Below are 115,343 nucleotides of genomic sequence, written 5' to 3' on the forward strand. Positions count from 1 at the left end.
ATATATCTAGACAAGTTTGGAATATATTGGGTCGGAACGGTGCAGGGGGGGCTGAATAAGTTTGATGTCAACTTGAACCAATTTAACTTGAAGACAATAGACAGCTATGGTAATGAAAATAAGGAGATTAATATGATCACTTCATTTCTGCCGTATAAAAACAATGTTGTGGTGGGCACAGATGGAGGTGGATTGTATATGTACGACCGTACTTCTGATCGATTATCCGCTATTCCAACTGGAGATAAAGAATTGACAGTATTAGCGTTAAAAAGTGGTGATCATGCTAGCGAAATATGGTTGGGAACTTTTGGTAAGGGCGTGATTAAGTTTGATCTAGAAACGAAATCCCGTACACAATATTTGACAGGACCTGGTGATAATCAATTGAATAATAGCGAAGTTTTTAGTTTGGAGAAAGATATCTACGGGGATATATGGGTCGGGACCAATGGCGGCGGAATAAATGTGATACAGTCTAAAGATGGTCTTGTCAAAAAATTCCGTCGTTCTGATAATCCGACAGCAGATGAGATCAGTCCCTCGGCAGATTTTATTCGCGCTTTGAGAAGAGACCATGAGGGACAGATGTGGGTAGGCACGTATGGTGCTGGGATTTGTGTTTATAATCCATATACCCGTAAAACATCGTATTATAATAAAGGTACTAACGCTTTGCCTAATAATTATGTCTTATCGATCTATACGGATCGCTCTGGAAATGTGTATGCAGGCACCAATGGGAATGGAGTAGGGCTGTTGCAAAAAGGTGATCAGCAATTTAAAACGCTATCTGAACGTGATGGCTTGATCAATGATGTCGTACAGAGTATCGTCGAGGATCAGGCTGGGAAAATATGGTTTAGTACAAATAAAGGACTGAGCTGTTATGATCCAATGCAAAAAATATTTAAAAATTATGCTTATTCGGTCGGGCTGCAAGAGGGGGCTTTCATGTTGGGGGCGGGACTAACGCTATCGGATGGGGAGGTATATTTTGGTGGTCAGGAAGGATTTAATCATTTTTATCCCAATAATCTGAAAGTTAATAATAACCGATCTAAACCTGTATTAACAGAATTAAAGATTGACAATAAAGTAATAAGTCCTGCTCAAGGTGGTGTTATATCTGAATCATTATTAACTGCTCAAAAGATCTCCCTAAAGTATAAGCAAAACTTTTCGATCGCATTTGCTGCATTAAACATGACGGTATCTGAGGACAATCAATATGAGTATCGATTGTTGGGGTTTGATAAAAACTGGATAAAAGCGGGTAAGGAACATATTGCTTATTATACCAATTTAGATCCTGGAACCTATACTTTTGAAGTAAGGGCGAGCAATAATGATGGGATCTGGGATGAAGAAATTAAGTCTATTGTAGTTTATGTTGCGCCGCCGATCTGGTTAAAAGGTTATGCCTTTGTGTTTTATGCTATCGTGATTTTAGTAGGATTATATTGGTTGAGAAGTAGAGGCGTGCGTCAACTCAAACAAAAGTTTGCGTTAGAGCAGGAACGTCGAAATGCAGACAATCTCCATCAGCTGGATCAGATGAAAATTAAATTTTTGACAAATTTGAGTCATGAATTTCGTACTCCGATTTCGTTAATTACGGGGCCAATTGATATTTTATTGCTTAAGGAAAAAGATAAGGAAACTTCTCAGCAGATCGCGCTTATAAAACGTAATGCTCATCGCTTGCTCAATCTGGTCAACCAGTTGCTCGATTTTAGAAAAATGGAGGAAAATGAATTGAAGCTCCATAATACGAAAGGGGATTTGGTGGCATTTGTCAAAGATATGTATGATTCTTTTAGTGACATGGCCATTCAAAAGGAAGTCAACTATCGTTTTATGACCTGTGAAGACCATATATTAACTTCTTTCGATCATAATAAAATAGAGCGTATTATATTTAATTTATTGTCGAATGCTTTTAAATTTACTGAAAAAGGAGGGAATATTTCTGTCCATATCCAGTCCGTTGAAGTACAAGAAGCAGGCAATATGATCAAAGTAAAAATAATGGTTAAGGATGATGGCGTCGGAATTCCAAAGGAGTCTCATCAAGCTATTTTTGATAGTTTTTATCAACACGATACGCAAGCTAATATTTTGAATCAAGGATCTGGTATCGGTTTGTCAATTGCAGATTCATTTGTTAAGATGTATGGCGGCAAGATGTATGTGGAGAGTGAGCCCGGATTTGGGAGTTCCTTTTCTTTTGATCTTCTTTTGGAAAAAATGGAGATTGTGCATGATGAGATTTCGGAGTCTGATACCCAGAGAGAGCAAGATCTTGCTGATCCGCACATTCGTCTTCGTCCAGTGGTGTTGATCGTAGAGGATGATGACGATTTTCGAGGTTTTCTAAAAAGCCGATTGGATTCTTTATATCAAATTTTCGAAGCTTCAAATGGGCAAGAAGGATGGCAGAAAGCCCTCTTTCATCATCCCGATCTGATCATTTCGGATGTACAGATGCCCATCATGAATGGTATGGAATTGACTCAGAAATTAGTTCGGGATAAACGGACTAAACATATTCCAATTATATTGTTGACAGCTTCCAGAGTAGAAAATGGATTGGTCTGCGGTCTAGAGTCAGGCGCAGTAGATTATATTTCAAAACCCTTTGACACGGCAGTATTATTGGCAAAAGTTAATAGTCTATTGCTCCTAAATCAAGCTTTTAAAGATGCATATAGCAAACAGTTATCATTTGTGTCCCCTGAAGTGGAAGTCCTTTCTGAGAAAGAAAGGTTTTTACAGAGCGTATTTGAATATGTTCATGAAAACTTGGATAACCCGCAACTGTCTGTTGAGCTATTGAGCAATCACTTATCTATAAGCAGAACATCCCTGTACAATAGGTTGCTTGAATTTTCAGGAATGAGTCCCGTTGATTTTATACGTTCCGTAAGATTAGAGCGCGCTGCTACTTTATTAGAAAAAAGCAGCAATTCCATATCTGAGATTGCTTATGAAACGGGTTTTTCAAATCCTAATTATTTTACCAAAGTATTTAAGGCAAAGTATAAAATGACTCCTTCTGAATATATTCAAGCACAAAAGAGTAATGTGATATAATGCTTTATATACCTTACTACGGGAGGTTTAGTCCTGTTGATTAATTATGATTCGGGTCTTTTTTAGATAAATTTTGCGCATGTTTAAGCTGGATTTGACTTCATTTTTTCTTGTGGTCAAATCAATAGGAGATTCTGTTTTTAACAGCTTTATAAATGATTTGAACTGTTTTTTAATAATTTTTACGTTTAAGTGTTATTTGTTTTTTTAGATTTACCTCCCAATTTATGGGCCATATAGGAGGGAATTTTGAAGACATTAAAAATAAAAGATAATCAACAAAAAAAGGAAGATCAAGATTTGTCATTTAGAATTTTTGATTTGACTTCCGAAAATTTGAACGCATATACAGTTCCTCATAAAAAAGATCATTTTTGCCTATTCGTGATTGAAGAAGGGACTATGCAAGTGAGTATAGAAGATAAAATACATAAACTTAAAGCGGGGAAAATCGCGGTTATTTTTCCCGAACAGGTTAGCCTGGTCTCTAGTATAAGTGTTGATTTAAAGGGTAAAATCATTCTTTTTGAGGAAATATTATTTTGTTCTGATATTCTGAAAAATGAATTGAGTACTTATAATGTTCACCTTTCGACTCAGTTGAACTGTATCATTCTGTCTGCAATCGATTTTCAGCATAGTATAGGGATGATCAATAGCATTCAAGATATTTATCAGTATCCAAGTCTAGTTAAAAAAGAACAAGCTAGATTTTACATCAAAATTCTGCTACTTGGATTGATCGAGTCTGTACATGGTCTTCATCCTGTATTATATCAAGAAACGGTAGATAAGCCTATTTATATCAAGTATAAAAAGCTTTTGAATATACATTACAAGCAGCATCGGGCCGTTCAGTATTATGCAGAGCAATTGATGGTCAGCAGTAAAAAGCTAAATTCAATCACCAAACGCCATTGTGGAAAACAGCAATAGAAACCATTCATCATCGTATTTTAATGGAAATTAAACGGCAGTTGACGTTTTCTGATTTATCACATAAAGAGATTGCTTTTGATCTGGGTTTCAATTCGCCTTCAGCATTAAACAAATTTGTGCGCTCCAAATTGAAAGAAACACCTACTCAACTTCAGCAGGAACTGTCGCAAATGTATAACGGATAGTCCCATTTGTATAACAGTAATACCTCCTTCTCCCGTACTTTTGTTGAGTACAAAAAACAGAAAAATGAGTAAATTATTTATTGCAGGAGAGGTGTTCCATGGCGCTGGAAGTCTTGAAGAATTGAAAAATATCCAAGGTAAGAAGGCTGTAATTGTAACTGGAGGAGGTTCTATGAAAAAAAGTGGAACCTTGGATAGAGCAATTTCATTTCTTAGCGAAGCAGGAATAGAAGTTCGTGTATTTGAAGGAGTAGAAGAAGATCCCTCTTCTACAACTTGTCTAAAAGGAGCAGAACAGATTAAAACGTTTGAACCAGATTGGATTATCGGATTAGGGGGATGTTCGGCTATCGATGCTGCAAAGATCATGTGGGTTTTCTATGAATATCCAGATCTAGATTTTGATACTATAATCAAACCTTTTACTGTTCCTGTATTACGTCAAAAAGCCAAATTTATAGCGATTCCTTCTACAAGTGGCACTGGAACTGAAACAACTGGACTGGCTGTGATTACTGATCGTGAAAAGGGGGTTAAATATCCGGTGGTTTCATATGAACTCACGCCTGACATTGCCATTGTTGATGGAGAAATTTGTGCCTCTATGCCTGCCCATGTGACATCCAATACTGGTCTTGATGTATTGACACATTGTGTGGAAGCATATGTATCCAATATCGAAAACAATTATGCTGATGCATTATCCAAAGGTGGTTTAGCACTGGTTTTCGATAATCTCAAAGAAGTGGTCGACTATCCTGACAACATTAAAGCTCGTCAAAATATGCACGATGCTTCATTCATGGCAGGTCTGGCTTTTAATAATGCTTGGTTAGGAATTGTCCACTCTTTATCTCATCAAGTTGGGGCGTTATATGGTATTCCACATGGAGCGTCAAACGCGATTTTTCTACCCAATGTGATTCGTTACAATGCACAGGAAACAGCACGTTATCCCGAATTAGCAAAGGTAATCGGTCAAGAAACAGCCGAAGATCTGGCACAGGCTATTGAAGTTTTACGTTCAGAAGTAAATAACAAATCTTCGATCAAAGATTTTGGAATAACGCAAGAGGTCTGGGATAAAAATCTGGACTTTATTGCAAATAATGCGCTTTTAGATCCGTGTACAGGTTTCAATCCTCGAGTACCTTCACTTGAAGATTTAAAAGCAATTTATAATGCCTGCTATGAAGGCGTTGTGTTTTCTGAAGACGTAGTCTCTTTATAATTTTTCAAATCGAAAGTATACAGGAGTGAGTTTAGCTGATGCTCAAGATGCAATTTGTTAAACGCCTATAAAGAAAACTAGGAGTCAATTGACTCCTAGTTTTCTTTATATTATGTTGAGCTATGATCCACTTAAAAAGGAACAACTTTAATAGAAGTCTAGCGCTGTCCTTAATGTTAATGTATTAACATAAAAAGGAGATGACTGCTTGATTTTCTTGCGTTGCTACTTGTAAAAATGCTTTCAATTTTCTGAATTCCTCTATCAAATAATTTAATGCTTCAGGATCTTCCCAAAATTCAGGGTAGACACCTTCCTCGTTCATTTTGTTCGCGTCAAACCTATCTGATAATGACTGTTCTGCGATCACTTTGACCGCATCAAATAATTCTTGAGTTTGCGTAGCAGTGAGATATGTTGCTGGACCATATCCCATATCCTGTTCCAAGTCCAGAATATTTGTTCCGTATATCAGCCACTTTAAAGGTGGGGTAACTGCTTTATGATTGGTTAAAGGTTCACCTGTTATCACATAAAACAAACCATCCCAACTTTTCCCTATATCTAGAAGATTGTTCTTTTCAGAATGCGGTGTAGAGAAAAGATCGTCTTGAAGAAGTTGGCTATTTTCAACATAACGATCTAAAGTATCCTGATCTATGCGTACGTATTGTTGTATTATTCCCATAAATTGAATTTAGGGAAAAATTTAATTTTATGCAATTTAAGTGAAAGTATTATCATTCTTTATCCGACGATATCTCATTCCTGAGATACTATTTGAATATGTGATAATATATTTAAACAGCTGCTTTAAAAATTGCGTGTGAATGAGTAGTCATAAGATCCGTATTTCACCTTTTGCAAAACGTCCTAAAAGGCGGAGTGTCCATGTCGGCAGAATAATTGTTTTCTTTTTCTGTAATATTAATATGATGAATTTATGATCTATAATAGCTATTTTTGAAGCCACAGCCAATATTTATGAAATATATTACCGTATTGTTTTTAATTTTAATCGCATCTTATTCAAATTTCTGCTACCCTAAAAAATGAGCGCAGTTCATTCGACATGAACATGATCTGGATACCTCATATACTTACTTTAACAGTAAGGGAGAAATTATAGATTCTAAGATCGGATCGTATTCTTATCAACAGATAATTCCATACGGAAGTGATTCATTAGATTTATATAATATTGTTCATTATTATACCGAAACAGATTCTTTAAAATCAAATGGCTATAGCTATAACTTTAATCATCCGTTTGAATTTGGTGTGAAATATACGGGCGAATTTGTGTCTTATTTTCCTAATGGGAACTTAGAAAGTTTGCAACGTTTTGATGAATATTCGGAACCTATTGATTCCTCTTACTATTATTATCCAAATGGTAAATTAAAAATGATCGTTGTCCATCAGGAAATTGGAAAAAAAATGTTTTCTGGAACGACAGACACCCATCCTTTTTATTTATTGTATCTCGATTCTATTGGTAATTATCTGGTAAAGAGAGGGAATGGATTTTTAAGAATTTCGGGTCCAGGAGATTCTTATATAGAAGGTGAATTGAAGAATAATAAGAAAGAAGGTAAATGGTCGGGATGGAATATGGGTACTTTTTATGAAGAATTATATCATGATGATTTATTGTTTCAGGGAAAGAGGTTTAAAAAAAATGGAGATATTGTGTTATACTTTCAAGAAAATATGGAAAGTATAACAACATATCCTAAGGGTTTGCAGGTATTTATGAGGGGGCTCTATGAAAATCTGAACATTTCTTACGATCTTATAAAGGGTATATCGAGTGAATCTATTTCGGTGACGTTTATGGTTGATCGGGATGGAAGAACGAGAAATTTTAGGATTGCTGAACAAGTTCCTCTAAAATTCAGAGAGCAGCTTGTCAGTGCGATACAAAAAATGGGAAATTGGATTCCAGCTAAATTACAAGGAATGGAAGTAAATGTTAATTATACAATACCCATTCGCATCAAGTAAAGATATGGATTGATGGTTAGAGCACAGAATTTATTATTGTTCGGAATAATGGGTAATCCGTGGAAAAATTAATATCCTTGCAGGTATAACAATAGACTATTGACAATGAAAATATGCACGAACAACTTATCGAACTGATTACACAGCATGTTGCGCTTTCTGCCCAGCAACAGGAGCTGTGCAGGAGGTTTATGGAACCGGTTTTTTATCCTAAAAACAGTATCATCGAAGAAGAAGGGAAGGTTCCTGCTTATCTCTATTATGTAGTGTCAGGCTTTTTGCGTTTGTTCCACTATAATGATAAGGGTGATGAAGTGACGACACATATCAACTGTCCTCCAGGATTTATTACCTCCTATGCCCATTTTAACAATGGCTCCCGTTCTGAAGAAAATCTTGAATGTATTACTGAATGTGAACTTTTGCGTATAACCAAGGTAGATCTTGATCTATTAATAAAAGAAATACCATCGTTTAAAGATTTCAGCATCTATGTGTTTCAGCAATCTCTTTCTTATAATGAAAAACGTTCCAAAGAGTTGGCTACACTCACCGCTGAACAAAGGTATTTGAGATTGATGGATGTGCAGCCAGAGTTGTTGCAAAACGTTCCGATGCAATATATCGCTTCTTTTCTAGGTATGAATCCTAAAAGTTTGAGCCGGATCCGCAAACAGATCATTAGGTAACATTTGTGAAGTGGTTTGACATGTATAAGGCGGAACTTTGACCTATCATTTAAAATCAACGAACATGACAACTAAAAAATTGGTATTGGTATCCGGAGCTAACGGGCATTTGGGCAATAACTTAGTACGATTATTAATAAAAAAGGGTTTTGTAGTACGGGCATCTGTACGTAATATGAAAAACAGATCGTATTTCAAGGATCTGAACTGTGAGGTCGTTCAGGCAGATATCACCGATAAGGAATCTTTTAAGAGGGCGCTGCAAGGTGTGGATACGTTCTATGCGGTAGGGGCGGCTTTCAAATTATGGGCTAAAGATCCACAAAAGGAAATTTACGATGTGAATATGCTGGGAACTCGCCATACTATAGAAGCTGCAGCTGAAGCTGGAGTCAAAAAAATTGTATACGTAAGTTCTATAGCAGCATTAGACTATAGCCATCTACCAACAAAAGAAAGCAACGGTTATAATCCTGATCGGCGGGATACCTATTATAATTCCAAAAATGATGGTGAAAAATTAGCTTTTGAACTGGCAAAGGAATTGGGTATAGCATTGGTTTCGGTGATGCCAGGGGCGATGATTGGTAATGAGGCCATTCAACCGCTCAATGTTTCCTATCGTATTTTAAGATTGATTTTAGAAAAACAGATTCCTGTAGACACCCGTATCGCACTCAATTGGGTAGATGTTAAAGATGTGGCAGAAGGTTGCTATCTAGCTGCAGAAAAAGGAAGATCGGGAGAGCGTTATATCCTTGCCAATGAAAGGTGTATGAGCATAACTGATACCACCAAACTGGCGCACAAACTTTATCCTGAACTTAAACTTCATATTCCAGCAACTGTCCCTAAATTTTTGCTTTATACTATTGCTGGATTGATGCAGTTTTCGGCAAAATTGCGTGGCACAGCCCCCATTATCACTACCAAAGATATCGCTATGTTCTCTGGTCTTCAACAGGACTTTGATATTTCTAAGGCAAGAAACGAATTAGGTTTCAATCCGAAAAGTAGTGAACAAGCAGTCAAAGAGGCTTTAGCTTACCTGATGGAACATCAGGATCTGCTGTAACTCTCTGATATGGAATATGCTCAGTTTAGATGGAAAACAGTAAGACGTTGTCCAGCTCACATCATATTTGTCTATATAAGCGTTTGTCTTTTTCAATTTAAAATAATTTATTGCATCAAAGGCATAGTATTTGTTGTCGAATTCTTTAAAACTGAAAATTATTATATATGAAAAAGACTCTTTTACTTTTTTTATTGCTTTTTACTGCTTTCCTTTCAAAAGCAGATCAACTTCAAGCTTTAACACAGAAGCAAGCCGAGAAAGCCGTTACTTATCTTAAAAAAGAACCTATAGTTATTTTATGGTGTAGCTGTTGCGATAATGAAACGCCAAAAAAAGTTACTGTTAATGAAGTGTTTTACAAAAAAGATAGTGATGGGAAGTATTACTCTGTGATATTAAAAGGCAGAGACGAAAGCGGGCAGGAAGTTGAAGAATATTTGGATTTGGCGTATGTCTTTGTGAAAAAAGGTCCGAAAGCAAAAAGTTTAGGTAAAGTGTTAAAATTTGAATGTGACCCTTGTACACAACCCTTCAACTGGTCTAGTTAAGGATCATCACTCTGTTGATGTTTTAGTATTATAAAAGGATAGCCTGTGGCAGCTGAAAAAATCAAGTAATCTGCAACCCTATCACATCTTCTGAGGTGGACGATAAATGATCATCTACCTTAGAAGATGTTTTATTTTTCAAGTAATTTTCTGATCGTCTCTCTTTCCTTATCTGATAGCGCTATGGCATTTTCAAATAGTGGCAATATATCCTGTTTACGCTCTGTTTGTAGGATCAGGTCAAGAAGTCCGAGGTATGTGCGTATCAGATCTGCTTTAATACCTACAAAAGCTCGAGGATCGGCAATATATAGTTCCTGTATGAGGGCCAATAAAACCTTTTTCCGCTTTATATCTACATCTGAATCATTGTAATGGGGTAGGAGGTTTTTCTTTTGCAGCTCATCTAATTTTACCGTTACGGCTTGTTCACGGATATACTTTTTCTGTTTGCGATCTAAAAAATCGCGTAATTCGGACAATAGCTTACGGTATATCACCTGCTGTTCCTTTTCACTGAAAAGATTGCTTTCTGAAGATAAAGCGATATCATCTTGTTCGAAATGATCGAAAAAAGCCGAGTCAATATATACCGAGTGGTGAAAGTCTATTGCATTATTATTAAAGCTACTCAGTAGTTTGGCGACTTCGGTTTTGCTGCTGTTTAAGAAATAGTAATAGTATCGGTCTCCGATCTGTTGTTTCCAGCGGATATAATTGACCTGAAAACGATAGGAATTCTCTTGAATACTGTAAAGGGTAAACGTGGTACTATCCGTTTCTTGGATCAAGTTGTCATAATTGAGCAGCTCTCCATTTAAGAGGATGCGGTAGCCCCAATCGCGATTGAGATGTAGATACCATCCAAATTCCTGCGCTAGGAAATCTGTGAACTCTCCTGAGTCGAGTGTTGCAGCTGTCAAACCAAATATGCCCTCCAATGTTACGGTTGTACCTGTCCCTTTGTTCTGGGCAGATGATTTGATATCGCTGATATCGTATTGTTCTTTCGTATCACGATCTATGCGTATGCGGTAAGAAATCAGTTTATCATCTACTTTTATAGTAGTTTGCCACGTTGCGCGGTTGGCAAAAAGAGAAAAAGAAAAGCGACCCTTACCTTTTTTTCCTCGTGTATAGGAACTGCGTTTTAACTTGTTTTTTTTCAGAGAATCTAGGAAACTACCGAATGAATACTCCAATGTTTCCTGTTGTATTCCTTCTCCATTATCACGGATGCTGATACTCGTTATAAATCCGAGTTCGTTATTTGCTATATCAATGGAAATAGTTGTGGCTTTAGCGTCAAATCCATTCCAGATATATTCTGCTATAACATGCTTAGCGTCTTTTGGCAAACCTGCCGATTCTATACTTGCGTTTGTAATCTTGGTCTTATTCTTCATATTGAGGGGCATCTGATTAAAAGTACAACAATAAAGGAGGAAATCAAAACTTTTAAACTAACAATTTTAGTATTGTTGTTGGTTTTTAAATCTTTATTTTTAATGGTGTTAAATAAATCATTTTTGATGGATTTTGCTGTGTCTGTATCTACTAAAATCTATGATCAATTATTGTAAAATAAAAGTTATTGATCACTGCACCTATTCAAAAGTCAATTGAAAACAAATTTATCGCCCTAAAATATAGCTGATAACTGGGATAGTATTCATCTTAAATTTTCATTAATATTGATCCATAAGATGAATAAAATTTTAAGCATAATAACAAATAGCCTATACATCCCATCATTCGGATGGATTAGTCTATGCTAATATTCATTCGGAATACACTATTTATTACTATATTGATAGGTATTTGGGCAGAATATACAAAGTGAATTACATCATTAATTCAAAATACGATAACTATGATTTTCAGAATTCTATTACCCGTTGTTGCTAGTATTTTCAGTTTATCATCTTTTGCACAGATTCAAACAGCAGCATATTTTTCTTCAGATCGAAAGTTTGATGAAATTATTGACGATCTTGGGAATCCATTGCCAGGAAATCCATTGATGATTGTCCGATCATTTGTTCCCAACTACGGAAGTTATGTCTGGTTTTTGAACGAAAGCAAAGCGACGCAACCTGCTTATCTTGACGATCATCCCAAGGATCTACACGCGGGTATTTTTCTGGAAGATCATGGTGGATTAATTCCAAAAATAACTTTTAAAGACTTTGCAAAAGGACTGGCACAACCAAAATTTCTGATCAACTACTGTGAAGTTGGCGATGCAAATAAGGATGGGTTTCCTGAGTTCTACCTTACTTATTTTGAAGAATCAGATGGATTAGATGCTAAGCCACTGAAAGTGATTGTTTATACCAATAGGAGTGGTAAAACATTTTCAAAATCAAAAATTACGTGTTGGATTCCGTTTCAGGAAGAAGATCAATATCGGGAAGTAAAAGATGCAAATTTCAATCTATTGCCAAAACAGATCAGACTGAAGGCCGAAAAATTATTGCAAGATGCCAAAAATCAGATGAACTAAAAGACATATGAAACGACCCGATAATTGGTTAAGCTGGATAAAAACATTTCGGAATAAAGTTGATTTAACAATCTAAAGCTTATCACTCAACAAACTTTTAATTTCTTTGCAAAAACTAAATATCTGAAAATAAAACTATGAACTTATTGAGTCAACATCTACAGTTTATTACTAAGAAATCGGATCATGAAACTTTAAATAAAAGATTTCAGACACGATATTCGCACCTGCCGGATGATTATCTAGCTTTTTTAAAAACATACTCCCTGCTCACGAATCAATCGGATACAACATGGTTTAACAGTATTGCAGATTTTAATGAGACAAACGATGAAAATGATTTTAAATGGAATGAATTTGAAATTCAATCCTTAGACGCCTTTGATGGAGATGTTGAAATTCAACAAGAGGTGAAAAATTTCTGGAATAAACATATACCAATTATTCTATCTGTTAAAAAAGGTTATAGCTATTTTGCGATCAATGTTTCAGAAGAAAATTTTGGAAAAATCTATTATGGTGATGAACCTGAATTTGAAGAAGCAGTACTTGTATCGAACAGTTTTACTTCTTTCATTGAAGCGATACAAAATAAATCATTGAAGAAAGAATATCTTGATTTGTTCTAGGGATAAAAAATAGACAATAAAATTTATCCATGTATACAGCTTAATTGATAAATATTGGCCTGAATGCTATTAACGATTTTGATGGAAGGCTTTTGTTGCAGAATATTATGTTATAAATATGAGTAAAATAAACCTTCGTAAAGTAGAAGCTATGAAAATAATTGTTAATCTTAATCAGATTGTGGTTTGACTCGATAAAATAAAAAGTAATTTGACGCAAAATATGCATTAAAGTCATATCATTTGATCTGGTGAAAACAGGTGATCTACTACAGCTCATTAGAAAATAGCATTTCTAATACTGGTACTTAAATGTTCATGCTGTGACTGCCAGTCGTTGCAGTATGATGTCTAGAAAAGTCGTTTTAGTGTAGCTACTGATGGATATAGCTCCTAGAACTGTCAACAAAATCACGGTAAATAGGGATTTTATAATCTATATAATGGCGTAAATTGAATACATGGCACATCGAATATATTTATACAATTACGATCAAAAAACGAATCAAACGTTTGATACTTATCTTGGTGAGTGGAATTATGAAATTCCATTGTTACTCTATCCACTATTGGCAGAAGATGTCAAAGTGCTGGGGGTTGAGCTGATTGCAAACAAAGAACAAGGTATTGTGCAGCTACGTTACTTTTTTAACTTGCTGGCAGACTCTTATCAGTTGCATTATAAAAAAAAATACTACGAATCCGTCAACCATATGTTCGAATTTTTGGAAGCTTTACCTTATGATTCTTTTGTCTTAAATGCGACAGATGTTTTTAATATGAACGAAGAAAAGCATGAGGTCCAAGTAAAAGAGTGGTTGCTGGATATACAACATAAAGGTAAATTATACAAAAAGGCTGTAAAGACTCAAAAACTTTCTGTGTTAGACAGTTTATTTTCACAAAGAGGTTACGCCTCATTTCTCGATATTTTACAAACCGATTGGATCAATTACGGATTGGGTTATTTTGAGGAGGTGGCTCTTCAGAAAGCTGTATCTTTTATTTTTGAAGAATCAGGTAAGTTTGGCTTGCGCGATGCAAAGGGTGTTATTTTGGCTCCAGCGGTGTATGATGAGATTTTTGAATCAGATCTTATCTATCAGATAGCGCTGGTTAAAAAAGAGGGTTTGTACGGTTACTTGCAGCGAGATGGGAAAGAATTAGTTCCTCCAATTTATGAGAAGGCCCTTGATGTGTTCGATTTTGCACGTGAACCTTTAGGTGAAGTAAAAGTGGATGGGAACTGGGGGATTTTAAAAGTGTATTCTAATACTTGGTTAGTTCCTCCTGATTATGATGCTATCGAAAGCGTGGCTTATGGATTTTTAGGTGTAGAGGCGGCTGGAAGATTTGGTGTTTATAACGATGAAAATGGGCTTATTCTTCCTGTTGAGAGCGCAAGACCGTATGTATATGACTATGATAAAGATCTTTTTTTTACGGAACAAAAGGAAAATCATAAACGAAAATATTATACAAAAGAAGGGTATTATCTGGGTGATTTTCTAGAGGCAGAGATCATCCGGGCAGCTAATTGCTTCTGGGTCAAACCGAATAAAGGAAACAAGAAAGGTAGATTGATCGATGATAAGGGCAATCTTATACTAACGGATGCAGATCAACTTATTTTCTTTGACAATTTTGATGTATTGGCTATTCGTAAAGAAAAAAGCTGGAAATTCTATCATGCTGCAAAACATCAGTTTTTACTTGAAAATGATTGTATCACTCAGGTTAAAACAGAAACTAATAGCGGAACTAAAAAGAACGTTTTTATACTTCAATCTAAGACGGGATTGGGGCTTTTTGATGCCGATATTGACATTTGGTTGATTTCGCCTCAAGCAGCGATTACTCAGATTCATTATTTGCAAAATGGCTTTTTAGCTATTCAAAAAAAAGACTTCTATCAACTTTTTGATTTCGAAAACGGTCTGTCAGTCGAGCTATATGACTATATTTCTAATCCTTTGAATTATAGAACGGACGAAGGTTTGTTATTTCTATATCAAGGAACGAACTTGTTTCGGGTGCAGGAAGATAAAAGCATCCATCAAGTTGAAGCTCAGGAATATGGTAACATCTACGTGAATCGCTTTTCGTTTAGGGGAAAAGATTTAGAATACTTTATTTTCTTTTATAATCGTTGGAATGCGCAAACAGGATATAATGGTGAGCAATTGATGGATGTTGAAACTATTAAAAATATGGCTTTCGCGGCAAAAGAGGATCAAAATTACCACGAGGCACTTCGTCTATTTGAAATATCTGCTCAGAAAAATGATGTAGACAGTTGGACAGAAATAGGGTTATTGCTCACCGATCCTGAAATTGAGTCTTTGTTTGATCCGCAAAGAGGTATCAGCTATTATGAAAAAGCAGCGCAACAAAACCATCCTATAGCATGGAATAATATTGGGGCACTATATCAAAATGGGATCGGTTACGATTTTAACATAAAGAAAGCAATTCAAGCCTACGAAAGAGCGGCAAAGCTAGGAGATGGAATGGCACTTAGCAATTTGGGTGATTTGTACTACTTTGGGGTACATGTCAAGCAGCATTATGGTAAGTCTTTGAACTTCTATCAGCAAGCAGAAAAAAAATACTATTATAATTACGATAAAATTTCAGAAATCTATTATCGATTAAGAGATTATCAAAATCTGTTGATTTACCTCAAGAAAGATTATGATCGTTCTTATTCGGGTATCTATTATGGTATCCTATACGAAAATAGTATGGGAGTAAAAGCAGATTTGAAGAAAGCTATCAAGTATTATGAACAAGCCAACGCATACAGTGCTTACGAATATGCCACACAACGTTTGCTGTATTACTATGGGGATGACCCAACTTTTAAAAACGAACATAAATTCCAAAAATGGAAATCATTCGCTGAAGAACAGGGCTTTGAAATCGCTTAATACATCTGGCATGCTATTAATATCTTACAGAAATGAATAAACCCCTAGTTTTAGGGGTTTATCTTACCATAGCAAATGATATTTCTTTTTACTCAAGTAGATTAGGCTTCAATTGAATTTTTATGTAAGATGCCTTTTGTTTTTTACCCTTTGAAGGAGCTGAATTTGTAGGATAAACTTCGGTATAAAAAGTCTCGTTATCTGTCCAAAAAGCTTTTGTCTGATCTGCAATTTTGAAGTTGGTAAAGTTAATATACAACAAATTTTCTTGCTCAGAAACTTGCTCCGCGTATTTGCTGATCGCAAAATCACTTCCTACATCATGGTTCGAATTGACATAAGAAATCCATTTTTTACTCGGGATAATTTGTGGATACCCACCAGTAAAGGTTTTAAATTTAGCTTCGGGTTTGACACTATAAAACGAATAGTACAAATCGTATACTTCTGGCGAATTTTCTTTGAAAACTTCTAAATTCAGGGAAGGGGATAGTCCAATATATTCATTTGATAAAATTCCGTCTTCTGTCGTGATATTCTCATGCTGTACGATCATGATTTCTTTTGCATTTTCCTTATATATCCAATTCCCATCTTTAAGTTTTACTTGTGGATTTTTCACTAAAACTTCATCGATCCGCTTTTGAGTAGCTGTTTTAAATTCCTGTTCAGACACTTCTGTTATTGTCCCAAATTTTCGAAATGATTTATTTTTAAAATCTTGAGACTTTTTCAATAAACTGCTTCTGATCTCATCAAGATTTACACCTTTTAAAGTCATGTCAAATGAGGCTGTGAATTCTGACTTTAGAACAAAAGCTTCAATGCTGTTTGAAATATTGTTATTAATGCTAAAATGAATGGCGTAGAAGTCATCAAACTCTTCAAAGCCGTAGTAATTATCCAGCTTCTTGCAAGCTACTTTCAGGCGATCTGCATCTTTACTCGGCGCTACAAAAAAATGGATAGAATCGAGCTTGGTGAATAATTGAAAGGGTACATCTTGTATATTATCTACACCTTTTATCTTTTTAAATTGATCAAATGTTATGATTTTCTGCGTAACTTCAGCTTGATGTTGCTTCTTTTCCGTGGTTTTATTTTTAGGATTGCATCCTAAAAAAGATATAAGCATGGATGAAAGCAAGAATGGATATAAAGTTTTCATGTTTTATCTTTTTACAAAGATATCACTATTTAAAGTGGGTGAATATGGCTGAAAGTAGGGATTTGTTGTCGCTCATATTTTACACAATTTTAAAAACGATAAATTGAGGACTAAAAATTATGATATGCATATGAAAAATGTAATGATCAATTATTCCGTAATGCTGGCTTTGCTGACTTCCTGTTCACCTGTTCAAGAAAAGAACGCAGATAAAAGAGTTGTCTCACATGCCCACGCGGATACAGCTTCTGCATCTCTATCAGAAAAGAGTATGAGAACAAAAAGAAAGCTACCGAATGATCTTTCTGCATTGCTACCTATCGATATACTGGATAGTCTGAGTACGAATGTATATGAAAAATACGGAATGGAGTTCTCTGGCAACTGCTATGCCTGTGACTTAGCGCGTTTATCGGTGACAGAGAATAAAATGATATGGACCAATGTCTGCGATGAAAAAGATATTTTTGAAATTGGTGCTTTCTCAACCGCTATTGAAGAAAACAAAACCATTTTCAAAACTGCAGAGCACACTTTTATTTTAACCAAACTCGATCCTGCGCCTGTCTATGAATTGGTGATTGACGGTCAGAAAATAGCCTTAAAAAATAAAAGAATAGCGAGGTATTTTACCACCAAAGTAGCTTTGCCTCTTTTTAAAGAACATGACTGTGGTGATTTTGACGGATAATCGCGTCATGTTCATGGATTTTAACATATTGTCAATTGATGACTTTGATAAGCAGATTGTCAGTATCTACTCCTGTGATCTTTTGACTTCATCGTTTTTATCACATATGTTGTGTGCTTACTGCCCATTCTATATATAGTGTCTTTTCTTTATTGATCCCTTCAACAAAGCCTAGTTGATCCTATTTCTTTATATGTAGGCTATTTTACTCAACAATACTTTTGGGTGTGCACGAACCCACAAGTACAGATTTTATATTAAAAACATAGCGCTGAAATGAAAAAGAAGAGTCGATTAAACGACAGCAGTTAAGCATCTGTAATGTATCAGTACAGCTAGTCTTACTAAATTATTCATATATTAGTTCGGTCTAAATTATTATTATCTATTACAAAAATGAACCTAGAAACATTCTTCTCATCAACATTGATTATTGAAAATGAGTCAATTTTATTACGTCCTTTGAACATTCAAGATATTGACAAAATTGAATCGATAAGTTATAGTAAGCAATTAGGAGAGTTTGGAGCAAGAGTGCACAATAGAAATGATTTGGCGGATTATTTTAACTTCTGTCTAAATTCAAAAAGAGATAAAGTGCTATACCCTTTGATTATTTTAAAAAAGGAAACCCATGATCCTGTAGGATTAACGATGTTTGGAAATATTAGTTTTCAGAATAAAAGATTAGAAATTGGATGGACCTGGATTGGTGAAAAATTTCAAGGGACAGGCATCAATAAAATCTGCAAAGGGCTTCTTCTTGATTATTGCTTCGACATTTTAGACCTAAGAAGGGTAGAATTTAAAATCGATATCAATAATTTGAAATCACAAAAGGCAATCGAAAAGCTTGGAGCCATCAAAGAGGGACTTTTAAGAAATTACAATATTCAATCTTACGGACGAAGCAAAGGAACTTATGTTTACAGTATTCTTAAAGAAGAATGGAAAATCCAAACTGGTATTTCTTTCGTAAAAGATGAATAATTTCTTGATTCATTCTTTTATCGATTTAATGCAAAATTAGCATTAACAATCGGTAAGGCTCCTCTAAATCATTAAGTAGGGTTTCGGTAAGAATAATTATAGAAAGGTTATTATTAAATAGGGGAGTGTAATTGATCATTTCTTATCAAATAAAGATTAATTTCCTGTTCTATATTTTTACCGTTCTACAAGAACCTCATATCTGTGTAGATAGTTACAAGGCTAATTAAAATCCTAAGCGCTTATATGGTGCATGAGCTATTACTCTTCTATTTATTCCACGCTAAAAACAACTGCGACATTAAATAATAAACTGCAGCGGCAAATACTGTTAAACCGATCACTTTTAGGTACTTCATACTTTGGCTGTTATTATTTCGAAGGATCTCTAAGTTTGAAATCGAGATCGCGACAGCAATTCCTATGCTTATGCTGTTTCCTTTAAAAATAAAGACAAAACAAAAGGGGAGCAGTGCGATAGCAAAATCATACCACTTCAGTCTTTCTACAATACGATATTGTATACTATCGATTACTAAAGCTCTTACAATATTCGGAAAACCCGCTTTTGGATATGCCTTTAGTATTTTTCCTGCGTGAGATGGAATTAAAAATGGTTTACCTTTTTCATTAGATCGTTCTAAAGGTAGATCGTCCATGTATAAAGTTTGCTCACCAAACCAAGTTGAATATTTCATTTCAAAATTCGAATCCGGAAAGTCGGGTAATTTAAATTGGCTATTCATATCTAGTGGTTCGTTTTTTTACAATCATTTCTGATTATCATCTCTCTTCTTTTTCATAATAAATACAATTCCTGATGTGCCGCCATCGCCAGAAGACACATAGTTGTAATCTACTGTTTCGACTAATTCAAACCCATTGTCCACCATGTGATTGAGAATAGCTGCATATGACTTCTTATTCGTTAGAAAATCGGAGTATTCTTTACCCACTTTCATCTGCTCTTCAGTTTCACCAAGATCAACATCGACCTTGAGTTTTTTAGATAGAAATTTCCCTTTAATTACGATATAAGCGTAAGTATATTTTTGAGTACTGGTATTATTCTCAGTTGCGAATTTTGTCTCACTAACGCTCTGTCCAAAAACGAATGACGTTATTGTTAGTAAGCATACAAGTAGGATTAGTTTTTTCATACATGATTTGGTTTTAATAGTGGAAAAATAATTTTATTTACCTTGCTGTTGTTTTCATAATTTAAAAACAGGAATTAGTCCGTTGCTAAAATAGCGTATCCGTAGTTATCAGACCAACCCGATTTTAGTGGTAATAATTTTCTGGTATGTGCTTCTCGCAACATTCCAACCTTCTCTAATACCTGTATAGAACCTGTATTCGCTACAGCACAACCGGCTTCTATTCTATGAAGATTTAGATCGTTAAAACCAAAAGCGATTATTCTTTTTAAACTTTCTGTTGCGTAGCCCTTATTCCAAAATTTGGAATCCAATTTGAACCATACTTCAGCATTTTTATATTTTTCTTTTCCTAAATTGATTCCGATCAAACCAATGAATTCGTGATCTTTTTTTAGTTCAATCGCAAATGTGTGTCTTTTGTTATTTTCTAAAATCCAGCTCTCAACAATTTTCCTTGTTTCCTGTATATCTTTTGGAATTCCCAAAGTGTTAAATTCATCGGTTTCTGCTAAACTGTGTAAATGGTGAACATTTTCAATATCATGTTCTGAAATTGGTCGTATATATAATCTTTCCGTTTTAAAATTTAATTCCATTATTTTTTAATATCTATTTTATTATTATCAATATTTATCTGGGCTTCATTATTCATTTTCCTATTCAATAACTGATAGTTCTAGAAGATTAATTTTGCCATCAGCCCCAAGAATTATAATTTCTTTTGACTTTAGTATATTTTACAATCTTTAAGAGCGTTTCCGGCACGCTTGGAGTAGAAGCATCTGCTAAAATATAAAGCTCAGCTTTCAGCCTTTTTGATTCAGGCATATAGATGGATGTATCAGTACATGTTCTTTTCGGTTTGATCCCATAATGTGATAACTCAGTAGGCAATTTGTTCAATTTATTTAGCTAAAGATTGTGCTATCAGCGATTCGTGTATTCCAAAATTCATAAACTCAAATATTCACGTACGATCGGCCGGTCAGCATCCGCCCAGTCGTAGTTGATTAATTTCGACGGTTCTACCCATATTGCTTGTCTATGTTCCGTTGCGAGTATAGCGCCAGATTCCCATTTGCAAATAAAAGGATAGAGGCATATGGCAAATTCAGGGTACTGATATTCTACCGCTGTCAGTGTTCTGACGGTAGAAATGGTCATGCCCAGTTCTTCTTTGATCTCCCTTTTTAGGCAGTCTTCTTGCGATTCATCCAGTTCGATCTTGCCACCAGGAAACTCCCATTTCATCGGGAGCTTCATTTTAGCAGAACGTTGACAGATCAACACTTTATTATTATGTTCAATTATAGCACAGGTTACATGTAACATCGTAGTTTAAAGGTACACAATCTTATCAATTTAATATAGTATATCGCTTTCTTAACCATATGTAGATGCTTTTATACTCCAACGCTCTTCAGGATTAGGTCAACTATACTTTACTTGCGTCTTAGTTTTACCGAATTTTAAAAAGCATGATACTGATATCAAAACTGATAGGGATAAATGGATGTATCTATTGAAACATATGAGCGAGCTGAACAAAATACCTGATTTTTTGGATAAGCTGGTATTTAGTCTTATGTTTCACCCGATAGTTTGTTTTTAGTTGTGGGTGAGACAGCATACGAAGCAAGTTTAAACCATAAGGTAGATGCGGAGAATATCTATTTTACCGCGCAGAGACTTGGACATGATAAAGTTTTCAAAAAAGGCTAAAGAAAGGTTAGAACGATCAGAGCTTACCGATCTTCAAAAATAGGAATTCAAAAATACGATCAAATCACGCTCAAGTAGATATTTCAATTTTTATGACAAACATGAATCTAAATGAGGTTGTTTCTTTTGACAAGATGAACGTTTTAATATGATCACATCAGACTAAAAATCATTCGTATCAGGGATATTTTCATCTCCACAGTTTTGTTATCTTTAATTTGAATAATCATTAAAAGTAAGGCGGTGAAATAGCTGGTGGTTTAATTTGGTTAAAAAAATGGATAATGAAATTGAAGAAATAGCGTTTTACTTAAGTATTAGGGGAAAGCCGAAGATTGAACACGACAGCGCCTCGGTGGCGATCATTAATGCCAGAATTATAAAAATAAATGAACTATTATTGAAGTCATTAACGTTTAAAATATGAAAAAGAAAAGTCCATGAATCCCTTCCACATATTAACAACTATGGAAATAGGAGCCGAGTTTTCGGAATCCGAAAGCTGTGTTCAGAATTTTCCTAAAACACTGCAATTCCCGTTTCCTGAAAAATATAGAAAATGGGTTACGCAATTTAAAACCATTGAAATTTCAGGAGATTTTATATTATTCAATTCTGTAGAAGCGGTGAACGAAAATAAAGAATTTGCAACGGAAGAATTTTGGGTTTTTGCAGGAACAGGACAAGGTGATCGGTGGTTGTTTGACAAAAAAGGAATGGTTTTCTTTTACGACCATGACTATGATGAAGGATTTGAATCCATGGGAATTAATTTTGAGCAAAGTGTGCAAATGGCTTTTTTGCTTCGCGATTTAGAAGCAAGGATGGACGAGCAGGGTAGAACTTCTGAGGAGACAAAAGTTCAGTTCACTACAGTATTTAACCAAATTCACCATCAGTTAAGTGAAAAATATCCGTTTCAGATATGAGCAAAGAGCTAGCAGATCCGTACCAACAACAATATTTGGCTTGGATGGACATCAGGATGTTCAAACCATCAATAAATGTGGCTTCCGAGCTTACAAATGATGGAGAACAATTCAAACTCACCAAAATATAAAGAGATATGTTCAGATACATCATGACCCTATTTCTTTTGACTAGTAGCGCGGCAATACTTTGCGCTCAGGATCATTCAAAAGAAACATCACACAAATGGAAAGAAATGAAACAGGTGAATCCTAATTTAAAGGAAACCAATACCATCAGGATTTTTGACGATCAAAAAAATGTCTATCAATTGGAACTCAGGGGCGGTAGACCGTTTAATGGCTATGAGATTAGTGATGAACAATTATTGGGAGAGCTGAATTATGTCAATTACTACCAAAACGGTCTATTGGTTGCCAAATATGCGATAGATTACCTCAACATGGATACGCAAACTGCACCAGTCAATTACACACTAAAAACGACTTACCACAATGGGAAAGCGTTGGATGGTCCTGTGTATCATGAATTGCCTCATGGTGTCGTACGAATCGATCAGTATCAAAATGGTCAGCGCATAGGTTTTATGATTGATCTATTTGCGATGCATTATTTTAATCGATTGGATTTTCAGTTGAAAGATAATAAGGTGATGATCCATGATATGCAGTCAAATAACGAACTGCATATCTATAAAAAAGAAGGTTTTCTGCAAGCTGATTTTTATAAAGGAAAAAAGCGAGTAGCTACTTCCCAAAAGAGTGTCCAACAAATAGATCAAATAGCACCTCATGCTACGACAGCTTATTATCTGGACGAAGATGGCATAGTGCGCGAATTTCATTTTATCAAGACAACATTCCCCGATATGGACGATCTAGAGAATGACTTCTTAAGCCCTCTATTTTCACAATTTTCGTTTGAGTTTGATGGAGATCTAAACCTGTTTTTTGACCAACTCCACAACAAACTTGGTGATTTAGGCAATATGGATAAAAGAAATTTCGCAACTATATTTCATTCCTACAGCTTTCCTTACGATGAAAAAAACTATTTGGGAGCGGTATCCTACAATGCTAAAAGTAAGCCCGACTATGGTATCACGATTCAACGTCTAGATTCTGGAACATACCAAGTGCAGAGGTATGTTGATGGAAAAGTGACATCTACAAAGACTACTGATGATCTGCATCCATGGAAAGAAGAGGATTGATATCCGGAGCAAATTAGCTAATAAAAAAAATAGAACAATGCATAGAAAAGAAATTTGGATAGACGGCGATACGCTTTTTTATAAAGATCATGACCATCTCGAAAAGGCCAATCTTCAGACTTTAAAATACGCTTATGTACAGATTTTGGGCGATGTGCCCTTTCTGTTCCTTTTTGCAGATCATCAACACTATATATCTACGGAATTAAATGGGTTTGATGAAGTATATCCGGAACTCTCAAACCGTTTTCATTTTGACAATACAACCTTTTTTGTCGTCAGTAAAGCCAAAAAGGAAGATGATAAAGTAAAAATTTGGACCAAGAAAATGGCTCAAAATTACCAGATTCTGGATACCTATCCAGGTGACGAAGATTTTGGCTACGAAGTATATACAGCACCTAAGCAGATGGTCTCTTGGGATACGACATATGAGCAATTGGAAGCATTAGGTTGTATAGAAACCTATTTCAGCGATTTTGGCGTAAAATATTTAAGATTCAAGTATCCCGTCAGGATCGGTGCACTTTTGATTCTCCAATTGGAAATATATGCAGAAAATACAAGATCAAATGCACCCATTCAAGAGTTTTTTGTGCAGCTCTATGATGAAACCAATACCGATCAAAGTTACCAACAACTTCGGGAGCTTTGGATCGATGAGCATATCGGCATCGATCAGTATGGCTATGAAAGAAATGATCAATGCCATTTACGTTTCGTATTGAGCAAAGGCATTGAAGCTTCCATTTGTTATACCTACGATGCAGATTATGGTTACGATGATGGCAGTACTTCGTTGCATTTTTACAACCAACGACAATACCATCATCTTTTAGAAAACCAGGCATATGAAACCGTGATGCAGGTTACTGAAATCATTTCCTTTCATAAAAAATTGGATATGAGCATCAGTTATACAAAAAGTAGAGCGATTAAGAATGTGCCCTCCAAGATACATCAACTACTGAAAAACCAAAGTGGTGTCTGGGTAGACGATGTTAATCAAAAAATAGGATTTGCAGGGATAGATACTGCACTGATTCTAGATTTTGATGAGATCAAATATTTTACTTTTCAGAATATCCTTCCCGCCAAAGGACCTGGATATGCAGATTTTATGGTGCATCTTAGCACCGAAGAATATCTGTATGTTTTTACAGCAGATACGTATTTCTTCGATCAGTTTGCTCAGCAATTGGAGCACATGACAAAAATAGCTGTTGAGATTCCTCAAGCATATTACAACTGTTAGGGGATATATTATTCACTAAAAATAAACAGAAAACTGCTTGCGTCATTTTATTGAATTCCATTTTCGACTTACATGAGCAAACTGACCCTACATCTAAAAGTATTTGCAAGATTAAAGGATGTTATGACCAAATTGGGTAAAACACACCTCGTTTGGTCATCATTATTGTTAATTTTAAATGTAGATTATTATAACATAAACTAAAATGCTGAATAATGAGCTGACTTCGGATTTTATAGCTTCAAAACGCTAAACTATCCTCCAAAGTTTAAAGAATTCCCACATTAATTTTCAATGACAGATCGGGAGATTTTTTATAGATAAAAAGGTGCGGCATGATGAAGACTTCATCGCTGCGAAGTCACGAAGATTACCCAAGGTGAAGAGAAAAAAGACAAAAGTAGATTATTTATACAGTACCGAGATGGTCGAATATGACAAAAATAGCCCTGTACCTTTCAGATCCTATGACATTCTTATTTTTGATAGTAGCAGACAGTTGGCTCCAGATGGAATAATTAATAATCTATTTCCAGACAACGATCTTGAGTCATTTTTAAAATTAAACACACCAAACAAGGGTTTACAGAAAATTAAACAACACCCCCAACAGCAGAAAATCTAGAATGGCATAGGAGGGAAGAGTCCCATGACACGGAGTTTGTTGGCGCTAAGAGATGCTCAAAAGAAAGAGTCCCGAAATTGTTGAACTACGGAACTCTTTCTTGAAAACTTGCTTTTTATTATTTCATCAGATCCAATTCCACATAAGTGGGATAATGATCAGATATATAATGGGTAAATTCATTCTTTATAACACCACTTTTGATCACCATCTTAGCAGCGCGGGCATTAGCCCAGATAAAATCGATCCGTTTCGGTACACCTGTTGCACTTTGTTTCACTTGACCATTCCCATCTTTAAATGTTGGTACGGTACTTTCAAAATTTTGATGCAATAAGCGGTATGTATCTTGAAATCCAGCTTGTTTTAATTTACCTAACACGCTGTAATCAATCTGGCCATTATTGAGATTACGAATATGCTCATGCTTTTTTTCATTTTCCAACATACCTGCCAAAACTTTACTACCGTATTGCTCTCGATCAGATGCATCTAGCGAATTGAAATCGCCCATGATCAAGATCGGCTCATGGGCAGGGATTTCCTTTGCTTGAGCCAGCACATCCGCCACTTCTTTTAATCTTTTTTGATAGTTAAAAGGTGAAAAATGAATAACAAAAAAATGCACTCCCTTTATTTTCGCATATAGGTAGCTATGCCACATATTTTCTGTGACTTTACGAAAATTTACCAGTGGATATTTCGATGTTATGGCAACCGGAAAGCCTTCTTCTTTAGATTGCAACACATAATCATGTTTTATGTGTTGCCCCAACTGTTCCAATGTCTTTTGCGTATATCCATTCATTTCTTCCAATGCAATGACGTCTGGGTTACAATCTTTCGTAAAATTGACAAATCGATCGATATTGACCGAATCTTTTTTGAGTCCATATAGTACATTATAGGATACGATTTTCAAATACTCTTGGGCCATTGTAACCTGAGCAGTCATCACGATACAAAGTATCAGTACTATAGGAAATAATCTATTTTTTTTCATCATATTATAAGTAAAATTAAAAAGTTCTATTCTATTGATATAAAAGATAGGAGCAAGGTCCATCGACCTTAGTCATACGATTTCGATCAAGCCTTTACTAGGTACCTGATTTGTCCCAACCCTCGTTTTGTTCCAGTTTATCATTCAATTGAAGTTCTTGAGTCGGGATCGGATAATAATAATCTTTTGATTCTATCCATTTCTTGTCAATGTCTGGTAAATTGACAATGCGGCCACCATTGCTGCCATTTTCTAATACCAGTTCTCCCAGTTTTTGATATTGGACGCCCGGTTTTTTTGTTGGCGCTGTTCCTTGATAAATAACCAGGTCCAACTTACCATCCTGGTCCAGATCATATTCGCCAGCTCCTGAAAAATACATGCCATAGAATGGCTGAGCGAGCTTTGCCCCCTCTTTCCAACGTAGAAGGTCCTGATAGCGCAAACCTTCTTTCACCAATTCGATACGACGCTCCCGACGAATCTCTAATATGGCACCAGTCTGTCCACTTTTGGTTACATGAGGATAACTTGCCAATAAATAGGGGTCAGGAGCGGAGTTTGCAGCACTTAATAACAGATTAGGCATTCCCACACGGTCGCGTAGTAGTTTGATGCTGCGATCGATATCAGTCTGCGTCAAATTTCCTAATTCAGCTTTCGCTTCTGCATAATTCAACAATACCTCTGCATATCTTATGATCGGCATATCATTAGTCGACTGACCAGCATCAAATGCGGGAGCAAGTATATATTTTATATATTGATATCCTGTAACTGATGTTGCAAAATCAGGGACTGAGGTTGTCGTAGCACCGATCCTTTTATAACCTGGAGTACGGATAGTCTGAGATAGACGCGGATCCCTATTTTGCGTCTCTTCATAGAAACCAATCTTTTCAAAATTAGGCTTATCGGTAAAGCGGGTGCCATCTTTCATCAAATAACTATTGACCAATTGCTTCACCATTCCCGGCCGGCCATAAGATGCAGACAGAATATAAAAATTGGCCGAATGCACATACGGTACTGCAGCACTATATTGTCTGGACAAGATCATCTCCGAAGCAATGGCATCCTCTGCAATAAAAAGTTCGTGATAGGCTGTTTTTACGTCACTTTTATAGATACTATAGGTATTCGATTTCATCAGCTCATCAGCGGCTTTTACTCCCTCTTCCAAGATGGCTTCCCAATCTCCTAAGCCATGGTATTTACGAAAGGTGCCTTCGAATAGACACATTCTCGATTTGTAGGCCAATGCTGTCCATTTGGTTATCAGCTGCGCACTTTTTGTGTCGCGACAGTTTGCGATAGCATAGTCAAGATCTTCTATAACTTTCGCAAAAACAATTTTTCGTGAATCTCTTGCTTTAAACATGGCAGGGTCATCCAATTCGTTTACTGTTTCGTACAAAGGCACATCACCAAATCGCTGAATCTTGTCAAAATAGAAGTATGCTCTAAAAAATCGAGCTACTCCATCATACTGCAAGCGCGCTCCTTCATCGGCACATTTATGTGAATTGGCCAAATAAAAGTTAATCTTGCGCAGCACCGTCCAACTCCATCCTCCGCCACTAGATGGAGTCGTTCGCGTACCTTGAAATTCGGCAGCTAATGTATTCCGGGCCTCATCATCACCTTGATTGGGATTGTTATAGTGAATCGCTAATGCATCCGGCAGATCACTATAAAAAGCATTGGTATAGGTCTGTAATTCTGATGCTGTACGAAAATAGTTTTCTGGAGCTAATTCAGATAAAGGGTATCGCTCCAGATATTGATCGTTACAGGAATTAAAGAGAAGAACTGCTGCAAATGCCGCAAATTTTATATACGTGTTATTCGTTTTCATGATTTAACTGATTTATACGATTTACAATGAAACTTGTACTCCAAAAGAAAATACTCGTCCTACAGGATAACTTCTTCCTGTATTGTCTGTCATCACTTGTTCTGGATCAATGTAATCGGTCTTTAATTTGGTCCAAGTATGGAGGTTTTCTCCACTAAAAAATACACGCAATTTATTGATGTGCACGCGCTCTGTCAGTGACAGTGGAAGGGTGTATCCGATGGTTAGGTTCCTTAGTTTCAAATAGGCTATATCTTGGATATACATGTCATTAGCGACAGATAATTCCGAATTCTGGGCAGTATAACCTCTCAAGAAAGGAAAATAAGCATTTGGATTTTCAGGAGACCATATTTTATCTTGAAAATTAGCCGGGATAAAGGAATCATACGGTCTTGCATACACAGACCAAAATGCTTGTGCTTCCAGATTAGGGTACCAATTTTGGCGCCCCACTCCCTGTAGGAATACCGAAGCATCAATACCGTTCCAATTGGCCGATAAATTAAGCCCGTAGGAATAGCGAGGCTGATCATTACCGATGACGGTCCGGTCTCCAGGATTGTTCAAGGTATTATCGCCAGCGTTAATAATTCCATCGCCATTCAAGTCCAAAATTTTGATATCGCCAGCTTGCAACATCCGAAGATCAGCAGTAGGAGCTTGCACACGCCTTCTGTTGATTTGATCTTGATTGACAAGCTTAGCGTAGGCCTGAGCCTCTTCTGTCGTTTTGAAAAGCCCATCGTATTTGTACCCCCAGATTTCACCCAATTTTTGTCCTGTATAGTAGTTATTTAACAGACCCGCATCATTGGCAAATTTTGTGATCTCAGCTTGGTAATCGGACAGCATCGCGCGAACAGAGTAATGAAATGCTTTACCTGCTACAGCAAATTGATCTTTCCAAAGCAAAGAAACTTCAAATCCTTTTGTCTTCAGATCGGCCGCATTTTCTTGAGGTTCTGCAGCCCCAAAAACTGCTGGTTGCGTTTTTCCTCTGCTCAGCATACCTTTGGTCTGCCTTACGTATAGATCTGATTGAAAATCCAACCGATTGTTGAACATGCTGAAGTCTAAACCAATATTACTCGTTGTGATCTCCTCCCAGGTCAAAGTAGGGGCAACAGGTGCAGGATTATTGGCCACATTCAATTTCTGTCCATTGACAAGATAGGAAATCTGTCCAGTACCCATTGATGAGATATACGCATACGTACTGACCTCTTGATTTCCTAACGATCCGTAAGAATAACGCAATTTCAAATTATTGACCGTATTCTTCAACGGTTGGAAAAACTTTTCCTCACTGATCCGCCAACCTGCAGAAAAAGAAGGAAAAAATCCAAAACGACTATGTTTTGGAAAACGAGAAGTACCATCATATCGTCCACTCACCTCAAATAGATATTTTCCTAAATAATCGTAGTTTAATCTATAAAACCCACCTCTTAGCGCCCATTCATCTGCACCAGCTTCAAATTGTTTTTCACCGATGACCAAGTCTAGATCATTTAAACTTTCAGAAAGCAAATCTTGTCCGATTCCGCCGATTCTTTTGTACATACGATCTTCTTGATTGAAGCCCGCCATAGCTGTAAAATGATGATCAGCAAAATCTTTTTTATAAGTGGCAAATACATTGATAAAATGCCAGACATATTTACTCATACTTTCTCTCAGCTTGTCTTGATTTAACTGCGAAAGAGAAGACAGTTCCATCACGCCTGGATACTTGGAGTATAGTTGTTTGGTCTGTCTGTAAGAATAATCAGATCGATACTCCCGGTAGGAATAGTTGCCCGTTACGCTCAAACCTTTACCCAGCTTAACAACCGCTTCTGTCATATTGGTAAACTCAGTACCACGCGTATACCCCCTCATATTGCCACTTTCAAGAGCATTGTGCAGGCCATAGCCAATCGGATAACTGTTGATCCCCGAATATCCCGTTATTGTCCCATCTGGATTGCGAGGCACATACATAGCATGATAATGGTAGGTTGGACTGTTGCTCACGTTATTCGCAACCGTACTAAAATTATTTTCCAATCCTGCCCAATCATAAGATGATTTGAAAAAGTGCGTACTATTGCTCACCGTCAACCATTCTTTAACATCACTAGCGATGTTAGCCCGTAAATTGTATCGCCCAAACCGATCAGGATCAATATTAAAGATACCCTGTTCTTTGGCCTTCGATCCGGACAGCGCATATCGGGTATTTCCTGTAGATCCAGAGAACGACAGGTTATGCTCACTCTTGGGTCTACTATCATCATACAAGTAATTGAACCAATCAAAATTGCCATAGTAGCGGTATATATCCCGACCACTTGCATCTTTTTTGACCACTACCCACGGACGGTCGGGATTTTCAACCTGATCATTGACCCTGGACAATAGCTCTTCATAGTCTTCATCGGTATAACGGGTAGTGCGATAACCCAATGCATTGTACATCGCATCATCATTGAGTTTTGCGTTCCAATATCCACTCGTTATAAAATCCGTATTAGTGGCATGTTTCGTAAATCCGATGTTATTACTATAATCAATAGTCGATTTGCCGTTTTTACTGCCTTTTTTAGTGGTTACCAATACCACTCCAAAAGCTCCACGCGCACCATATACAGCAGCTGCAGAAGCATCTTTTAAGACCGTCACAGACTCCACATCATTTGGATTGACCCGGTCCAATGTGCCCAGTATACCATCGATCAAGATCAATGGCCCGCCGCCATTGATAGAGGTATTACCACGTATATTTACAGTACCGCTATTTCCAGGTTTTCCAGATCCAAATACAATATTTAAATTGGGAATTGTTCCCTGCAGAGCCTGCGTTAATTGGGTGACAGGTCTGTCCTCAAATTCTTTACCCGATATCTGACTAACCGCCCCAGTCAGATTGACACGTTTTTGCTCACCATAGCCCACCACCACCACTTCGTCCATGGCCGTAATGGCTGGTTTCATATGGACAATCACATCCGACTGACCCGCTACAGCAAGTTCCTGTGGCTGGAAACCAACTATTGAAAATTGCAACGTTACATTGTTACCGGACAGTTGGATCTCAAACTGCCCATTTTCAGTACTACCGGTTTTATTTGACGTACCCTTTTCCGTGACTGTTACATTGCTTAGCGGCAGACCAGCAGCATCTAAAATTTTTCCTTTAATTTTCCGTTGCTGTACGAGTGCCACAGGTGTGTGGGTTTCGATCGCAGGGGCAGTTCTTGGCAGTCCCTTGCTCAGCACTACGTTATTATCAACCATCCTATAAGTGATCTGATATGGAGCAAGAATATCCTTCAGAACAGTTTCAAATGGAGCGTTACGATAATTGATATTTATTCTTTTTGTATTGGATACCAGCGATTCCTTATACAAAATATTGAAACCACTTTGCTTTTGCAGATCCTTGATCACGGTCTCCAGTTTAACATTTTGTTTCTTCAAATTTATACCCTGACCATAGGTGAGGGCGCTTACTTGTAAAGCTGTGGCAAATAATAAAGGTAGTGCGATTGACAATTTCATAGTCAATGGGTTAAAGGTGTAGGTTTGCCTAAAATTCATAGGCATTCCACACCGAATTTTTTTGTACTTTTGCATACGGTTGATCAGTGTTTTATAAGTTAAGATTTGTTCGGCCTCCTGTCTTTTCTAAAGACATAACTTCAGGGGCGGTCGCAACGCTCCTGAAATTTTTCACATGGGTAGATATTATTTCATTACATAAATTCTCCTTCCTTTTAATTGGAAATGTATGCCTCCCACCAGTTCAATTGTTTGAAGCAGTTTATTAATATCTTCATATTTAGATATTGTTCCTGAAAATTGAAAATCTGTCAATTCATTCTTAAAGATAACTTCCACATCATACCATCGGCTTATTGTTTCCATGACCTCCTCAATAGCGGTCTTTTCAAAAGCAAATTTTCCGTCTTTCCATGCCGAAAAATAGAAAGGATCTACTTGTATTTTCTTGACCCGATTACTAGCCATATCAAATGTTGCTTGTTCATCGGGCGATAAATATTGTCCATCATGATCACTCCCCGCAAAGTTTAATTTCACTTTACCTTCTAGCAGTGTGGTGACAATCTTTTGTCCATAATGCTGCAGATTGAAGATCGTTCCTAATACCTCCAATTTTTGAGATCCTGTGTGGATGATAAATGGCACACGTTTACCAGCCTTCACTACTTTCGCAACTTCAAAATAGGCTTCGCCAGTCATCTCAATCTCTCGAATATCCTTATTAAATTGAACTGGATATCGAAGCGTCGTCATGGCATTTAACCAGACCTTTGTCCCATCCGGCAAGATCAATCTATACTCTCCACCTCCAGGTGTCACGATGGTATTATGGACCAATTTTGATGATTCTTTACCCGGGTATTTTGGTCGATAAGATATCGAGCCATCCGCTGTTTTCACAATATCAAAATCACCATGAGGGATCACCGTATCACCTTTAATTTTTTCCAGGTCAATACGTGATCCATTTTCTAAAATAATTTGTGCTTTATTCGTTCCAGGTAAAACCTTTAATTCCGTATCTACATTTTGGAGATGAGCTATTTGGTCGATTTCCTTTTCATTCTGGTTCCAAATTAGAAAAGCCGCTGTGCCCAGCAATAACACTATTGCAGCAGTCGCTATACTTTTGAAGATTTTTATTTTTGATACTGAGCGATCAGGTATGTCGGTTAAACTATTTTTAACACGGTCGTCGGATTTTATTCTGGCAAATAATTGTGCTGCGTCAGGCTCTTTAAGCGAAGTATTTTCATCCGTATCTTGTTCCATCAACTCTTCCCAAGCCTCCAAAAACTCTGGATCTTCAATATATTTAATAAAATTTTCTATCGCAGTTCCCTGAAGGGAACCTGCATAGAACTGGCGGATAAGTTTTTTATATGCTTCTACTTTAGACATCTTCCATTTATTGTGCGCTATTAGATTAATCGCGCCACAAACTAAGATGGACTAGTTAAAAGATATTTTTTATGAAAAATATAAGAAATAAGATGTTCTCTAACCTTAAACGGACAAAATGATAGGCAGCCACGAGGTGATTCCTTACCGTATTTTTTGAGATTCCGATTTGATCTGATATTTCCGAATAACTCAGTTCATCGATCTTATTCATTCGAAAAATGACTTGCTGTTGTTTAGGTAATTGATCAACAACTGCATTTAAAAACACGATCAGATCCTTGTCTTCAATCTGTTTTCCTAAGTGGTCATGTGTTTCGTCCCATTGGGAATACTGCGTTAATTCAAAGCGTTGACGAACGGCTTCCTTTCTAAATGCAGAAATAGCCATTCTTTTTGCAACAATATATAAGAACGGATAAATTGCTTCAACTTCAGGGATATCCTGGCGTTTTAAAAATAACTGGATGAAGATCTCCTGCAGGATTTCTTCGGCATCCACCTGAGAAGGACATAGTCGACTTATGCGTTGAAACAAGATTGGCTTATAATATTCAAATATCTTATAGAAGGCACGTTCATCCCCTAATTTAAAGCGATTAAATTCATCTAGACTACATGAAAATCCTTTCACATCCATTATAATATGACCCCTAGGTTATTTTGGTTAAAGTAACGAAACTGATATTAAATATATATAAATATAAGGTTATTTCAAAATGAAATTATAGCGCTTTAACCCACATCGTCAATGATGTTGTTTTTTTTATAAAATCAAAAATAGTCTATTGTTTGAACAGTAATATGCTTACTTGTCCGAAATGAGTTGCTCTCTTTACAAAACGGTTGTTATTGCATATTTCAAAAGTCATCAGCTCAGATATTCTCACATACCAGCAGCAGGTCAGATTCCGCCCAGTCTTAGTTTTGATCATCATTAACCGAATATAACCAACTGATATTTCAAATTTTGATGAAGCACAGCTTAGATTCTAAACAAGCTACAATATAACATTGGGGTTTAACTCAATAAGGTGATATTATGGACACTACTATTGTGCTGCTTATTTTGTGCGGATATTAAATAGTTTATTCTCCGCTTCTATTGCGGTGAATAATGCTTATATTTACCGCATACATTTTAGAAGCGATGGCAGTCTATATACACGAACGACATAATTGGACCGATTTCCAATGGAAAGACCATAAGATACTTAATTTATTAAGCGAAGTTAGACATCTGCAAGGAAAACTTATTGGAAAAGTAGAGTTGCTAGGATTTGAATTACAAGACGAAGCAAACTTAGAAACACTTATACAAGATGTAGTGAAATCATCAGAAATAGAGGGGCAAATACTTAATCCAGAACAAGTGCGCTCTTCAATAGCTACTCGATTAGGGTTAGATAATTCAGGTTTGATACAATCTGACCGACATATTGATGGTGTGGTAGAAATGATGATAGATGCTACACAGAATACAGATAAGACCATAAGTATAGAAAGATTATTTGGCTGGCATGGCGCATTATTTCCAATCGGTAGAAGTGGCTTGTACAAGATCGATGTAGCACAATGGAGAAGTGGAGATATGCAAGTGGTTTCGGGAGGAATGGGAAAAGAAGTTGTACACTTTGAAGGACCTAAAGCTGAACGTCTCGAAGAGGAAATGAAGAGATTCATAGGCTGGTTTAATATGGATTCTAGTATAGATCCAGTCTTAAAAGCTGCTATTGTACATTTATGGTTTGTGACTGTACATCCATTTGATGATGGAAACGGACGTATCGCTCGTGCATTGACAGATATGCAACTATCGAAAGCGGATGGTGTCAATCAACGCTTTTATAGTATGTCTGCGCAAATTAAACAAGAACGTAAGGAATATTATACGATTCTAGAGAAAACGCAAAAAGGAGATTCTGATATTACCAATTGGTTAGTTTGGTTTTTAAAATGCCTTAAAGAAGCTATTATTGCTTCGAATACGATAATAGATAAAGTCGTGGGAAAACATCACTTTTGGATGCAAAACAGTGTTCATATCAGTAATGAAAGGCAACGGATGATGTTGAATAAATTAATGGATAATTTTGAAGGAAATCTGACTTCATCAAAATGGGCAAAGATGACCAAAGTATCGGCTGATACCGCATTACGAGATATTACAGATTTAGTTCATAAAGGTATTCTAATTAAAGCAGATTCGGGTGGCAGAAGCACAAATTATGAGCTAAATTGGTAGTCTTTTCATTTTTAACTGCCTATAAGATATATCACCTTTTATCAAGATCATGAAAAGCCATTCTGCCAAGAATGGCTTTTATTTGTTAAAAATAATAATCATCATCAACTTTTTAATGTTATTTTAGGGAGAGATTACTGATAGCCCCTTAAATAACTAACCAACAAGATTCTATTTAACCCTAATACTCAAAATTCAGAAACAAAAATTTGATATCCAAAATGATAGAAGAAAAATATGAACCATGGAAGCCAATTGAAGAACTTCCAAATAATCCTTTTTTTTACGAAATGAATTTTAAAGAAGAAAGTCTAATCGTCTTATTAAAGGAATCGGATCTTGTTAGTAGATCTTTAAAGATAGCGTTTAAGAATCCATTAGCTTATCGAATTGTTACTGAAGCCGGTCGCATGAATACATTAAATAATCCTTTTATATATACGTTTTGTAAAACAAAAACATGTAATTTTCTTGAATGGTTTAAGTAAGAAAGTTATGGAATGTTTAGTAAATTAGATGAGAATCATCATATGATATGCAACAGTGACAATATTATTGATGTGATTACTAATCAGATTCCAGAACTCATGTGGATTGATTAATTTTAGTAGTATGGTATATTTGGAGGCTTTACTATTTTGATAATACCTTTGTAAATACTTTAACTAGAGCGCAACCGGCAAATATTAGAAAGAATATGATGTAAGCAATGGGTTGGATTTCATTAAGTCCGAGCACAGACGGAGAACATGCTATTAATCAAACTGAAGATCTCCAAAAAAATGTTTTTAAAATTGATTGGTTCTTTTCAATCTATTAATCTATTAATCAATTTATAGAATTAAAAGAATTGAATGGGCGCAAATATTTATTGATTGGTATTAATCATAATCACAATAATGGTATGATAGAATTGGTAGAGCAATTACTTAAGAATATAGGCTTACTGTCAAAAGGATGTTATGGCATAGTTTACGTAAAGGGATGATGAATCACTTGAAAATGTTAATTTTCGAGTTATAAAACTAGCTAGAGGTAGGGTTGCTACAGCTGAGGACTCCTTACTTAGCCCCTGTAACCCGACTATTGAAGACTGAAGTAGGAAAGGATTCTAAAATGGGGGGCAAAAGGAACTAAAAAGTATAGATCTAGAGAAATCTGTTAGAAGAATATCATAAATGCTTATGATGGCTATATCGATTTTATAACTTAACTACAATTAGTTCTGACTATAGAGACAAGTTCTTATTGGAGATCAAGGCGCTTGAATTTCATATGTTATAAGAAATATCTGAAAGGTGAAGGAGCTAATGATCTTGATAATTTTATTGTGTATCCAAGCAAATTTATCTAAGTTTAACTACTATAAAAGGGAAATAAAAAGTGGTATCAATACAAAAGGAAATTCTGTAATCAAACCAATTATAATTAGAAGCAGTTTTTTATAATCAGGTATAGTAGTGTAATTTGATATTAAGATTACCTATGTGAAGTTTTATGTGAAATAAGTAGCTGTAAAAGTTAGAGTAGATGAGGCAGAATGATTTAAAGGAAGTGCTGAACGAAGTTGGAATGGGAGTATTAAAATATGAATAGTATATTATTAAAATTGTTATGTATTTGTATACTGACTGCTAGTTCACTACCGAGTTATGCTCAGGGTTTGTATTTTGTTAGCCACGAAGAGGTACAGAACAGACGGACTGGACTCGAATTATTTGGCGAAAATATGCTTTCCATAAAGGATAAGTTTGATATGAAGTTTGCATTGAAGTACCGCCCGGGTCAGGAGACCTATTTTGGTTATGTATTTCGACTCATTCTTAACGATCAATATAATATAGATTTAATCACCCGTGACTATAGTCCGCAAAATAGAAAGTTAAGTCTAGTAGTAGGTGATCAGGAATATACAATTGCATTAAAAAATAATATAGTCGATGCATATCAATGGCTTGATGTGCATATCATGTTGGATTTGAAATCAGGAAATTTGCAATTTAGTATTGGTGGACAGCAACTTAAAACACCTCTATCATTTCCAAAACAGGTTTCAGCTCGAATTTCCTTTGGAGCGAGCAATATGCCTCGATACTCTACTACTGATGTACCACCAATATATGTCAAAGATATTCAACTGTATCACGGGGGAAAAGAGCAGTATAAATGGGCTTTACAGGAAGAGGGGCATCTTTCTGATCAGTTCCGAAATGAAAAGGCGATTGCGATAAATCCAATATGGGTGCAGTCTTTACATCGTAAATGGTTAGTGTCAAATTTAGTACATACGAGCCCAGCTGCAAGTGTTTGTTTTGATCAAGAAAAAGAAGTTCTTTACATAGTAGGCAATGAATACATTACTAAATATGCAATAGCGACAGGTAAACAGGAACGTCTTGTATATGCTGATGGACCATTGGGCCTTTTGCAAGGTAATCAATCTCTTTATGTCGGTGAGAGAAAAAGTGTCTTTAATTATTTTCCAGACCAAAAGTTATTGACTTCTTTTAATGAAGAAACCCGTACCTGGAGTAAAAAATATGCAACAGGACAAACAACTGCTTACTGGCACTCTAATAAATTTTTCAACAAGACCGATTCCTCAATTTATGTTTTAGGTGGTTACGGGTACTTTACATATAAGAATCAGCTATCAAAGATTTCGATTAAGAATGGTCAATGGCAGGACGTAACACTCAAGGAGTCTGCTTACACACCTCGATATTTGTCTAGTCTTGGAGTAACTGATAAGGGGGCTTATATCTTGGGTGGATATGGAAATAAATCAGGTAAGCAGGAGTTGAATCCACACCATTATTATGATTTACTTTATTTTGACCCTGTAAATGTAACAATCCGTAAAATTGCCAACCTTCCCATAATTGATCAAGAATATATTTTTGGTAATTCTATGGTCATCGTAGGATCACAATATTATACCTTAATGCATACTAAAAACGTATTCGACACAAGTATTCGACTGCTGTCTGGTAGGCTAGATGGTACAGCGGTTAAAGTACTGTCGGATAGTATCCCGTATAAATTTAGTGATATTAAATCCTATTCAGATCTTTTTTATGCTACTCGCTCTCAAAAACTCTTGGCGGTTACTTTATTTGATAATGGCGAACAAACGGAGGTGAAAATATATAGTCTTAATTTTCCACCGCAGTTTTTAGATCCTGCCGCTATTAGTAATGGTTTAGTCACGAATAAAGGTATGATTGGGCTTCTTTTGTTTTTGAGTGGAGTAATAATTTTGATTTTTTTCTTGTGGAGAGCTAGGAAAACGAGATCAGGTCGCTTGAACGTACCTGTTAAGAAAGAAATGAGCTCATCTTTAAAAATAGAACAAGAATTAAATGTTGAACAGCAGGTGGTCAATCATATCTATTTATTCGGGTCATTTCGAGTATTTGATAACAAAGGAGTGGAAGTAACGCGTCAATTTACCCCCGTTCTTAGACAATTGTTTCTTAGTATGTGTCTATATACTTTTTCATCCAAAAAGGGCATTAGCTCCGAGCGTTTATATGAATTGCTGTGGTCGGACAAATCTACAAAGAGTGCGCGTAATAATCTATTGGTCAATATGGGCAAGTTAAAAGTAATTCTTTCGGATGTGGCCGGACTTGAGATCTCTAAGGAAACAGGTTATTGGGCGATAAAACTGGATGAGGAGCATGCACAAATCGATTACGCCTATTTTAAAAAGGTATCAAAAAATACAGGTTTAGACTATCGAAAAAAAATGATGATAATCGCAGACATCGTTCAAAAAGGAAGTTTTTTAGAGGATCTGAATTATGAATGGATGGATGAATATAAGAGTAAGATCTCAACAATCGTGGGAGAGGTTTACACCGGTTACCTGGAAGCTATTTCTTTAGGAAATGAGAAGGAAGATGTGCAGCTTATGATTGCTAATAAGATCATGCAATTTAATTCGATGAATGAAGATGCCATGTATGTATCTTGTCTATTGATGTCTAAATCGGGTATGCATCAGGAAGCTCGAATAACTTATGAAAGCTTTGCACAAGAATACCTTAAACTTTATGGGGAAGTCTATCCCATAACACTTAAAGAAATTTTAAAACATTCCCAAAATGTTTATTAATGCTATAAGTTAGGCATTTTTTAAAAAAAAATATTTCCCTGACAGTCAGTGTGTTAATTTGTTAATTTCTACTTGTTTTTCAAATTAATATAAAATTAAGTCAAAATTAAGCCCCTTCTGTTTTATTTGTGCTACCAATTAAAAACAGGAGGGGCTTATGATATGATGAACTATTTTATTACGTCTTGATAACCGCTTATTAGAAGTGGAAAATGCAGGATTAATAGTCCTTTGGTCTGGTTTATTGATGAAAATTAATCAGACTGGACACCAATCTTTAACCACAGTAAAACCTATAAATCTTATGAACAATTTGGAAAGTAATCGAAAGTTATGGACTTCGAGGGATGTAATATTCAGGTGGACAAAGCAGATGTCGGGATATGCTTTGCTCATCGGAACGGTGGTTATGCCACTTGAAGGATCTTCCTTACCATTAAATAGAATCAGTCGACTTATTATCATGCAACAACAGGTACGTGGAACGGTAACAGATAGTAGCGGTGCGCCCATTGGTGGAGCTACTATTAAAGTTGTTGGAACAAACCGACAGGTGGCTGCCGATGCAAAAGGAGCATTTAGTATCCAAGCAAACAAAGGAGATATTGTGGAGGTAACCAATGTCGGTTATGCAACAAAAAGTACGGTCATCAACGGTGAATATATCGATATTCAATTGGAAGCGAATCAAACGGGATTGGAGGAAGTGGTCGTAGTTGGTTTTGGAACTCAGAAAAAGGGGAATGTTACAGCTGCGATCTCCACAATACAGGCCAAAGATATCAATACCACGACCAGCTCAAGTTTAGCACAAAGTTTACAAGGGAAAATACCGGGATTACAAATAAGGCAACAAAGTTCTGAACCGGGAGCATTTAGATCAAGTATCAATATCAGAGGTTTTGGTGAACCGCTGTATGTCATTGATGGTATTGTGCGTGATGGAGGAGTTGAGTTCCAGCAGCTAAACCCGAATGATATCGAAAATATATCGATATTAAAGGATGCGTCGGCGGCCATTTACGGTTTGAATGCCGCAAATGGTGTAATTTTAGTGACGACCAAAAAAGGTGTTAGTGGAAAACCAACATTTAATTATATCGGAACTGTAGGATTACAGCAACCGACCAATGTGCCGAAGATGGCAAATGCAGCCCAATATTTAGAAATGTACGATAATGCGATATTTTTTAGGGATGGTGTTCATCATATAACGAAGGAGGAACTGGATAAATGGCGTCAAGGTGCACCCGGTTATGAGAGTACAAATTGGTATAACGAGACTTTTAAAAAGACAGCATCACAGCATCAACATGATTTTTCGGTAAGAGGTGGTACCGACGCTATTAATTATTTTACAAGTGTTGGCTATTTTAATGAAAGTGGACTCTTCAAAAGTGGCGATATGGGTTATGATCGTTACACATTTAGAAGTAATCTTTCAGCTAAACTTAGTGAGCGCCTTAAGGCCGATGTGATGATATCCGGACGTCGATCTAAGCGTGAATTCCCTGGAGGAGATGGTTTTATCTGGATGTATAAAGGAACGATTATCAGCCATCCAACCGAAAGCCCTTTTATCAATGGAGACCCAAATTATCCTGCCAATATTTATAATCAGCAAAATGCAGTCATCATGTCCCAGAAGGACTATGCTGGCTACACAGAAGATCGGAATAAAAGTTTCCAATCGTCCATTGCACTGACTTATGATGTGCCTGGAATTGAAGGTTTGAAAGCTATTGGTACTGTTTCTTACGATAGCTATAACGTTTACAATAAGAACGTATGGAAGAACTATAGAATCTATAATAAAGACCTCACTTCCATGGTCTTTAATAATCCAAGGATTGCTAATAATATTGATGATGCCGAACGTCTTGTGTTTCAGGGCCAACTTAATTATGACCGTACTTTTGCAGAGCACCATAACCTAAGTGCAACTGCTGTATTTGAAATGAAGCAGTATACCAAAAAACATAGTTACCTCTGGCGTGAGTATGATTTTTATACCACTGATGTCATGGATTATGCTTCGGGAAGGCAGACCAATAATGGTGATGAAATTGAGGAACGAAACATGTCCTACATAGGTCGTGTTAATTATGATTTCAAGGGGAAGTATCTATTGGGAGCATCTTTTCGATACGATGGTTCTTATCGTTATGCTCCAGGCGCAAGATGGGGTTTCTTTCCCAATCTTTCGGCCGGATGGCGATTGTCTGAAGAAGCATTTATGAAAGATAATCTCCTTTTCGTCAATAATCTAAAGATTAGAGCTTCCCATGGGATGATTGGTGAGAACCAAGGAAATGCATTTCAACATATTTTAGGTTTTTCTCCACGACCAAAGGAGGGGGCTGAATTTGTGAATGGTTCCTATGTAGGTGGGCTGGGAGCTCCAGGAGTAATCAATCCGAATTTTACCTGGATCAAATCTAAGATTACAGATGTTGGTATAGAAGGAGCGTTGTTTGGTGGGAAAATAGCTTTTGAAGCCGATTATTATCAACGTGAAAAAACTGGGAAATTAATTCAGAGAAGCGGAGGACTACCCAATACATTTGGAGGCGATATGCCTATCGAGAATTTTGAAAGTGAACTTACCCGTGGATTTGATTTAGTCATCTCCCATCAAAATCAGGTCAATGATTTTAAGTATGGTATTAGTATTAATATGAATCTAGCCCGTACTAAACACTTGATCGTAGATAAACCGGAGGCTAATAGTAGTTATGAGCGTTGGAGAAATGGATATGCTGACCGTTGGAATGATTTGGAGTGGGGATTTAATAACACCGGTCAATTTCAAAACATGGAGCAGATTAATCAGGCTATTGTCTATGGCGGTGATCGTGGTAATACACAAATCCTGCCCGGTGATTTTACCTATGAAGATGTTAATGGAGATGGTGTTATCGACGATAAAGATCTCATGCCTATTTTCAGAAATCGTGACCCGAAGATGTTCTATGGACTTACCTTGAATGCGGCATGGAAGCATATAGATCTGAATATGGTCATGCAAGGAGCATCCTTGTATACCATGCGCTATAATGAAGTATTTTCACAAATGTTTTTCAATAATGGAAATCTTCCAGAATATTTCTATGACCGATGGCATCTGGCTGACCCCTATGATGCAAATAGTGAATGGATAGCGGGAAAATGGCCAGCAAACCGATTTTCTGAATATATGGGTTCATCTTATAGAGAGAGCGATGCTTGGCGTATGAAGGCCAATTATCTCCGTATGAAAAGTATAGAGCTCGGTTATACCGTCCCTTTAAGCGAAGCGAATAAACGCTTGATCAAAAAGATAAGGGTTTATGGAAATGCGCACAATCTATTCACTTTTGCCGACGCATTCATCAAGCAGTTTGATCCAGAGCGCTTTGAGGGCGACTATAATGCAGGTTATAACTATCCGTTAATCAAGAGTTACAACATAGGGGTTAATCTTACATTTTAATATTTAGAATTATGAAATATCATCATATATCCAACATACTTTGTGGAGCATTATTGGTTTTTTCGACTTCCTGTTCCGATTTTTTGGATGTTACACCGCGTAATAAGATACCAGGAGATGCGGTTTTATCGGATCCTAACGGAGTTAAAGCTTTCTTAGCCAATTTATATTATCAGGCACCTATTGAAGATCACGTTTATTTCCCTAGAGAAGGTTTCAATGCTCGGGGTAATACGGGTTTTCTTTCTCTTGCCCAGTATGGTATGGAGGCTATACACTCAGAATGGCCAAATTGGAATGAATATAGAAATGACTGGTGGGAGAAAGGCTATAAGCTGAATAGGAGTATCAATATTCTTATCCAATCAATACCGACCTTGAATATGGCTGATAAAGAAAAGCAGGTATTGTCAGGAGAAGCAGCTTTTTTAAGAGCATACACTTATTTTGCACTTGCTAAACGTTATGGCGGAGTTCCTTTGATACTGGATAACCAGGATTTCACGAATGACTTCGAGATGTTAAAAGTACCCCGTAGTACTGAAAAAGAAACATGGGATCTGGTTTTAAGTGAATGTGACCGAGCGATCGAGTTGCTTCCTGAGGAGCATGCTAATGGTGATGAAAGTAAGCGTCGAGCAACCAAATGGGCTGCTTATGCCCTTAAGTCGCGCGCAGCACTACATGCAGCATCGGTAGCTAAGTATTGGAATAGTGCTCCTTTGTCTGGAGAAGCGGTCTCATTAAAATTTGTAGGCATGGAGGCTTCGCAAGCAGCAGCTTATTATAAAGCTTGTATAGACGCATCAATGGCGTTGATGAGTTCAGGTAGATTCAGCCTATATAAAGCAACTCCTGCTACCCCAGCTGAAGCCATCAAAAACTATCAGGAGATGTTTGTAAATCCTAGTGTGGCTTCATCAGAAGCGATATTAATAAAAGGCTATGCGCAGGTTGGTAACGATCTATCGCACGACCTTGATGGTTGGAATGGACCGAATCAGACTGGAGAAGGTTTTCCACATCGTGGACGTACCAATCCAATCCTTGAAATGGTCGATTTATACGAAAGTTATGATAACCCAGGTCATGCTTCACCGGTTGTGACGAGAGCTGATGGTCAAGTTTCATCGGCTGAGGGGTACAAAGAAGAAGTTGCTTATCGCCATTTTGATTCGCCAGATGAAATTTTCAAGAATAAAGATGCGCGATTCTTTGCCTCGATTATCTATCCGAATGCCTCTTGGAAAGGTCAGACCATTGTGATCAATGGTGGAATAGTGAAACCAGACGGTTCTTTGATCGATAGTCGGACTTCTTTTGAACATAAAGGCATAACATATTTTACATATGGTAAAGAACAGCCTAACCAGTATTCGGGTTTTGATGGCTCTGCGGATATGACAAGAACTGGATTTTTGATGCGTAAGTTCTTGAATGAAAATATGCGGTTTACCACTTGGCTACAGTCCACAACGGATTACATGGATATGCGCTATGCAGAAGTATTGCTCAATTTTGCCGAAGCGGTAGTGGAAAGCGGCTATAACCAAGAAAATGCCGTTAGTTTGGCAACCAAAGCGATAAATGATATCCGATTTCGTGCCGGCCATACGGTGGCGATAGCACTTAATTTAGAAAATGTGCTTCGAGAACGTACGGTTGAACTCGCATTTGAGAATAAAAATTATTGGGATCTGATACGTAGGAGAACATTCCATACCACGTTTAAAAATAAGATAAAAGAGGCACTGGTTCCTTTAATCGACTTGAGAGGTAATAAGCCACAGTATATTTTTGTCCGCAAAAATGTGGCAGGATCCAATAGTCAGAATTTTCCAGAAAAGGACTATTATAGACACATTCCAAATGTCGCTGGAAATGGTGTAATCCAAAATCCACAACAATAACATCTAAAATGAAAGCTATGAAAAGAATATTATATCTATCCTTCGTCACACTGCAACTTGCTTTGTTTACAGCTTGCGGTCTCAGTGATATTGATAATTATGAAGGGCCAAATGCCACGATATCAGGTGGCCTATATGATGTGGAGACTGGTGAGCTTATCCAGCAAGATGTCATTAGAGGTGCGCAGATCGAATATATTGAACTCGGATTCAAAAATCCACAGACGCAGTACATTGTTGTTAAAAACGAGGGGACTTATCGTAACAACCTCATGTTTGCAAACCGGTATACGATACAGCCTGTAAGGGGAAATTTTGTACCTGTCGAAAAACAGGAGATTGAGGTATCGGGCAGTACGGTCAAGGATTTTAAAGTACAACCTTATATCCGGATCAAAAATGCTGTCATTAAGCAAATGGGAGATAAGGTGGTGGCCACATTTAAGGTGCAACAAACGGTAGAAAACCCGGTTAAGCGTATCGGACTGTTTGCGCATCAAGAGATTAATGTTGGAGAGCCATTAAATATCGTAAATAAGCAAGAAGATATTAATGTGAAAGTAGATGAAAATCATACTTATCAACTGGAGATCGATTTAGTGGCAAACAATAGCAAACTCGTCAAAGGAAAATCGTATTATTTTAGAGTAGGTGCACTGATTGATGCGAGCGAAGCCAAGTATAATTATGCCTCTACGATTCAATTGACTGTCCTGTAGTGCCTAGATGTTTTATAATGATTTAATGGAGGTTGCCAAAGTATATATACTTTGTGCAACCTCATTTTGAGCAAATATATGATAGCAATATTAAAAAAAGGACGCCTGTATATATTGGCGATGCTTTGTGTGGGCTGCGCAACAAGAAATAAAATTGATTCGCCAGTTGATCAGGTCAATCCTTATATGGGCAACATCAGCCACTTGCTGGTACCCACATACCCGACTATACATCTACCCAATAGTATGCTTCGGGTGTATCCTGAAAGACAGGATTTTACCACAGATCAACTCTATGGCTTACCTATGATTGTGACCAGTCATCGGGGACGGTCTGCTTTTAATCTAAGTCCAGTAGACAGAACTGACAAAACACATTTTAATAATGTATATTCCTTAGACTATGACAATGAAGTAATCAAACCCTATTTATATACGTCCAATCTGCAGAATGGGGATATCGATGTCAAATATGCACCATCCCATCAGTCGGCATTGTATGAAATTAGATTTAGGAAACGCTATGCACCTTCACTCATTCTAAATACCCAATCTGGAACAATATCAGTGAGCGGAAATAAGATTAAAGCTTCTCAGAACTTGGATAATAAGACAATAGTCTATCTATATGCTGAGGTAAACCAGCAACCACTTCAAGTAGGAATACGAAATGACCAAGGGCAGTTGGATGACCAGGTAACTTCCAAATCAGGAGATCAGGTAGCTGCCATTCTTCATTTTGAACCCGGATTGGAGTTATTAAAAATACGATATGGTATATCATTTATAAGCGTTGAACAAGCGGAGTTAAATCTAAGACGCGAGATAAAGGATTATAATTTGGAATTGCTAGCGAATAAAGGACGTGATCTATGGAATTATGCTTTAGGTAAAATTCAAGTGAAAGGATTGTCCAAAGATGATGAAGCTTTGTTTTATAGCTCGGTGTATCGTTGCTATGAAAGACCCGTTAATATCTCAGAAGATGGTCGTTATTTTAGTGCATTTGATGGTCAGGTGCATACAGACGAACGACCATTTTATACCGATGACTGGATTTGGGATACCTACAGAGCTACCCATCCGTTACGGCTATTGATCGATCAGGAGGTAGAATCTGATATAATCCAATCCTATGTTAGGATGGCCGAGCAGATGGATCAGTTTTGGTTACCTACTTTTCCAGAGATTACCGGCGATTCGCGACGTATGAATTCTAATCATGGTGTGGCTACGATCGCTGATGCTTATGTCAAAGGACTTCGTTCATTTGATGTAGAAAAAGCATACCAAAGTGCTAAAGGAGCAATTGAAAACAAGACACTGGCACCCTGGTCGGCACAGCCCGCGGGTTGGTTGGATGACTTTTATAAAACTCATGGATATATACCTGCATTGAAACCCGGGGAGGCTGAAACAGTACCCGAAGTACATCATTTTGAGAAGCGTCAACCCATTGCTGTGACCCTGGGGACATCTTACGATGAGTGGTGTCTGGCGCAGCTGGCATCGCAATTAGGAAAAAAAGAAGATCACGAAAAGTATGGTAAACATGCGCTCAACTATAGAAATGTTTTTAATAGCAAAACAAGCTTTTTTCATCCTAAAGATAAGGATGGGAATTTTATAGAACCGTTTGATTACAGGTATGATGGTGGACAGGGTGCACGTGAGTATTATGGGGAAAATAATGGTTGGGTATACCGATGGGATGTGCCGCATCATATTGCAGATTTGATCGATTTGATGGGAGGCCGTAATAAATTTATTGAAAATCTGGATCAGACATTCAGAGAACCTCTAGGGAAAAGTAAGTTTGAGTTTTACAGTCAATTACCCGATCATACCGGTAACGTAGGGCAATTTTCAATGGCAAATGAGCCCAGTCTACATGTTCCTTACTTGTATAATTATGCCGGTCAGCCTTGGAAATCTCAAAAAAGAATTCATCAATTGGTACATCAATGGTTTAGAAATGACCTGATGGGTATGCCTGGCGATGAAGACGGCGGTGGTATGTCGGCATTTGTTGTGTTTACTATGTTAGGGTTTTACCCCGTTACTCCCGGAATGCCTATATATGTCATTGGAACCCCATTTTTTAACGAATCTCAGATTACCTTATCAGATGGTAAAAAATTGACGATTAAAGCTCAAAATCTGTCGAAACAAAATAAGTATATCCAGTCTGCTAAGATCAATGGAAAGGACTGGAGTAAGGCTTGGTTTGCGCATGATGATATCGTAAACGGTGGCTTAATAGAATTTGTAATGGGGCCATACCCTAATAAAGAATGGGGAGCGAAAATGAAAGATGCACCTCCTTCATTTAAATATAGAGTTGATTGAAAAAGGTATAATTGTATAACATAAATAAAGCTTAAAGCCGTTTGGAAAGACCAGTTCTTCTTTAATTTCCCTTTGTAGTTAATCTTCTGGTGTTTCATCTTGCTCAGGTTTGCCACCCTAAATTCTCATTTAAATGGGAATTTAGGAGTAGCAAAACCTTGACAGATCAACACTTTATTATTATCTTTAATTATAGCACAGGTTACTAGTAGCATCGAGGATCCGTAAAATAAGTCATTTGAAAAATAGCGCATGCTAATCCAAAATTGGAATAGCTTTTAAATCTCTTTTAGATGTTATCTCCCCCAACCTCCAGTATTATTACCTTGATGAGCAATAACCACGCACATTCTCAAATGCCTAATTTAAAGAAGGATTTAAAATATAATCATCATCAATAACTTTTTAATGTTATTTTAGGAGGAGATTAATGATAAACCATTATGCAACTTACCAACAAGATACTATTTAACCCTTATTTGGTTGCTAGTGCAGAGTAGCAAACACCGGACAGGTAATAAGATGTTTTCAATGAACAGATATATATTGCTTTTTATTTTAGTTCTATCCGAAATAGGGGGCTTTTCTCAGTCTGTACACACCAATACTTCAGATAGTTCTGCCAAGTTCCCTAAAAAATATGGGACATTTGAACATTATGCCTTTGTGCTTAATGGAAAGGTTATCGGACAGGAGGCGCTGGTCAATAATCTGCAAGCACAGCTGAATAACATTTTTCCTTACCCCCTTACGCTAGAAGGGCAATCCTATCCTGGGGCCGTATATTTTCATAGTGAACAACGGTTCGCCCCTCCGGTTGGATATGCTGATCAACCGGCCTATTTCATCAATGGCAGGCAGGTTAGTCCTTATCAGATTCGTTTGACTAAAATGGAAGCGTATAACCACATCTCGAAGTCTACGCAAGACACAATAATAGATGGTACCCAGTATCGAGGCTCCGTACATGTGGATTCCGATGAGGATTTTTTTGCAGACCGTATTTCCTTACCCGATTTTATCGAGAAGTATACCGATTTATCACCAGAAGAGGTTATCATCCATTGGCGAAATACCCAAGACGAGTATCGCAATGAGGATGATATCGGTACGATCATTGGAAATCATTTTCCGCTGTATTCATTCAAAATTCGCGATTTATCCGTTAATAAAATAGAGGTAGACCGTGTTCGCTTTGCTGAAAGAGAGCGGTATGTTATTCACATTCACGACGACAGCTATAGACAGAGTTTGCCTAAAGGCACTTTAATTTTTGAAGATCCTTTGGATCTAAATACAGTTTATCCGTGTTATCTATCAGATTTTGATCCAAAAGACGAACAAATTTTTATCAGGCCAGAAGTAGATGCTTCGACGTACAAAGGTTTAAGTTTTTATCTGAAGAAATTATCATCCACAACGGGAATTCCTTTGGCTAAACCCAGTTCCACTACGAAAACAGATTCTATCACGGTCCAGTTTATCGTACTCAAAGATGGTATGATTACCGCGTTAGAAAGTGCCGATTTAGATAAACCAGGTCATGAAGTTATACTTACCGCTTTCAAAAAAAATGCCTGTGGATGGACTCCTGCCGTCCAGGGGGGTAGGCCAGTTTTATGTCGCCGAAAAATGGTTCTCTTTTATAGTAAGGATCAAAAAGGAGATATCCGGTCGCTAGATAGTCTTAAATATCGCTAAAACATTATTTAATTTAGAACAATCTTATGACAACAGCTCCTATAAAATGCCTTTTACTTTTCGTTATCATGCTGGTAAACATGCATCTCGCACGGTCCCAGCAGTTCAGGACCAACGCTCCTAACAGCGCGCTATTATATCCAAAGCAATATGGAACATTTGAAAATTATGTTTTTATCTTAAACGGCGGTATCATTGAAAAGCAGAAGCTGCTCAATTATCCAGAGGCGAGGTTAGGACGCGTATTCAATTACACTTCATCCATAAAGACTATGTATGAAGGAGTCGTATATTTCCATACACCCTGGTATCCACCTTCACCGCCTGATGAATATGCCAACGACCCTGCATATTTTATCAATAATATACAGGTGAGCCCATATATCGTCCGGTCATCATTAACAGAACAATATACCAGTATCAAGAGATCAGAACAAGACACCGTTATTGACGGTATTGTCTATAAAGGTTCTATATATATAGATACGGAGGAAGATTTTTTTGCCAACCGCATGACAATACCCGAGATTGTTAAGAAGTATACCGGTCTACCGATTAAAGATGTTATCTTTCATTGGCGTAATGACTTTTGTAATATCCAAAATCCGGGACTTATTATCCAAGATCATTTCCCTTTATATTATTTCGATCTCAAGGGGTTGCAAGAAGTGAAAGTCGATCGTATCCCTTTTGCCGGGGGTGAACGTTATTTCATACATCTAGTAGATGAAGGTTATCCATATGATCATTTTCCTGAAAAATCATTTAGATCAACGCTAAAGTCTGATATGATCTTTGATTATCCTATGGATTTCGATCCCGAAGCGCCTTGTTATGAGGAAAAATTCAATAGTGCTATTTATGATATCCACCACCGTGCAAAATCGGAATCCAGACCATTTGCAGGAGAAGAAGATTACATCAAAAAATTAGCAAATAATATAGGTTTGCAAACCATTAAACCTCCTGCAAAAACCACACAAGATTCGATCCTCGTGCAATTTATTGTTCTTTGGAAAGGAGGCATTACTGATCTTGAATCATTGAGTCCACAAAAGCCTGGTCATGCAAAGATCTTACAGGCTATAAAACATTATTCCTGCGTTTGGTCTGGTGCAGAGGAGAACGGGACACTCTTGCTTTTCAGGAGAAAAATGGCGATCTTTTACAGTAAGGATAAAGAGGGGAATATTCGGTCGTTAGATCATCTTGAATATCGTTACGATGATCATGAACCACCAAGTTAGGGAAGGAGTTAGGATTGCTATTTTTTTGACCTATTACCTAGGGTAATGATCAATATGGAGTTGTTAGCTTCATCTGCTGACTAAGTTAGCAACTCGATGTCGTTGATTCTACTAACTTAATTCCTGAACTAAGGGTCAAAATATGAAATTTACTTTATAAACATATTGAGAATAATTCATAAAGGGGTTAAAATATGATATGCAATGAAATAAAATACTTCAATTTAAATCTATGTGATTAATAATGTAATAAAAAATCAAATTTGATTAAACATAATTTACTTTTAGATGTTTCGGTTTTAAGCGATATATGTTTATGGTCTATTTCTTTCTTTAGCCATAATTATTAAACTATAAATGAATAGATTATGAAAATAGTTAGGAACACAAGTGGTATTTTATTGATATAGAATTCCTTTGTAGGCAATTCCTTTAATTTATTTTATAAGGATTGTGTTATCAGTGATTTGTATATTCCAACAGTCATACGCTCAAATATTCACGTACTATCGGCAAATCAGCTTCCGTCCAGTGTAGTTTAATAATTCAGATGTGTCTACCCATATCGCCTACCTATGTTCTGTATGCACCTCTTCGCCAGATTTACATTTGCAAATAAAAGGATAGAGGCATATGGAGAAATCAGGTTATTGATGCTCTACAGGATTCAGCGCACGGTCAATGGTAATGATCATACCTAGTTCTCCTTTAATTTTATTAATACAATTATTCCTTCTTACCTCTATTTATTAACATTTGTTTCATTCGAGCTTTGTCAGCATATAGACTTCTCAATGATTCAGTAATATCAGGTTCTAAACTTGAGACGTGCTGTTATGAATTCTGTCTACATTCCTATCTAGCCACGCTTCAATATGTGGTTTTAATAAATTAAACTTATACTCATCTATTTTAAACTGATTTATTCGAGTCCCCCATACATTTTTTTTAATTACACTAGACACATATGCTTGATCTTGATTAACATAAAAAAGCTCAATTGTATCTTTTGCATGATTGCCTTTTATTAAAAGAAAAGGAGATTTCTTCCACCGATTATTTAAGCTGATAGATTTGTCACTAATTGATATAATCATATAAAAAGAAAGATCAGGTTCAAAAACCCTGCTAGTTTTTTTTATATGCGTTTCGGTTTTTAGTACGATGGATTTTTCCAGAAGATTGGTTTTCAAGCTATTCGCTAGTTCGTTAATATCAGTGAGGATTAGTCCCTCGAACTCTGCTTTAAATTTCTTGAATTTAGCCCAATAGATTTCATAAGTTAGATGTTCTTTTTGTTTTTTCTCTCTTACTGTTAGCTCCCTTTTAATACTTTTTTTATCAAACTTTAAAAGATTTTTTTTTAGTGATTTAATAAGATCCTCCATATTATTCTAAGATTTTATTTTATTCCAAATTCTTTCAATTTTCTAATTAATCCATCCCCAAATCACTGCGCTAATCAAAAAATAAATTGCAAATGCAGCGATAATAACCCCGATTGCTTTTAAATATTTAAGGTTGCCGTTATCTTCATTTCTCAGTAATTGTAGATTGAGCATAAAGGCAACAGCTCCAATGCCACCACCTAGTGCGCCGCCACCAATAAATACTATGGAAAAAGGCATGACTGCTAATACTGCTTGATACCACTTTAGTTTTTCTACAATATGATGTTTAAGATCATTGATTTCCAGTACAGGTATGATATCTGGAAATGTAGCTTTTGGATATGCTTTCACGATATCTCCATTGTGATCTGGTATTAAAAAAGGTTTTCCCTTTTCAGTGGACCGCTCCACGAGTACTTCGTCTTTGTATAATCTTTGCTTCCCTGTCCAAAAAGACACTTCAATTTGAAAGTTAGAATCAGGGAAGGCAGGTAATGTAAATTGATGTTTCATTTAGTGGGTTATTGTTTTAACAGTTGTGTTTGCGGTTTCTTGTCCAAAAACAGCTGTAATCATTGAAAGAAGGAATACGAGTAATGTTAATTTTTTCATAAATGATTTGGTTTTAATAGGGTTGTTTAGAATTGCTTTTTCAATTCTTCTTCAATTTCTTAACCGCCTCACTTTCCATTAATGATTTCATCTGCATGATTGCCACCTTATTCAATTCAATAAGTCGATCACTTTGTGACGATCCCTGTTGGATCAGTAAAGCATTGATGCTTTCGAGATTGCTCAGCACAACTAGTTGCTCTATTGTTGCATCATCACGCATATTTCCTTTTATAGTTGGGTTGCTTTCTCGCCATTCCTTAGCTGTGGTGCCAAAAAGAGCGGTGTTAAGTAAATCCGCTTCAGTGGCGTATACAAGGCCGGCCTGTTGTTTTGTGATTTCTTTGGGTATTAGATTTGCTTTAATAGCATCAGTATGGATATGGTAATTTACTTTTGCCAATGTTCTTTGCAAGTTCCAATCTAATTTTAATCGATTGTTTTCTTCGTCTTTGAGACGTTGAAATTCATTGACTAAGTATATTTGAAATTCCGGACTTAACCACATAGCAAAATGAAATGCGATATCTTTATGTGCAAATGTTCCACCATACCGTCCAGCCTTTACAAGCATTCCTGTAGCTTGTGTTCTTTCTGTCCATTGCCCTACAGACATAATGAATCTATTTGTTCCGGCTTCTTGGGCAATTACCCCGAATTCGGGGTAATTAAAATTCGAGTTATTTATCTTTTCCCACACACCAAGATATTCTAATGTGTTTTTATTGCTAATCCATTTCCCTATCAGTCCACTACCTTCTCGGAGGGAGGATGTCATATCAGTCAAGTTGATATAATCTGTTTCATTTTGAATGATAACTGATATTTTTGATTCTTTAACTTGTATTGTTTTACTCTTACTCATAATCTACCCGTGTTCATAATTGGTCGTAAGTGCCACTTTTGTGCGGTCTTTGAAAAACCTACTTTAATCTTAGCATCTTCTATTATCTCAGCTGTATATTTTTCTTTGTTTTATTTTCTCCAATATTTTTATTAGCCTTTTTCAACAAATCATCATTGACTGCTCAAATGACCTAAAAAATAACGTCCTAATCAGGTTAAAACTAGCTTATTCCCATACTATGATGGATTATGTTTCCGACTTTTATTCTATTGGTACATCATTAAATGCTCCAACAAAAAGAGGACCGGACGCCTACTTTTTTACTTGAAACTTTAAAAGTACCATCTTTTTTTTAGTAAAGCAAATATTGTTCGTTGCGATTTTATCGTGATACACTCATATTTTAAAAGTCAGTTTTTGTTCTTTAACCGAAAGAGTGCATTACTGATGACCATATTATAACTACTTGACGAAGACGTAAAAGTGCTTTTTCATTCTTTATTTTTTAACCTGGTTTTCCTTAATGCCCAACCTATGTTCAAATAGTACGGTTTTAAGGCTGCCAATTTAAACTATTTTAAAATGCAAAATACTTGCAACTGGGACAGCTATGCGCTGACCTTAAGAGAAGAAATGTCTTCGTATCTGAGTGAAAATCCGGTCTACCTTATTAAAAAACGAACTATGATCACACCAGTACCAAAACAAAAATCTAAAAAGCCTACATCCGTCAGATCCAGATGTCGTGTACCTCATGTGCGCCTTTCTATCGTAGCGCAAAGACCTAAAGATTTGTACTATTCGCTATTGTTTCCGTCGGTAGAAAAGACCGATGCCTATATCACCATTGTGAGCAATGCACGAAAAGATATACTCCGGATCACGATGGTCTGCATGGTCGTCTATGAAAGCTACCTATTTGCTTTGGGGCTACCATACAACTTTCCTAAAGAACAGATTATCGTTTTTTGGGCACGACCGAGCCAAATATATTCCTTGTCGATCCTGTGAGTATGGTGAAAAGCTGATCTACTACTATGAACTCAGCGTACCTGCTGATACCGCTTTAGAACAGTATCAGCAACGGATCTGCAATGACCTGAATGATCACTTTCAATTGGATGTCAAAGTTGAGCAGCTCTCATCGTCACAGATAGCAGATCGATCACTACTGAAAATGTCGAGTCGCTAGCACTCAACCAGGACGAGCAGCCGGCGATGATCATGAGAGCGAGACGGATGGTCTAAAAAAACAAGAATCAAAACAAATAGGGAGTAGTATTTATTCGATACAGAGTGATAATTATGGACAGGCTTTAAAAACATCTACAATTGAAAAATCAAGAAGATATAATGAGAAAACCAAAGTTTTTACTTTAGAGTATTCAATCTTACACAGAGACATTTTTGATATAAAAGATATAAATTTAGCATAATGGCGGTATTTAAGGTTGCTTATTCACAGTGTACTGGCTGTGGCTTTTGCAGAGAATCGTGTGGTCCAGACGCATTACGCGTAACCGAGGGATATATAAATGGCAAATTAAATACAATTAAAGCGTTTATTAAAGAAGCAGATTGTATAGGCTGTGGTCTTTGTGTCGTCATATGTCCGTTTGGTGCTATATACGATGAGGATAATTTTCCAAAAAATGAATTTTCTACTAGAATCCCAGAAGGTTATGATGAAAATTTTCTTAACATTAGAGAAAGATTTAGTGTTGCTGCATTAAGAGATATTGTTGATAAAGCAGGGTTAGCGAGCGGTCTTCAGTCTTTAAGCCATGCCGCTATTACTAAATTCATCAAATTAACTGGTGGAGTAGATATATCTCCTGTATTTGAAAAAGCGTTGAAATATAATGTGCTTCATAAATTAGCCTTTGCAGGAACAATTGTTAATGGTTATGAAGTAATAGTTGCTCTTTCTGATGGTGAAATTACGGATGATGATATGATAGATGCTACTAAATTTATATTTTTGGATGCTTTGACTTATGTCCCTGGTCCTATAGGATTACTTATGATAGGTCTTTCTGTCGGCGTAACTTTTGTCACAAATAGTAAATAATGGAAATTTAATAAAATGGTGAAATCAAAATTGGGTATCGGGTTCTATTGTATTTTGTTTGGAATAATAGCAGCAATTGCGTTATTTATCTGTGTAATATATACTAATTTACAATATGGTGAAGTTTATTTTAAGTCTTTCAAATGGTATTATTATTTGTTAATGCCTGTAGGGCTTTATGCTTTTTATATAGCGTTACAAACACCATATTCTGTTGAGCTCAATGGTCGTGTACTAACGGTAAAATCAGTTTTCAAAAATTATCATTTTGACTTCAACATCCAGTCCGATATACAGGTTTACGAGGAAAAAGAATTTTCTAAATTAGGTACATTTCACAGACTTGTTATTCACGATCCCAGCAGTTCAACCGTAAGTTTTACTGAATTTTCTCTTAGAAATTACAGATCATTCCGCGATGAAATTAATCGTTTTCAAGAAATATTAACACGTTAAATCTTTGCGATTTACGATAACTTATTAATAATTTCATCAAGCAATATTTCTTACTTGGCTTGTAGTCAGTGCCTTATTTAGTAAATAGATGGGCATTGACTAATTTACGCGTTTTGGCAGATCAGCTTCCGCCCATTCGTAATTTAATAATTCCGATGTGTCTACCCATATTGCTGACTATGTTTTGTGGGCACTACTTTACCAAATTCCCATTTGCAGCTAAAAGGATAGAGGCATATGTCAAAATCAGATTATTAATGCTCTACAGGATTCAGCGCACGGTCAATGGTAATGATCATACCCAGTTCTTCTTTAACTTCTCTTTGTAGACAATCTTCCTTCGATTCACCATGTTATATCTTGCCTCCCGGAAATTCCCATTTCATCGGAAGTTTCATCATCGAAGAACATTGACAGATCAACACTTTATTGTTATGTTTAATTATAGCACAGGTTACTTATAGCATCGTGTTTATAGGTAATGAAACTCTCTCATATTTTACTTTGCATTTCCTATCTTTGACCTACATGAGCAATCTGAGCCTATATCTAAAAGCATTTGCAAGATTAAAACAAGGGATTACCAAATATGGTAAAGCACCTCATAAACCAGTTTTTCTATTAACTCTGATTGAGTTAATAGAAAAAGGCTTGGATAATGACAATCATTTTCTTGTCAATGCAGATCTTGTAGGTCTTTTTCAGGAGAATTGGCGGATGTTGGTTACCACAGCACATCAGCCCGATTTTACTCAGCCATTTTATTATCTGCAGAGCGATCAGGTCGATGGACAGTCTTTTTGGTTTATCCATACTCACCATGGAGCTCCTATGCAAGCTCATATCAAAAGCGTTAGTACATTAGCATCCATTGTTGCTTACGGAAGTCTTTCACCTCAATTATACGCATTATTGCAATCGCTTGAAAATAGGAAATTAATCCGAAATTCTATTTTGGCGCATTATTTCCCTAACCAACTTCAATATTATTACGAGCATAAAAAAATCGGGGATGGGTATTATCACGATCTGCAGGCTTTGGTACTCAATGATCCCGAAGTTAAGTATAAACATATGGTGATTCATACAGAAGAAGATGTATTTATACGATCACACCTTTTCAAAAGATATATCCCCCAGTTGTATCAGGATACCTGTGCGATGACGGGTATGCAGCTGCGGTCTACGTACAATCACAATTTTATTGATGCTTGTCATATTGTACCATTTTCTATTTCGCACGATGATAAGGTCACCAATGGACTTGCATTATGTCCCAATTTGCATAGGGCTTTTGATCGTGGCTTGGTTTCCGTAGATCAAGATTATCGTATTTTGGTTTCAAGACATATATGCGAACTTGGAGAGCATCCCTATAGTCTCAAAAAATTAGAAGGAACTAAAATTATAATACCAAAAACTGAACAATACCATCCATCACAGGAAAATCTAGCATGGCATAGGAGCAAAGTATTTAAAGAAAAGTAGACTTTTATTTTTAAAAGACTAAATCAAGGAAATGCATGGATCTGATCCTCATCATTCGTTAAAAAATAATCTTCATTACAAATTGTATCGATGTCAAAATCATAGAGTCTAAATCCTGGAATGGTCAAAGGTTATACGCATTCTAGTTTTTTTTGTTCAAAACATGTTTTTAGCGAAATTTCATCCATATTCTTCCTCAAACGTTCATCCCAGCAAGATCACCATTTCCCATGTTTTTGAAGCCCAATATTGATCTCTATGAGAAAGTTCAATTGCTCTATCTTTTAAAATAGCTATTTCCAAAGAGCTTCTTCTTCCCCTTTTCTTTTAAACCTAATGCATTTGGATCAACATTTGGGTATTTATCTAATAGCATTCTTAATTGGAGGGTAAATGAGTTTTCCGGTTGAACGACATTTAATAGATATTTCATGCAGCATAAATGGATATAAAGAAATTGAAATTCATGTGGCTTCGGCACATTCTGAATCCATGAATGGGGCGGATTACTCAAAAGTTTTGGACTTCCAGGTAAATTTCTATTCCATAGTCTACTGTGATGAGCACAATAATTTCTTATTTGAGCAATAGACTGAAGCCAGCTTGGCAGATAAGTATGGTTAACAGTACCGAATTCTTTAGCAATGATATCTTTAGAAACAACATCATTCTTTAAGTTTCCATATAATTTTGATAAAGCGCCAAAACTTGTTTGTTCTAAAGATTTCCAAGAAGGGGGGAAGCGTCCATCATCTTTATGTTTCTTTTTGTGTTCCTTTATAAATATATCTTTTGATCTATCAATTTCTCCTTCTAGAACAGCTAAAGTTTTCACAAGATCACTAGCATTCTGAAAAATATTGAAATTTTGAAACCACCAAGGGTCAAACTCATGAGAAAGATGATAGATCAATTTGGTTCTTAAGCTTATTTCAAGTTTTTCAATAACATCAAATAATAATATTCTCAATTCTCTATCAAAATTATATAATGCCAGTACATCACTAAATTTAGCATTTGATTTGAACTTGTGAGCAATCTTATCTTCCTGCATGGGCCACCAGTAGCCAGCAAGTCTGTAATAACTGATATGAGATAAATAATGTTGTATATTGTCCGATTCAGAGATAAATAATCCGCGATCTTTTAATTGTTGAACTTGATCATCTATCGTGAAAGGTTTCTTTTCATACATAGAATGTGGCTTAAAAAAGGTCTATAAAACAAAAGACACGCCCTGGGACGCTGTTCTTATGGGTAGCGTGGCGTGTACTGTTAGTACAAATATAAGCATCTATTTACTATTTTACAAATTAAAAATTAAATTGTTTTAGGCAAAAGGCATAAAATCAGTTGATGATACGGTTTAAGAATAATAGTGCTTTCCAATAAGTATTTATTCACAGTTGTTTCTTAAGAAAGAGGAAAAAAAATAAATTATATTTGAGCATATAAACTAAATATTCGACAGATTATTTAAGTTTGATTAATAAACTTGAAAAGGGAGAATATGACCTATTTGAATACACTAAAATATTGGCGCAACTCATTAGCAGACGCCAGTCGACCAGCGATTAAATTGAAGGAGGGCAAAGTTTCCTATTACTTTGCAGAGTTACCTGATGTAAATTTACAGTTGGGACGTGTAGATGATAAGTTGGCTACACAAATAATTTCTGTAGAGAGTCACAAAGTAAATAATCAGAAGGGTATAAAAGATGAAAAAGATGCAGATTGGATTCAGTTAAAACAAGTCTCTGTTCTTATCAGTCCATTTCTTATCAACAGTAAATTTGCACATAATAAAAGCATTCAGGATTGATACACATACGATACAGTTTGGATATCAGCCTAAGTATGATCAGTTTGGTATTACACACATACTTGGAAATTCTGTGAAAATAGTTTATAATTCACCAATTCACAGACATAAATTTGTCATCAAAGTATATGAACAGGAAGAGTTTTTTGAGACTAGTCTAGATAAAACTATTCAATTTATTATAGATTATTATTTTTCTTAGCGTATAATTCGCTATAAAGCGCGTTGTAGATCATTCCAGATCATTGACAGGATATGTCGATACTCTGGAATTTTATATACGTTATGATTCAAACTATGTAATCTATTTATTCCATCCCTAATTGTATTTCAAACAATATTTCAGATATTTGGGTAGTACCCAACAGTAGTTAAAAGATTTTATCATGTCCGACATTCAACAATTATTAGAGCAGATCCGTCAGTTTAGAGATGCGCGAGATTGGGAGCAATTTCACAATTCCAAAGATCTAGCTTTGGCATTGAGTATTGAAGCATCCGAACTTCTGGAGCTTTTCTTGTGGAAAGGCAATGAAGATGCTGATCCGGATAAACTCAAAAAAGAATTAGCCGATGTTTTGATGTACGCGCTGTTGCTTGCCGATAAGCATGGTTTAGATGTGAAAGAGATCGTGGAGGAAAAGATGAAACTGAATAACGAAAAATACCCGGTGGAGAAAGCCAAAGGAACGGCAAAGAAATATAACGAATTATAGCATGTCACCATTCGATATTAACGAAGTACATATCATCCCAGTACGACCAACGGGGGAGGTGCAAGGCGAGTTTGATGACGAACTCGATCTCTACAATAGCGCGCTGGTATACCTGCTCAATGATAAAAAATCCATTTATATCGGCGAATCTATCAATATCAAGAATCGTTTTTCCAATCATAATGGACACCTGGTCAAGAAAGACTTATTGAGCAGACATGTTATATTTTCTCACCTGTTTAATAAATCAGTAACCCTTCATCTAGAAGCATTTCTGATCAATCATTTTTCCGCAGAGAAAGGGTTGACGCTTGTCAATGCCAATCTCGGTAATAACGGACACTACTACCACCGTAAGAAAGAGTATGAACTGTTGTTTCCGCAGATCTGGAATCAACTTGAAGAACTGCATATCGCACGTACCTCATTCGAGGAAATCATCAATAGCAATGTCTTTAAATATTCACCCTATAAGAGTCTCAACCTTGATCAGCAGCAAGCCGTACTTGCCTGTTTAGAGACTTTAGTGGAGGATAAAAAAGGAATATTTATACAAGGGAATGCCGGCACAGGTAAGACCATTATAGCCATTTATGTACTCAAGCTCCTGGTGACACCGATCCGCTATTTTGAACAGTTTGAGATGGAAGATGAGTTCTCTGTAGCAGCTTTCACCCTGCTGAAGCGATACCGTGAGCAGCATGGCATTACAGAAACAAATGAAGACCAGCTCAAAGATCAGATCGCTATCGTTGTATCGATGACTTCACTGCGCAGTACCCTGCAAAAAGTTTTTAGAGCCATCGATCAGCTAAGTGCCAGTATGGTCATATCACCTACAGATCTTTCAAAACGGAGTTATAAAGTCGTTCTGGTAGACGAGGCACACCGTCTCCGTCGACGGAAGAACATCTCCGGATATGGAGATTTTGATAAAAGTAATATACGACTTGATTTAGATGTCCACACCGGAACGGAGTTGGACTGGATCGTGAAGCAATCCGAAAATCAGATATTCTTTTACGACAGCAACCAGTCTATACGACCGACAGATCTACCACCATCATATTTTGAAGATTTAAAAAACTCTGCGGCCTATAAAACGGTCTGTCTGCATACACAGATCCGTTCCGAAGGCGGCGATCTGTTTACCGATTTTGTCCATCGCTTATTTGACTTGGATCTATTGCCTCAAGAGCGGTTCGAATCCAAAGGATTTGAACTGAAGCTCTACGAAAGCTTTGTCGATATGCGTGAGCAGATATTTCAACGAGAAGCAGAAGTAGGTATATCCAGATTAGTAGCCGGCTTTAGCTGGGAATACAAGACTAAAAATAAAAAGAATAGGCATCTCTATGATATGACTATCGAAGGCGTTGATCTACGTTGGAATTCCACAGCAAAAGACTGGATAAATTCCAAAGATGCCATACATGAAATCGGGAGTATCCATACCGTCTTTGGCAATGACCTCAATTATATCGCTATTGTCTTTGGTAAAGAAATCGATTATGACCCGATCAATCATAAGATCACAGTAGATCGTGACCAGTACAAAGACACCAACGGAAAGAATAATACCAGTGAACTTGATTTACTGTTCTATGTCAAAAATGTATATAAAACTTTAATGTTTCGCGGGATCCGTGGAGTCTATCTCTATGCCATCAATCCTAATCTCAAAGATTATTTAAGTCAGTATATGGACGTGGTCAAGCGCTCAGATGATAGCGATTCAACTCTTGCCCCAGCTTATGTCATTAGCGATTTCCAGACAGCAGGTAGTATCCCATATTACGATCTTGAGATTGCGGCAGGTAGTTTTTCCGAGCTTCAACAGGCCGAAGAGATTACTTATATCCAGATTGAAGGGACGACCATCGACCCAGATCGCTATTTTGCCTGTAGGGTAGTAGGAGAGTCTATGAATCAGATGATCCCCAATGGCTCTATCTGTCTCTTTGAGAAGTATCAAGGAGGTTCTCGCAATGGATTAATCTGTCTAGTCGAGTCCAATGAATTTATTGATAGCGAATTTGGAGCTCATTATACCATTAAGAAGTATAGCAGTAAGAAAACGGTCAGTGAAGAGGGGTGGGAGCACCAAGAGATCATACTTTTACCCATGTCCAATGACGATTCTTTTCAACCTATTGCACTTCGCGATCAGGAGTTGTTGGATTTAAAAGTGGTGGGCGTGTTTAAGAGGGTGTTATTTCTCGGTGAAATCAGCTAGAAAAATTTGGACAAGCCAAGATAATTATAAATATATTTTTCTACGTAAATGATGCAATAACCTCAAAAGGTTTTATAGAAAACTGAAGGATACTTCACCAAAATAAAGGAAGTCGATACATAAAAATACATTACTAAGATGATTAAATTTTTAAAGGGAGATTTACTGAAGTCAGATGCCGAGGCATTGGTCAATGCTGTTAATACAGTAGGCGTTATGGGAAAAGGGATTGCTTTGCAATTTAAAAATCAATATCCTACAAACTATAAGGTATATAAAGAGGCTTGTAAAAAGGGGGAATTAAGTATCGGGAAGATTCTAGTTGTGAAGGAAGGTGATTTGATAAATGAAAAATTCATTGTCAATTTTCCTACTAAGCAGCACTGGAGAAATTCGTCAGAGATTTCTTATATCCACGATGGATTAATAGCCTTACAGAAAGCTATTAAAGAATATGATATTCAAAGTATCGCTATTCCTCCTTTAGGCTGTGGACATGGCGGATTAGATTGGGATGTGGTGAAGCCAATGATTATTGAGGCACTTCAAGATCTTGATATCCATATTGATATTTACGAACCTGGTTAAGCTTGTTTTTTTGAGCAAGCTACCTTCATTTTTTGTTTACAAAATTTATCATTACAAAAGCGTCTAAATTAATATCAACCAACAGCCATTTTAGCAGAAGCTGTCCATAAGTATTCGGGAATCGGTTCTTCCAATTTCCAAGTGATCGACATTGGCTTAGAGCCCTGGTGTTTGACAAAATTACCAAGCCCCACAAATACATAACCGGCAGTATTTTACATAGTTTTTATAATCTCAGCAATAAATCCCATTTACAATATGATAGTGACGATAATAATCAGTATTATGGAAAGTGGCTAATGTACAAGTGAATGATTGGATGGAGTACTCGAACAAATAAAAAATGCAGTCACGAATATTACTAAAAGATTGTTTTTTTTCGTTAAAATACGGTTTCCCGTATTAGTAAATAGCTAGTTTCTGTATTTTCGCGATCTATAGTAGGGTTGCTCTATCTTATGTTTTTTTATATTAATTAGATCTGGCTCTAACACTTGTCAGCTTGTTAATAAAGGCATATTTTGATTATCAAAAAAGAATATCCAAACTTACATACGCGAAACCTGGACTACAAGTTATTTTTATATGAAGGATTTTATTTATAATGTTAATTCTATTTTCAAGGAAGATTTCTTTAAAATATTTGGTGTAACTGGTTTTTATATTGGAGCATATCAACGTGGTTATAAATGGAAATCATCAACTAAAAATGATCAAGTCCCTCAACTGCTTCTAGACACGTATGATGCTTATGTAAGTAATGCGCCTGAATATTATTTACAATATATAACAGTAAAAAAAAGTGCTCAAGATCGTCGTATGTTGGAGGTGGTGGATGGCCAGCAACGACTCACTACCATCAACTTACTTTTGTATGTAATAAAAGCTCAATACCCCAGCAGTTTCGATAATATTGCAGAAGACAAACTGTCTTTCGAGCGGTATAAAGGTCGAGATATATTCGACGAAATTCTTACATTAACAGAAGACAATATCCTTTTGAAAGAACATCAAGATCTGTTTTACCTTTATCACGCTAAGGTTTGTATTATTAAATTTTTAAATGCTATTGGTGAGGAGGATGTTCGAGGATATTATAATTACTTCCTAAATGATGTTAAAATTATCATAAATCTTGAAGATGAGTTTACATCAGCAGAAGAAATTTTTTCAAATCTTAATAACAACAAAGTTGATTTGACCAATTATGAATTGATCAAAGGATTACTTTTTACCAAATCAACTCGCAACGAAACCATGTATCAATCATTTGTGGAAATACAAGAAGAACGTAATCGTATTGCAAACAAATGGGATAGCATCAATAATTGGTTTATGCATGAAGAACGAAACATGTTGTTTTTTGATAAATTCAGAATGAAAAATAATAAGGAAGAGAAAAAAGGGATCAATTCCATTTTACATCTTGCTGAGCCTATCGTTTTAGAAAAAATAGATCAAAATTTGATATCCGAGAAGTTCTTATATGAAAATCACGGTGAAAAAGGAAGTGAAAATGAATTTGAATTGTTTAATCTATACAATGATTCTATCTCTACACACGAACAAGCTCATGGTAAACTTGTCGAAATACAACAGATTAGCAAGCGCTTGTCGAATTGGTATGAAGACAACGAGCTTTATAATCTCATTGGTTATTATGTTTATTGCGGAGGCAATATTAAGACGATATACCAATTAGGAAAATCAGACTTGCTTGATGAATTATATAAGTTTATCGTAAAATCTATCCTAAAGGTTGAAGAATCTAATCTACGTACTAGTAATATCCATCGTTTTTATAATAAAACGGATCTAACCAATCAAGTAGCAAATCTTGATTATCTCAATGATCGTAAATTGTTGAATAAAATTTTTTTAGCAATAAATGTATTCCCACTTATTAACAAGTCTGGTAATCTTCAAATTGATTTTTCAACAAGATTTAATTTTGATGTATTTCGTAAACAAAAATGGACCATTGAACATATTTATCCTCAAAATCTTGATACTAGTGAGTGCGATGAATTAGAGTTCAAAGAATGGTTCATTCAAAAAGCTTCGGAAAAAGGAGAAGTTGAACTTTTAAAAAAGCTAAAGCTGGGCATTCGATTAACTAAAAATGAACGAAATAAATTAGCAACTTCAGAAGTCGAAGAACATACCATCGGTAATTTGACTCTATTAAGATCTGACGATAATAGCGCACTAAGTAATTGCATTTTTCCTTTAAAGCGCATTTTGCTATTAGATCGTATAGCCAAAGGATCTTTTGTACCTCCACACACTGTTAAAATTGTTTCAAAAATCTTGACAAATGTAGATACCGACAATGACAAAAAGTTTACATTTTCTAAAAACTTGGATGATTGGAATATTCAAGATTGTGAGGCAAATAGTATATGGATTCAAAACTGTTATAGTCATCTAGTATTGCTGTTAAATAAAAATAAATAAAGAAGATGAAAACAGGTAGATATAGTTTACAAGAACTACTTTCACATAATGAGATCGAGCAATTTGTAATACCCGAGTTGCAGCGAGACTACGTTTGGTCAGCTACGCAGGTTAATGGTTTGTTGGAGAGTGTTATGCAGCGTTTTGATACTAAAGACGCTAGTAGGTTACGTATCTATGATCAAGATAGACTGATCAATGATGCGGGAACTATTGAATATTTATCCAAAGAATTTAATCGATTAAAATACAAGCTCAAATTGGGTTTTCTATACGCATATCACGATAAGGAATTTCCTGGAAGATTTTTTCTGATTGATGGTCAACAGCGGATAACTACTCTTTATTTGCTACTGATGGCACTTTATGTTAGAGCTGGGTTGAGTACAAAATTTGCAGAACAGTATTTCGTCAATGGATTACCAAAAGTTGATTATAAAGTTCGTGAATCAGCACATGATTTTCTGTTACTATTCATCAATGATGTGCTGAATCAAAAAGACGTAGTAAAAAATCCAAACTACTTTGAAAATGAGTATAAGTATGATAAGACCGTAAACAATCTGAAGAATAACTTCAACTTGATTGTATCGTATCTCTCGAAAAAGAAAGAGTTAGATAATGAGCAACTTATTGATTACGTAGAGAATTATGTTGAGTTTAATTATTTTGATACCAATTTAAGCAGCCAGGGAGAGAAGTTATATCTCTATATGAACAGTAGAGGGGCCAAGTTATCTTCGCAAGAATTATTACGAGCCAAACTAATTGAGAAGATTGATAAATCTGAAGAAAAAATTAAAGCAGGCGAAAAGTGGGAGGAATGGCAAGATTTCTTTTTCAGAAATAAGTGTGATAATGAAAACGCTGATCTCGGATTTGAACATTTCTTAACGCTTGTCACAATTTTAAAGAAACAAAGGGATAGGGTCTTGACGATCAATGATTTGGGTTTTTTGAAAGCAGATGATGATGATATGAAAAAATATCAAGTCATGAATCTTGATATTGCTTTTATAGAAGAATCATTTTTGGCATTAAAAAGATGTCTATTTGAAGGAATGGACAATGAAATTTATCGTGAAGAATATTTTACAGAGAGTAGGTCCAAGCTTAATAAACTGTTTCGTTATCTGCCCTGTTTGTATTTTCAATTATTTTTTCAAGATCAACATGTTGCGATATCCGATGCCGATTTTGATAAGTTTAGATTATTTATACTAAATCAATCGCACAGCAGTGAGGTGGCAAATAAAACGACGGAAAGTATTTTTAAAGCGTTAAATTTTGTTGATCAATTAATAGACCCTGATTTAGGAAAACATTTAGAGTTAGTTGGAAAGGCATATGGTGACCATGAGGAACATAAGTTGATATGGCTAACAGATCCATCCATAAATATTGAATTGTATAACTTCCTAAAAATAACATATTTCGACTATAATTTAAACGAGTTTCTAGAAGGAGAGACTAGGTTACTCTTTCATCAAGCTGAGCAGTATGATATAAATGGACTTTTCGATTTTAATCTATTAGGTCGGATAGTTTCCAAGTTGAAATTGATGTTCTTTACCGATATTGTGGATGGTATAGAAACTAGCCTATCTTCCAGCAATAGATCAAGTAGGCTATTACGCAGATATTTTTTATCATACTTTGATTACGTTGACAATTCAAAAACAAGCTATGGGGGAATTCGTTACAGTTTGATTGTTGACGGAAGGTTTTGGCTAAATCGAATCTGTTTTAATTCCAATTTCGATAAAGTGATGAAAGATTGGTTAGACGACGATATCACATCATTATATGAAAGCTTTAATTCCAGGATCGATAAGATGATTAATACAGATTGGCGCTATTATTTCTGTATTGAGGAGGATCTATTGAATACTTGTGGTAGTATGAGTTTTGCCGGTAAGTTGTCACTAAATGATGTATCCAATGTCATATTAATGAAAGGAGTGGCATCATCAAGTTCAGATCGATATTTAGCCTGTACATTTTTCACAAGCTATTGCCGCCGCTCGGGGACAATTTATCAATTTGAGCACTATGAACGCAGTGTTTGTTATATAGATCTTGTAAAAAAGGATAATCGAATTATAAAGAGCACCAGTAACAATCCTAATTCGTTAGCGATTGATTTAGTTTATTCACGTAATAAATCTTGGGATATATCTGTTTTTTATAGAAATTCTGATATTAGATCTTTTAATTCTGATGCTGGTTGGTTTAATTTTGGTATTGAAGAACGAGAAGTTCGATTTACCAAAGAGCGATTCAAGTTTAATTACGATGATGATCTAGATTTGGAAATAAATACAAGCAGGTTTTATAAACATGTTGAAGGTGTCATTCATGAGCTTGATAAAAACGGCTTTATCAAGGAGCAGATGAATAAAGAATTATCTTTTACCCTTACTTTAAACTAAGTTAAAATTAAATATAACCATTTTTAAAAATATACCATACCATTCTCATGTATTTATTGCCTGAAGTTTATACCCTTTTTATTTCTTTTTTATTTATTACCTCTATTGTTCTGTCCGTATACATTATTTTACAAAAGCAAAATAGGTTTGAAAAAAATAACGATGATTATACTGCAAAATGGACTTACCTTTTTTTTGGTATTGCAGTTTTATTGATTGTATTTAGCATTTTCGCTCCATTTATATTTACTGCGGGCAAAGCTATAGGTGATTTTGATAGTAATACTGCTAGTACTGGTGATACTTTAGGTGGAATTATGGGCCCTTTTATAGCAATTGCAGGCGTTATTGTCACTGGGTTGGCTTTTTACATACAATATAAGGCAAATCAGCAAATTTTAGATCAAGTCAAATCACAGGATAGACAATATCGAATTGACAAATTTGAATCTCAGTTTTATGAAATGCTACGTCTGCATAAAGAAAATGTAAATGAAATGTCAATTGAAGGCTATGTGACTACTCATAGTGTACATCGAAAATCTAAAGATATTTATTCATATGCAAGAGAAGATAAAATGAACTTAAATGGTAAGAATAATAGATTGTTAAAAAATAAAGTTAAGGATCAATCGAGAGAAAAGAAGGAAATCACTGGCAGGAAAGTTTTCTATTTAATGGTTAAGGAATTAGAAGCGTGTTTTCAGGTGATCAAAGCACAACACTATCCTATGTATAAATCAGAATATATTATTAATAACGGTAATGTTTTTCTTTATTCAGAGCGACGTTATGAGCTTTTTCGATTAGCATATCATATTTTTTTCTCTGGTAAAGACGTTCTTAGAAAACAAATTGATCAAAATGAAATAGAAGTTATTTGGGAGGGCAATACAAACGTTGATTATTACGAAGATCTCCTCCAAGAATTGAAAATTTTGAGGACTTCACATAAATATGGTGTACGGCATTTAAAGAACTATTTCAGCGAGGAATTGGTATCACAAGATCTTTATTTGGATTTTAGTTATTTACCCTTCGGAGGACATCAAATAAGATTGGGACATTACTATAGACATATGTTGAGTTTGGTTAAGCATGTGGTAGATCAACCTAATGATTTTCTAACTTATGAAGATAAAAGAAAATATTTGAAAATTTTTAGAGCCCAATTATCAAATCATGAAGTAGTGCTATTGTTTTATAATTGGCTTGGAGAATATGGCTGTGCTTGGGAGGAAGATGTTAAAGATTCTATGGGACGGAATAAATATTTCACTGATTACAGAATTCTACATAATTTAAATAAACATTTAGTTTTAAATGAGTTTGATCCGTTGGAGTTATTCAATTCTACAGAATTCGTATATAAAAAGGGGCAGAAAAAAACTGATTTACTTTTTGAATTGTATGGAACTGAAAGTAGTTTAAATGAAGATGAAAGTTCGAAATTAAAAAGTTGTTAATAAATAGGGAAAGTCTAAATATAAAATTTTAGACAGCGAGTTATGCTCTAAACTATGTCAGGGTAAACACAAACTTTTTCTATAGATCAAGGTACTCCACAAGAAGTACAGCTAAAAGCCCTTAAAGATAATTTTGATCTATATGCGATTTCTAAAAAACTAAAATTTAACACTTGGTATTTTAAAAAAAAAAATATAGATTTGAAGACTACAATTAGAAAGAAATGAATAAGGTAATATTAGGAGATTGTGTAGATGAGCTTTCAAAATTAAAAGATTTTAGTGTCGATTTAGTAGTGTCAGATCCTCCCTACTGGAAAGTAGTTAATGAAAAATGGGATTATCAATGGAAAACTGAACAAGAATATATAGAATGGTCACTAACTTGGATAAAAGAAGTCGCCAGAACTTTACGCTATGGCGGTACTTTTTATTTATTTGGATATTTTAGAACTCTTGCACACCTTGTTCCTTACTTTGACGAGCTAGGTTTGGAGTTAAGACAACAGATTATTATAGATAAAGGTATGCGTTCTGTTTCAGGAAGAGCAACTAAAAACTACCGTATATTTCCAAATGTAACGGAAAGTTGTTTATTTATCACGAAGAATAACAAACAATTTGTGAAACCATTTTTAAAAGAACATCAATTAAAACAGGGTTTATCCTCAAAACAAATTAATGAAGCATTAGGTGTTAAAAGTAATGGTGGTGGAATGTGGAGTATTTATACCGGAAAAAATATATGTGAACAATTCCCAACAAAAGAGCTTTGGAATAAACTTCAAGAAATTTTAAAATTTGATTTATGTTATTCTGATGTTGCACAAACGTTTAATCCACAGATGGGTTTAACTGATGTTTGGAGAGATATAGATTTCTATAATGAAAAAAGAGTTCATCCAACCCAGAAACCTTTAACTTTAATTAAAAGATTGATTTTAGCCAGTAGTAATGAAGGAGATTTAGTTGTTGACCCATTTGCTGGTAGCGGTTCAACTGCTATATCGTCTATTCAGCTAAACAGAAATTTCATTACGATAGATTCAGATGAAAATTACTATAATGAAGTTTTAAATAGGGTTGAAAGAACTTTAAATCCTTTAGGTTTATAAATTGTGCTCAGTTTCTTGGAATGTAATTCAAACTGTGCCTCTAAGTTAATAATTAACTAGTTAACACAGTTTATTTTAAAAGCTCTTTATGTTAATAAAGATATAATATTAAAATGGTTTTAATATTTTAATTTGAGATTGTAACGCAAACTGTGTCAACGGAATAATTTTATAAGATTTTTTTATATTAGATTATTCAAACTAAACTTTCATGAAAGACAAGATGCCATTCGACTTTAAGCGCTTCAAAGAAGAAGGTAGCAGTTTCAAAACCTGTGGACTAAGCAAATAATTTAGTCAATTTGAATAGGAAAAAATTAATATCTCTACACCTCTAAACTGACTTCTAAATGCTTTTATTTTGGCATTGAAAGATTCTGCACAAGCATTTGTGCACTCCTATCAAAATAGTTCAATATCGTCTTATGATGAATATTTATGGTTCTCGAAATCGTATTGAAAGGCTTGAAACCAGCTTGCTCTATCTTATCTGCGCATTTAGCTAACCTTGAGAATATGCCAATGCACTATTAGGGCTTGACTATAACTCAGCTTTATATTAAATTTAGGGATAGACTAAAACTCGATAGAGGTTTTTAAGATTTGGTTAATTATCCAATAACACAGTTGAAGTTACACTCCCTTTAATTAGGGGAGTAAGTTAATTATCATATGATAAGTTGAGGGAGTGTAAAATAAACTGTGTCAATGGTTCAATTAGAAGTTATACTCATAGCAGTGTCGTCTGTAAATCTGCATACAAATTAACGCTTATGTTTTGTTTTTATCTCAAATGTTTTATCTAATCTTAGTGGTAGATATTCTCTTAACTCTTCATCAATATAAGGTAAGATTTGGGAGATTTTAGTTTTACTAAAAGTACGTGCCGAAACTATCTCAGTTAAATCTTTTATGGTTTTGCCGACGACTAGTCTTTTTTCTAATAAATTTTTCGGAACAGTTTTTAGCATTTCAACCAAAGCAGGAACCTCTTCTTTTGATAGTATATTTGATGGCATTAATTCAGAACTCAGATCACTTCTATCTTGTTTTGGATCAATGTGAAAAATATCCTCAATGATCGGTTTTTTATTGGCGTTTTTAACTATGCAAGAAAAAACTTTAATTGGATTACATTTATAAAATTGGTAAGAGTAAGGCCAAAAATTTTTTGGAGCAGGGGTTTTAGCGCTGTTTTTTCCTCTATGAACTTGATAAATATTATTAAAATAATTCGTCATAAGATTTGTAAACTCCTTACATCTTTCTGAATTATTCCAGATTTCAAATACCTGAAACTGAATGTCATCAAAATTATTTATATGGAAATCAGGATAATCGGCTAATACTAAAATTACTCTATCTAAATCTTTAGTCAAAACTTTTAAGTCGTTTTCGTTTCGGATTGTAAACAACCATTTTGATGTATTATCTCTAGTTATTTTATCTGACCCACAAACACTACAAATAACTTCAGCACGTGAAAGTTTTTCTCCACAATTGTTACATTTATCCGAAGCATCAACTCTACTACAAGATTTAACTTCCGAGCCATCGACTATATCATTACCCCGTGCTCCTGTTTTACAACCTTGCATTCCAGTGACTAAACTAGCTAAATGTTGTCCAGGATAACCAATTTTCATATTTGGTGTTTGTTTTGTAATTTCAGACCATTCGAGGGCTTTAATTCTTGGTTGTAACACAAGTTCGTGAATTAACTTTTTTATTAAATTAATATTATTATCAATTGTAACTAAATTAATATTTGGTTGCATGTTATTATAAAATTTCATTAATACTTACACCTAAAGCATTAGCAATTTTTTCAATATTAATAAGAGTAATATTTTTTTCGGCTCTTTCAATCATACCAATATAAGTTCTATGAACATTAGCTAAATAAGCAAGGTGTTCTTGAGAAAGACCTTTTTGAATTCTTATTTCTCTAACTCGATTACCAAACTTTATTAAAATTTTAGATTTTTCTTTCATTGCTAATTAAGTATGTAAATTTAGATCTATACGTAGTCATTGACAACATACTATAGTTAGCATAGCGGAGGGGATTTGAAAAATATATAAGATAAAATAAAATTGTTGCGTTTGCTTTTTCCTTCAATACTGGTTAATGCCTCTGCTTCACCTTGCTCACTATCATTTGTTACATTATTGCTGTCTAAATCTGATAAAGAAATAATTTTGTCAAATGTGTCTTTATCTATTACTCTTACACCGTCGCGCCAATAGTTCTTCTTTTTAGATTCTGGTATTACTTCGATATAACTACCATCTTGTTTAAAAATAACAGGATAAGAGAAGGGACGAAAATTAATGATTTCAGCATAGTAATCATTTTTTTTTGACTCCGGGTCATTGTATACATTGCCTATTTCTCCAATACCTAAGTAATGAGGAAGATCAGACAATCTTTTTGGGGTAAAGGATTTATCTTTGTTTTCACCCTTGTAGTAAACCACCTATGTTCCTTTTGTTATATGGTTTAAGTAACGCTTAGGGAAATGATATTGCTTTCCTGTATTATCTTTCCATTGGGAGATATCATTTTCTGTAATAACTGTGTATTTCATTTTTTATTTCTTCTAAATTCTCAAGGAACAACAATTGTAGGCTGTTTTCCATCGTATCATTTTATTTTCCTACTAAGTGCTCTGCGTGAGCAAATTCATATTACTTCTTGAAAATGTTTAAAGCTAATCAAGCCTAGTTTTCAACATTTACAATTCGTTTCGCAACCATCAATCTACTTCTAACTTCCTTTTAGCCTTTCCTATTAAGCGTTCGTCCATAACTTTGTGGATCAGGTAAAGGGCATCAATAACATCTTCACCCTTCTCATTCTTAAATTTTCTTGATTTCCTTAATTTCTTAAATGCACCTTTCAGCATTCCACTAACTTGGTAAATTGTGATTCCTTGATTCAATGGAGAGGGGAGACATCTGGTGAGTTCTGATTCTGAAAATATTGTTCCTGTCTCTAAATGTTTAATAGCGAGAATTACATAACTTGCTGTATTTTTTAGACCTTCATCTCCAACATTATCCGAAGCAGTATATGGTCTGTCTTCGATTAACTTTTTTGTTGCTTCTGGCAGATCATCCCATAATGGATACGTTGTTTCATCTTTTTGAAATTTGTCATGGTCTAACCCGTAGATCAAGGGATATGCTTCTATCAGTTGTAATGTCAATTCACGATCATTTGATTCAACTCCCTTATAAACCACATTTTTACCTAACAATAGCAGGTCAATTTCATCTTCACTAAGCTGAAACTGGAGTCTAAACATCTTACTTTTAGTTATAAATTTCTCTTCGTTGCTCATGGATTGAAATGATTGCTTAAAATATTGGAAATTCTATATTTTAGAGTTGTATGCTCGCGTGTTATATTTTAGTTTATTACTGCAAGTGATGTGTTTAAAAATTTTTATTTATAATTCCGCTCTATGCTGAGGAAATTGAATTATAAATTCTGTAAAGAATTTATCTAAATCAATTTTTTGGAATCTTGTTAATTTGTGAAGTGTTGATATTGAAATATTATAACCTTTTGGATTCTCAATTTTTGAAATAGTAGAGGATGATAAGTCACATTCTTCTGCATATTTGTTTTGACTAGTTTCTACTCCGTCAATTTTAAATGGGTCAAAGTAATTCTGTTGGATGAACTTGCACATATTTTTATTTAGTTCATAAATAGATTCCTCTTTTTCAGCCATAATCATTCTGATTTAGTATTTATCTAATTATTTTTCAATTTTCCTTCCTTCCTTTTTTTGTATTCTTCAAACTTTGAAAAAAACTCTAGCAGAGATATATTTGCGTATTGGCAAATTTTGGAAATGGTTGAAATTGGTACATCGTATCCTTGACTCTTTATCAATTTTTCAATTGTCGTTCTACCAATTGAGGTAATTTCTTCATACTGCCGTATAGTCGGTTTAATGCCGTTAATTTTAATTGGCGCAATAAATTCCACATAAATAAAACTCAATAGGTCATTTTCTAGATGTTCCTGATGTTCGTCTTTACCTCTCGCCATTATTTTATTATAAAAAATGAAAAAAATATTGTCCGCTATAGCGGACAATTAAATATTATTAGCTATATTTGTTTTAGTTATTAAAAAAGCGACACGTAGGGCATAACTTTAGTTATGCCAACAACGATGTTACTCTCGTCTGAAAACCGCTAAATGAACACGAGAGGACTGCGGTTCGCCATTTTCTACTGGAAATGCTATCTTTACGATATATTACCAGTAGGGTGAGCCGTCTGTTAGTCTTCTTGCGTTCAAGATTCAGGTCTCGTGTAGACTTGATGACAGGTTTCTTAGCGGTTTCCTGGGCAAGGAGCAGGATGGTTCATCTTATTGGTTTTTCAACCAATTCGACTTTTCTCAAGCTTCCAGAGTGCACATCGTTTTTCATAACCAAAAACAATTATGAGAGAACGATTTAAAATCACCAAAAGAACCACCACAGACCAGATCCAGGATCAGCGTCATCGGTTCGTCAATTCCAATTTAAAAAAGAACACATTCTTTGCGCCAGAATGAGGCGTTACATAAAACATAATTACAAAATAGGATAGGGGATTTTGTTCCAAATCTAAAGAGGCGCGTTGTAGTACAAGCATTGGGTCGCAACCATACTTAATATTAAAAATAACGTCCTAATTAGGTTAAAACTAGCTTATTCCCATACTATGATGGATTATGTTTCCGACTTTTATTTTATTGGTACACCATTAAATGCTCCAACAAAAAGAGGACCGGACGCTTACTTTTTTACTTGACACTTTAAAAGTACCATCTTTTTTTTAGTAAAGCAAATATTGTTCGTTGCGATTTTATCGTGATACACTAATATTTTAAAAGTCGGTTTTTGTTCTTTAACTACATGATGCAATGATGAAGACCATTATATAACCAATTGACGAAGACGTAAAATTGCATTTTTCTTAATTAATTTTTTAATCTGGTTTCCTTAAGGCCCATGTTATGTCCAGTCGGGTAGGGTTTAAGGCAACTAATTTAAACCTTTAAAATAATGCAAAAAACTTGCAAAGGGGACAGCTACGCGCTATCCCGAGAGGAAGAAATGTCTTCGTATCTGAGTAATAATACTGGTCTGATGATTAGAAAACCAAGTATGATAACACCAGTACCAAAACAAAAATCTAAAAAGCCTGCGGCAGGTAGGTCCAGATGTCGCGTACCTCATGTGCCTCTATCCATCGTAGCGCAAAGACCTAAAGAATTGTACTATTCGCTATTGGTTCCGTCAGCAGAAAAGACCGATCCCTATATCACCATTGTGAGCGATGCGCGCAAAGATGTACTTCGGATCACGATGGTCTGCATGGCTGTCTATGAAAGCTACCTATTTGCTTTGGGGCTGCCATCCAACTTTCCTAAAGAACAGATTATCGTGTTTGGACACGACCGAGCCAAATATATTCCTTGTCGATCCTGTGACTATGGTGAAAAACTGATCTACCACTATGAACTCACCGTACCTGCCGATACCGCTGTAGAACAGTATCAGCAACGGATCTGCAATGATCTGAATGATCACTTTCAATTGGATGTCAAAGTTGAGCAGCTCTCGATCGTCAAAGATAGCAGATCGATCAAAACCAAGAATGGCGAGTCGGTAGAACTCATCTGGGACGAGCAACCGACGATGATCATGAGAGCGAGGCGGATGGTCTAAAAAAACCAAGAATCAAAACAAAGAAAACAAGTAATTAAAATAAATTTTCTACCTGTGAACCCGATTCTGCCGAGGGTATAATAGACTTTTGGGATCGAGTCTCCCTCGGCATGAAAAGGGGATCAGGTAGCTTTATGCCTAAAAAAGCTAAACAAATGAACTCACATATATTATATCAACAAAAACTCTGGGATTACCTCCGGAGTCTATTGAAACCTGAAGGGGAAGGCTTCCTGCTGATCAGCAAATTGCTGTTGCTCGTCGTTGTGCTGCCATTGCACATGGTCAGTACGGTGCAAGATCTGCAAGCTTCGACAAAGGTCGATGCACAAGCGAAGTATATACTAAAAGGTACAGTCGTATCTGCTGTAGATAACAAACCATTGGATGGTGTATCGGTCCGAGTCGAAGGCGAAAAGGCTAGGACTTCCACCAAGAAAGACGGGACATTCAGCCTGTCTGTCGCGAGCTTGAAAGGATTGGTGAAATTCACTTATGTCGGCTACAAAAGCCAAGAGCTCCATTATACCGCAGGTGTATCAATTGTGGTAAAATTGATACCTGAGGATAATAAACTTGACGAAGTTGAAGTCGTATCGACGGGATACCAGAAGATTCCGAAAGAACGCGCAACTGGAAGCTTCGAGTTTGTTGACAATAAGCTTTTCAATAGAAAAGTGTCGACAGATTTTGTGAGCAGGCTAGAGGATGTAGTGCCGAGTATATCGAGCTCAAAATTTTTCTCTGAAAATAAGGGACGTTTGCTCAATATCAATGTGAGAGGATTGAGCACGATGTCATCTGATATGTGGCCCTTAGTTGTCGTTGATGGTGTACCATACCCCAATAATTTTGATCCCTTAAATGGATACTTCATGAATATCAATCCTAATGATATAGAAAATGTCACCGTATTGAAAGATGCTGCTGCAGCATCAATATGGGGGGCACAGTCGGGGAATGGTGTTATCATTATTACAACTAAACGAGGTAAGTACAATCAGCCGTTTCAGCTGAGCTTCAATTCAAATGTAACGATCGGTGAAAAGCCCGATCTGTACAGTGCTCAACAGATGAATACCTCTGATTATATTGATCTGGAGAAATTGATGTTTGACAAAGGTTATTGGAATTCTAGAATCAATCGATATAACGCTAGCCTAACTCCAGTAATTCAGCTGTTAAAGCAATACAAAGAAAAAACAATTACTGAGGCTGTATTAAATACCGAATTGAACAAATTGCGTGGTGTTGATGTGAGAGATGATTACTTAAAATATATGTATCGTCCTTCGGTAAACCAGCAGTATAGTTTGCAGCTTCGCGGTGGAGGTGAAAAGTTAAATACCGCTTTTTCTGTTGGATATGACCGTAATCTGGAAAATCTGGTTACCTCATCATATGATCGTTTTAGCGCAAAAAATAATACTCAGCTCAAGCCTTTGAAAAATCTTACGGTAGATCTGGGATTGACGTATACCGAATCAAACAATAAAAATAGTTATATCCCGATGGGCTATAATATGATGTCTCGTAACTATCCCTATCTGCAGCTTGCGGATCAGCAAGGAAATGCATTAAAGGTGGATGCGATACCGCTCAATCCCATTTTTCGAGATACAGTAGGAGGTGGAAGATTGTTGAATTGGGACTATTACCCGATTAACGAACTGGATCAGACACATCAAAATACGACGATCAGAGAAACATTTCTCAATCTCAAGACCAATTACCAAATCCTGCCCGAATTAAATATTTCGGGACTCTATGCCTATCAACGGGCTTACCAGCCGACCGAGATCTGGAGAGGTATAGGCTCTGTCCAACAACGGGAGGTACTGAATTACAATGCAACATGGGATAATAATCAGGTGACATGGAATCTTCCGCTAGGTGATTTTTTGAATAAATTACATCGAAATAATAAATCACAGCAAGCTCGCCTGCAAGCTGACTGGAACAGTGAATGGAATGAGAAGCACACGCTAGCTGCTATCGCTGGTGCGGAAATTCGTCAGGTATCTAGCGATATGATTTCGTCGGTTTTCTGGGGGTATGATCCTGAATATCTAACGTTTCAGCCTGTAGAGTATGGAAAAAGAATTCGAAGTTTTAATGGTGTAGGTGGCACTTCTATACTAAGAGATTATAGCCAGATAGAAGGTTTTGAAAATCGTTATGTTTCCTATTTCGCTAATGCCTCTTATACTTTTAATCATAAATATGTAGTGAGTGGAAGTTTTCGAAAAGATGCTTCAAACCTATTTGGAGTCAAATCAAACAGTAAGGGACAGCCGTTTTGGTCAGTTGGTACTGCGTGGTTACTGTCGAATGAATCCTTTATGAAAAACTCGGGCTTTTCATTATTAAAGATCAGAGCTACTTATGGGTATAATGGAAATGTGAATAATTCGGTAGCTGCTTATCCTATTATTGATATTTCAACGTCCCCTCATTATATAACCAATCAAAATTATGCGGGCATCTACACACCTCCAAATCCTCGATTGAGATGGGAGCGCGTGGGTATGCTCAACATAGGATTGGATTTCGCCTCTTCAAATAGCAGACTGTCCGGTGCCGTTGAATATTATGTAAAGCGTCCGAAGGATCTTATCGCGAATACGCAGGTAGACCCAACAACAGGCTTTGCGTTCTTAAATGTGAACAGTGCAAACTTGGATGGAAGAGGTATTGATCTTTCTATTAATGCCGTTCAAGTCAAAAATAAAAACTTGAGTTGGATCACCAATCTGGTATTCTCTTATAATAGAACCAAGGTCAAGAAGTCTTTTATTAGCAATAATATTGCCCGCAACTACGTCAAAGGAACTGGTACAGCATTAATGACCCCGATTGAAGGATTGGATCTATATAGTTTATTGACCTATAAATGGGCTGGTTTGGATCCTGAAAATGGTATGCCTCGTGGATATGTAAATGGCGAAATATCGACCGATTATAATGCTATGGTCTATAATGCGACAGTGCAAGATGCCGACTATCATGGAAGTATTCTTCCTCTATATTTTGGATCTTTTAGAAATACATTTGCTTATAAGTCGCTGGAATTGTCCTTTAATATCGGTTATCAGTTGGGACATAAGTTTACAAGGAAATCTTTTGATAACCAGTTTTTTATTGATGGTGGACTCGGACATTCTGACTATGGGCTACGTTGGCAAAAACCGGGGGATGAGATATTTACTGATGTTCCTGCCTTTACTTATCCCAATAATGCGGTAGCATCCGAATTTTACAGGGGATCTTCGGCATTGGTATCATCAGCGAGTCAGATAAAGTTGAAGGATATTCAACTGTCTTGGCAATTTTCTCAATTGCGACATCTCCCTATTAAAAATGCCAGACTTTATTTATATGCACAAAATATAGCTACGTTGTGGCGCGCCAATAAATGGAATATTGATCCCGATTTTGGTTCTAACATACCGTTTCCTACATCATATGCAATTGGTTTTAACTGCAATCTATAAAACAATGAAAAAATTTATAACATATACTCTATTTGCCGTTATTGTGCTCACTTCATGCAGCAAGTTTTTAGATGAGAAGCCCGATAAGAAAATGGCTGTTCCAAAGACTTTGGAACATGCAAATTTACTGCTGAATGATTACACAACCTTAAATACGGTATATCCTACTTTTGGTGAAATAGCTGCTGATGACTATTTTGTGAATACCGATAGCTGGAATGCCCTTTCGGATCAGGACGAAAAGGAAGTTTACCTGTGGTCTGATCAATCTATCATCGGTATCACACAATGGCAAAATCCTTATAAAGCCATTTATCAAGCAAATCAGGTGCTCGAGATTTTAAATAAATTGGAGAAAATGAGCGATCCTGTTCAATTCAGGCAGCTCGAGTCGGAAGCCTGTTTTTTTAGAGCTTTTGCATTGCACCAATTGGCGGTGGTATTTGCTCCTCCTTATAGATCCATGACTGCTACTCAAGATCTTGGTTTGCCGATACGATTAAGCCCTGACCTCGACTATCCTTCGTCTCGGTCGACACTCTTTGAAACCTATCATCAGATCATTCAAGATTATAAAAATGCGATTACAGGTTTACGAAACACTAAACCACCTTTGGGCAGACCTTCGAAGGCTGCTGCATATGCGGGTATAGCAAGAACTTATTTAGATATGGCCGATTATAGCAATGCCTTTAAGTATGCGGACTCAGCGCTTCAATTAAATAATTTCTTGATCAATTTTAACGATGTGCCAGCATCATCTGCGATGCCATTTGCCCGATTTAATGATGAGGTATTGTTTCCTGCATCGACTTTTTTAGCAGGACCGTTAGGTACATTTTTTAGTCGAGTAGATAGTAACCTCTACCTGTCTTATGGTAGCCAAGATCTTAGGAAAGAAAGATTTTATCAAAAAAGCGAAGACGGACATTATTCTTTTAAAGGGTCTTACGACGGAAGTGAAAGTGGAATCTTTGTTGGAATCACAACGAGTGAAATATACTTGATAAGAGCAGAAGCTGCTGTCAGAACAAACAACATACAGCAAGGGTTATCAGATCTAAATCATTTACTAAAAAACAGATGGGCAACTGGGACCTTTAGTGAAATCACTGAAAGTGATCCAGAACGGTTATTGAAAATTGTGCTTAATGAACGTCGAAAAGAGCTGGTCTTTAGAGGTCGGAGATGGGCAGACTTAAAGCGCCTAAATCAAAAAGCTCGTTTTGAAAAAACACTCGTGCGTCGCATTGCTGATAAAAAGTATACTTTGTTACCTAATAGCAACCCGTATGCGATATTAATTCCAAAAATAGTGATTGACCTCACTGGTATTCCACAAAATATACGTTAACATGAAAAAATATAAATTTTTATTAATCCTATTGATCTGTTTGATAGGACGTACTTATGCTCAGCATCCACAACAATCGTTGGTTCAGGAATTAAAAGTTGGTGATATGGTTCCTCAATTCAATGCTACCAATAGGTTATTTGATACGGACAATAAGCTAGATTTAAACAATGACACTAGGATCTTAATCTTAGACTTTTTTGATACCTATTGTACTGCTTGTATTGCTGCTTTGCCCAAATTGAAGAAGCTACAAGAAGAGCATCTGGATAAATTACAAATCGTACTAGTGACTTGGCAAAATAAGGAAACGATAACACGTTTTTGGGATACGAATAAGTTCATTAAAGAGCATCAGATTGATCTTCCAATACTTTACGGTGATACGATTCTGAATAAATATTTTCCTCATAAGTCCATACCGCACGCTGCTTGGATTTACAAAGGAGTGGTACAGGCAGTCACTTATTCGGATTTTATTATTGAACGTAATATTACAGATCTTTTCACAGACGGTCATATTCATCTTCCGTTGAAAAATGATTTTGAGTCACACGCAAATGAACTTGAGCATGATAAAAAAAGCTTCCTGTCGCAGATTACTTATTCAGGATTTCAAGATGGCAGACCACCGAGTAGTTATACCTATAAACTGGATTCCTTGTCAGGATATTACAAAACTTCTATCGTTAACCAACCCATTTTTTCTACTTATGTAGCGGTTTGGAGCAAGATTAAAACTCCTCAATTTATCATTTCACCCCACCGGATTGAATGGGATGTTGCAGATTCTACATTATATAAAAATTTTGGAGATTCGGGTACAGGCCGTATTTGGCTTTCAAAAAATGGGATCTGTTATGAGCGTTTTGATAAAGAAAAAGTTTTAGACAGTATTCAGGCGAAGCGAGTATTAGCTGATCTCAATAATCTACTCAATCTGGAAGTTTTTTGGGCTAAAAGAAAAAGAAAAACCTGGGTTATCAAAGGTAAGTATAGACCAGTTAATGTTAAACTGGAAGGACAAGAGATAGAAGGTACTGGTGTTCTTGCATTTGTATTAGATTTTGCTGGAAAATACCCGATCACTATAGATCAGGTAAACTCAAAAAATAAATTTATATTACCGTCATTTAATAGCTTAAAAGAGCTCAATCAGAAACTTAAAATGTATGGTTTAAAAGTTGTGGAGAGAAAGAGTTGGGTGGATGTGCTCGTATTTAAAGAAAATAAATAAAACAGAAAGGGGCGTCAAAAACGCCCCTTTAAATATTAAATATATTATAATATTAGTACACTACGAATCCTTAAGACTTACATTGGTAGAGGGAGTTCTACTATGTAAAGCGATGATCATTTCATTTTTCAATGCCTCTGTAAGTACAGGTTTGTTACTTCCGTTGTTGGAAGCTTGTACAGCACAAATTTGATCTTCACCTAAACATGTAGGTTGGCTACCTTGTAATGTATAGTCTTGTGGATCTGTAGGGTTACCGCTGGTATTCAATGAAAAATACGCCATTTGGGCCTCCGATCTTTTTACTATATTTAATTAGGTTATGAATTGATCACAATACGTTATCAGCGTATTGGCCCCCTGCAGCTGCCGATTGGGAGCTGCTTTTTTTGGCTTTAGGACTCCTTATTTGACCAAAAACTTTTTCCCCGTACCATATCTGGGGAATGTCGTAAATCTACGTCCATGTGCATCACGCACCGGACCTCCGCAACAGCAGCTTCCTAATAAAGACCTGCGATTTATCGCAATCTGTCCAGCAGTCCTGCAGCTCGTAGCTGTAGACTTGTAGCTCATCATGGAGCTAGCAAAGCGCCTTCCTTTTGGCTGCCTTCCAGATTGTCCTGTACTATTTTTCTGCTGTCGCTTCATGTTTAAAAAATCTAGTTTATAATTTTAGATGCTTAGGGTGAACTTGGTTCTGCTTGTATCCTATTGGTATCGCTCTCGTTGGCGTCCACCCGTTGCATCTTTTATTTTGATCAATCTGCTAACCACCAATGGGAGAGGAGACATCCGTAATTATTGTACCGATCAACTAAAGTAAAGGTAGTGGCAGAAAGGATGGTTTGAATCTTTAAAATTCGAGATATGCAACATGAAATTTTGAGATTTGCATCATTAAATTTGATGAAATAAATCTTTGAATTTCTTGAAAGTCATTAATTTGATAGTTCTTAACGTGAGTTTATTTTGCTATTCAGATTGATGAAATGTGTGGCTGATCAATCTGAATAGCGCTAATCGTTGCGTACCGTTTAAATGTTAATATTGCTATAGTATGCAGCAGTCATTCCTAAAAAGGAACTTTTATCATTGACACTACAGTGCATGTAGGCTTCGGGATAATCCTCTTTAAATTTCAAGATCCGTTCCCTGGCCGTGAGGTGAATGAGTTTGCCTCGGTAACTGCGTCTCAACAATACCTCGCCAAATAAATGTTCGAGATGTTGGAGAAATATTGGGTGTTTTTCTAAGACTTTGGACAGGTTACTGTTCCTGATCAAAATAACCGTCGAGTCGACATCTGCTTCAAATTGGCTATGATCCATCTTTTCGATATGATAGATCAACTGGTCGGTACTGATAAAATCGACGACCTCTTCGTGTGGTTCACTGGCATTTTCAATACGCTTGATGATCATACCATCCAAGATAAAATGCAGATCAAATTGCTCCGCAGTGAGGTATCTATTTTTCTTGATTTTTTTAATTTCCAACACGGTTTTAAGTTCCTGCCACAACTGCGGTGGGATAGGGTAATTTTGACTCATATATTCAAAAAATTGTTGTTCATGATCAGATATATTCATAAAGGCTTTATTGGTTTTAAAGGGCTTAAACTAATAAATATAAAAAGATTGCATCCGGGTATTGAAAATAATCGCACACAGGCATTTTTAGGGTATGAATTGAACTTTTTTAGGTATGAGCGCTTTCAGGGACGAACTTTTTAAGCTTATTCTGCTTTTTTGCCTATGTAAGGTTTTATTTGGTTTAGTCTCATTTTCGTGCCCATTTTTGACATGTGAATTCACAATAATCATTGTCTTTCTCGATGGCTAAGCGGAGACTATTTTAAAAATTTTAAACGACTAATATTATGAAATTAAAAAATATAGAAATCAGAGATGTGCGTCAGATGAATGGGTTGACCTGCATGGAATGGACAGAAGTATCTACTATGCTAAGCAAGGATGGAGAAGATGATGAGATGGAGTTAAAATGCCCCATCTTATTTTAAGAACCGATAACACTTGCGCTTTGCCTCGTTTTGAGGCAAAGCGCTTAAATAAAAAAGTTATGAACAATACACTGAATACTTGGGGTTTTGCAATATTCTCTTCGCATCTGCATCATTTTATACCGGAGATACCTTGGGAACAGCATGTCGTTGTTTTTCAGGAATGGGAGCAGTATCACAGTCCCAAAAACAAACTTCTTGATTTAACAAATATGCGTTTATCGAATAAGATCGATTGGCATGGATTGCCGGCTGGCATTTTGGTACTTTTCCATTTGGGCGATCACTTGTTTTGGCCACAGAAATTGGCAGATAAGGGTATTGCATTTGATCTTGTGATGGATCGGGCTGTATGGGAGAAAAACACAGCTGTTCTGACAGCTTTGCAAAGAAAATGCACCGTAAATGAAACGAAATGCTGTTATTTTTTTAGTGACGATCCGATGCTGATCTTTAAAATCAGATCGAGTCTGAAACAGCATCGTCATGTGTTGATATTTGCTGATGGTACCAGTGCCGCTTCTGCTCATGATAAGCGAATTGAAGTTGATTTTCTTGCTGGGAAACTAGCCGTGAAGCCAGGTATTGCTCTGATCAGCTATCTGCTTAAATGCCCGATTTATGCCTTGCATTCTCATACAATAGAAGATGTATTGGTACTTGATCTTATGCATATTTCCTTGCCTGATACTACGATGTCGAGGGAAATCTATGTGATTAAAACAATGGCGAGCCTGTTTGCTGGATTAGCCGGATTGCTGCTGCGGCAGCCTCATCGCTGGGAATGTTGGGGCTATCTGCATAGGAATGGTATGTGGGATCCTAACCTGTTATATTTAAATAAAGATGAAAAGATGCTCGTTCATTTCGTGAAATTGCCTATTCAGGATGGCTGGGCCTACTTTGATCGTGTAAATTATATGCTATATCATTAATATTATTTTCCAAATTGATTTTTAGGAAATATTTTATAAATTGCTTATTGATCAACGACCAAAGAACTTAATGAAATTTATACTCCCTAAATGGATAAGCCTTACTTTAATTTTTATCGGAATAACCTTCTTTTTTGCGACTTTGAACTGGTCGGTAAAATTGAAAGATATTCAAGAGAGTAAGTTTATGATTATTGGTTTGCTTTATACGGGTTATGGATTTGGGTTTTACCGGATATTTGATGGTCTTTTCCAAGCAGACCACTGGAATAAAAAGAGACCTTTTTTGTGGGCTTGGCTGAAGCTTATGCTATCCATCCCTATAGTGATATATGTTTTGGTTTATAGCTTGCTGCCGCAGTTCGGGATTTATTTTGATAGCGGTAAACATCCTTTTTCTTTAATTCAATTTTTATTCCGGTTACTGTTTTCTTCAATTTTAGTCAATATAGTGCCATTTGCGATAGTCGGTGTCAAAGTTTTTTTTAAATATCTCGCTTCGAACCTCAGGGAAAACAAGATGCAAAATAAAATGGAGCGCTACGCACTTCAATTGGAATCAAGACATATTGCGCCTCATTTTGTTAAAAACTTTGTGGCTTTGAGCTACCAACAAAATCTAAAGAATGATCCCAAATTGATGGAAGCATATTTTATGGAATTTACCAGTTTAATGAGCTATATGCTGGATTCGGATAAGCTCCTTAAAGGGGTTACCGCAGAGGATGAATGTGATATGTTTTTATCCTTTACAAAATTAATCTGTTTGGTGTACGGAGATCAGGCAGTTCAATTTAATAAACCGCTACAGGGTTGGGAGGGACATATCCCTGCAGGTTTACTGCTATTACCAATAGAGAATGCGCTGAAGTATGGGATATGGAGGAAAGGACAGTGCGGCTTGCAGGTCAACTGGGAGCAGCATTTTAATCATTTGATACTTACATTTACAAATCCATATGATGTTGTTAAAAGGAATAGCATACAATCGCTCGGTACGGGATTTTCTTTGATGCAGCATAAAATAGAGGCCGATGATTGGCCTATATCCATCAGCTATCGGGATCAGGAAGGCTTATTTATTTTTCAGATCAATATTCAGAATAGATGAAACAGGACTTATATCAGGTTTTGCTGGTAGATGATCTGCCAGATGCTGTCAAGTTATTGCGCGATCGGCTAAAAACGTTTGATTTTTTAAATGTTTTGCCTATCCAGTCGGATCCATTTGAAGCACGCTCTTTTATCACGCAGAATCTGGTTGATATTCTTTTTTTGGATATGGATATGCCGGGAATGGACGGTTATACGTTGATACAATCTTTACCCGATCCACCGGTAGTGGTGATCTGTTCAGGGCATAACAGTTATGCGTATGAATCATACGATATGCAGGCCGTGGGTTATGTGGATAAGATGGTGGGCCATGAGAAATTGGTGAGAACTTTAAATCGTGCAATCGCGGAGGTGGATAATCGCGCTGCTTTGCGCGTCCGAAAATCCACCACGATATTCTTGCGCTGTATGGAAACAAAAATGATGAAGATCATTGATAAAGCACATATTTATGTAGCCGAAATTAATGGGAAGGAATTGACTGTCTATCTGAGAGGTGAGGATAATCAAATTGAAAAGTTGCAATCCAATATTACGTTAAAAGAACTGTACAACCAGTTGCCGTTAAAAGATTTTATGAGAATTGGCAGAAGCTATGTCATCCACCGTAAGGCCATTGAGGGCTATACGCATTCGAAAATTATAATAAAGGACCTCAAGATGAAGATCCCTGTTTCAGCGTTGGATTACCAGGAGTTGCTATCTTTTATAAATCAAGCGGAATAGAGTGATCAATTTTGTTTAGAAACAGTCCTCTCCAGCTGTTTCTAAATAGAATCAATTAAAGCAGGAGCTTTCTGATTTCCTCTTCGGGCAATCCGGTGTAATCTGCAAATATACTGATGCTGATATACTGGTTTGGTTTCAATCCGTAGCAATCGCGTATAGATTGAAAGATTTTATAGGTGTGTTTTTCTGTACGCCCCAATATAACCGCCGCTTCTTTGGGGTATATGCATAAGCGATATTTATTTTTCATGTTATCCTGGTCTTTAGTGGGATGATCATTTGCTAATCAGATCATCTGGTTTGTTTGTGATTTGTGACTCCCGCAGACAAACATATCCTATCAAACTACCTGTTAAGCAGGTATAAAGCATAAATAAAGCACGCATAAAGCTTATTTTGCTATGTGCCGTATACGCATAGGCTAAGTGCGTGGTAAGTGCGTTGTAAGTGCGTGAAACATACAGTTTTTATACTGTATCTATGCTTTATCTATGCTTTATATACGCTTATGCCATGCTTTATCATTAGATAACGTCCAAGTTTAAAGCATGCTTTATTCCTTAAGCTTTGCAGATTAGGTTTAATTCCTCCCCAGAAAAATGATGTTATTGGTTATTCATGTACTAAGATAAGTTTTTTCTGCAAAAAATAGTTTTATTCTCATTTCGGTACATTTTCGTCAATTTAGGCGACCAATTTAGTATCATTTTTCCGCATTTTTCCTCTTTTCCACGCTTTTGATCCCAGTGCTTATGTACTGATGATCATCTTAGCAGTGTCAAAACAATAATGTCATGGCAAGAGTAGAAAGTTTAATCAAATTAAATGGAACGATCGGGGATCTTTCCTTTTACAAATCAAAAAGTGTGGGTTACCAAGCACGAATGAAAACCGGTGTTTCGGGTGACCGAATTGCGAACGATCCAGCATTTGCACGTACCCGTGAGAATGGGAGTGAGTTTGGCAGAGCCCAGCAGGAGGGTAAAAAGCTGCGTGAACTGCTGCGCGATGTGCTGTTTGAAAATGCGGATAATAAATTCAGCCAACGTTTAGCAAGCCGATTGCTCAAAGTTATTCAGATGGATTCAGTGAATATCCGCGGGGAAAGGGTGATCGTGCCTGAAAACTTGGTCTTACTGGAAGGAATGGAGTGCAATCAACGATCCAGTTTGCGCGCCATCACCTTAAAACCCTTTACGGTCACGTACGACCGTTTTAGCGGTGATGGCTTTTTTTCATGCCCGCAGCTGATTCCCAACCTGCACATCGCCAAATTGAGTGGTGCTACGCATGTGCAGTATACGCTGGTGCTGCAGGAGTTTTCGGGAGATGAATTGGATCAGCGTCCTGTGATCCGAAGATCTGCTTACATCAAACTGGGAGAAATGCAGCCCATGGATGTGGACCTCATGGCTTCGCTCGATGCTGATCCTGAAAAAAGTGTATTGGTCCTGGTAGGTACGGGCTATTTTCAGATGGTCAACAATGCCTACTATCCGCTGGCCAATGGACAGTATAATGCGCTGACCATTAGTCAGGTGATCATGCCTTAATCTAAGGTGATGATGTCGTGAAGGATATTTTCGGGAGGCAGGTGGGTTTTTACTAACCGCTGCCTCCCGATATATCCCTTCTGATCAGAACAAATTGTCTATTTAATGATAACGATGAAGTTTACAAAACATGTCAACTAAACAAATCTTGCATCTCCAACGGACTTATGGAGCACAAGGTACAAATGGCGCCCTGACCTATGATGGTGATCTGGTATGCCATACGATTGAACTGCCCTGGCGTAATAATCTGCGTCGGCTCAGCTGTATTCCAGTAGGTACTTATAAACTGGAAAAAAGAACATATACCCGACATGGGGAACAGATCGGTATTCCTGCGGTATTGGGAAGGGAAGCAATATTGATCCATGCTGCCAATGATGCGCAGAAAGAGCTTTTGGGCTGTATCGCTCCTGTGACAAAATTAACAGCTGAAGGTTGCGGTACGGATAGCCGAAAAGCGCTGGAAAAGTTAAAAGCTTTGGTGTATTCGCTGTGGGATATGGGGGAAGAAGTGTTTTTACATATTAAATAGTGACGAGTGAAGAAGTAACGGAGTAACGAGTGACGGAGTAACAGAGTAACTAGTGACAGAGTAACGTAGTGATCGAGTAACGAAGTGACGAGTAACCAGTAACGTAGTGATGGAGTAACAGAGTAACTAGTGACGGAGTAACGTTTTCTAACATCTAACCTTCTAACCTCATAACCCTCTAATCATTTAACCCTCTAACCCTCTAACCATTTAACCTTCAAACATTAAACAAAATGAAAAAAATAATCAATAAAATCGGTCAGGTCTTGCAGGTGATCCTGCTAGCACCTGTTAAATTGCCAGGAAAGGCACTGCATATCATCAAATATATCGCGCTGGGGCTTGGTATAGTAGAGACGGTGCTGGATGATCCGGACAAAAAGGAAGCGGAGGAGTCTCCGCCGGATGAGTCTATTGTGCAGCAGAAAGAAAAGGAGGTATCCGATGAAATGGAATGATATCCGATTGGGTGCAATGGGTGGCACGCTGTGCTCGATCTGGGCTTCATTCTCTTTTGGCGATCTTGCGCAGACAGTATTGATGGCTGCAGTAGGTACGGTGGTCAGTTTTGTGACGAGTAGACTGCTTGGGAGAGTGGGCAGGCGAAGAGGGAAGTGATTTTGTTTGTGCCAATTTTGCAATTGATTAGCCAAATTAATGCACTCCGTAATGGGGTGCATTTTCCTTTTATGATAAAGATGACTTTTCTGCAGCAACATTTGGTGAGACATATCTGTGGTATACTTACTTATGCCACTTATAGTTTTCTATCCGTCTCTTCTTTAATTTTTTTCAGAGCAGAAGCAATAATTTGATGCATATCATAATATTTATACTCTGCTAATCTTCCTCCAAAAATTATATTAACATCTTTTTTGGATTTTTCGTGGTATTTTCTGTAAAGTTGATTATTGTTTGTGTCATTTATCGGGTAATAGGGTTCGCTGTCTACTTCATAGTTTTTAGGGAACTCATAAGTAATAACTGTTGAAGGTGAATTGGAAAATTCGAAATGCTTATGTTCAATGATTCTAGTGTAAGGCACCTGAATATCGGTGTAGTTGACGACAGATGTTCCTTGGAAATTATCACAAGGTAATATTCTTTGTTGAAATTCTAGGCTTCTATAATCTAAATAGCCAAATTCAAAATTATAAAAGGCATCTATTGGTCCAGTGTAAATAATTTTTGTAGCTAATGAAGTGAAATATGATCTTTCTTTAAAAAAGTTAGTTAATATTTTAACATCAACATTCGCCAGAAGTTTTTCGAATAGGGGATTGTAGCCACCTACAGGAATTCCTTGGAAAGTATCTCCAAAATAATCATTATTAAACGTAAATCTTAACGGTATTCTTTTCAGAATTGATGCGGGAAGCTTGTCAGTTGATCTTCCCCATTGTTTCGTAGTATAGCCTTTTATTAACTTTTCAAAGATATCTTGACCTACTGTTTCAAGGGCATGGTCTTCAAGAGTTTTGAAATTAGATGGACAAGGTATTCTCTGAGATTCCAATATATCATAGGCTTGCGCAGGGGTAGAAATCTTCCAAAGCTGAGCAAACGTGTTCATGTTAAATGGCAAATTGTAAATTTCATTTTTATAATTTGCGATAACCGAATGTCTATAATTATTGAAGGATAAAAATTTATTAATATATTTCCAAACCAAGTCATTATTAGTATGGAAAATATGGGCCCCGTATTTGTGAACGTTTATATTATTTATTTTTTCACAATATAGATTACCGCCTACGTGATTACGTTTATCGATAACTAAGCAACGAAACCCTAATTTTTGTAATTCATAAGCGCATATAGATCCAAATAATCCCGCGCCTACTATCAAGTAATCATATTGTTTTTCCACATTATGCGATTTGAAATTAAAACTTTATGATAATATATTTAAAGTTATTTTGAATTTAAAACAGCTAAACCAATTCCGGCCAATCCATTTCCGGCCAATCCATCGTTGATTGCAAAGCTACCATCCATAATGCGCGATTGTACTTTTTGGATGGCAGAAATGAAATCGATTTTTAATTGCACTGTTTTAATAGTTGGTGCAAATAGTAAGGAATGTAAGTTTTCTTTAATAAATTTATCCGTATCGCTACAATCATCAATATTAGTCAGGATGCTATTTCTTAGATTTGACAGATGCTCTGTAGTTGGATTTTTATGTGTTTCATAAAATTTCATTAAAATATAATAATCATAATCTAATTTTTTGGTGTGGTTTGTGGAGAAAGTATTATCGATTGTTTTTAGCAGCTCAGATACTCTAAGTTTAAATTGTTGGATGTTTGAAACTGCGATCAAGAAATACAATATTGCATTAATCTCTAGTGTGGATAAATGATAAAATCCGTTGAAGTTTTCATATATATCCAATACTTTCTTAATCAAAGAAATTTTCAGTGTTTCAATACTCTCTTTGTTGCGTAATACAAATATTCCTACCCATGCAAGTTTTGAATTATCCTGAATATTCTTTGCAATTTCAGGATTAAAAGAAGACAGCATTTTATCGATTTCTTGTAACAATGAGGTAAAGTCAGGTTCAATAAATCTTTTATTAATCAAATAAGATATGCCAATGCCAATTTCAAAAAGGTTAAAAAGAGCGATTTTTTTAGTCTTGAATTTGACAAATAGTTCACGTACGGTGTCATCAGCCATCGATTTATACTGGTCCTGGCCACTCAGCTTTGCAAATTCGTAAAAGAAGGCCGAAATTCCTAACTTTCCTTCCAAAAAGCTATAAGAGGTTACTGCAGGGTAATAAAGTAATAAGGTGTTGGAGACAGCAAATAATTCTTTGCTATTACTGATATTATCTTTCATTATTTTTGGAGACAATGGTAAGACGGAAAAAATTAATTAACGATGGAATATGGTAATCGAAATTAAAATAATTTCTTTTTGTTATTATGTTTTTTGTTAAATCTTTTATTGTTTTTTTATTATTTAGTTTTTTAGATAAGTCGTTGTAATCATTATAAAATATTCCAAAATTAAATTTTTTAGCGATTGACTGTGTTGCAACAATATGGCCATTATTGTCTTTTTGTATAACAGGAAGCCCTGCAGCCGCAAGTACAGAAATCCTTGCAGGGATATTTAAATCATCCCAACCCGCTAGTGCTATATTTCCTTTATTACTACTGTTAAATAAATGTAGCCAACCAGCATCATATTTTGAAAATTCTGAAACCCAGTTTGAATTACGGCAGTGCGAATGTATGTGGAAATGATTAGGAAAGTTATTTTTAAGCTGATTTATGATATCTTTATTTTTTTGATGGTAACTTTCGGTATACAGATGTAAATGGATATTGTTATTTGCAAGCGCTTGCATATCATTAACATTAATTCCAATCATTCTTCCGGCTACGACTGTATGTACACCACCTTCGGTTCCGGATAATTTTGGGGAAAAGTCATCGGTAAAAAAATCTTTATGTGGTAGGTCCCCATCTAAAATGAAAGTTTTGCTTTCACTCATTGTACTTTCAGGCAAAAATTGTTCATACCAGTTTTTACATTCTTCATTTATATATATTCTTCCGTCTGCATAATGGTACAAATGAATTAACTTTTTCCATGTGCCAGCTGCAATGGATACCTGGGGACTTTCTTTATAATGCCAGACAAATGGGATATCAGGAAAGCTTTTTACCACTTCATATGCTAAATCAATTGCGCAAAAATTTAATAAAGCGTAAATTATATCTGGTTTTATTTTTTTTATTTGATTTTTATAGTCATCTAAGTTGACATATTCGATATTTCCAAAAGGAATAGGACCAATATTTATATGGGAATAAGGAGGGCGATTTATCCATAATCCAAAAAGTTGATGGCCTTCCTTTTCAAGGGAAAAAATTCGCTCAGGATTATAACCAAGTTCGCCTACGATCAGAATTTTTAACCCACTGGATTTATTTGCAATATCTTTCCCAATGAATTTTTCATACATTTTGGTCTCGTCAATAAATTTATCATCAGACGCTTTTATTTTTAAAGGTTTTTTAACGCCATAAAAATTGCGGTAATAATTTAAATTTCCACCATATTGCTCAGACATTATTTTATGTCTCTGATAAGGGTGTGAAGTCCAATAGCACGTAATCTTTTTTGTGGGATAGAACGCGCCTCTAAATGTCAATTTTTGCCAAAATGTATAAAATAGATTTTCTGAAACCCATTCGTTGCGCTCTACCCATCTATCGTCTGTTTTTCTGTGAGCGACTTGAACGAGTTGTAACGAATAGTTGCTTCGGGTAGTTTTTGTTTCAAAATCGTGCGTAATGGTCAGTGAGTTATTAGATTCATATTGCATTCCATTAAACGCGAGAATAATATTTTCCGATTTTTCAAGTGCTTCAAAAAGGACGCTTAGATGTGTTTCATAAAAGTAGTCATCTGAAGGAAGATATGCAATGTATTCGTATGATGCAATCTCAATCCCTTGATTTATTGAATAGCCTATCCCTTGGTTTTCTTCATTTTTGATATGTTTTAATGTAAAATCCTTTTTATTCGCTGCGCTCTTAATATATAAATCTGTTTCGTCTGTTGATCCGTCATCAATAATTATCAAGTCCCAATCTTTAAAAATTTGTTTTTCAAGACTCTTTATTGCGCGTAGAATGAAACTTGATTGATTATAAGTAGGCATTATTACGGAAAATCCCTTCATAAATATTGGTCTTATTAGTTATTTGTTAAAGTAGGTTACTTATATATTGATTCAAACAATTGATGTGTTAATCTAAAAGATTTATTTAGCTTGTTATTATGCTAACTTAAAATATTTTTTGTTTAAATACAAATTGTTTTGAATATTGAATGCTTTTTTTTAATTTAGTAAAAATAACCAATATGAAAGCCTCAAGTAAATTATCTTTTGCAGACCTTGAACGGGAATTGTGTTTGGAAAATTCACCTTTTGAGAAACTGGAATTCCTTTCCGCAATTACTGGTGGAGCGGGAGCTGATGTTAATGACTATCTGTATTATTTCCAGTCGCTTGGATTTAGTTTAACAATTGATAATAATGGAAATTATCATTATAATGGAGGTTACGATGGAAACCAGGTCGTTCCAACAAATTATAATATGAGTTATCAAGGAATGTACGGAGGATATTACTCATTTAATCCATGGGTTAATATAAATAATAGTTGGGTAATTTATGCACCGCCTGTTTATAATAATAGTTATGATCCTTGGCCCAGAGATGCGAATGGTAATATAATCATGACATATACCAACACACTTACCTATGGTTACGGTATAAATAACGGTACTGCTATCATGGGCGAATATGAAATTGTACTTAATGGGTATACTTTTAAATTGTATAATGTGGACTTGATTTATGATTATTCTATAGGTTATCGTCAACCTACCCCTAATGAAAGATATAATTGTTTTGGATATGCAGCTGGTTTAGATGGATTATGGTTTGCTAACAATATGAGCACTAGTGGAGACGAGGCAGCTCTAAATTTTAATGCATTTCTGAGTATGTTTTATGAACAATGTTCGCAATCTGAAGGAGAGATGATCGTACTGTATGAAGATAGTAATATGACAAGCCCATATCATGCAGCTATACGAAATTCGAATGATACTTACGATTACAAAATGGGTGGTGGAGAACTTAAAAAGGATATTTCATACGCGGAAATGAGAAAAGTAAGAGGACCTTATGAGTTTGGACCTTCTCGATTCTACAAACTGAAACAGACATTTCGTAGATAATTATAGTGAAGAGTCTTGTTACGTCGTATTGATATGTTTGGATTGTCCTTAGAATATAATAATGTACTACTTATTATCTTATAAAATTTAGTTAAACCATGAGAAATTATAAGCTCCAGTTTTTTTTTATTTTAATGAATGTTTTCGTTTGGACTCGATCTTATGCACAAGATCAGCGCCATAAAGAGGAAACTATAAAAATGGATATTAACTATAAACCCGGGGTAAGCACCTCATTGATTTATCTCAATTTTAAAATACTCGATACTGCCAATAATCATATATTTAAACTTCACCCTGAGATCCGGTATATTGCTGTTTCTTTTATACAAGATCGCCCTGAAGTTATTTGGGTTCGGGATAATCCCGATAGTAGATCGTACTATGATATGTCTTTTAAAGGTGATTCGTTAGATATATTAAATAAATATGGAACCATTCATTTTAGAGCACCCGAAATCTCCTTACATCAGTTGATTAGAAATCAAAAGTTCAATTTTCCGACGCATTGGGAGATAGGAGAAACTATTTATAAAGATTCAATTGTTTATTCATTAGGTTATAGTACTGGTGAACAAACCGAGGTAGTTGCGAATGGTATGGCAGCAAGGCTTCACGGTCAATATAAAGATCTTGCCAAGCAAATTGCAGATGAGCTTCAAAAGAAAAATATTTCTAATTTACCGGATTCCATTATTGTACTGCAAGGAATCATTGAAAAGGGAAATGATAGATCAATCGAAGAATTAAAGTTGATCGTGGGTAAACAGTCGGCATTTTCGGACACGGCTTTACAGGTTATAGGAAATGATCAGAATAAATGGCACGCCGCTACTTATTTTTCAGGTGTAACCGGCGCCAGCATCATAAAATTTTACATTGAGCTGCGAGCAGATGGAACTGTCACTATTTTGCCTTCAAAATATATGGATGCTAAAAATCTCTAATATACTTTCATATTCTTAATCAAGCTTCCATTAGAAAGAATGCTGAAATGAGAATGGCCTATCGCTTCTAAAGACTGTAAAAACTTTTGAAGATGATTATATTAAAACATTCCAATATATCCTCTCGATCAGCTTACATTATTTTTTATCTGACAAAAATGCATAAACCCATGATAAATCATAAATTTAATTTTTTTTTTACTGTAATAAGTTTTTTCTTTTGGTCTTGTTCTTATGCACAAGATCAGAACCATAAAGCGGAAACTATAAAAATGGACATTAATTATAAGCCAGGCGAAAGTAGGTCACTGATTTCTCTCAGCTTTATGTTATACGACACTGCAAATAATCATATATTTAAACATCATCCTGAAGTTAAGTATATTTCCGCTCCTATAGAACAAGATCATGCTAAAGTTATTTGGGTTCGGGATAATCCTGATAGTAGATCATACTATGATATGACTTTTAAAGGTGATTCTTTAGATATATTAAATAAATATGGACCCATTCATTTTAGAGCACCCAAAATCTCCTTAAATCAGTTGGTTGGAAATCAAAAGTTCAATTTTCCGACCCACTGGGAGATCGGAGAAACCATTTACAAAGATTCCATTGTCTATTCATTAAGATATAATACTGGTGAACAAACCGAGGTAGTTGCGAATGGTATGGCAGCAAGGCTTCACGGTCAATATAAAGATCTTGCTAAACAAATTGCAGATGATCTGCAAAAGAAAAATATTTCTAATTTACCGGATTCTATTATTTTACTGCAAGGAATCATTGAAAAGGGAAATGATAGATCAATCGAAGAATTAAAGTTGATTGTGGGCAAACAGTCGGCATTTTCGGACACGGCTTTACAGGTTATAGGAAATGATCAGAATAAATGGCACGCGGCTACTTATTTTTCAGGTGTAACCGGCGCCAGCATCATAAAATTTTACATTGAGCTGCGAGCAGATGGAACTGTCACTATTTTGCCTTCAAAATATATGGATGCTAAAAATCTCTAATATACATAAGAAGCAACATTAGATCCTGTTAACACTGGTGTTTAAGAATAATTAAATATTCAGATAAGTTCCAGCTTAATCTTGCTTAGCTACTATAAATTAACTTTTACTACTGGATTCAGCGATTGTAATAAGAATGAGAATAGTCAAATTTCCTTTAGACCGCCAGCTTGATAAGATGGATTGTGGACCCTCTTGCCTGAAAATGATTGCCAAATATTATGGGAAATACTATTCCCTTCCTTATCTCCGTGATCTCTGTGGCAACACTAAAGAAGGAGTCTCGCTTGCTGGAATTTCACATGCTGCAGAAGTTATCGGTATTCGGTCTCTTGCTCTCAGGTGTGAAATTGATGACTTGATATTCAAAGTGCCTCTTCCAGTAATTGTTCATTGGGACAATAATCACTTTATAGTAATATATGATATCAAAAAAAGAAGAAATGGTGAGGTTTTCTTCCATATCTCTGACCCAGCTAAGGGTTATATCAAGTGTGAAAAGACAGAGTTTGAGGACAAGTGGATAAAAAAAAATGAAAGTAGAAATTTAGGTGTTGTTCTTGTACTGGAACCACAAGCCGATTTTAAACAGCGACAAGTTGGAGAAAAATCAGAGCGTGGGCGCCTACTTGAAAACCTGAGTGGCTATTTTATGCCATATAAAAATAGTTTTTATTATTTGGGTATAACCATGTTGCTGATAACGGCTATGCAGGCTGCATTACCTTTTATATCAAAGGCTGTCATCGATGTTGGTATACAAACAAAGGATGTGAGTTTTATTAATATCGTATTGTTTGCAAATCTAGCACTTATTGTCAGTATAACTTTAAGCTCAGCGGTTAGGGACTGGATATTGCAACATATATCTTCACGAATTAACATCGCATTGATATCTGATTATTTAATAAAATTAATGAAACTTCCCGTCTCATTTTTTGAAAATAAGATGTTAGGAGATATTTTGCAACGAGCTAATGATCATGAACGTATCAGAAGTTTCATTATGAACAATTCGCTTAACTTGATTTTTTCTTCACTGACATTCGTGATCTTTAGTTTGGTTTTATTAATATACAATTCGACTATATTCTATATATTTTTAATTGGTAGCATGTTGTATAAGTGGGGAGTATCATAATCAATATAGAAAGTCCAATGACCAGGTAGAAAAATATTTTAAATTGTCGCATATTTATGGCTATAGTCTGCCTAATAATAGGCTGTTATTGTGATGGTTTTAAAATTTGTATTAATTAAGAGTATCGGACTATAATTCCATTAAATTATAATACTTTTCGGTCAACACCCAAACCACTTAATATATAAATATGGCTATTGCTCATTTACCTTTCACGGAATAATATCTGATTCTTTTTTAGTTTTTAGCATTGCTAAAATAAGCAATTAGAATTGCTTTTAGTTGAACAATTTCTCCCATTGATCTTAAATTCTAGGAAGTATTATAATCTAACAAATAGAGGAAATTCTTTTTAATTAATGTGTATTGCGACATTAGTAGAAACTAAATCATTGTAAATGTTAGCCTATTTGCCATTTGAAAAATAGTTGATCGGGTTTATTAGATAATGTGAATGAAATCTAGAAAATGAGGACATGTCATTGAACGATCTAATTGAAGATCAAAAGCTAATATTTTAACTTTTTTTATCATTATGCTATAATTATTAATCTGTATTTTTAGATTATATTTTTTTAAAAGACCAATTAATAAACATGTATTCCAATAAACTGAAATTATCCTTATCGTTTTTCTGGTTTTTAATCCTTTTTAATCTTTTTGTAACTTTAGTACTGACCTTACAAATGGGCGAATTAGTGGAGCGATATGGTCCACAAGTCCTCGTATATTTTCTTTGGTTTAAAATTATTGGTAGCGTTTTATCTTTTATCTGAGAATACATTTTTAATTTCAAATCAAAAGGAGTGTTTTTGAGAAACATCAAACAATCTCCAAAACTGCTGCTTATCAGTATTTATTCATTAGATTTTATACTTTTCTTATTGCTATGCCTCTTGATCGTTATTTATATTTAGATAGTCTCTCTTACAGTAGAGGAGGACGCATGATACTAAGCGGTCTGTTTCTTGAACTTGAACCGTCAACTATAGTTGGTTTACTGGGGCGTAATGGTACTGGTAAATCAACCTTGATGAATTGCATTTTTGGTAACTGCAAACCTGATTTTGCGTATATGAAATGTGATGGGCAGATCTTTAATCAAGGATATAAAACCAAGAAGATTACTTATCTAACTCAGTATAGCTTTATTCCAAAGCGGTTGACTTTATTACGTGCTATTCAATATTTTGATTTGGAAGATTCACCAATTATGGATATCGATATTGTAAAGGATAGATTATTATCTAAAATAGGTGATCTTTCCACCGGCCTCGTTCGTTTGTTTGAGTGTTTGTTGGTTCTTTATTCTAAAGCTAATTATTGCCTTCTTGATGAGCCTTTTTCAGGACTCAGTCCACTCTACATTGACATGATTAAACAACATATTTTAGCTGTAAAATCTCTAAAAGGAATACTCATTTCAGATCATTATTATACACATGTGATGGATGTCAGTGACAGATTGCTTTTACTAACAGGCGCTTCGCTAAAGTCTGTACAAAAGATAGAAGATCTAGTACTGCATCAATACTTAAAGTAATTTTAATACGCATTGCTTTGGACATAATTTAAGGCAGTTGTGATCATGAACTATTTTAGATAATAAATGAAATTTTTAAGGTTACTATAGTCGCTACCATTTTCAGACACATGAACTAAAGTATACCTAAAATAAAAATACTATCTTCGTTTGATTAGACAATCAATATAAACGATGTGCAAGCATGATCATCAAAAAAACTTTCGGTGTTATTTTGCTCTTACTAGGTTTGTTGCTTGCATTCGGTCTACTTAAAGACAGCAGATTGATGCTCTTTGGTAGCAAAATCAATGCCGATGTCATTGGGATAGAAAGTGTAAAAAACAAGCGATTCGGATACGTACATTATCCGATCCTCCAATTTAATTATAAGCAACAACAAGTTCGGTTAGTAAAGGAGTTAAAGAGTGTCGATCCCCAAAATGTACCTGCTCATATGGAAATTTACGATGCAAAAGGCATTGGTTTTATTGAAGTTACATTTAATTATTCCTTTTAATTATTGACGAATAATCGAAATCCCCTGTGGTGGACTTATTTCTCTGATGAATTGCGAATATCCGCTGATATCCACGATGAAAACTAAACCTTTATTATCTTCAAACATAAGCAAGTCTTTTAAGCGCTCTACTAAACTCATGTATCAGGTGTTTCTTGTTATAAAATAAGATGCTGGTCGCTGGACGCAGCATCTTATTTTAGTACTACCAAGGAATTTCACCGGTTCCAGCTGGATTTGTCTCTTCACAGAAAAATTTTCCAGTTGGCCCATCTTGGCCAATCAAGGCATATTTAATAACACGCTTGGCTGCCACCTCAACCGAACCGCCGTTCTTGCCGGTGAAGTCTGTAGAGGTATAACCTGGGCTAACGGCATTCACTTTAAAGTGCGTATCCCGCAGCTCGTAAGCCAGGTTGACCGTATACATATTCAGGGCGGCTTTTGAAGAAAGGTATACGACACCTTTTACATCGTAGTATAGGTAGTTGGGATCACTGTGCAGGGTAAGAGAACCTTGACTTGAGCTTAGGTTGACGATGCGCGGCTCAGTTGAATTTTTTAAAAGATCAATAAATGCTTTGATCACCCTTGCCGGCCCGTATACGTTGGTGTCATATACTTTCTGGTAAACAGCTATATCGGTATCTATGGCTGTCTGAGGAACCATATGCCCTGCGCTGTCGATAGCAATTCCACTGATGCCTGCGTTATTGATCAGTACATCTAATGTTCCAACTTTGCTTCCGATTTCTTTGCGGGCGGCATCGATCGAGTCCTCGTTAGTGACGTCAATCTGGATAGCCTCAACGTGGATTAGCCCTTCTGCTTTTAGCTGTTCGGTGGCTTTCAGACCGTTGTTGATATTTCGGCTACCTAGAAAGACATGAAATCCTTTTTTTAATAACTGACGTGCTGATTCGAAGCCAATCCCTTTATTTGCCCCGGTAATTAATACTGTTTTCATTTTTATCGATTTTGATTATCACAAAGGTCGTAGGATGTAAATTGCTATTTTTTGACTTTTATCAAAAAATATAATAATGGCTGGTAAAAAAGATCATTTGACTAATGTTCAGAATTGATGGTTATGCATGCTAAATCATAACAGTACTTTTGCAGACGGTCTGACAAAATAGGGGAGAATTGCTAACCGGTTACCGATTACAAACTAACATCGGAATTCAAAGGCAGCTCAGCGCTTTCTGAGTCGGCTAAGGGTCGCAGGTTTAATCCCTAGATAGGAAGCAATCATGTTTTGTGAGAATTTTTGAAAATATTCCGGATGGTGCTCCAACAGGTCAAGGTATCGCTCTTCCGCATTCATACTGATAGCAGCATGTATTCTTTTTTGTGTTGTAACCGCTACTAATCGCTGCTCAAGCCGAAGAAACTCCTTTATCGCAGGAACCTCTGCCTCCAGAAGATGCAATTCTGCAGGTGATATCTGCAAGATCTCCGAGTTTTCGACTGCATCTATATAGTATCGGCTAGGGCTCTGTGCTACTACGCTTTCCCAGTCTGATATCCAATTTCCCTCCAGAGCAAATGCGACAACTGCTTCCTGACCGCGTTCGTTTACGGAATAAATCCGTAAAGCTCCGGAGATCACATAACAAATGTATTTGCAGACGTCTCCTTCTTGAACAAGAAACTGACGGCGACGCACTTTTTTGAGTTTGAAAGCAGCTCTAATAAGCGTTTGGTCCAGTGGGGAGAGCACGAATTTCGTATAATTGCGAAAATAATCAAATAAAGAATTATAGACATCATCCCGATGTTCCTCTACCGTCTTTCTGAATGATAAACGTTCTGTGGTACGGAATTCTGTTGTCTGATCCTTTAAGATAGGTCGTGCTGTCATATGATATGATTTTTATCACAAATTTATTTAAAAATTGTAACAACGCCTAATCGAATTTTTTGATGTCAAGTATGTTATGAATCTGCTCAGATAAAAATAATGTTTTTTTATATTTTAACAGATTTATACTCCATAGATCTGTCTCTACTTTAAAGTTGTAATTCCATTATTTATGGTTTTAATTTGGTTATGATCTACCTTGAACTTCTGACGGTCGCCAGCAGATCGTGCGGATATCCCAATGATATAGCACTTAATTGATCTAATGTGGCAAGATGTTGTTCGGTTAACCATATGGTAGTTGCCTTTAAGCTGTCTTCAAAATGCGAAATTTTACGTGCGCCAATCAAAGGGAAAGTATCTTTTGATAAAACCCAGGCAAACGCAACCTGGCCGGGTGTTGCATCTACTTCTTTTGAAATTAAAATCAGTTCATCAATTATTGCTTTTGTTTTTTGATCTTCTTTATAATTGGAATTTTGTCCGATGGTCATACGTCCCGATTCGCCGGTTCTATATTTTCCAGTTAGCAATCCGCCTGCCATTGGCGAATACATCATAATTCCCAATCCAAATTCCTGTGCCATAGGAATTAATTCGCGGTCAGCTGTTCGCTGCAACAGATTATATTCGATTTGAAGTGCTGTTAATTTTGTCGAGCTTCCAATAGCTGCGGCTTTCCAGGCAGGGAAATTGGTCAAACCGGTGTACAAAATTTTCCCTTCTTTTGCGAGATCTTCTAAACCTCTTATAATTTCATCTAATGGAGTTACACCATCATCAAAATGCGGCATGTATATATCAATATAATCCGTTTTCAATCGCTTCAAGCTTGCTTCTACAGCTTGCTTCATCGATTTGCGATGATTCCCATAATTACTTATTGCAGGGTTTATGTCACTACTTTTTGTGTATTTTGAACAGACAATAAAATGATTGCGCTGACCTTTCAAAAATTCGCCTACTATTTCTTCTGCTTCACCAAATTGATAAAGATCAGAAATATCAATAAAATTGCCTCCCGCTTCTTGATATGCCGCAAGTATTTTTATCGATTCATCGGGACTTGCTCCATATCCTTTACGAGTACCAAAATTTGCTGCTCCCAAAATAATCTCACTAGCGTATAAACCAGTTTTTGAACCAAATAATTTATATTTCATCATCATTCTTTTTTTTCAAAAGTAAAGGCATTAAGCAACTCAGTCAAGTACGGATAAATTTGTCCGTATCATTATTATTATATTTGTACAGAAAAATGATTTGCTATGTATGAAAGAAAAATACCTGTTACAGTAGAATGTGGGCTTCATTTATTTATGGAGGTTATGAACGGAAAGTGGAAAATTAGCTTGATCTGGAGTATCTATAACGGTATTATTCGACCGGGTGACCTACAAAGAAAAATCCCAAATGCATCAAGGAGAGTATTGGAAAATCAGTTAAATCAGCTCGTAAATCACGGAATTCTTACCAAGAAAATCTATGATGTAAAACCTCCTAAAGTTGAATATGGTCTAACTAAATTAGGCGAGTCATTAATTCCTATAATAAAATCCACCGCCAAATGGGGTGAAGACAATAGAGAAGAATTAGAAAAAGCAATTACTTAACATATGGATCACAATCTAAAGAGCGCAGCTTTTTACTATCCCCTTTATTATAAAAAGTATTATTTTTTGTTGTATGCCCGAAACTCCAGAAGTGACGTAAATCTTCCTATTTGTAAGCAGCTTGTTTTGGTACAAATGTTACTCTCTTTTCTTCTGGATTATAGTACATTTTTGAGAACATTTCTACAAAACGGAAAGTGCAAAAATTAAAATCCATTAGATGTTCTTCGCTAATAACAAAATCTTTAAATACGTGATTGTTTATAATCAGAGTATCAAGTGTTTTAAACTTCTTGTGAATTTTCTTTTTGCTTTGATCTTGGAGATCAATAGTTCTTTTGGAGATAAACTCAAAGTTATTTTTATTCTTATTAATAACTAAAGCAGGATTTACACTAAAAGTATCAATAGAATTTATAATAATGCCGTCCGCCATACCAGTATCAAATAAAAAATCACCTTCCATTTCCTTTCCAAATTTTAATTTAAAGAATGGGATCTTAGAGTTTTTTACAACATTGACAATTGGTAAAATAAATGATTTTTCTTCTGATTTTTCCTCAGGAAATTCAAGGTTAGATATTTTGATAATTTTCTTTTGAAAATCAAACTTCCAGTGTAGGGTAGAAATGATATCCTGTCCGATAAGCCCTACTATCTCGGGCTTATGCCGATCTTTTAATTTAGAAAACTGATTAATTCGTATTTCTTGTGGGGGAATCTGAAAACTACCAATTTTTGCATAGTCCATAGCGGCTACTTCTGTATCAACAAATAGAATTTCTCTCACGTGGGTTACTGTATCTGTTCCCTTTTTTGCTAACATCTCGATGGGAATATTTCTAAGTTTTGCCTGATTTTTTAATATCATAGAAGTCTCGGAGCCAGTATCCCAAAGAAAGAGATAGGTTGAATCTTTCATGGTCACAGGTATCAGTATTTTTGAAGAGGTGCTGGATTGGATTAAAGGTATTTCATATTCGAACCTTTTTGGTGGCATGTTCTGTGCTATAAATTTATAAGCGATGAATAGGAATATAATTAAAAATATCAGGTATAGGTATTTTTTCATTGAGGTATCAAAAAAGTTGGTTTAGTAAATGGCGCTTTATTATGTAATAATTTCTATAGTTTTTAAAGATATAGTTTTCAAAATATAAATGCTACTTATTAATTACAATTCTTTAGTTTCTAAAAAAGTGTACTAGACTTAATTTTATGCTTATTATCCAAATTGTTTATTCTCAGTATTTCAATCGCAAGTAGACACTATAAGTTTAGATGGGTTCTTTAAAGTAAAAAGGGCCTAATTCTCATTAGACCCTTTATCTTGACGTGTTGATGTACAGTAACTTTTTTTATGTTTCTTATCGTTTCCTCTTTTTTGTTTCGTCATCCAAAAGTTTTGGGTGCATTTGGATTTTCTACTGTACTACGTCGATTTATTTTTCTGCTTATTTAAAAGCAGAGCTGCTATAGTTTTCATATAATAAAACAACTGTCCCTTAAAAAGGTTCATGAAAAAAAATATTTTTACACTTTTTTTATAGGATAATCTAGCTATTTATCATTTTTTTTAAAACATCTAAATCTGCATTATTTGAAGATAATGGTAGATTTTTTATACGCTAAAATTTATTTAGGACAGTACTAAGTTAAGTTATATGATTTCAAAAAATGGGTATATAGGCTAGCAAATTTAAAATTTTCAAATCTTTCTTGATAGGCTGTCTTCTTTGTAAGAGTATGGAGCAAATCAACGGTAATGTTTTAATCTTCTGCCGTAAAGAGCATCGCTATCCGATTTCATGTAAACGGCATAATTTATATTTTAGATTCTCCTCCAGATTTTTGATCATCATTTTTGATGTTCGAATCATACTTCCCCTGATTGGAATTGTTCTTGCCAAACTTCCAGGAGAAATTAATGCCAAATGATCGGAATGGAATCGCAAAATTTCCACGTTGTTCATGGAGATCTGTTTTTGCATAAGAACCTAGATTTTTTACCTTTTGAAAAGGATCGATCATGGTGAACCCCAAAGTACCTTTCTTGTTTAGTACATCTTTCTTTAGGCCGATATTCCACATGTTAAAAGAAGCATATTGCCCCTGAAATGTGCGCTCCGGCGCATCAAAAAATAAAAAAGACTCGGCTACCAATCCGTTTTTTAGATATGCTGTGGCGCTGATAAAGGTCTTGTAATGGAGGAAAATCTGATTTGACTGCTGCGTCAAATTACCGTATTGATCATTGGGCCGTATATGATAGGTGTATAAGTCGATATTCCCTCTCAAAGTCCATATTTTAAATAAATCTACGGATGCAAAGATATGAGCACCTAAAGATTGCGTTTTACCGATATTGGCAAAAGTCTGTATTACGATCGGTTTGTCTTTGAAAGTTGTATTTCTGTAAATGGATTCGATGACATTATTGTTTCTGCGGTGATATAAAGAAAGATTCAGCATGCTTTTTTTCATATTAAGATGTGCACTCAATTCCATATTGTGCGATACTTCGGGCACTAATTGTGGGTTTCCCTGTAATTGATTGACAGGATCTGATTCGTTTCGGAAAGGGTTTAGAAAATACAAACTTGGTCGTTGTATACGTTGATTGTAAGCGATCTTCAAATTTAACTCTTCGGAGGCTTTGTATGATACGACTGTGCTTGGGAGTATATGGTGCTGCTGATCATGGAGGCCGGTTTGATGATCGGTCACTTTAATTATTGATCCTGTATACTCGTATCTAACGCCGGCTTTAAGATCGGTTTTTGTGTTTAGAGGGATCTGTATGGTCGAATATAGAGCTGCTACATCTTGCTTATAATTGAAATTGTAAGTGCTGTGGCTGACATGTACATAGGCCTGATCTTGTCCAATGGTATCCACTTGAATAATCGAATGAATGTTCCTGAAGATGGCTTTTGTACCCAATTCAAAGGTCGCCTTTTTAAAGGGATGTGTATAATCCAGCTGCATGGTCAGTTCTTTATTCAGGCCTATGTTCATTCCTTTTTCATCAGGACGAAAATCGACCTGCTTGTAGGAAGAGTGATAATTTGTGTTGGCTTTATTTTGAGAGAATTGAGCTGAAATGCTTAATTCTTGGTTTTTCTTATCAAATTTTCGAATGTAATCGGTACTCCAGTCAAATCCTCCGTATCCAACATGACTGTTATTGGTACTGCTGATCGAATCACTTACCTGATATATGTTGTTGAGAAGGTTGTCTGTTTGGATCGTAAGCTGATGTATATTCAAATTGGAAATGAAGAGCTTATTGGAATCAAGTTCATAATCTAACGATAGGCCTCCTCTTAACCCATGCCTTTTGTTGCGACTTTTGATTTCTTGCTCGAGATCGATTTTATTATTCAGAAGTCTTTGATCAAAACTTATCGATGTATTGACGGGCCAGCTCCATGAATTTCCCAAATTTCCATTAATTCCTAATTTGTTCTTTCTGATGCTTATATTTCCATTGAAATTGTTCTGGCGGGTACCCAATCCACCTGAGTATGATCCGTGCACACCTTGCGTATTATTCCGTTTGGTATTGATTATAATTATTCCTGAAGCACCCTCGGCGTCAAATTTTGATGATGGGCTGGTGATCACTTCTATATTTTTTATCTGATCTGCAGGTATCATTTTTAATATATCTGCTACATTATTATTCATGGTTCCTGAAGGTTTACCGTCAATTAATATGCGTACATTTCGATCTCCTTTAAGAGAAACGTTGCCCATTGCATCGACAGATAACAAAGGTACTTTTCGTAATGCATCAGCCGCATTTCCTCCTGACAGGGTAGGGTCAAGTGCGGTATTATAAATAAGCCGATCTGTTTTGATTTGTATGAGCGATGCTTTCCTGTAAATATCGACGTGTTGCAATTGATGATAGGCTGCTGACATGCGGATCGTACCCAGATCAATATCACTGTTGTTGATCGTGACGGGAAGTGTTGTGCTGCTGTTGTAACCCAATGCGCCCACTTTTACAAAATAGTTGCCAGGCTGAAGTTGTAAGATTTTAAAATATCCCGCACCATCGCTGACGACTGTTTTGATTAGTTTGTCATCTGAAGTATCCGCATTATACAAGGAGATGTTTGATGCCGGAATCGTTTTTTCTGTTAGAGAATCCAATACTTTGCCCGAAATATCATGCCCGCCAAACTGTTTTGCTATTTGTCCAGATGAACAGTTAGGCAAGCTTAAAAGTAGGAGTAATACGATGGGCTGGATCATATAAATTACCATTTTTTGTTTCATCATCAATGTTTGCTCAAATGTTCAAACTTTACATGAAACCTTAAATTTTATTACGTGAGCGGGGCAGGAAATGATGTCAAACTGAAATTTACAGATTCACGTAATAATAGCTGCCATTGGTGTAAAAAATTATAAAATGGCTTTTAAATTTTTAAATTTGGATATGACGAACAGGAGACTTCTAAGCATCGTTTTATTTTTCTGGTTGATTTCATTTTTATACCTCATAATCGGAGCAGTTTTATTTTCAAGATTATCATTTGAAGGGGTGATATTGATTGCTTTTTCGCAGTTACTTTTGTTGGTGGAGATCGTCGTCTGTCTGTTCTATATCTTTCCGAAGTTCTGGCGTTTGAACAAAGCTGTACCTTTAACGGCCAGTATTGTATTATTGCTCCTGACGATTGTATTTTTGAGGTATTCTTTTGAAGAAGTGCTCTTTGTGAAGTATCTCGGATTTAAACTAAATCCTCATCTTGATCCATTTTACTTCCTATATGATAATTTTTATTTTTCATTGCCGGGAGTTTTTATCGCATTGATTGTGTATCTGGTAGCGAAATCCTTTGAGGTTGGAAAAAAGAACAAAGCGCTTGAGGCAGGGATGGAACAGGCTGAATTGAATTTTTTAAAATCACAGCTCAATCCTCATTTTCTATATAATACCTTAAATTATATGTATTCCATAGCATTGCCTTTATCTGAAAATCTGTCAACAGCTATCCTAAAGCTATCGGATACGATGCGGTACACGCTTGCGCAGAACAAAAGGGATCTACTTCCTCTAAGTGAAGAAGTTGGATTTATTGAAGATTATATTGCCCTGCATAGTATGCAGTTTTACCCTCATTTTTACCATACATTTTCAATTGAGGGAGCCATAGACAAGCTCTTATTTCCACCATTGTTACTTGCTCCATTTGTCGAGAATGCCATTAAGCATGGTATTACACATGTTGAAAAACAACCTGTTAATATTCGTCTAGATGTCACGTCAAAAACACTGGTATTTGAAGTGTCTAATTATATCAATGCACAATTTCGGGAAAAGGGTAGTGGTATCGGAATCGCCAATGTTAAACGGAGGCTCGAAATTCTATACCCAGGACAACACAGTTTAAATATGGAGAAGAATGACCTGGTTTATCGTATATCTTTAATGGTCAAGTTATGATAAAGAGTGGGGCGGATCGTGTGATGTACCGGTGCATAGCATTAGATGATCAAGCGTATGCGACGGGAATTATCGCTGCATACATCGATAAAACAGCTGACTTAAGTTTAATTAAAGCCACGGATGATGCATTCGATGCTTTAAATTTGATCATGAGCGGACAAGTTGATCTTGTTTTTTTAGATATTCAGATGCCGATGATAAACGGTATTCAATTTCTTAAACGCTGCGGAAATAAATGCAGGGTCATTTTAACTACTGCTTATCCGGACTATGCACTGCAGGGCTTTGATCTGGATGTGGTCGACTATCTGCTGAAGCCATTTTCCTATGAGCGTTTTCAAAAAGCTGTTGATAAATTTCGGTTGCTACAAATTGCATCGATGACTTCGCTGGTCGAAAATGAATATTTGTTGCTAAAAGGTGATGCTAAAAACAAGTATTATCAAGTGAAATTTTCAGACATCATGTATATAAAGGGGTTGAATAATTACATATCCGTCTATACCAAAGATCAGCATATCATTACTTATATGAATCTGAAGGAAATCATTAATCTGATTCCTGCTCGTCTTTTCTGTAGGGTGCATCGTTCCTATATTGTATCTTTCAAATACGTCAAATTTATAGACGGCAACTGTCTGTTTATCGATGAAGAGAAAATCCCGATCAGTGAAAGCTATAAAGCTATTTTTTATACGAGATTGAAGGATTTTCGATAATTCGCAAATTGCCATTAGTTTCTTTTATATACATCATTTTGATAAAAAAAACATTTGCTTAAAATATCCATTTTAATCGTCTATAATCCACTAAGAAAAGAGTGGATAAATAGGAATAAATATGCCATTGAAAGAAGTATGAATCTATTTTCTATTAATTAGCACCTGCTTCTTTTAATAAGATGTTGTTTTTATTGAAGTTATATTAATGAAGAGAATAATTTTTATTAGATACAATTTTCCTATATTTAAGATAATTATAAGCCAATCCTATCAATGATGGATCGTACAGGTGAATTTTATATGGGTATATACCAATGTGTTCATCATGAATTATCAATTTTTGGAGCTTATATATTTTATTACCTATAATCTCTTTTTCGGCTACTATTTCTAGTGATCAAAATAGATAAACAAATTTTTCATGGTCAAAATTATTGCATATCTTACTTTGTTTTATTGTTCATTGCAATTAAACGTCTACGCACAGTCTCACTTTTTATCCAGTGGTTATTTATCACTTACAGTAAAGGGAAAACCTTCACTTCTTTTCGATAACATGGAGGTCGGCATGCCGATGATGAGCAATTCTTTATTGAGAGATAAACCGGTCGCATTTACAAAACTCAATGATTCGACATTATATTTATCTGAATACACGTATGGTCCTACTTCGGTTTATTTTAGATTAAATGGCCGCTATATAGCAACTGTGCTATTGCCAAATGAGACGAATGTGATTACGGTATCGATGATCGACTCTGCTCATTATGATGTGCAGTTTGAGGGGCGTTATAAGGAAATTTTTGATAATTCGGCTCTACAGGAAGAGTTGATTATGAATCTGTTTTCTTATCCAACTTCTAAGGACCGAAGAAAAGAAGTTCTTAAATCTGCAGATGATTTTAAATGGAAACAACTGGAATCTGTCGCTGAGATGACGTATTCATTAACCCAAGATATTCCGGACGGATTGCTTAAGTCTTATTATACGCACATGATTAATACCTTTAAAGTTCCTAGTTTACTATTTAAAGATTATGCCAGCAGTGTACTAGCATACTATAAAAATCTGAACTTGGATTCACAAATTGCGACTGCAATACCGGAGCGAACGTTAACTTATTATGACGGTATCATCACGTTAAACTATACAGATACGCTTACATTACTGCCTTCGGGTTACTTTGATCTTTTGATTGCCATTCAGCAAGATTCGCTATTACAGATCCCGAGTATTACTTCTGTAGGACCAGCGGGCTTTAAAACACGTTTAATTGATTTATTTGGAAAAACTTTTGAACAAGAAGATAACCTATTTTATGATATGATGATGGCGAGTGCTTATATCCAACAGATAAACGAAGGGTATATATTACCTCCTCAAGAGCTGCATCAGATAGATAGCTTTTTTAAAAATAAGGAGTTAAGAAATTATATCTACCATCAAAATGAACTGAAAAAATGTAGTGATCGAGTGGGTGATGGACAGGTGTTTTTTCTTCCATTTGATAAAAAAAATGAAACGATCGTTGCATCAATTGTCGACAAATATAAAGATAAAGTGATCATCATTGATTTTTGGGCTACTTGGTGTGGTCCCTGCATACAAGCTTTTTCTGAAATGGATCAAGTAAAGAAAAAGTATGCAGCTCGGGAAGATGTCGTATTCGTGTATTTAACGGATGAATCGTCCAATCGTAATGGATTTCAGGAATATAGCAAAATATTAGGTGGAGAACATTTTTACGTGTATAAAAACCAGTTTGCTACAGCATTGGAACAATTTGGGTTTGAATATATTCCCAGTTATTTGGTTTTTGATAAGCGAGGCCATCTCACTCAGAAGAGTACATATCCGAATGATTTGGCAGCCACTGCTACTATGTGGATTGAGCGTGCATTGAAAAAATAATCGAGCTCCTAAAAAAATTGAATATGAAGTGTTTTTTGATCTTTTAGCTGTGAGTGTGAAAATTATTTTAAAGATAACTGGACAGGTTCTTTTTTATTTAAGCGTTTGAATGGTTGTACAGGCTTGCTGTAGGGTGTCTATCAATTTGGCAACATGGATTCCATCACAAACAGCATGGTGTACTTGTATGGCCAAGGGCATCAGGATTTTACTTCCTTCTGTTTGGTATTTTCCGAAGGTAAAACTAGGTGCAAAATAGTCTGTAAAATCAGCAATGTTGAGGTTGAAACTTTCGAAATGAATCCACGGAAGTGCCGAAATATTAAAATGGTTTTGGGGTGCCTGCTCAGGGAAAAAGCTCCTGTTGTTTTCATTTTTTTGAAGGACCTCGTTATTACTGTCTATAAAATCTATGAAGCTATCGCTGTAGGGGACAGACAGGGCAGAAAAAGTTTCGGTGTCCTGATGAAGGACGGTATAAACCGGGTCGACACGATCCCAAAGGATCAACTCGCCCTCTTTCATGGACATTTTGAAGGCAGGGTGTTGGTTGACGGCTTGTGAGAGCAAATAGATCATCACGGGATAAAATTTAAATCCCGTTTCCTTTACAAAAGGAATGACCTGCGTAATATCTAATTTAACGGTCAAACTGAATCCGCACTTGATCGCATTACGATAAGCATTAAAATGTTCCTTTCTGTTCCACTCTTCTATATTAATGGTTTGGTATGCCGCCATGCTGGTATCGTTTGTTAGTAGGTGTCTTTTTTAATTCACCTCGTTTGTGTTGCGTTATGGGATACAAGTTACAAAAATTAAGACCGATTTAAGTATCTAAGTTTTCTTGTGGCGGTACAGCTTCCTGAGTTTTACATTTTCGCAGATCAGTCGTCAGTAAAAGATCGGTGCTCACTTCAAAGAAGCGGGAGATCCCCAATAGCACATCGAGTGGTGGGGTCGTTTTTCCCATCTCGTATTTTGCGTAAGCGTCTCTCGTAACACCCAGATGATCAGAAATTTTACTTTGCGTGAGGTCAGGTACCTGCATCCGGAGGTATCTGATATTGTCGGACATGATCGAAAGTGTTTTCATTTTGTGAGGATTAATCACATCAAATGTAGGAATAATTGTTAAAAAACTTAGCACTTTTACTAAATAAATTAGTGAAAATGGAAAGGGCAATAGTACATATGGATTTGGATACTTTTTTTGTTTCTTGTGAACGGCTGGTCAATTCGCAGTTTAAGGATATCCCGTTGATTATTGGTGGAGGAGATCGGGGAGTGGTATCTTCCTGTAGTTATGAAGCCAGAACTTTTGGCGTGAGGGCTGCGATGCCTATCAAGATGGCCCTTCGGCTCTGTCCGCAGGCCAGAGTGGTAAAAGGGGATATGGAATTGTATTCTAGGATGTCCCATATGGTGACAGAAGTGATTGAAGAAAGTGCACCGGTGATGGAAAAAGCGTCTATCGATGAATTCTATCTGGATCTCACAGGTATGGATAAGTTTTTTGGTGCTTATAAATGGACCAATGAGCTGGGGGCTAAAATCGAAAAGGAAACAGGCCTGCCCATCAGTTATGCGCTATCGGTCAATAAAACGGTAAGTAAAATCGGTACAGGCGAATCCAAACCGCATGGCCATCGAGAAATATCATCAGTAGGTGTTCATTCTTTTCTTAACCCTTTGTCCATCAAAAAAATGCCCATGGTAGGAAACGCTACTTTTCAGCTTTTATCCCGGGTTGGGATACGCACTATAGGTACGCTCTCAGAAATGCCTATAGAGGTGCTGCAGCAGATGATCGGAAAAAATGGTACTGATCTTTGGAGAAAAGCCAATGGGATCGATGAAACTCCGGTACTGCCTTATTCGGAAAGAAAATCCATATCGAAAGAAAGAACCTTTAACAGCGATACCATGGATATTCGGGCGGTCAAAAGCCTGATCTCCGGTATGGCCGAGCAACTGGCGTACCAGCTCCGTCAGGAAAAATGGCTGACTTCTACCGTGGTGATCAAGATCAGGTATTCTAATTTTGATACAGAAACCAAGCAATGCCGCGTGACCTACACGGCTGCGGATCATACCCTGGCACGGGTAGCACTCGAACTTTTTGATAAAATTTATACCAGACGGATGCGTCTTCGACTGATCGGACTGCGGTTTACAGATCTGGTGCACGGGAGTTATCAAATGAATCTGTTTGAAGACAATGCGCAGCTGATCAATCTATATCAGGCGATGGATGCCATTAAAATGCGCTATGGAAATGACGCGATCGGCCGTGCCGTAGGATTTAATTTTGCCACTTAATGCTACAAATATGTATCTGAACTGCCATTCCTTCCATAGTCTTCGGTATGGAACGCTTTCCATAGACGATCTGGTGTCTCAAGCAGAAGCTTTGGGGATAAAAGAACTTGTCTTGACGGATATCAATACGGTCACAGGCATCTACGAATTTAAAAAAAAATGTGAAGAAAAGCAGATCAAACCTATAGCCGGAGTGGAAGTCCGAAAAGGAAGCGAGCTGCTGTATATCGCTATCGCCAAATCGTTTAGCGGTCTTGGCGAGGTCAACCGTATGCTGACGGCCTATCATTGCGATGGTATAGATCTGCCTGCCCAACCTGATTTTACAAATTGTTTTGTGATCTATCCCTTGAGTAATATCCCTAAAAAGCTTCATGGGCATGAATATATTGGGATTCGGGAGCATGAACTCAATAGTTTGTTTCGTCAGGAATATCAGGTGCTGATCTCCAAGATGGTCATGTTGAACCCGGTGACTTTCACGACCAAGAAGGAATTTAATTTGCACCGGATCCTGCGCGCCATCGACAACAATATGTTACTCTCTAAATTACCGGAAAGTGAAATCTGCAGCAAATCGGCATATTTCAGGGCACCGCAATCCATCGTAGATGCTTACCGTCATTATCCGCAGATCATGGACAATACGAAACAGATCCTGTTGACCTGCAGCTTCGATTTTGAATTCGCCACTCCAAGAAATAAAATACACTATACGGGTTCAAAAGAACGAGATATCATGCTGTTGACCAGATTGGCGTGCGCAGGACTGGAACGGCGCTATGGCAAGAATCATGAGCTGGCCAAACAGCGGGTTGAAAAAGAACTGAAGGTAATCGATGAACTACATTTTAGCGGGTATTTCCTGATCACCTGGGACATCATCCGGTATAGCAACAGCATGGGGTTTATGCATGTGGGGCGGGGAAGTGGTGCTAA

General features: G+C 36.1%; 100 protein-coding genes and 1 pseudogene (2 of these 101 cut by a window edge). 64 read left to right on the forward strand and 37 right to left on the reverse strand.

Annotation, left to right across the window (positions count from 1 at the left end; translation table 11 throughout):
- The 4 genes from B3P23_RS04180 to B3P23_RS04195 form a co-directional block, all read left to right on the forward strand.
- Positions 1-3,096, forward strand: the 3' portion of a protein-coding gene (locus tag B3P23_RS04180) for a hybrid sensor histidine kinase/response regulator transcription factor (RefSeq protein ID WP_293924688.1). Its footprint begins 969 nt before the window's first position; only the last 3,096 of its 4,065 coding nucleotides appear in the window; its start codon lies off the left edge, out of view; it ends in the stop codon at positions 3,094-3,096.
- A 249-nt stretch (positions 3,097-3,345) separates the two neighbouring features.
- Positions 3,346-4,032, forward strand: a complete 687-nt coding sequence (locus B3P23_RS04185) for an AraC family ligand binding domain-containing protein (protein WP_293924690.1) — start codon at positions 3,346-3,348, stop codon at positions 4,030-4,032.
- A 23-nt stretch (positions 4,033-4,055) separates the two neighbouring features.
- Positions 4,056-4,220 (forward strand): helix-turn-helix domain-containing protein, encoded by a 165-nt coding sequence (locus tag B3P23_RS04190; RefSeq protein ID WP_293924692.1) that lies wholly within the window; start codon positions 4,056-4,058, stop codon positions 4,218-4,220.
- A gap of 64 nt (positions 4,221-4,284) precedes the next feature.
- Positions 4,285-5,451 (forward strand): iron-containing alcohol dehydrogenase, encoded by a 1,167-nt coding sequence (locus tag B3P23_RS04195; RefSeq protein ID WP_293924694.1) that lies wholly within the window; start codon positions 4,285-4,287, stop codon positions 5,449-5,451.
- 184 nt (positions 5,452-5,635) lie between these two features.
- Here B3P23_RS04195 and B3P23_RS04200 read toward each other — a convergent pair whose 3' ends face one another.
- The gene (locus B3P23_RS04200; RefSeq protein WP_293924696.1) at positions 5,636-6,139 is read right to left on the reverse strand and encodes a YfbM family protein; all 504 of its coding nucleotides are present in this window, start codon (positions 6,137-6,139) and stop codon (positions 5,636-5,638) included.
- A gap of 593 nt (positions 6,140-6,732) precedes the next feature.
- Between B3P23_RS04200 and B3P23_RS04205 the strand changes: the two genes are divergently transcribed.
- The 4 genes from B3P23_RS04205 to B3P23_RS04220 all read left to right on the forward strand — a co-directional run bounded on the left by B3P23_RS04205 (position 6,733) and on the right by B3P23_RS04220 (position 9,773).
- A complete protein-coding gene (locus B3P23_RS04205) occupies positions 6,733-7,458 on the forward strand; it encodes an energy transducer TonB (protein ID WP_293924698.1) in 726 nt (241 codons plus the stop codon).
- A gap of 113 nt (positions 7,459-7,571) precedes the next feature.
- Positions 7,572-8,147 carry a Crp/Fnr family transcriptional regulator gene (locus B3P23_RS04210; protein WP_045753425.1) on the forward strand — a complete coding sequence of 192 codons (576 nt, stop codon included), beginning with the start codon at positions 7,572-7,574 and terminating at the stop codon, positions 8,145-8,147.
- A 64-nt stretch (positions 8,148-8,211) separates the two neighbouring features.
- Positions 8,212-9,222: an NAD-dependent epimerase/dehydratase family protein gene (locus B3P23_RS04215; protein ID WP_293924701.1), complete on the forward strand. Its 1,011-nt coding sequence runs from the start codon at positions 8,212-8,214 to the stop codon at positions 9,220-9,222.
- A gap of 167 nt (positions 9,223-9,389) precedes the next feature.
- Positions 9,390-9,773 carry a hypothetical protein gene (locus B3P23_RS04220; RefSeq protein WP_293924703.1) on the forward strand — a complete coding sequence of 128 codons (384 nt, stop codon included), beginning with the start codon at positions 9,390-9,392 and terminating at the stop codon, positions 9,771-9,773.
- Positions 9,774-9,904: 131 nt separating this feature from the next.
- On the opposite strand, the gene B3P23_RS04225 is transcribed toward B3P23_RS04220, so the two are convergent.
- A complete protein-coding gene (locus tag B3P23_RS04225) occupies positions 9,905-11,179 on the reverse strand; it encodes an ATP-binding protein (RefSeq protein ID WP_293924705.1) in 1,275 nt (424 codons plus the stop codon).
- 467 nt (positions 11,180-11,646) lie between these two features.
- Between B3P23_RS04225 and B3P23_RS04230 the strand changes: the two genes are divergently transcribed.
- The 3 genes from B3P23_RS04230 (at position 11,647) to B3P23_RS04240 (ending at position 15,838) form a co-directional block, all read left to right on the forward strand.
- Positions 11,647-12,279, forward strand: coding sequence for a hypothetical protein (locus tag B3P23_RS04230; RefSeq protein ID WP_293924706.1), 633 nt, complete (start codon positions 11,647-11,649; stop codon positions 12,277-12,279).
- Between the two features lie 137 nt (positions 12,280-12,416).
- Positions 12,417-12,908: an SMI1/KNR4 family protein gene (locus B3P23_RS04235; protein ID WP_094772613.1), complete on the forward strand. Its 492-nt coding sequence runs from the start codon at positions 12,417-12,419 to the stop codon at positions 12,906-12,908.
- Positions 12,909-13,369: 461 nt separating this feature from the next.
- A complete protein-coding gene (locus tag B3P23_RS04240) occupies positions 13,370-15,838 on the forward strand; it encodes an SEL1-like repeat protein (protein ID WP_293924710.1) in 2,469 nt (822 codons plus the stop codon).
- Positions 15,839-15,926: 88 nt separating this feature from the next.
- Here the strand turns inward: B3P23_RS04240 and B3P23_RS04245 are convergent, their stop codons facing one another.
- On the reverse strand, positions 15,927-17,006 hold the full coding sequence (locus tag B3P23_RS04245; protein ID WP_094772611.1) for a resolvase: 1,080 nt from the start codon (positions 17,004-17,006) through the stop codon (positions 15,927-15,929).
- Between the two features lie 130 nt (positions 17,007-17,136).
- On the opposite strand from B3P23_RS04245, the gene B3P23_RS04250 reads away from it, so the two are divergent.
- Positions 17,137-17,697 (forward strand): hypothetical protein, encoded by a 561-nt coding sequence (locus B3P23_RS04250; protein ID WP_293924713.1) that lies wholly within the window; start codon positions 17,137-17,139, stop codon positions 17,695-17,697.
- 396 nt (positions 17,698-18,093) lie between these two features.
- Positions 18,094-18,687, forward strand: coding sequence for a GNAT family N-acetyltransferase (locus B3P23_RS04255; protein ID WP_293924714.1), 594 nt, complete (start codon positions 18,094-18,096; stop codon positions 18,685-18,687).
- A 269-nt stretch (positions 18,688-18,956) separates the two neighbouring features.
- On the opposite strand, the gene B3P23_RS04260 is transcribed toward B3P23_RS04255, so the two are convergent.
- The 4 genes from B3P23_RS04260 to B3P23_RS04275 form a co-directional block, all read right to left on the reverse strand.
- Complete coding sequence (locus B3P23_RS04260; protein WP_293924716.1) at positions 18,957-19,433, reverse strand: hypothetical protein; 477 nt, start codon at positions 19,431-19,433, stop codon at positions 18,957-18,959.
- 24 nt (positions 19,434-19,457) lie between these two features.
- The gene (locus B3P23_RS04265; RefSeq protein WP_248754043.1) at positions 19,458-19,847 is read right to left on the reverse strand and encodes a hypothetical protein; all 390 of its coding nucleotides are present in this window, start codon (positions 19,845-19,847) and stop codon (positions 19,458-19,460) included.
- 74 nt (positions 19,848-19,921) lie between these two features.
- The gene (locus B3P23_RS04270; RefSeq protein WP_293924718.1) at positions 19,922-20,446 is read right to left on the reverse strand and encodes a GNAT family N-acetyltransferase; all 525 of its coding nucleotides are present in this window, start codon (positions 20,444-20,446) and stop codon (positions 19,922-19,924) included.
- A 355-nt stretch (positions 20,447-20,801) separates the two neighbouring features.
- Positions 20,802-21,182 (reverse strand): (deoxy)nucleoside triphosphate pyrophosphohydrolase, encoded by a 381-nt coding sequence (locus B3P23_RS04275; RefSeq protein ID WP_293924719.1) that lies wholly within the window; start codon positions 21,180-21,182, stop codon positions 20,802-20,804.
- 857 nt (positions 21,183-22,039) lie between these two features.
- On the opposite strand from B3P23_RS04275, the gene B3P23_RS04280 reads away from it, so the two are divergent.
- The 5 genes from B3P23_RS04280 (at position 22,040) to B3P23_RS04300 (ending at position 25,595) form a co-directional block, all read left to right on the forward strand.
- Complete coding sequence (locus B3P23_RS04280) at positions 22,040-22,501, forward strand: hypothetical protein (RefSeq protein ID WP_293924721.1); 462 nt, start codon at positions 22,040-22,042, stop codon at positions 22,499-22,501.
- Entirely contained in the window at positions 22,498-22,632 is a 135-nt protein-coding gene (locus B3P23_RS04285; protein WP_293924723.1) for a hypothetical protein, read from the forward strand. Before B3P23_RS04280 ends, B3P23_RS04285 begins: the two co-directional genes overlap by 4 nt.
- A 6-nt stretch (positions 22,633-22,638) precedes the next feature.
- Positions 22,639-23,715, forward strand: coding sequence for a hypothetical protein (locus B3P23_RS04290; protein ID WP_293924725.1), 1,077 nt, complete (start codon positions 22,639-22,641; stop codon positions 23,713-23,715).
- Between the two features lie 37 nt (positions 23,716-23,752).
- A complete protein-coding gene (locus tag B3P23_RS04295) occupies positions 23,753-24,970 on the forward strand; it encodes a hypothetical protein (RefSeq protein ID WP_293924727.1) in 1,218 nt (405 codons plus the stop codon).
- Between the two features lie 379 nt (positions 24,971-25,349).
- Entirely contained in the window at positions 25,350-25,595 is a 246-nt protein-coding gene (locus B3P23_RS04300; RefSeq protein ID WP_293924729.1) for a hypothetical protein, read from the forward strand.
- Positions 25,596-25,713: 118 nt separating this feature from the next.
- Here B3P23_RS04300 and B3P23_RS04305 read toward each other — a convergent pair whose 3' ends face one another.
- The 5 genes from B3P23_RS04305 to B3P23_RS04325 form a co-directional block, all read right to left on the reverse strand.
- Positions 25,714-26,601, reverse strand: coding sequence for an endonuclease/exonuclease/phosphatase family protein (locus B3P23_RS04305; RefSeq protein ID WP_293924731.1), 888 nt, complete (start codon positions 26,599-26,601; stop codon positions 25,714-25,716).
- 94 nt (positions 26,602-26,695) lie between these two features.
- The gene (locus B3P23_RS04310; RefSeq protein WP_293924733.1) at positions 26,696-28,456 is read right to left on the reverse strand and encodes a RagB/SusD family nutrient uptake outer membrane protein; all 1,761 of its coding nucleotides are present in this window, start codon (positions 28,454-28,456) and stop codon (positions 26,696-26,698) included.
- 21 nt (positions 28,457-28,477) lie between these two features.
- Positions 28,478-32,002 carry a TonB-dependent receptor gene (locus tag B3P23_RS04315; protein ID WP_293924735.1) on the reverse strand — a complete coding sequence of 1,175 codons (3,525 nt, stop codon included), beginning with the start codon at positions 32,000-32,002 and terminating at the stop codon, positions 28,478-28,480.
- A 186-nt stretch (positions 32,003-32,188) separates the two neighbouring features.
- On the reverse strand, positions 32,189-33,406 hold the full coding sequence (locus B3P23_RS04320) for a FecR family protein (protein ID WP_293924736.1): 1,218 nt from the start codon (positions 33,404-33,406) through the stop codon (positions 32,189-32,191).
- 55 nt (positions 33,407-33,461) lie between these two features.
- Positions 33,462-34,046, reverse strand: coding sequence for an RNA polymerase sigma factor (locus B3P23_RS04325; RefSeq protein WP_293924738.1), 585 nt, complete (start codon positions 34,044-34,046; stop codon positions 33,462-33,464).
- A 510-nt stretch (positions 34,047-34,556) separates the two neighbouring features.
- Between B3P23_RS04325 and B3P23_RS04330 the strand changes: the two genes are divergently transcribed.
- The 11 genes and pseudogenes from B3P23_RS04330 to B3P23_RS04370 all read left to right on the forward strand — a co-directional run bounded on the left by B3P23_RS04330 (position 34,557) and on the right by B3P23_RS04370 (position 51,169).
- Positions 34,557-35,651 (forward strand): Fic family protein, encoded by a 1,095-nt coding sequence (locus tag B3P23_RS04330; RefSeq protein ID WP_094772585.1) that lies wholly within the window; start codon positions 34,557-34,559, stop codon positions 35,649-35,651.
- A gap of 221 nt (positions 35,652-35,872) precedes the next feature.
- Complete coding sequence (locus tag B3P23_RS04335) at positions 35,873-36,139, forward strand: hypothetical protein (RefSeq protein ID WP_293924739.1); 267 nt, start codon at positions 35,873-35,875, stop codon at positions 36,137-36,139.
- Positions 36,140-36,486: 347 nt separating this feature from the next.
- A complete protein-coding gene (locus B3P23_RS21450) occupies positions 36,487-36,639 on the forward strand; it encodes an Imm7 family immunity protein (protein ID WP_414713120.1) in 153 nt (50 codons plus the stop codon).
- A gap of 10 nt (positions 36,640-36,649) precedes the next feature.
- Positions 36,650-36,748: pseudogene (locus tag B3P23_RS21455) on the forward strand (Imm7 family immunity protein); the annotation flags it as partial.
- 491 nt (positions 36,749-37,239) lie between these two features.
- Positions 37,240-39,771, forward strand: coding sequence for a hypothetical protein (locus B3P23_RS04340; RefSeq protein ID WP_293924741.1), 2,532 nt, complete (start codon positions 37,240-37,242; stop codon positions 39,769-39,771).
- 304 nt (positions 39,772-40,075) lie between these two features.
- The gene (locus tag B3P23_RS04345; protein WP_293924743.1) at positions 40,076-43,243 is read left to right on the forward strand and encodes a SusC/RagA family TonB-linked outer membrane protein; all 3,168 of its coding nucleotides are present in this window, start codon (positions 40,076-40,078) and stop codon (positions 43,241-43,243) included.
- 11 nt (positions 43,244-43,254) lie between these two features.
- Positions 43,255-45,153, forward strand: coding sequence for a RagB/SusD family nutrient uptake outer membrane protein (locus tag B3P23_RS04350; RefSeq protein ID WP_293924744.1), 1,899 nt, complete (start codon positions 43,255-43,257; stop codon positions 45,151-45,153).
- A gap of 17 nt (positions 45,154-45,170) precedes the next feature.
- A complete protein-coding gene (locus B3P23_RS04355; RefSeq protein WP_293924746.1) occupies positions 45,171-45,872 on the forward strand; it encodes a DUF3823 domain-containing protein in 702 nt (233 codons plus the stop codon).
- A gap of 78 nt (positions 45,873-45,950) precedes the next feature.
- Positions 45,951-48,221: a GH92 family glycosyl hydrolase gene (locus tag B3P23_RS04360; protein ID WP_293924748.1), complete on the forward strand. Its 2,271-nt coding sequence runs from the start codon at positions 45,951-45,953 to the stop codon at positions 48,219-48,221.
- 531 nt (positions 48,222-48,752) lie between these two features.
- Positions 48,753-49,922, forward strand: coding sequence for a hypothetical protein (locus tag B3P23_RS04365; RefSeq protein ID WP_293924750.1), 1,170 nt, complete (start codon positions 48,753-48,755; stop codon positions 49,920-49,922).
- A 68-nt stretch (positions 49,923-49,990) separates the two neighbouring features.
- Positions 49,991-51,169: a hypothetical protein gene (locus B3P23_RS04370; RefSeq protein ID WP_293924751.1), complete on the forward strand. Its 1,179-nt coding sequence runs from the start codon at positions 49,991-49,993 to the stop codon at positions 51,167-51,169.
- 815 nt (positions 51,170-51,984) lie between these two features.
- On the opposite strand, the gene B3P23_RS04375 is transcribed toward B3P23_RS04370, so the two are convergent.
- From B3P23_RS04375 to B3P23_RS04385, 3 genes are all read right to left on the reverse strand, one after another.
- Positions 51,985-52,557, reverse strand: coding sequence for a hypothetical protein (locus B3P23_RS04375; protein WP_293924752.1), 573 nt, complete (start codon positions 52,555-52,557; stop codon positions 51,985-51,987).
- A gap of 42 nt (positions 52,558-52,599) precedes the next feature.
- Positions 52,600-53,073: a hypothetical protein gene (locus tag B3P23_RS04380; RefSeq protein ID WP_293924754.1), complete on the reverse strand. Its 474-nt coding sequence runs from the start codon at positions 53,071-53,073 to the stop codon at positions 52,600-52,602.
- Positions 53,074-53,212: 139 nt separating this feature from the next.
- Positions 53,213-54,037, reverse strand: coding sequence for a KilA-N domain-containing protein (locus B3P23_RS04385; protein WP_293924756.1), 825 nt, complete (start codon positions 54,035-54,037; stop codon positions 53,213-53,215).
- 564 nt (positions 54,038-54,601) lie between these two features.
- Here B3P23_RS04385 and B3P23_RS04390 point away from each other — a divergent pair.
- The 4 genes from B3P23_RS04390 (at position 54,602) to B3P23_RS04405 (ending at position 58,034) form a co-directional block, all read left to right on the forward strand.
- A complete protein-coding gene (locus B3P23_RS04390; protein WP_293924757.1) occupies positions 54,602-55,030 on the forward strand; it encodes a hypothetical protein in 429 nt (142 codons plus the stop codon).
- A gap of 424 nt (positions 55,031-55,454) precedes the next feature.
- A complete protein-coding gene (locus B3P23_RS04395; protein ID WP_293924758.1) occupies positions 55,455-56,090 on the forward strand; it encodes a 4Fe-4S binding protein in 636 nt (211 codons plus the stop codon).
- A 15-nt stretch (positions 56,091-56,105) separates the two neighbouring features.
- Complete coding sequence (locus tag B3P23_RS04400; RefSeq protein ID WP_293924760.1) at positions 56,106-56,546, forward strand: hypothetical protein; 441 nt, start codon at positions 56,106-56,108, stop codon at positions 56,544-56,546.
- 528 nt (positions 56,547-57,074) lie between these two features.
- Positions 57,075-58,034 (forward strand): HNH endonuclease, encoded by a 960-nt coding sequence (locus B3P23_RS04405; protein WP_293924761.1) that lies wholly within the window; start codon positions 57,075-57,077, stop codon positions 58,032-58,034.
- A gap of 277 nt (positions 58,035-58,311) precedes the next feature.
- Here the strand turns inward: B3P23_RS04405 and B3P23_RS04410 are convergent, their stop codons facing one another.
- A complete protein-coding gene (locus tag B3P23_RS04410; RefSeq protein ID WP_293924763.1) occupies positions 58,312-59,229 on the reverse strand; it encodes an Abi family protein in 918 nt (305 codons plus the stop codon).
- A gap of 300 nt (positions 59,230-59,529) precedes the next feature.
- On the opposite strand from B3P23_RS04410, the gene B3P23_RS04415 reads away from it, so the two are divergent.
- The 8 genes from B3P23_RS04415 (at position 59,530) to B3P23_RS04450 (ending at position 70,866) form a co-directional block, all read left to right on the forward strand.
- On the forward strand, positions 59,530-59,856 hold the full coding sequence (locus tag B3P23_RS04415; protein WP_293924764.1) for a hypothetical protein: 327 nt from the start codon (positions 59,530-59,532) through the stop codon (positions 59,854-59,856).
- Positions 59,857-60,242: 386 nt separating this feature from the next.
- A complete protein-coding gene (locus tag B3P23_RS04420; RefSeq protein ID WP_153198232.1) occupies positions 60,243-60,572 on the forward strand; it encodes a nucleotide pyrophosphohydrolase in 330 nt (109 codons plus the stop codon).
- Position 60,573: 1 nt separating this feature from the next.
- Positions 60,574-62,808 carry a DNA/RNA helicase domain-containing protein gene (locus B3P23_RS04425; RefSeq protein WP_293924765.1) on the forward strand — a complete coding sequence of 745 codons (2,235 nt, stop codon included), beginning with the start codon at positions 60,574-60,576 and terminating at the stop codon, positions 62,806-62,808.
- Positions 62,809-62,946: 138 nt separating this feature from the next.
- The gene (gene darG / locus B3P23_RS04430; RefSeq protein ID WP_293924766.1) at positions 62,947-63,396 is read left to right on the forward strand and encodes a type II toxin-antitoxin system antitoxin DNA ADP-ribosyl glycohydrolase DarG; all 450 of its coding nucleotides are present in this window, start codon (positions 62,947-62,949) and stop codon (positions 63,394-63,396) included.
- A 585-nt stretch (positions 63,397-63,981) separates the two neighbouring features.
- Complete coding sequence (locus tag B3P23_RS04435) at positions 63,982-65,853, forward strand: DUF262 domain-containing protein (RefSeq protein ID WP_293924768.1); 1,872 nt, start codon at positions 63,982-63,984, stop codon at positions 65,851-65,853.
- Between the two features lie 5 nt (positions 65,854-65,858).
- Positions 65,859-68,285, forward strand: coding sequence for a DUF262 domain-containing protein (locus B3P23_RS04440; RefSeq protein ID WP_293924770.1), 2,427 nt, complete (start codon positions 65,859-65,861; stop codon positions 68,283-68,285).
- A 47-nt stretch (positions 68,286-68,332) separates the two neighbouring features.
- The gene (locus B3P23_RS04445; protein ID WP_293924772.1) at positions 68,333-69,751 is read left to right on the forward strand and encodes a putative phage abortive infection protein; all 1,419 of its coding nucleotides are present in this window, start codon (positions 68,333-68,335) and stop codon (positions 69,749-69,751) included.
- Positions 69,752-69,975: 224 nt separating this feature from the next.
- On the forward strand, positions 69,976-70,866 hold the full coding sequence (locus B3P23_RS04450; protein ID WP_293924774.1) for a DNA-methyltransferase: 891 nt from the start codon (positions 69,976-69,978) through the stop codon (positions 70,864-70,866).
- Between the two features lie 764 nt (positions 70,867-71,630).
- Here B3P23_RS04450 and B3P23_RS04455 read toward each other — a convergent pair.
- The 6 genes from B3P23_RS04455 to B3P23_RS04480 all read right to left on the reverse strand — a co-directional run bounded on the left by B3P23_RS04455 (position 71,631) and on the right by B3P23_RS04480 (position 74,932).
- A complete protein-coding gene (locus B3P23_RS04455; RefSeq protein ID WP_293924776.1) occupies positions 71,631-72,644 on the reverse strand; it encodes a MamI family restriction endonuclease in 1,014 nt (337 codons plus the stop codon).
- A 4-nt stretch (positions 72,645-72,648) separates the two neighbouring features.
- On the reverse strand, positions 72,649-72,861 hold the full coding sequence (locus B3P23_RS04460) for a helix-turn-helix domain-containing protein (RefSeq protein WP_293924777.1): 213 nt from the start codon (positions 72,859-72,861) through the stop codon (positions 72,649-72,651).
- Positions 72,862-72,917: 56 nt separating this feature from the next.
- Positions 72,918-73,346, reverse strand: coding sequence for a hypothetical protein (locus B3P23_RS04465; RefSeq protein WP_293924779.1), 429 nt, complete (start codon positions 73,344-73,346; stop codon positions 72,918-72,920).
- A gap of 279 nt (positions 73,347-73,625) precedes the next feature.
- A complete protein-coding gene (locus tag B3P23_RS04470) occupies positions 73,626-74,213 on the reverse strand; it encodes a hypothetical protein (protein ID WP_293924781.1) in 588 nt (195 codons plus the stop codon).
- A gap of 108 nt (positions 74,214-74,321) precedes the next feature.
- The gene (locus tag B3P23_RS04475; protein WP_293924782.1) at positions 74,322-74,609 is read right to left on the reverse strand and encodes a helix-turn-helix domain-containing protein; all 288 of its coding nucleotides are present in this window, start codon (positions 74,607-74,609) and stop codon (positions 74,322-74,324) included.
- A 23-nt stretch (positions 74,610-74,632) separates the two neighbouring features.
- Complete coding sequence (locus tag B3P23_RS04480) at positions 74,633-74,932, reverse strand: hypothetical protein (protein ID WP_248753972.1); 300 nt, start codon at positions 74,930-74,932, stop codon at positions 74,633-74,635.
- Positions 74,933-75,941: 1,009 nt separating this feature from the next.
- Here B3P23_RS04480 and B3P23_RS04485 point away from each other — a divergent pair.
- The 4 genes from B3P23_RS04485 (at position 75,942) to B3P23_RS04500 (ending at position 82,692) form a co-directional block, all read left to right on the forward strand.
- Positions 75,942-76,607: a hypothetical protein gene (locus B3P23_RS04485; protein WP_293924784.1), complete on the forward strand. Its 666-nt coding sequence runs from the start codon at positions 75,942-75,944 to the stop codon at positions 76,605-76,607.
- Between the two features lie 155 nt (positions 76,608-76,762).
- Positions 76,763-80,101, forward strand: coding sequence for a SusC/RagA family TonB-linked outer membrane protein (locus B3P23_RS04490; protein ID WP_293924786.1), 3,339 nt, complete (start codon positions 76,763-76,765; stop codon positions 80,099-80,101).
- A gap of 4 nt (positions 80,102-80,105) precedes the next feature.
- Entirely contained in the window at positions 80,106-81,455 is a 1,350-nt protein-coding gene (locus B3P23_RS04495) for a RagB/SusD family nutrient uptake outer membrane protein (protein WP_293924788.1), read from the forward strand.
- A 1-nt stretch (position 81,456) separates the two neighbouring features.
- On the forward strand, positions 81,457-82,692 hold the full coding sequence (locus B3P23_RS04500; RefSeq protein ID WP_293924790.1) for a TlpA family protein disulfide reductase: 1,236 nt from the start codon (positions 81,457-81,459) through the stop codon (positions 82,690-82,692).
- A gap of 60 nt (positions 82,693-82,752) precedes the next feature.
- On the opposite strand, the gene B3P23_RS04505 is transcribed toward B3P23_RS04500, so the two are convergent.
- The 3 genes from B3P23_RS04505 to B3P23_RS04515 all read right to left on the reverse strand — a co-directional run bounded on the left by B3P23_RS04505 (position 82,753) and on the right by B3P23_RS04515 (position 84,284).
- The gene (locus B3P23_RS04505) at positions 82,753-82,977 is read right to left on the reverse strand and encodes a hypothetical protein (protein WP_293924792.1); all 225 of its coding nucleotides are present in this window, start codon (positions 82,975-82,977) and stop codon (positions 82,753-82,755) included.
- A gap of 120 nt (positions 82,978-83,097) precedes the next feature.
- Complete coding sequence (locus B3P23_RS04510) at positions 83,098-83,343, reverse strand: hypothetical protein (RefSeq protein ID WP_293924794.1); 246 nt, start codon at positions 83,341-83,343, stop codon at positions 83,098-83,100.
- Positions 83,344-83,729: 386 nt separating this feature from the next.
- Positions 83,730-84,284: a hypothetical protein gene (locus tag B3P23_RS04515; protein ID WP_293924796.1), complete on the reverse strand. Its 555-nt coding sequence runs from the start codon at positions 84,282-84,284 to the stop codon at positions 83,730-83,732.
- 290 nt (positions 84,285-84,574) lie between these two features.
- Here B3P23_RS04515 and B3P23_RS04520 point away from each other — a divergent pair, with 290 nt between their 5' ends.
- The 4 genes from B3P23_RS04520 to B3P23_RS04535 all read left to right on the forward strand — a co-directional run bounded on the left by B3P23_RS04520 (position 84,575) and on the right by B3P23_RS04535 (position 87,492).
- The gene (locus B3P23_RS04520; RefSeq protein WP_293924798.1) at positions 84,575-84,715 is read left to right on the forward strand and encodes a hypothetical protein; all 141 of its coding nucleotides are present in this window, start codon (positions 84,575-84,577) and stop codon (positions 84,713-84,715) included.
- A gap of 59 nt (positions 84,716-84,774) precedes the next feature.
- Positions 84,775-85,650 (forward strand): hypothetical protein, encoded by an 876-nt coding sequence (locus B3P23_RS04525; protein ID WP_293924800.1) that lies wholly within the window; start codon positions 84,775-84,777, stop codon positions 85,648-85,650.
- Positions 85,651-85,720: 70 nt separating this feature from the next.
- Positions 85,721-86,761, forward strand: coding sequence for a hypothetical protein (locus B3P23_RS04530; RefSeq protein WP_293924801.1), 1,041 nt, complete (start codon positions 85,721-85,723; stop codon positions 86,759-86,761).
- The gene (locus B3P23_RS04535; RefSeq protein WP_293924803.1) at positions 86,758-87,492 is read left to right on the forward strand and encodes a LytR/AlgR family response regulator transcription factor; all 735 of its coding nucleotides are present in this window, start codon (positions 86,758-86,760) and stop codon (positions 87,490-87,492) included. Before B3P23_RS04530 ends, B3P23_RS04535 begins: the two co-directional genes overlap by 4 nt.
- Positions 87,493-87,547: 55 nt before the next feature.
- On the opposite strand, the gene B3P23_RS04540 is transcribed toward B3P23_RS04535, so the two are convergent.
- Positions 87,548-87,745, reverse strand: coding sequence for a hypothetical protein (locus B3P23_RS04540; protein ID WP_293924805.1), 198 nt, complete (start codon positions 87,743-87,745; stop codon positions 87,548-87,550).
- Between the two features lie 544 nt (positions 87,746-88,289).
- Here B3P23_RS04540 and B3P23_RS04545 point away from each other — a divergent pair.
- The 3 genes from B3P23_RS04545 (at position 88,290) to B3P23_RS04555 (ending at position 90,041) form a co-directional block, all read left to right on the forward strand.
- The gene (locus tag B3P23_RS04545) at positions 88,290-89,048 is read left to right on the forward strand and encodes a hypothetical protein (RefSeq protein WP_293924807.1); all 759 of its coding nucleotides are present in this window, start codon (positions 88,290-88,292) and stop codon (positions 89,046-89,048) included.
- Between the two features lie 130 nt (positions 89,049-89,178).
- On the forward strand, positions 89,179-89,583 hold the full coding sequence (locus B3P23_RS04550; RefSeq protein ID WP_293924809.1) for a DUF5675 family protein: 405 nt from the start codon (positions 89,179-89,181) through the stop codon (positions 89,581-89,583).
- A 233-nt stretch (positions 89,584-89,816) separates the two neighbouring features.
- Complete coding sequence (locus B3P23_RS04555; RefSeq protein WP_293924824.1) at positions 89,817-90,041, forward strand: hypothetical protein; 225 nt, start codon at positions 89,817-89,819, stop codon at positions 90,039-90,041.
- A gap of 299 nt (positions 90,042-90,340) precedes the next feature.
- On the opposite strand, the gene glf is transcribed toward B3P23_RS04555, so the two are convergent.
- From glf to B3P23_RS04570, 3 genes are read right to left on the reverse strand one after another with little or no spacing between them, the layout of a single operon-like run.
- A complete protein-coding gene (gene glf, locus B3P23_RS04560) occupies positions 90,341-91,453 on the reverse strand; it encodes a UDP-galactopyranose mutase (RefSeq protein ID WP_293924826.1) in 1,113 nt (370 codons plus the stop codon).
- A gap of 44 nt (positions 91,454-91,497) precedes the next feature.
- Positions 91,498-92,433: a hypothetical protein gene (locus B3P23_RS04565; protein WP_293924828.1), complete on the reverse strand. Its 936-nt coding sequence runs from the start codon at positions 92,431-92,433 to the stop codon at positions 91,498-91,500.
- Positions 92,423-94,291 (reverse strand): glycosyltransferase family 2 protein, encoded by a 1,869-nt coding sequence (locus B3P23_RS04570; protein ID WP_293924829.1) that lies wholly within the window; start codon positions 94,289-94,291, stop codon positions 92,423-92,425. Before B3P23_RS04570 ends, B3P23_RS04565 begins: the two co-directional genes overlap by 11 nt.
- A 182-nt stretch (positions 94,292-94,473) precedes the next feature.
- On the opposite strand from B3P23_RS04570, the gene B3P23_RS04575 reads away from it, so the two are divergent.
- From B3P23_RS04575 to B3P23_RS04600, 6 genes are all read left to right on the forward strand, one after another.
- Positions 94,474-95,358, forward strand: a complete 885-nt coding sequence (locus tag B3P23_RS04575; protein ID WP_293924831.1) for a DUF7689 domain-containing protein — start codon at positions 94,474-94,476, stop codon at positions 95,356-95,358.
- Between the two features lie 98 nt (positions 95,359-95,456).
- Entirely contained in the window at positions 95,457-96,305 is an 849-nt protein-coding gene (locus tag B3P23_RS04580) for a hypothetical protein (protein ID WP_293924833.1), read from the forward strand.
- Positions 96,306-96,577: 272 nt separating this feature from the next.
- On the forward strand, positions 96,578-97,324 hold the full coding sequence (locus tag B3P23_RS04585; protein WP_293924835.1) for a hypothetical protein: 747 nt from the start codon (positions 96,578-96,580) through the stop codon (positions 97,322-97,324).
- A 136-nt stretch (positions 97,325-97,460) separates the two neighbouring features.
- A complete protein-coding gene (locus B3P23_RS04590) occupies positions 97,461-98,465 on the forward strand; it encodes a cysteine peptidase family C39 domain-containing protein (RefSeq protein ID WP_293924837.1) in 1,005 nt (334 codons plus the stop codon).
- An 889-nt stretch (positions 98,466-99,354) separates the two neighbouring features.
- Positions 99,355-100,008 (forward strand): ATP-binding cassette domain-containing protein, encoded by a 654-nt coding sequence (locus B3P23_RS04595; protein ID WP_293924839.1) that lies wholly within the window; start codon positions 99,355-99,357, stop codon positions 100,006-100,008.
- 184 nt (positions 100,009-100,192) lie between these two features.
- Complete coding sequence (locus B3P23_RS04600; RefSeq protein ID WP_293924841.1) at positions 100,193-100,507, forward strand: hypothetical protein; 315 nt, start codon at positions 100,193-100,195, stop codon at positions 100,505-100,507.
- On the opposite strand, the gene B3P23_RS04605 is transcribed toward B3P23_RS04600, so the two are convergent.
- From B3P23_RS04605 to B3P23_RS04620, 4 genes are all read right to left on the reverse strand, one after another.
- Entirely contained in the window at positions 100,508-100,648 is a 141-nt protein-coding gene (locus tag B3P23_RS04605) for a hypothetical protein (protein ID WP_293924842.1), read from the reverse strand.
- 64 nt (positions 100,649-100,712) lie between these two features.
- On the reverse strand, positions 100,713-101,474 hold the full coding sequence (locus B3P23_RS04610; RefSeq protein WP_293924844.1) for an SDR family oxidoreductase: 762 nt from the start codon (positions 101,472-101,474) through the stop codon (positions 100,713-100,715).
- Between the two features lie 228 nt (positions 101,475-101,702).
- Positions 101,703-102,371 (reverse strand): Crp/Fnr family transcriptional regulator, encoded by a 669-nt coding sequence (locus tag B3P23_RS04615; RefSeq protein ID WP_293924846.1) that lies wholly within the window; start codon positions 102,369-102,371, stop codon positions 101,703-101,705.
- A 194-nt stretch (positions 102,372-102,565) separates the two neighbouring features.
- The gene (locus B3P23_RS04620) at positions 102,566-103,534 is read right to left on the reverse strand and encodes an aldo/keto reductase (protein WP_293924847.1); all 969 of its coding nucleotides are present in this window, start codon (positions 103,532-103,534) and stop codon (positions 102,566-102,568) included.
- Between the two features lie 105 nt (positions 103,535-103,639).
- Here B3P23_RS04620 and B3P23_RS04625 point away from each other — a divergent pair, with 105 nt between their 5' ends.
- Positions 103,640-103,984 carry a winged helix-turn-helix transcriptional regulator gene (locus B3P23_RS04625; RefSeq protein ID WP_293924849.1) on the forward strand — a complete coding sequence of 115 codons (345 nt, stop codon included), beginning with the start codon at positions 103,640-103,642 and terminating at the stop codon, positions 103,982-103,984.
- 106 nt (positions 103,985-104,090) lie between these two features.
- Here the strand turns inward: B3P23_RS04625 and B3P23_RS04630 are convergent, their stop codons facing one another.
- Together B3P23_RS04630 and B3P23_RS04635 are read right to left on the reverse strand one after the other, a co-directional pair.
- A complete protein-coding gene (locus B3P23_RS04630) occupies positions 104,091-104,906 on the reverse strand; it encodes a hypothetical protein (protein WP_293924851.1) in 816 nt (271 codons plus the stop codon).
- A 902-nt stretch (positions 104,907-105,808) separates the two neighbouring features.
- Positions 105,809-108,274: a TonB-dependent receptor gene (locus B3P23_RS04635; protein ID WP_293924852.1), complete on the reverse strand. Its 2,466-nt coding sequence runs from the start codon at positions 108,272-108,274 to the stop codon at positions 105,809-105,811.
- Positions 108,275-108,407: 133 nt separating this feature from the next.
- Here B3P23_RS04635 and B3P23_RS04640 point away from each other — a divergent pair, with 133 nt between their 5' ends.
- From B3P23_RS04640 to B3P23_RS04650, 3 genes are all read left to right on the forward strand, one after another.
- Positions 108,408-109,445 carry a sensor histidine kinase gene (locus B3P23_RS04640; protein ID WP_293924853.1) on the forward strand — a complete coding sequence of 346 codons (1,038 nt, stop codon included), beginning with the start codon at positions 108,408-108,410 and terminating at the stop codon, positions 109,443-109,445.
- A complete protein-coding gene (locus tag B3P23_RS04645) occupies positions 109,442-110,167 on the forward strand; it encodes a LytR/AlgR family response regulator transcription factor (RefSeq protein ID WP_293924854.1) in 726 nt (241 codons plus the stop codon). The genes B3P23_RS04640 and B3P23_RS04645 overlap by 4 nt, the downstream gene beginning before the upstream one ends.
- 424 nt (positions 110,168-110,591) lie before the next feature.
- The gene (locus tag B3P23_RS04650; RefSeq protein WP_293924856.1) at positions 110,592-112,082 is read left to right on the forward strand and encodes a thioredoxin-like domain-containing protein; all 1,491 of its coding nucleotides are present in this window, start codon (positions 110,592-110,594) and stop codon (positions 112,080-112,082) included.
- A gap of 93 nt (positions 112,083-112,175) precedes the next feature.
- Here B3P23_RS04650 and catA read toward each other — a convergent pair whose 3' ends face one another.
- Positions 112,176-112,823 (reverse strand): type A chloramphenicol O-acetyltransferase, encoded by a 648-nt coding sequence (gene catA / locus B3P23_RS04655; RefSeq protein WP_293924858.1) that lies wholly within the window; start codon positions 112,821-112,823, stop codon positions 112,176-112,178.
- An 88-nt stretch (positions 112,824-112,911) separates the two neighbouring features.
- Positions 112,912-113,178, reverse strand: coding sequence for a helix-turn-helix domain-containing protein (locus tag B3P23_RS04660; protein WP_293924860.1), 267 nt, complete (start codon positions 113,176-113,178; stop codon positions 112,912-112,914).
- A 77-nt stretch (positions 113,179-113,255) separates the two neighbouring features.
- On the opposite strand from B3P23_RS04660, the gene dinB reads away from it, so the two are divergent.
- Positions 113,256-114,404, forward strand: coding sequence for a DNA polymerase IV (gene dinB / locus B3P23_RS04665; protein WP_094772962.1), 1,149 nt, complete (start codon positions 113,256-113,258; stop codon positions 114,402-114,404).
- Positions 114,405-114,414: 10 nt separating this feature from the next.
- Positions 114,415-115,343, forward strand: partial view of a DNA polymerase III subunit alpha gene (locus B3P23_RS04670; RefSeq protein ID WP_293924861.1) — the start only. The gene runs 2,116 nt beyond the window's last position; only the first 929 of its 3,045 coding nucleotides appear in the window; its start codon is at positions 114,415-114,417; the stop codon falls past the right edge of the window.

The organism is Sphingobacterium sp. UBA6320 (assembly GCF_002440335.1).
GTDB lineage: Bacteria > Bacteroidota > Bacteroidia > Sphingobacteriales > Sphingobacteriaceae > Sphingobacterium.

Excerpts from the sequence above, each read along its gene's own strand:
- B3P23_RS04190 (WP_293924692.1), top strand. The coding sequence starts at position 4,056 with ATGGAAATTAAACGGCAGTTGACGTTTTCTGATTTATCACATAAAGAG.
- B3P23_RS04195 (WP_293924694.1), top strand. The coding sequence starts at position 4,285 with ATGAGTAAATTATTTATTGCAGGAGAGGTGTTCCATGGCGCTGGAAGT.
- B3P23_RS04200 (WP_293924696.1), bottom strand. The coding sequence starts at position 6,139 with ATGGGAATAATACAACAATACGTACGCATAGATCAGGATACTTTAGAT.
- B3P23_RS04210 (WP_045753425.1), top strand. The coding sequence starts at position 7,572 with ATGCACGAACAACTTATCGAACTGATTACACAGCATGTTGCGCTTTCT.
- B3P23_RS04215 (WP_293924701.1), top strand. The coding sequence starts at position 8,212 with ATGACAACTAAAAAATTGGTATTGGTATCCGGAGCTAACGGGCATTTG.
- B3P23_RS04220 (WP_293924703.1), top strand. The coding sequence starts at position 9,390 with ATGAAAAAGACTCTTTTACTTTTTTTATTGCTTTTTACTGCTTTCCTT.
- B3P23_RS04225 (WP_293924705.1), bottom strand. The coding sequence starts at position 11,179 with ATGAAGAATAAGACCAAGATTACAAACGCAAGTATAGAATCGGCAGGT.
- B3P23_RS04230 (WP_293924706.1), top strand. The coding sequence starts at position 11,647 with ATGATTTTCAGAATTCTATTACCCGTTGTTGCTAGTATTTTCAGTTTA.
- B3P23_RS04235 (WP_094772613.1), top strand. The coding sequence starts at position 12,417 with ATGAACTTATTGAGTCAACATCTACAGTTTATTACTAAGAAATCGGAT.
- B3P23_RS04240 (WP_293924710.1), top strand. The coding sequence starts at position 13,370 with ATGGCACATCGAATATATTTATACAATTACGATCAAAAAACGAATCAA.
- B3P23_RS04245 (WP_094772611.1), bottom strand. The coding sequence starts at position 17,006 with ATGAAAACTTTATATCCATTCTTGCTTTCATCCATGCTTATATCTTTT.
- B3P23_RS04250 (WP_293924713.1), top strand. The coding sequence starts at position 17,137 with ATGAAAAATGTAATGATCAATTATTCCGTAATGCTGGCTTTGCTGACT.
- B3P23_RS04255 (WP_293924714.1), top strand. The coding sequence starts at position 18,094 with ATGAACCTAGAAACATTCTTCTCATCAACATTGATTATTGAAAATGAG.
- B3P23_RS04260 (WP_293924716.1), bottom strand. The coding sequence starts at position 19,433 with ATGAATAGCCAATTTAAATTACCCGACTTTCCGGATTCGAATTTTGAA.
- B3P23_RS04265 (WP_248754043.1), bottom strand. The coding sequence starts at position 19,847 with ATGAAAAAACTAATCCTACTTGTATGCTTACTAACAATAACGTCATTC.
- B3P23_RS04270 (WP_293924718.1), bottom strand. The coding sequence starts at position 20,446 with ATGGAATTAAATTTTAAAACGGAAAGATTATATATACGACCAATTTCA.
- B3P23_RS04275 (WP_293924719.1), bottom strand. The coding sequence starts at position 21,182 with ATGTTACATGTAACCTGTGCTATAATTGAACATAATAATAAAGTGTTG.
- B3P23_RS04280 (WP_293924721.1), top strand. The coding sequence starts at position 22,040 with ATGGAAATAGGAGCCGAGTTTTCGGAATCCGAAAGCTGTGTTCAGAAT.
- B3P23_RS04285 (WP_293924723.1), top strand. The coding sequence starts at position 22,498 with ATGAGCAAAGAGCTAGCAGATCCGTACCAACAACAATATTTGGCTTGG.
- B3P23_RS04290 (WP_293924725.1), top strand. The coding sequence starts at position 22,639 with ATGTTCAGATACATCATGACCCTATTTCTTTTGACTAGTAGCGCGGCA.
- B3P23_RS04295 (WP_293924727.1), top strand. The coding sequence starts at position 23,753 with ATGCATAGAAAAGAAATTTGGATAGACGGCGATACGCTTTTTTATAAA.
- B3P23_RS04305 (WP_293924731.1), bottom strand. The coding sequence starts at position 26,601 with ATGATGAAAAAAAATAGATTATTTCCTATAGTACTGATACTTTGTATC.
- B3P23_RS04310 (WP_293924733.1), bottom strand. The coding sequence starts at position 28,456 with ATGAAAACGAATAACACGTATATAAAATTTGCGGCATTTGCAGCAGTT.
- B3P23_RS04315 (WP_293924735.1), bottom strand. The coding sequence starts at position 32,002 with ATGAAATTGTCAATCGCACTACCTTTATTATTTGCCACAGCTTTACAA.
- B3P23_RS04320 (WP_293924736.1), bottom strand. The coding sequence starts at position 33,406 with ATGTCTAAAGTAGAAGCATATAAAAAACTTATCCGCCAGTTCTATGCA.
- B3P23_RS04325 (WP_293924738.1), bottom strand. The coding sequence starts at position 34,046 with ATGGATGTGAAAGGATTTTCATGTAGTCTAGATGAATTTAATCGCTTT.
- B3P23_RS04330 (WP_094772585.1), top strand. The coding sequence starts at position 34,557 with ATGGCAGTCTATATACACGAACGACATAATTGGACCGATTTCCAATGG.
- B3P23_RS04335 (WP_293924739.1), top strand. The coding sequence starts at position 35,873 with ATGATAGAAGAAAAATATGAACCATGGAAGCCAATTGAAGAACTTCCA.
- B3P23_RS04340 (WP_293924741.1), top strand. The coding sequence starts at position 37,240 with ATGAATAGTATATTATTAAAATTGTTATGTATTTGTATACTGACTGCT.
- B3P23_RS04345 (WP_293924743.1), top strand. The coding sequence starts at position 40,076 with ATGAACAATTTGGAAAGTAATCGAAAGTTATGGACTTCGAGGGATGTA.
- B3P23_RS04350 (WP_293924744.1), top strand. The coding sequence starts at position 43,255 with ATGAAATATCATCATATATCCAACATACTTTGTGGAGCATTATTGGTT.
- B3P23_RS04355 (WP_293924746.1), top strand. The coding sequence starts at position 45,171 with ATGAAAAGAATATTATATCTATCCTTCGTCACACTGCAACTTGCTTTG.
- B3P23_RS04360 (WP_293924748.1), top strand. The coding sequence starts at position 45,951 with ATGATAGCAATATTAAAAAAAGGACGCCTGTATATATTGGCGATGCTT.
- B3P23_RS04365 (WP_293924750.1), top strand. The coding sequence starts at position 48,753 with ATGAACAGATATATATTGCTTTTTATTTTAGTTCTATCCGAAATAGGG.
- B3P23_RS04370 (WP_293924751.1), top strand. The coding sequence starts at position 49,991 with ATGCTGGTAAACATGCATCTCGCACGGTCCCAGCAGTTCAGGACCAAC.
- B3P23_RS04375 (WP_293924752.1), bottom strand. The coding sequence starts at position 52,557 with ATGGAGGATCTTATTAAATCACTAAAAAAAAATCTTTTAAAGTTTGAT.
- B3P23_RS04380 (WP_293924754.1), bottom strand. The coding sequence starts at position 53,073 with ATGAAACATCAATTTACATTACCTGCCTTCCCTGATTCTAACTTTCAA.
- B3P23_RS04385 (WP_293924756.1), bottom strand. The coding sequence starts at position 54,037 with ATGAGTAAGAGTAAAACAATACAAGTTAAAGAATCAAAAATATCAGTT.
- B3P23_RS04390 (WP_293924757.1), top strand. The coding sequence starts at position 54,602 with ATGCAAAATACTTGCAACTGGGACAGCTATGCGCTGACCTTAAGAGAA.
- B3P23_RS04395 (WP_293924758.1), top strand. The coding sequence starts at position 55,455 with ATGGCGGTATTTAAGGTTGCTTATTCACAGTGTACTGGCTGTGGCTTT.
- B3P23_RS04400 (WP_293924760.1), top strand. The coding sequence starts at position 56,106 with ATGGTGAAATCAAAATTGGGTATCGGGTTCTATTGTATTTTGTTTGGA.
- B3P23_RS04405 (WP_293924761.1), top strand. The coding sequence starts at position 57,075 with ATGAGCAATCTGAGCCTATATCTAAAAGCATTTGCAAGATTAAAACAA.
- B3P23_RS04410 (WP_293924763.1), bottom strand. The coding sequence starts at position 59,229 with ATGTATGAAAAGAAACCTTTCACGATAGATGATCAAGTTCAACAATTA.
- B3P23_RS04420 (WP_153198232.1), top strand. The coding sequence starts at position 60,243 with ATGTCCGACATTCAACAATTATTAGAGCAGATCCGTCAGTTTAGAGAT.
- B3P23_RS04425 (WP_293924765.1), top strand. The coding sequence starts at position 60,574 with ATGTCACCATTCGATATTAACGAAGTACATATCATCCCAGTACGACCA.
- darG (WP_293924766.1), top strand. The coding sequence starts at position 62,947 with ATGATTAAATTTTTAAAGGGAGATTTACTGAAGTCAGATGCCGAGGCA.
- B3P23_RS04435 (WP_293924768.1), top strand. The coding sequence starts at position 63,982 with ATGAAGGATTTTATTTATAATGTTAATTCTATTTTCAAGGAAGATTTC.
- B3P23_RS04440 (WP_293924770.1), top strand. The coding sequence starts at position 65,859 with ATGAAAACAGGTAGATATAGTTTACAAGAACTACTTTCACATAATGAG.
- B3P23_RS04445 (WP_293924772.1), top strand. The coding sequence starts at position 68,333 with ATGTATTTATTGCCTGAAGTTTATACCCTTTTTATTTCTTTTTTATTT.
- B3P23_RS04450 (WP_293924774.1), top strand. The coding sequence starts at position 69,976 with ATGAATAAGGTAATATTAGGAGATTGTGTAGATGAGCTTTCAAAATTA.
- B3P23_RS04455 (WP_293924776.1), bottom strand. The coding sequence starts at position 72,644 with ATGCAACCAAATATTAATTTAGTTACAATTGATAATAATATTAATTTA.
- B3P23_RS04460 (WP_293924777.1), bottom strand. The coding sequence starts at position 72,861 with ATGAAAGAAAAATCTAAAATTTTAATAAAGTTTGGTAATCGAGTTAGA.
- B3P23_RS04470 (WP_293924781.1), bottom strand. The coding sequence starts at position 74,213 with ATGAGCAACGAAGAGAAATTTATAACTAAAAGTAAGATGTTTAGACTC.
- B3P23_RS04475 (WP_293924782.1), bottom strand. The coding sequence starts at position 74,609 with ATGGCTGAAAAAGAGGAATCTATTTATGAACTAAATAAAAATATGTGC.
- B3P23_RS04480 (WP_248753972.1), bottom strand. The coding sequence starts at position 74,932 with ATGGCGAGAGGTAAAGACGAACATCAGGAACATCTAGAAAATGACCTA.
- B3P23_RS04485 (WP_293924784.1), top strand. The coding sequence starts at position 75,942 with ATGCAAAAAACTTGCAAAGGGGACAGCTACGCGCTATCCCGAGAGGAA.
- B3P23_RS04490 (WP_293924786.1), top strand. The coding sequence starts at position 76,763 with ATGAACTCACATATATTATATCAACAAAAACTCTGGGATTACCTCCGG.
- B3P23_RS04495 (WP_293924788.1), top strand. The coding sequence starts at position 80,106 with ATGAAAAAATTTATAACATATACTCTATTTGCCGTTATTGTGCTCACT.
- B3P23_RS04500 (WP_293924790.1), top strand. The coding sequence starts at position 81,457 with ATGAAAAAATATAAATTTTTATTAATCCTATTGATCTGTTTGATAGGA.
- B3P23_RS04505 (WP_293924792.1), bottom strand. The coding sequence starts at position 82,977 with ATGGCGTATTTTTCATTGAATACCAGCGGTAACCCTACAGATCCACAA.
- B3P23_RS04510 (WP_293924794.1), bottom strand. The coding sequence starts at position 83,343 with ATGAAGCGACAGCAGAAAAATAGTACAGGACAATCTGGAAGGCAGCCA.
- B3P23_RS04515 (WP_293924796.1), bottom strand. The coding sequence starts at position 84,284 with ATGAATATATCTGATCATGAACAACAATTTTTTGAATATATGAGTCAA.
- B3P23_RS04520 (WP_293924798.1), top strand. The coding sequence starts at position 84,575 with ATGAAATTAAAAAATATAGAAATCAGAGATGTGCGTCAGATGAATGGG.
- B3P23_RS04525 (WP_293924800.1), top strand. The coding sequence starts at position 84,775 with ATGAACAATACACTGAATACTTGGGGTTTTGCAATATTCTCTTCGCAT.
- B3P23_RS04530 (WP_293924801.1), top strand. The coding sequence starts at position 85,721 with ATGAAATTTATACTCCCTAAATGGATAAGCCTTACTTTAATTTTTATC.
- B3P23_RS04535 (WP_293924803.1), top strand. The coding sequence starts at position 86,758 with ATGAAACAGGACTTATATCAGGTTTTGCTGGTAGATGATCTGCCAGAT.
- B3P23_RS04540 (WP_293924805.1), bottom strand. The coding sequence starts at position 87,745 with ATGAAAAATAAATATCGCTTATGCATATACCCCAAAGAAGCGGCGGTT.
- B3P23_RS04545 (WP_293924807.1), top strand. The coding sequence starts at position 88,290 with ATGGCAAGAGTAGAAAGTTTAATCAAATTAAATGGAACGATCGGGGAT.
- B3P23_RS04550 (WP_293924809.1), top strand. The coding sequence starts at position 89,179 with ATGTCAACTAAACAAATCTTGCATCTCCAACGGACTTATGGAGCACAA.
- B3P23_RS04555 (WP_293924824.1), top strand. The coding sequence starts at position 89,817 with ATGAAAAAAATAATCAATAAAATCGGTCAGGTCTTGCAGGTGATCCTG.
- B3P23_RS04565 (WP_293924828.1), bottom strand. The coding sequence starts at position 92,433 with ATGAAAGATAATATCAGTAATAGCAAAGAATTATTTGCTGTCTCCAAC.
- B3P23_RS04570 (WP_293924829.1), bottom strand. The coding sequence starts at position 94,291 with ATGAAGGGATTTTCCGTAATAATGCCTACTTATAATCAATCAAGTTTC.
- B3P23_RS04575 (WP_293924831.1), top strand. The coding sequence starts at position 94,474 with ATGAAAGCCTCAAGTAAATTATCTTTTGCAGACCTTGAACGGGAATTG.
- B3P23_RS04580 (WP_293924833.1), top strand. The coding sequence starts at position 95,457 with ATGAGAAATTATAAGCTCCAGTTTTTTTTTATTTTAATGAATGTTTTC.
- B3P23_RS04585 (WP_293924835.1), top strand. The coding sequence starts at position 96,578 with ATGGACATTAATTATAAGCCAGGCGAAAGTAGGTCACTGATTTCTCTC.
- B3P23_RS04590 (WP_293924837.1), top strand. The coding sequence starts at position 97,461 with ATGAGAATAGTCAAATTTCCTTTAGACCGCCAGCTTGATAAGATGGAT.
- B3P23_RS04595 (WP_293924839.1), top strand. The coding sequence starts at position 99,355 with ATGCCTCTTGATCGTTATTTATATTTAGATAGTCTCTCTTACAGTAGA.
- B3P23_RS04600 (WP_293924841.1), top strand. The coding sequence starts at position 100,193 with ATGATCATCAAAAAAACTTTCGGTGTTATTTTGCTCTTACTAGGTTTG.
- B3P23_RS04605 (WP_293924842.1), bottom strand. The coding sequence starts at position 100,648 with ATGAGTTTAGTAGAGCGCTTAAAAGACTTGCTTATGTTTGAAGATAAT.
- B3P23_RS04610 (WP_293924844.1), bottom strand. The coding sequence starts at position 101,474 with ATGAAAACAGTATTAATTACCGGGGCAAATAAAGGGATTGGCTTCGAA.
- B3P23_RS04615 (WP_293924846.1), bottom strand. The coding sequence starts at position 102,371 with ATGACAGCACGACCTATCTTAAAGGATCAGACAACAGAATTCCGTACC.
- B3P23_RS04620 (WP_293924847.1), bottom strand. The coding sequence starts at position 103,534 with ATGAAATATAAATTATTTGGTTCAAAAACTGGTTTATACGCTAGTGAG.
- B3P23_RS04625 (WP_293924849.1), top strand. The coding sequence starts at position 103,640 with ATGTATGAAAGAAAAATACCTGTTACAGTAGAATGTGGGCTTCATTTA.
- B3P23_RS04630 (WP_293924851.1), bottom strand. The coding sequence starts at position 104,906 with ATGAAAGATTCAACCTATCTCTTTCTTTGGGATACTGGCTCCGAGACT.
- B3P23_RS04635 (WP_293924852.1), bottom strand. The coding sequence starts at position 108,274 with ATGATGAAACAAAAAATGGTAATTTATATGATCCAGCCCATCGTATTA.
- B3P23_RS04640 (WP_293924853.1), top strand. The coding sequence starts at position 108,408 with ATGGCTTTTAAATTTTTAAATTTGGATATGACGAACAGGAGACTTCTA.
- B3P23_RS04645 (WP_293924854.1), top strand. The coding sequence starts at position 109,442 with ATGATAAAGAGTGGGGCGGATCGTGTGATGTACCGGTGCATAGCATTA.
- B3P23_RS04650 (WP_293924856.1), top strand. The coding sequence starts at position 110,592 with ATGGTCAAAATTATTGCATATCTTACTTTGTTTTATTGTTCATTGCAA.
- catA (WP_293924858.1), bottom strand. The coding sequence starts at position 112,823 with ATGGCGGCATACCAAACCATTAATATAGAAGAGTGGAACAGAAAGGAA.
- B3P23_RS04660 (WP_293924860.1), bottom strand. The coding sequence starts at position 113,178 with ATGAAAACACTTTCGATCATGTCCGACAATATCAGATACCTCCGGATG.
- dinB (WP_094772962.1), top strand. The coding sequence starts at position 113,256 with ATGGAAAGGGCAATAGTACATATGGATTTGGATACTTTTTTTGTTTCT.